At 71.3% G+C, this 114,377-nt stretch carries 107 protein-coding genes and 3 pseudogenes (2 of these 110 cut by a window edge); 64 read left to right on the top strand and 46 right to left on the bottom strand.

Features of this window, described 5'->3' with window-relative positions; genetic code table 11:
• From metH to AC5WS8_RS12420, 4 genes are all read left to right on the top strand, one after another.
• Positions 1–2,615 carry the 3' portion of a methionine synthase gene (gene metH, locus AC5WS8_RS12435; protein ID WP_496103390.1) on the top strand. It extends 910 nt beyond the left edge of the window, so the window shows 2,615 of its 3,525 coding nt (coding positions 911–3,525); its start codon lies off the left edge, out of view; the stop codon is at positions 2,613–2,615.
• A gap of 456 nt (positions 2,616–3,071) precedes the next feature.
• A complete protein-coding gene (locus AC5WS8_RS12430) occupies positions 3,072–3,773 on the top strand; it encodes an HAD family hydrolase (RefSeq protein WP_496103389.1) in 702 nt (233 codons plus the stop codon).
• A 419-nt stretch (positions 3,774–4,192) separates the two neighbouring features.
• Positions 4,193–5,797, top strand: coding sequence for an ABC transporter substrate-binding protein (locus AC5WS8_RS12425; protein ID WP_496103388.1), 1,605 nt, complete (start codon positions 4,193–4,195; stop codon positions 5,795–5,797).
• Positions 5,798–5,964: 167 nt separating this feature from the next.
• Positions 5,965–7,548, top strand: a complete 1,584-nt coding sequence (locus AC5WS8_RS12420) for an ABC transporter substrate-binding protein (RefSeq protein WP_496103387.1) — start codon at positions 5,965–5,967, stop codon at positions 7,546–7,548.
• Between the two features lie 65 nt (positions 7,549–7,613).
• Here the strand turns inward: AC5WS8_RS12420 and AC5WS8_RS12415 are convergent, their stop codons facing one another.
• Both AC5WS8_RS12415 and AC5WS8_RS12410 read right to left on the bottom strand, forming a co-directional pair.
• Positions 7,614–8,285 carry a response regulator gene (locus tag AC5WS8_RS12415; RefSeq protein ID WP_086728460.1) on the bottom strand — a complete coding sequence of 224 codons (672 nt, stop codon included), beginning with the start codon at positions 8,283–8,285 and terminating at the stop codon, positions 7,614–7,616.
• 14 nt (positions 8,286–8,299) lie between these two features.
• The gene (locus AC5WS8_RS12410; RefSeq protein ID WP_496103386.1) at positions 8,300–9,286 is read right to left on the bottom strand and encodes a RecB family exonuclease; all 987 of its coding nucleotides are present in this window, start codon (positions 9,284–9,286) and stop codon (positions 8,300–8,302) included.
• A 205-nt stretch (positions 9,287–9,491) separates the two neighbouring features.
• Between AC5WS8_RS12410 and AC5WS8_RS12405 the strand changes: the two genes are divergently transcribed.
• The 3 genes from AC5WS8_RS12405 to AC5WS8_RS12395 all read left to right on the top strand — a co-directional run bounded on the left by AC5WS8_RS12405 (position 9,492) and on the right by AC5WS8_RS12395 (position 12,825).
• Complete coding sequence (locus AC5WS8_RS12405) at positions 9,492–10,991, top strand: site-2 protease family protein (RefSeq protein ID WP_496103385.1); 1,500 nt, start codon at positions 9,492–9,494, stop codon at positions 10,989–10,991.
• Positions 10,992–11,047: 56 nt separating this feature from the next.
• Positions 11,048–11,950: a tRNA (adenine-N1)-methyltransferase gene (locus AC5WS8_RS12400; RefSeq protein ID WP_496103384.1), complete on the top strand. Its 903-nt coding sequence runs from the start codon at positions 11,048–11,050 to the stop codon at positions 11,948–11,950.
• A gap of 296 nt (positions 11,951–12,246) precedes the next feature.
• Positions 12,247–12,825 (top strand): hypothetical protein, encoded by a 579-nt coding sequence (locus AC5WS8_RS12395; RefSeq protein WP_496103383.1) that lies wholly within the window; start codon positions 12,247–12,249, stop codon positions 12,823–12,825.
• 79 nt (positions 12,826–12,904) lie between these two features.
• On the opposite strand, the gene AC5WS8_RS12390 is transcribed toward AC5WS8_RS12395, so the two are convergent.
• Positions 12,905–13,210, bottom strand: a complete 306-nt coding sequence (locus tag AC5WS8_RS12390) for a ferredoxin (protein WP_496103382.1) — start codon at positions 13,208–13,210, stop codon at positions 12,905–12,907.
• 244 nt (positions 13,211–13,454) lie between these two features.
• On the opposite strand from AC5WS8_RS12390, the gene arc reads away from it, so the two are divergent.
• The 6 genes from arc to prcA all read left to right on the top strand — a co-directional run bounded on the left by arc (position 13,455) and on the right by prcA (position 19,621).
• A complete protein-coding gene (arc, locus tag AC5WS8_RS12385) occupies positions 13,455–15,221 on the top strand; it encodes a proteasome ATPase (protein WP_496103381.1) in 1,767 nt (588 codons plus the stop codon).
• 234 nt (positions 15,222–15,455) lie between these two features.
• Positions 15,456–16,967, top strand: a complete 1,512-nt coding sequence (dop, locus tag AC5WS8_RS12380; RefSeq protein ID WP_496103380.1) for a depupylase/deamidase Dop — start codon at positions 15,456–15,458, stop codon at positions 16,965–16,967.
• 188 nt (positions 16,968–17,155) lie between these two features.
• The gene (locus AC5WS8_RS12375) at positions 17,156–17,374 is read left to right on the top strand and encodes a ubiquitin-like protein Pup (protein ID WP_200421338.1); all 219 of its coding nucleotides are present in this window, start codon (positions 17,156–17,158) and stop codon (positions 17,372–17,374) included.
• Positions 17,375–17,587: 213 nt separating this feature from the next.
• Positions 17,588–18,007, top strand: coding sequence for an endonuclease VII domain-containing protein (locus AC5WS8_RS12370; RefSeq protein ID WP_496103379.1), 420 nt, complete (start codon positions 17,588–17,590; stop codon positions 18,005–18,007).
• Complete coding sequence (gene prcB / locus AC5WS8_RS12365; RefSeq protein WP_496103378.1) at positions 17,959–18,804, top strand: proteasome subunit beta; 846 nt, start codon at positions 17,959–17,961, stop codon at positions 18,802–18,804. Before AC5WS8_RS12370 ends, prcB begins: the two co-directional genes overlap by 49 nt.
• Positions 18,805–18,865: 61 nt before the next feature.
• Positions 18,866–19,621, top strand: a complete 756-nt coding sequence (prcA, locus tag AC5WS8_RS12360) for a proteasome subunit alpha (RefSeq protein ID WP_496103377.1) — start codon at positions 18,866–18,868, stop codon at positions 19,619–19,621.
• An 84-nt stretch (positions 19,622–19,705) separates the two neighbouring features.
• Here the strand turns inward: prcA and AC5WS8_RS12355 are convergent, their stop codons facing one another.
• From AC5WS8_RS12355 to AC5WS8_RS12345, 3 genes are all read right to left on the bottom strand, one after another.
• Entirely contained in the window at positions 19,706–20,719 is a 1,014-nt protein-coding gene (locus AC5WS8_RS12355; RefSeq protein WP_496103376.1) for a LacI family DNA-binding transcriptional regulator, read from the bottom strand.
• A gap of 202 nt (positions 20,720–20,921) precedes the next feature.
• Positions 20,922–21,140, bottom strand: coding sequence for a ferredoxin (locus tag AC5WS8_RS12350; RefSeq protein WP_496103375.1), 219 nt, complete (start codon positions 21,138–21,140; stop codon positions 20,922–20,924).
• A gap of 50 nt (positions 21,141–21,190) precedes the next feature.
• A complete protein-coding gene (locus tag AC5WS8_RS12345; protein WP_496103374.1) occupies positions 21,191–22,765 on the bottom strand; it encodes a Na+/H+ antiporter in 1,575 nt (524 codons plus the stop codon).
• Positions 22,766–22,978: 213 nt separating this feature from the next.
• Here AC5WS8_RS12345 and AC5WS8_RS12340 point away from each other — a divergent pair.
• Positions 22,979–23,298 (top strand): annotated as a pseudogene (locus tag AC5WS8_RS12340) (histidine kinase); the annotation flags it as partial.
• A 220-nt stretch (positions 23,299–23,518) separates the two neighbouring features.
• Here AC5WS8_RS12340 and AC5WS8_RS12335 read toward each other — a convergent pair.
• Complete coding sequence (locus AC5WS8_RS12335) at positions 23,519–24,724, bottom strand: MFS transporter (RefSeq protein WP_496103373.1); 1,206 nt, start codon at positions 24,722–24,724, stop codon at positions 23,519–23,521.
• Positions 24,721–24,915 carry a hypothetical protein gene (locus AC5WS8_RS12330; RefSeq protein WP_496103372.1) on the bottom strand — a complete coding sequence of 65 codons (195 nt, stop codon included), beginning with the start codon at positions 24,913–24,915 and terminating at the stop codon, positions 24,721–24,723. The genes AC5WS8_RS12335 and AC5WS8_RS12330 overlap by 4 nt, the downstream gene beginning before the upstream one ends.
• A 145-nt stretch (positions 24,916–25,060) precedes the next feature.
• Here AC5WS8_RS12330 and AC5WS8_RS12325 point away from each other — a divergent pair.
• From AC5WS8_RS12325 to tatC, 10 genes and pseudogenes are all read left to right on the top strand, one after another.
• A pseudogene (locus AC5WS8_RS12325) lies at positions 25,061–25,871 on the top strand (MFS transporter); the annotation flags it as partial.
• A gap of 9 nt (positions 25,872–25,880) precedes the next feature.
• Positions 25,881–27,242 carry a Pup--protein ligase gene (gene pafA / locus AC5WS8_RS12320; protein ID WP_496103371.1) on the top strand — a complete coding sequence of 454 codons (1,362 nt, stop codon included), beginning with the start codon at positions 25,881–25,883 and terminating at the stop codon, positions 27,240–27,242.
• Positions 27,243–27,463: 221 nt separating this feature from the next.
• Positions 27,464–28,468: an FKBP-type peptidyl-prolyl cis-trans isomerase gene (locus AC5WS8_RS12315; RefSeq protein ID WP_496103370.1), complete on the top strand. Its 1,005-nt coding sequence runs from the start codon at positions 27,464–27,466 to the stop codon at positions 28,466–28,468.
• Positions 28,469–28,538: 70 nt separating this feature from the next.
• Positions 28,539–28,910 carry an FKBP-type peptidyl-prolyl cis-trans isomerase gene (locus tag AC5WS8_RS12310; RefSeq protein ID WP_388997695.1) on the top strand — a complete coding sequence of 124 codons (372 nt, stop codon included), beginning with the start codon at positions 28,539–28,541 and terminating at the stop codon, positions 28,908–28,910.
• Between the two features lie 188 nt (positions 28,911–29,098).
• Complete coding sequence (locus AC5WS8_RS12305) at positions 29,099–30,052, top strand: helix-turn-helix transcriptional regulator (RefSeq protein WP_496103369.1); 954 nt, start codon at positions 29,099–29,101, stop codon at positions 30,050–30,052.
• 17 nt (positions 30,053–30,069) lie between these two features.
• Positions 30,070–31,098, top strand: coding sequence for a helix-turn-helix transcriptional regulator (locus AC5WS8_RS12300; protein ID WP_496103368.1), 1,029 nt, complete (start codon positions 30,070–30,072; stop codon positions 31,096–31,098).
• Positions 31,099–31,109: 11 nt separating this feature from the next.
• A complete protein-coding gene (locus AC5WS8_RS12295) occupies positions 31,110–31,436 on the top strand; it encodes a hypothetical protein (RefSeq protein WP_496103533.1) in 327 nt (108 codons plus the stop codon).
• An 11-nt stretch (positions 31,437–31,447) separates the two neighbouring features.
• On the top strand, positions 31,448–31,642 hold the full coding sequence (locus AC5WS8_RS12290) for a hypothetical protein (protein WP_496103367.1): 195 nt from the start codon (positions 31,448–31,450) through the stop codon (positions 31,640–31,642).
• A 293-nt stretch (positions 31,643–31,935) separates the two neighbouring features.
• Positions 31,936–32,220 (top strand): Sec-independent protein translocase subunit TatA, encoded by a 285-nt coding sequence (tatA, locus tag AC5WS8_RS12285; protein WP_496103366.1) that lies wholly within the window; start codon positions 31,936–31,938, stop codon positions 32,218–32,220.
• A gap of 92 nt (positions 32,221–32,312) precedes the next feature.
• Positions 32,313–33,203 (top strand): twin-arginine translocase subunit TatC, encoded by an 891-nt coding sequence (gene tatC / locus AC5WS8_RS12280; RefSeq protein WP_496103365.1) that lies wholly within the window; start codon positions 32,313–32,315, stop codon positions 33,201–33,203.
• Positions 33,204–33,337: 134 nt separating this feature from the next.
• Here tatC and AC5WS8_RS12275 read toward each other — a convergent pair whose 3' ends face one another.
• Positions 33,338–33,676: a hypothetical protein gene (locus tag AC5WS8_RS12275; protein WP_496103364.1), complete on the bottom strand. Its 339-nt coding sequence runs from the start codon at positions 33,674–33,676 to the stop codon at positions 33,338–33,340.
• 258 nt (positions 33,677–33,934) lie between these two features.
• On the opposite strand from AC5WS8_RS12275, the pseudogene AC5WS8_RS12270 reads away from it, so the two are divergent.
• Positions 33,935–36,774, top strand: a pseudogene (locus AC5WS8_RS12270) (DEAD/DEAH box helicase).
• Between the two features lie 7 nt (positions 36,775–36,781).
• On the opposite strand, the gene atzF reads toward AC5WS8_RS12270, so the two are convergent.
• The 4 genes from atzF to AC5WS8_RS12250 form a co-directional block, all read right to left on the bottom strand.
• On the bottom strand, positions 36,782–38,434 hold the full coding sequence (gene atzF / locus AC5WS8_RS12265; protein ID WP_496103363.1) for an allophanate hydrolase: 1,653 nt from the start codon (positions 38,432–38,434) through the stop codon (positions 36,782–36,784).
• Between the two features lie 106 nt (positions 38,435–38,540).
• Complete coding sequence (locus AC5WS8_RS12260) at positions 38,541–42,062, bottom strand: 5-oxoprolinase/urea amidolyase family protein (protein WP_496103362.1); 3,522 nt, start codon at positions 42,060–42,062, stop codon at positions 38,541–38,543.
• On the bottom strand, positions 42,059–42,667 hold the full coding sequence (locus AC5WS8_RS12255; protein WP_496103532.1) for an urea amidolyase associated protein UAAP2: 609 nt from the start codon (positions 42,665–42,667) through the stop codon (positions 42,059–42,061). The genes AC5WS8_RS12260 and AC5WS8_RS12255 overlap by 4 nt, the downstream gene beginning before the upstream one ends.
• Before the next feature lie 5 nt (positions 42,668–42,672).
• Positions 42,673–43,497, bottom strand: coding sequence for an urea amidolyase associated protein UAAP1 (locus AC5WS8_RS12250; RefSeq protein WP_496103361.1), 825 nt, complete (start codon positions 43,495–43,497; stop codon positions 42,673–42,675).
• A 191-nt stretch (positions 43,498–43,688) separates the two neighbouring features.
• Here AC5WS8_RS12250 and AC5WS8_RS12245 point away from each other — a divergent pair, with 191 nt between their 5' ends.
• From AC5WS8_RS12245 to AC5WS8_RS12220, 6 genes are all read left to right on the top strand, one after another.
• Entirely contained in the window at positions 43,689–44,315 is a 627-nt protein-coding gene (locus AC5WS8_RS12245; protein ID WP_496103360.1) for a TetR/AcrR family transcriptional regulator, read from the top strand.
• A 387-nt stretch (positions 44,316–44,702) separates the two neighbouring features.
• The gene (locus tag AC5WS8_RS12240) at positions 44,703–46,328 is read left to right on the top strand and encodes a sensor histidine kinase (RefSeq protein ID WP_496103359.1); all 1,626 of its coding nucleotides are present in this window, start codon (positions 44,703–44,705) and stop codon (positions 46,326–46,328) included.
• Positions 46,325–46,732, top strand: a complete 408-nt coding sequence (locus AC5WS8_RS12235) for a roadblock/LC7 domain-containing protein (RefSeq protein WP_496103358.1) — start codon at positions 46,325–46,327, stop codon at positions 46,730–46,732. Before AC5WS8_RS12240 ends, AC5WS8_RS12235 begins: the two co-directional genes overlap by 4 nt.
• A complete protein-coding gene (locus AC5WS8_RS12230; RefSeq protein WP_496103357.1) occupies positions 46,729–47,145 on the top strand; it encodes a DUF742 domain-containing protein in 417 nt (138 codons plus the stop codon). Before AC5WS8_RS12235 ends, AC5WS8_RS12230 begins: the two co-directional genes overlap by 4 nt.
• The gene (locus tag AC5WS8_RS12225; RefSeq protein ID WP_496103356.1) at positions 47,126–47,746 is read left to right on the top strand and encodes a GTP-binding protein; all 621 of its coding nucleotides are present in this window, start codon (positions 47,126–47,128) and stop codon (positions 47,744–47,746) included. The genes AC5WS8_RS12230 and AC5WS8_RS12225 overlap by 20 nt, the downstream gene beginning before the upstream one ends.
• Positions 47,747–47,871: 125 nt before the next feature.
• Positions 47,872–49,386 (top strand): cytochrome P450, encoded by a 1,515-nt coding sequence (locus AC5WS8_RS12220; RefSeq protein WP_496103355.1) that lies wholly within the window; start codon positions 47,872–47,874, stop codon positions 49,384–49,386.
• Positions 49,387–49,390: 4 nt separating this feature from the next.
• On the opposite strand, the gene AC5WS8_RS12215 is transcribed toward AC5WS8_RS12220, so the two are convergent.
• The 7 genes from AC5WS8_RS12215 to AC5WS8_RS12185 form a co-directional block, all read right to left on the bottom strand.
• Positions 49,391–50,332: an RluA family pseudouridine synthase gene (locus tag AC5WS8_RS12215; RefSeq protein WP_496103354.1), complete on the bottom strand. Its 942-nt coding sequence runs from the start codon at positions 50,330–50,332 to the stop codon at positions 49,391–49,393.
• Positions 50,333–50,507: 175 nt separating this feature from the next.
• Positions 50,508–52,064 carry an amino acid permease gene (locus AC5WS8_RS12210; protein ID WP_496103353.1) on the bottom strand — a complete coding sequence of 519 codons (1,557 nt, stop codon included), beginning with the start codon at positions 52,062–52,064 and terminating at the stop codon, positions 50,508–50,510.
• Positions 52,065–52,340: 276 nt separating this feature from the next.
• Complete coding sequence (locus tag AC5WS8_RS12205) at positions 52,341–53,183, bottom strand: siderophore-interacting protein (RefSeq protein ID WP_496103352.1); 843 nt, start codon at positions 53,181–53,183, stop codon at positions 52,341–52,343.
• Positions 53,184–53,297: 114 nt separating this feature from the next.
• Positions 53,298–54,227: a 5'-3' exonuclease gene (locus AC5WS8_RS12200; RefSeq protein ID WP_496103351.1), complete on the bottom strand. Its 930-nt coding sequence runs from the start codon at positions 54,225–54,227 to the stop codon at positions 53,298–53,300.
• Positions 54,228–54,318: 91 nt separating this feature from the next.
• Positions 54,319–54,561 (bottom strand): DUF4258 domain-containing protein, encoded by a 243-nt coding sequence (locus AC5WS8_RS12195; RefSeq protein ID WP_496103350.1) that lies wholly within the window; start codon positions 54,559–54,561, stop codon positions 54,319–54,321.
• Entirely contained in the window at positions 54,558–55,139 is a 582-nt protein-coding gene (locus tag AC5WS8_RS12190) for a hypothetical protein (RefSeq protein WP_496103349.1), read from the bottom strand. Before AC5WS8_RS12190 ends, AC5WS8_RS12195 begins: the two co-directional genes overlap by 4 nt.
• Before the next feature lie 204 nt (positions 55,140–55,343).
• Positions 55,344–55,574 (bottom strand): hypothetical protein, encoded by a 231-nt coding sequence (locus tag AC5WS8_RS12185; protein WP_496103348.1) that lies wholly within the window; start codon positions 55,572–55,574, stop codon positions 55,344–55,346.
• Between the two features lie 151 nt (positions 55,575–55,725).
• On the opposite strand from AC5WS8_RS12185, the gene AC5WS8_RS12180 reads away from it, so the two are divergent.
• A complete protein-coding gene (locus AC5WS8_RS12180) occupies positions 55,726–55,974 on the top strand; it encodes a winged helix-turn-helix domain-containing protein (protein ID WP_496103347.1) in 249 nt (82 codons plus the stop codon).
• Between the two features lie 41 nt (positions 55,975–56,015).
• Here the strand turns inward: AC5WS8_RS12180 and AC5WS8_RS12175 are convergent, their stop codons facing one another.
• The 10 genes from AC5WS8_RS12175 to AC5WS8_RS12130 form a co-directional block, all read right to left on the bottom strand.
• Positions 56,016–56,846, bottom strand: a complete 831-nt coding sequence (locus tag AC5WS8_RS12175) for a hypothetical protein (RefSeq protein ID WP_496103346.1) — start codon at positions 56,844–56,846, stop codon at positions 56,016–56,018.
• Positions 56,847–56,887: 41 nt separating this feature from the next.
• Entirely contained in the window at positions 56,888–57,463 is a 576-nt protein-coding gene (locus AC5WS8_RS12170; RefSeq protein ID WP_496103345.1) for an HNH endonuclease, read from the bottom strand.
• Between the two features lie 148 nt (positions 57,464–57,611).
• Positions 57,612–58,022 (bottom strand): hypothetical protein, encoded by a 411-nt coding sequence (locus AC5WS8_RS12165; RefSeq protein WP_496103344.1) that lies wholly within the window; start codon positions 58,020–58,022, stop codon positions 57,612–57,614.
• The gene (locus AC5WS8_RS12160) at positions 58,019–58,339 is read right to left on the bottom strand and encodes a hypothetical protein (protein ID WP_496103343.1); all 321 of its coding nucleotides are present in this window, start codon (positions 58,337–58,339) and stop codon (positions 58,019–58,021) included. Before AC5WS8_RS12160 ends, AC5WS8_RS12165 begins: the two co-directional genes overlap by 4 nt.
• 215 nt (positions 58,340–58,554) lie before the next feature.
• Positions 58,555–59,004, bottom strand: a complete 450-nt coding sequence (locus AC5WS8_RS12155) for a hypothetical protein (RefSeq protein WP_496103342.1) — start codon at positions 59,002–59,004, stop codon at positions 58,555–58,557.
• Positions 59,001–59,264: a hypothetical protein gene (locus AC5WS8_RS12150; protein WP_496103341.1), complete on the bottom strand. Its 264-nt coding sequence runs from the start codon at positions 59,262–59,264 to the stop codon at positions 59,001–59,003. The genes AC5WS8_RS12155 and AC5WS8_RS12150 overlap by 4 nt, the downstream gene beginning before the upstream one ends.
• A 90-nt stretch (positions 59,265–59,354) precedes the next feature.
• Positions 59,355–59,561: a hypothetical protein gene (locus tag AC5WS8_RS12145; RefSeq protein ID WP_496103340.1), complete on the bottom strand. Its 207-nt coding sequence runs from the start codon at positions 59,559–59,561 to the stop codon at positions 59,355–59,357.
• Positions 59,558–60,340 carry a hypothetical protein gene (locus AC5WS8_RS12140; RefSeq protein ID WP_496103339.1) on the bottom strand — a complete coding sequence of 261 codons (783 nt, stop codon included), beginning with the start codon at positions 60,338–60,340 and terminating at the stop codon, positions 59,558–59,560. Before AC5WS8_RS12140 ends, AC5WS8_RS12145 begins: the two co-directional genes overlap by 4 nt.
• A gap of 370 nt (positions 60,341–60,710) precedes the next feature.
• Positions 60,711–61,691 carry a hypothetical protein gene (locus AC5WS8_RS12135; protein ID WP_496103338.1) on the bottom strand — a complete coding sequence of 327 codons (981 nt, stop codon included), beginning with the start codon at positions 61,689–61,691 and terminating at the stop codon, positions 60,711–60,713.
• Positions 61,692–62,493: 802 nt separating this feature from the next.
• Positions 62,494–63,921 carry a recombinase family protein gene (locus tag AC5WS8_RS12130; RefSeq protein ID WP_496103337.1) on the bottom strand — a complete coding sequence of 476 codons (1,428 nt, stop codon included), beginning with the start codon at positions 63,919–63,921 and terminating at the stop codon, positions 62,494–62,496.
• 265 nt (positions 63,922–64,186) lie between these two features.
• On the opposite strand from AC5WS8_RS12130, the gene AC5WS8_RS12125 reads away from it, so the two are divergent.
• From AC5WS8_RS12125 to AC5WS8_RS12110, 4 genes are all read left to right on the top strand, one after another.
• Positions 64,187–65,275, top strand: coding sequence for a quaternary amine ABC transporter ATP-binding protein (locus AC5WS8_RS12125; RefSeq protein ID WP_496103336.1), 1,089 nt, complete (start codon positions 64,187–64,189; stop codon positions 65,273–65,275).
• Positions 65,268–67,883 (top strand): ABC transporter permease/substrate binding protein, encoded by a 2,616-nt coding sequence (locus AC5WS8_RS12120; protein WP_496103335.1) that lies wholly within the window; start codon positions 65,268–65,270, stop codon positions 67,881–67,883. The genes AC5WS8_RS12125 and AC5WS8_RS12120 overlap by 8 nt, the downstream gene beginning before the upstream one ends.
• A gap of 433 nt (positions 67,884–68,316) precedes the next feature.
• Positions 68,317–68,895, top strand: coding sequence for a helix-turn-helix domain-containing protein (locus tag AC5WS8_RS12115; protein ID WP_496103334.1), 579 nt, complete (start codon positions 68,317–68,319; stop codon positions 68,893–68,895).
• Positions 68,896–69,092: 197 nt separating this feature from the next.
• On the top strand, positions 69,093–69,815 hold the full coding sequence (locus AC5WS8_RS12110; protein ID WP_496103333.1) for a helical backbone metal receptor: 723 nt from the start codon (positions 69,093–69,095) through the stop codon (positions 69,813–69,815).
• On the opposite strand, the gene AC5WS8_RS12105 is transcribed toward AC5WS8_RS12110, so the two are convergent.
• Positions 69,742–70,902: a TDT family transporter gene (locus AC5WS8_RS12105; RefSeq protein WP_496103332.1), complete on the bottom strand. Its 1,161-nt coding sequence runs from the start codon at positions 70,900–70,902 to the stop codon at positions 69,742–69,744. The two genes, AC5WS8_RS12110 and AC5WS8_RS12105, sit on opposite strands and share 74 nt — an antisense overlap.
• 70 nt (positions 70,903–70,972) lie before the next feature.
• Here AC5WS8_RS12105 and AC5WS8_RS12100 point away from each other — a divergent pair, with 70 nt between their 5' ends.
• Positions 70,973–71,896, top strand: coding sequence for a LysR family transcriptional regulator (locus AC5WS8_RS12100; protein WP_496103331.1), 924 nt, complete (start codon positions 70,973–70,975; stop codon positions 71,894–71,896).
• A gap of 96 nt (positions 71,897–71,992) precedes the next feature.
• On the opposite strand, the gene AC5WS8_RS12095 is transcribed toward AC5WS8_RS12100, so the two are convergent.
• A complete protein-coding gene (locus AC5WS8_RS12095) occupies positions 71,993–72,676 on the bottom strand; it encodes a gamma-glutamyl-gamma-aminobutyrate hydrolase family protein (RefSeq protein WP_496103330.1) in 684 nt (227 codons plus the stop codon).
• Between the two features lie 59 nt (positions 72,677–72,735).
• On the bottom strand, positions 72,736–73,482 hold the full coding sequence (locus AC5WS8_RS12090) for a FadR/GntR family transcriptional regulator (protein WP_496103329.1): 747 nt from the start codon (positions 73,480–73,482) through the stop codon (positions 72,736–72,738).
• A 76-nt stretch (positions 73,483–73,558) separates the two neighbouring features.
• On the opposite strand from AC5WS8_RS12090, the gene AC5WS8_RS12085 reads away from it, so the two are divergent.
• From AC5WS8_RS12085 to AC5WS8_RS12075, 3 genes are read left to right on the top strand one after another with little or no spacing between them, the layout of a single operon-like run.
• The gene (locus AC5WS8_RS12085; RefSeq protein ID WP_496103328.1) at positions 73,559–74,929 is read left to right on the top strand and encodes a glutamine synthetase family protein; all 1,371 of its coding nucleotides are present in this window, start codon (positions 73,559–73,561) and stop codon (positions 74,927–74,929) included.
• 11 nt (positions 74,930–74,940) lie between these two features.
• The gene (locus tag AC5WS8_RS12080) at positions 74,941–76,344 is read left to right on the top strand and encodes an aldehyde dehydrogenase family protein (protein WP_496103327.1); all 1,404 of its coding nucleotides are present in this window, start codon (positions 74,941–74,943) and stop codon (positions 76,342–76,344) included.
• Positions 76,341–77,132, top strand: coding sequence for a 3-oxoacyl-ACP reductase (locus tag AC5WS8_RS12075; RefSeq protein ID WP_496103326.1), 792 nt, complete (start codon positions 76,341–76,343; stop codon positions 77,130–77,132). The genes AC5WS8_RS12080 and AC5WS8_RS12075 overlap by 4 nt, the downstream gene beginning before the upstream one ends.
• Positions 77,133–77,224: 92 nt before the next feature.
• Here the strand turns inward: AC5WS8_RS12075 and AC5WS8_RS12070 are convergent, their stop codons facing one another.
• Positions 77,225–78,427, bottom strand: coding sequence for an amino acid deaminase/aldolase (locus AC5WS8_RS12070; RefSeq protein ID WP_496103325.1), 1,203 nt, complete (start codon positions 78,425–78,427; stop codon positions 77,225–77,227).
• A 580-nt stretch (positions 78,428–79,007) separates the two neighbouring features.
• Here AC5WS8_RS12070 and AC5WS8_RS12065 point away from each other — a divergent pair.
• A complete protein-coding gene (locus AC5WS8_RS12065) occupies positions 79,008–80,405 on the top strand; it encodes a hypothetical protein (RefSeq protein WP_496103324.1) in 1,398 nt (465 codons plus the stop codon).
• A complete protein-coding gene (gene mycP, locus AC5WS8_RS12060; protein WP_496103323.1) occupies positions 80,402–81,571 on the top strand; it encodes a type VII secretion-associated serine protease mycosin in 1,170 nt (389 codons plus the stop codon). The genes AC5WS8_RS12065 and mycP overlap by 4 nt, the downstream gene beginning before the upstream one ends.
• Before the next feature lie 23 nt (positions 81,572–81,594).
• Here the strand turns inward: mycP and AC5WS8_RS12055 are convergent, their stop codons facing one another.
• Positions 81,595–82,494, bottom strand: coding sequence for a serine hydrolase (locus AC5WS8_RS12055; protein ID WP_496103322.1), 900 nt, complete (start codon positions 82,492–82,494; stop codon positions 81,595–81,597).
• Between AC5WS8_RS12055 and AC5WS8_RS12050 the strand changes: the two genes are divergently transcribed.
• Positions 82,478–83,209, top strand: coding sequence for an SseB family protein (locus tag AC5WS8_RS12050; protein WP_496103321.1), 732 nt, complete (start codon positions 82,478–82,480; stop codon positions 83,207–83,209). The genes AC5WS8_RS12055 and AC5WS8_RS12050 overlap by 17 nt on opposite strands.
• Positions 83,210–83,237: 28 nt before the next feature.
• Here AC5WS8_RS12050 and AC5WS8_RS12045 read toward each other — a convergent pair whose 3' ends face one another.
• Complete coding sequence (locus tag AC5WS8_RS12045; protein ID WP_496103320.1) at positions 83,238–83,633, bottom strand: DUF1844 domain-containing protein; 396 nt, start codon at positions 83,631–83,633, stop codon at positions 83,238–83,240.
• A gap of 369 nt (positions 83,634–84,002) precedes the next feature.
• On the opposite strand from AC5WS8_RS12045, the gene infC reads away from it, so the two are divergent.
• The 9 genes from infC to AC5WS8_RS12000 all read left to right on the top strand — a co-directional run bounded on the left by infC (position 84,003) and on the right by AC5WS8_RS12000 (position 94,174).
• Positions 84,003–84,650: a translation initiation factor IF-3 gene (gene infC / locus AC5WS8_RS12040; RefSeq protein ID WP_496103531.1), complete on the top strand. Its 648-nt coding sequence runs from the start codon at positions 84,003–84,005 to the stop codon at positions 84,648–84,650.
• Between the two features lie 184 nt (positions 84,651–84,834).
• Positions 84,835–85,029 carry a 50S ribosomal protein L35 gene (gene rpmI, locus AC5WS8_RS12035; RefSeq protein WP_007829094.1) on the top strand — a complete coding sequence of 65 codons (195 nt, stop codon included), beginning with the start codon at positions 84,835–84,837 and terminating at the stop codon, positions 85,027–85,029.
• Positions 85,030–85,142: 113 nt separating this feature from the next.
• Entirely contained in the window at positions 85,143–85,526 is a 384-nt protein-coding gene (gene rplT / locus AC5WS8_RS12030; RefSeq protein WP_055492778.1) for a 50S ribosomal protein L20, read from the top strand.
• A 215-nt stretch (positions 85,527–85,741) separates the two neighbouring features.
• Positions 85,742–86,602, top strand: a complete 861-nt coding sequence (locus AC5WS8_RS12025; RefSeq protein ID WP_496103319.1) for a TrmH family RNA methyltransferase — start codon at positions 85,742–85,744, stop codon at positions 86,600–86,602.
• Between the two features lie 50 nt (positions 86,603–86,652).
• Positions 86,653–87,789 (top strand): sensor histidine kinase, encoded by a 1,137-nt coding sequence (locus tag AC5WS8_RS12020; protein ID WP_496103318.1) that lies wholly within the window; start codon positions 86,653–86,655, stop codon positions 87,787–87,789.
• Between the two features lie 137 nt (positions 87,790–87,926).
• Positions 87,927–89,048: a phenylalanine--tRNA ligase subunit alpha gene (pheS, locus tag AC5WS8_RS12015; RefSeq protein ID WP_496103317.1), complete on the top strand. Its 1,122-nt coding sequence runs from the start codon at positions 87,927–87,929 to the stop codon at positions 89,046–89,048.
• Positions 89,048–91,561: a phenylalanine--tRNA ligase subunit beta gene (gene pheT, locus AC5WS8_RS12010; protein WP_496103316.1), complete on the top strand. Its 2,514-nt coding sequence runs from the start codon at positions 89,048–89,050 to the stop codon at positions 91,559–91,561. The genes pheS and pheT overlap by 1 nt, the downstream gene beginning before the upstream one ends.
• A gap of 577 nt (positions 91,562–92,138) precedes the next feature.
• Entirely contained in the window at positions 92,139–93,479 is a 1,341-nt protein-coding gene (locus AC5WS8_RS12005) for an NsdA family TPR-like regulatory protein (protein WP_496103315.1), read from the top strand.
• Between the two features lie 149 nt (positions 93,480–93,628).
• Positions 93,629–94,174, top strand: a complete 546-nt coding sequence (locus AC5WS8_RS12000; protein WP_496103314.1) for an NUDIX hydrolase — start codon at positions 93,629–93,631, stop codon at positions 94,172–94,174.
• A gap of 14 nt (positions 94,175–94,188) precedes the next feature.
• Here AC5WS8_RS12000 and AC5WS8_RS11995 read toward each other — a convergent pair whose 3' ends face one another.
• A complete protein-coding gene (locus AC5WS8_RS11995) occupies positions 94,189–94,446 on the bottom strand; it encodes a hypothetical protein (RefSeq protein ID WP_496103313.1) in 258 nt (85 codons plus the stop codon).
• Positions 94,447–94,653: 207 nt separating this feature from the next.
• Positions 94,654–95,514, bottom strand: coding sequence for a 3-hydroxybutyryl-CoA dehydrogenase (locus tag AC5WS8_RS11990; RefSeq protein ID WP_496103312.1), 861 nt, complete (start codon positions 95,512–95,514; stop codon positions 94,654–94,656).
• A gap of 170 nt (positions 95,515–95,684) precedes the next feature.
• Here AC5WS8_RS11990 and AC5WS8_RS11985 point away from each other — a divergent pair, with 170 nt between their 5' ends.
• Positions 95,685–96,905 carry a glycoside hydrolase family 10-like protein gene (locus AC5WS8_RS11985; RefSeq protein WP_496103311.1) on the top strand — a complete coding sequence of 407 codons (1,221 nt, stop codon included), beginning with the start codon at positions 95,685–95,687 and terminating at the stop codon, positions 96,903–96,905.
• Between the two features lie 9 nt (positions 96,906–96,914).
• Here AC5WS8_RS11985 and AC5WS8_RS11980 read toward each other — a convergent pair whose 3' ends face one another.
• Together AC5WS8_RS11980 and AC5WS8_RS11975 are read right to left on the bottom strand one after the other, a co-directional pair.
• On the bottom strand, positions 96,915–97,121 hold the full coding sequence (locus AC5WS8_RS11980; RefSeq protein WP_496103310.1) for a DUF1918 domain-containing protein: 207 nt from the start codon (positions 97,119–97,121) through the stop codon (positions 96,915–96,917).
• A 127-nt stretch (positions 97,122–97,248) separates the two neighbouring features.
• Positions 97,249–98,181 carry a DMT family transporter gene (locus AC5WS8_RS11975; RefSeq protein ID WP_496103309.1) on the bottom strand — a complete coding sequence of 311 codons (933 nt, stop codon included), beginning with the start codon at positions 98,179–98,181 and terminating at the stop codon, positions 97,249–97,251.
• Between AC5WS8_RS11975 and AC5WS8_RS11970 the strand changes: the two genes are divergently transcribed.
• The 3 genes from AC5WS8_RS11970 to AC5WS8_RS11960 all read left to right on the top strand — a co-directional run bounded on the left by AC5WS8_RS11970 (position 98,180) and on the right by AC5WS8_RS11960 (position 100,649).
• Positions 98,180–99,622: an aminotransferase-like domain-containing protein gene (locus tag AC5WS8_RS11970; RefSeq protein WP_496103308.1), complete on the top strand. Its 1,443-nt coding sequence runs from the start codon at positions 98,180–98,182 to the stop codon at positions 99,620–99,622. The two genes, AC5WS8_RS11975 and AC5WS8_RS11970, sit on opposite strands and share 2 nt — an antisense overlap.
• Positions 99,623–99,684: 62 nt before the next feature.
• Positions 99,685–100,020: a hypothetical protein gene (locus AC5WS8_RS11965; RefSeq protein ID WP_496103307.1), complete on the top strand. Its 336-nt coding sequence runs from the start codon at positions 99,685–99,687 to the stop codon at positions 100,018–100,020.
• Positions 100,021–100,061: 41 nt separating this feature from the next.
• Positions 100,062–100,649 carry a histidine phosphatase family protein gene (locus tag AC5WS8_RS11960; protein WP_496103306.1) on the top strand — a complete coding sequence of 196 codons (588 nt, stop codon included), beginning with the start codon at positions 100,062–100,064 and terminating at the stop codon, positions 100,647–100,649.
• Here AC5WS8_RS11960 and AC5WS8_RS11955 read toward each other — a convergent pair.
• Complete coding sequence (locus tag AC5WS8_RS11955) at positions 100,637–101,104, bottom strand: DUF6314 family protein (RefSeq protein WP_496103530.1); 468 nt, start codon at positions 101,102–101,104, stop codon at positions 100,637–100,639. The genes AC5WS8_RS11960 and AC5WS8_RS11955 overlap by 13 nt on opposite strands.
• 413 nt (positions 101,105–101,517) lie before the next feature.
• Here AC5WS8_RS11955 and AC5WS8_RS11950 point away from each other — a divergent pair, with 413 nt between their 5' ends.
• From AC5WS8_RS11950 to AC5WS8_RS11915, 8 genes are all read left to right on the top strand, one after another.
• Entirely contained in the window at positions 101,518–104,205 is a 2,688-nt protein-coding gene (locus AC5WS8_RS11950) for a YfhO family protein (protein WP_496103305.1), read from the top strand.
• A gap of 22 nt (positions 104,206–104,227) precedes the next feature.
• A complete protein-coding gene (locus tag AC5WS8_RS11945; RefSeq protein WP_496103304.1) occupies positions 104,228–105,205 on the top strand; it encodes a glycosyltransferase family 2 protein in 978 nt (325 codons plus the stop codon).
• Positions 105,205–105,606, top strand: a complete 402-nt coding sequence (locus AC5WS8_RS11940) for a GtrA family protein (protein WP_496103303.1) — start codon at positions 105,205–105,207, stop codon at positions 105,604–105,606. Before AC5WS8_RS11945 ends, AC5WS8_RS11940 begins: the two co-directional genes overlap by 1 nt.
• A gap of 95 nt (positions 105,607–105,701) precedes the next feature.
• Complete coding sequence (argC, locus tag AC5WS8_RS11935) at positions 105,702–106,730, top strand: N-acetyl-gamma-glutamyl-phosphate reductase (RefSeq protein WP_496103302.1); 1,029 nt, start codon at positions 105,702–105,704, stop codon at positions 106,728–106,730.
• Entirely contained in the window at positions 106,727–107,878 is a 1,152-nt protein-coding gene (gene argJ / locus AC5WS8_RS11930) for a bifunctional glutamate N-acetyltransferase/amino-acid acetyltransferase ArgJ (RefSeq protein ID WP_496103301.1), read from the top strand. The genes argC and argJ overlap by 4 nt, the downstream gene beginning before the upstream one ends.
• Complete coding sequence (gene argB / locus AC5WS8_RS11925) at positions 107,875–108,795, top strand: acetylglutamate kinase (protein ID WP_496103300.1); 921 nt, start codon at positions 107,875–107,877, stop codon at positions 108,793–108,795. The genes argJ and argB overlap by 4 nt, the downstream gene beginning before the upstream one ends.
• The gene (locus tag AC5WS8_RS11920; RefSeq protein ID WP_496103299.1) at positions 108,792–109,997 is read left to right on the top strand and encodes an acetylornithine transaminase; all 1,206 of its coding nucleotides are present in this window, start codon (positions 108,792–108,794) and stop codon (positions 109,995–109,997) included. The genes argB and AC5WS8_RS11920 overlap by 4 nt, the downstream gene beginning before the upstream one ends.
• A gap of 7 nt (positions 109,998–110,004) precedes the next feature.
• Positions 110,005–110,541: an arginine repressor gene (locus AC5WS8_RS11915; RefSeq protein ID WP_496103298.1), complete on the top strand. Its 537-nt coding sequence runs from the start codon at positions 110,005–110,007 to the stop codon at positions 110,539–110,541.
• Positions 110,542–110,729: 188 nt separating this feature from the next.
• Here the strand turns inward: AC5WS8_RS11915 and AC5WS8_RS11910 are convergent, their stop codons facing one another.
• The 5 genes from AC5WS8_RS11910 to AC5WS8_RS11890 all read right to left on the bottom strand — a co-directional run.
• Complete coding sequence (locus AC5WS8_RS11910; RefSeq protein WP_496103529.1) at positions 110,730–111,467, bottom strand: FAD:protein FMN transferase; 738 nt, start codon at positions 111,465–111,467, stop codon at positions 110,730–110,732.
• A gap of 60 nt (positions 111,468–111,527) precedes the next feature.
• Positions 111,528–112,334 (bottom strand): FMN-binding protein, encoded by an 807-nt coding sequence (locus AC5WS8_RS11905; protein WP_496103297.1) that lies wholly within the window; start codon positions 112,332–112,334, stop codon positions 111,528–111,530.
• A gap of 28 nt (positions 112,335–112,362) precedes the next feature.
• Positions 112,363–113,700: a ferredoxin reductase family protein gene (locus AC5WS8_RS11900; protein WP_496103528.1), complete on the bottom strand. Its 1,338-nt coding sequence runs from the start codon at positions 113,698–113,700 to the stop codon at positions 112,363–112,365.
• Between the two features lie 124 nt (positions 113,701–113,824).
• Complete coding sequence (locus tag AC5WS8_RS11895; protein WP_496103296.1) at positions 113,825–114,358, bottom strand: FMN-binding protein; 534 nt, start codon at positions 114,356–114,358, stop codon at positions 113,825–113,827.
• 7 nt (positions 114,359–114,365) lie between these two features.
• On the bottom strand, positions 114,366–114,377 hold the 3' portion of the coding sequence (locus AC5WS8_RS11890; RefSeq protein ID WP_496103295.1) for a ferredoxin reductase family protein. It continues 1,338 nt past the right edge of the window; the window shows 12 of its 1,350 coding nt (coding positions 1,339–1,350); the start codon falls outside the window, past its right edge — the gene reads right to left on this strand; its stop codon occupies positions 114,366–114,368.

Genomic DNA, 114,377 nt, shown 5'->3' with positions numbered 1-114,377 from the left:
TGGTCGGCGGCTGCTGCGGTACGACGCCGGAGCACCTGCGTCAGGTCGTCGAACGCGTCCGCGGCCTGAATCCGCCCGAGCGGCACCCGCAGCCCGAGCCCGGTGCGGCCTCCCTCTACCAGTCGGTCCCGTTCCGGCAGGACACCTCCTACCTGGCGATCGGTGAGCGCACGAACGCCAACGGGTCGAAGAAGTTCCGCGAGGCGATGCTCCAGGGCCGCTGGGACGACTGTGTGGAGATGGCCCGGGAGCAGATCCGCGAGGGCGCGCACATGCTCGACCTGTGCGTGGACTACGTGGGCCGTGACGGCGTGGCGGACATGGAGGAGCTGGCCGGCCGGTTCGCCACCGCCTCCACCCTGCCGATCGTGCTGGACTCCACCGAGGTCGAGGTCCTGCGGGCCGGGCTGGAGAAGCTCGGCGGCCGGGCGGTGATCAACTCGGTGAACTACGAGGACGGCGACGGCCCCGACTCGCGTTTCGCGAAGGTCACCGCGCTGGCCCGGGAGCACGGGGCGGCGCTGATCGCGCTGACCATCGACGAGGAGGGCCAGGCCCGCACGCCGCGGAGGAAGGTGGAGGTCGCGGAGCGGCTGATCAGCGACCTGACCGGGAACTGGGGCATCCGCGAGGAGGACATCCTCATCGACTGCCTGACCTTCACCATCTGCACCGGTCAGGAGGAGTCCCGCAAGGACGGCATCGCCACCATCGAGGCGATCCGCGAGCTGAAGAAGCGTCACCCGCAGGTGCAGACCACGCTGGGCCTGTCGAACATCTCCTTCGGCCTGAACCCGGCCGCCCGAATCCTGCTGAACTCCGTCTTCCTGGACGAGTGCGTCAAGGCCGGGCTGGACTCGGCGATCGTGCACGCCTCGAAGATCCTGCCGATCGCCCGGTTCAGCGAGGAAGAGGTGCGCACGGCCCTCGACCTCATCCACGACCGGCGCACCGAGGGCTACGACCCGCTGCAAAAGCTCATGCAGCTGTTCGAGGGCGCCACCGCCAAGTCCCTGAAGGCGGGCAGGGCCGAGGAACTGGCCGCGCTGCCGCTTCAGGAGCGGCTGAAGCGGCGGATCATCGACGGGGAGCGCAACGGCCTGGAAGCCGACCTGGACGAGGCCCTCACGACCCGCCCGGCCCTCGACATCGTCAACGAGACCCTGCTGGACGGCATGAAGGTCGTCGGTGAGCTGTTCGGCTCGGGCCAGATGCAGCTGCCGTTCGTGCTGCAGTCCGCCGAGGTGATGAAAACCGCGGTGGCCTATCTCGAACCGCACATGGAGAAGTCGGACGCCGAGGGCAAGGGCACGATCGTGCTGGCGACCGTGCGCGGGGACGTGCACGACATCGGCAAGAACCTGGTCGACATCATCCTGTCGAACAACGGCTACAACGTCGTCAACCTCGGTATCAAGCAGCCGGTCTCCGCGATCCTGGAGGCGGCCGAGGAGCACAAGGCCGACGTCATCGGCATGTCCGGGCTCCTGGTGAAGTCCACGGTGATCATGAAGGAGAACCTGGAGGAGCTCAACCAGCGGGGGCTGGCCCCCCGCTTCCCCGTCATCCTCGGCGGTGCCGCTCTCACCCGCGCCTACGTCGAGCACGACCTGCACGAGCTGTACGAGGGCGAGGTCCGCTACGCCCGCGACGCCTTCGAAGGCCTGCGCCTGATGGACGCCCTGATCGGGGTCAAGCGGGGTGTGCCCGGGGCGAAGCTGCCCGAGCTCAGGCAGCGGCGGGTCCGGGCGGCCACCGTGGAGGTCGAGGAGCGCCCGGAGGAAGGACACGTCCGCTCCGACGTCGCCACCGACAACCCCGTGCCCACGCCCCCGTTCTGGGGCACCCGCATCGTCAAGGGCATCCCGCTCAAGGAGTACGCGAGCTGGCTGGACGAGGGCGCGCTGTTCAAGGGCCAGTGGGGTCTGAAGCAGGCGCGGACCGGTGCGGGGCCGTCGTACGAGGAGCTGGTGGAGAGCGAGGGCCGGCCCCGACTGCGCGGCCTGCTGGACCGGCTGCAGACCGACAACCTCCTTGAGGCGGCCGTGGTCCACGGCTACTTCCCGTGCGTGTCCAAGGACGACGACCTGATCATCCTGGACGAGGAGGGCAACGAGCGTACCCGGTTCACCTTCCCGCGCCAGCGGCGTGGGCGCCGGCTGTGCCTGGCCGACTTCTTCCGCCCGGAGGAGTCGGGGGAGACGGACGTCGTCGGCTTCCAGGTCGTCACCGTCGGCTCGAGGATCGGCGAGGAGACCGCCCGGCTGTTCGAGTCGAACTCCTACCGCGACTACCTCGAACTGCACGGGCTGTCCGTGCAGTTGGCGGAGGCTCTCGCGGAGTACTGGCACGCGCGCGTGCGTGCCGAGCTGGGCTTCGCCGGTGAGGACCCCGCCGACATGGAGGACATGTTCGCGCTGAAGTACCGAGGGGCGCGTTTCTCCCTCGGCTACGGCGCCTGCCCGGACCTGGAGGACCGCGCGAAGATCGCCGAACTCCTCCAGCCGGAACGGATCGGCGTGCACCTCTCCGAGGAGTTCCAGCTGCACCCGGAACAGTCCACCGACGCGATCGTGATCCACCACCCGGAGGCCAAGTACTTCAACGCGCGGTAGCGACCGCGCCCCGGGGCCCCCAACGGATCCCTGCCGATGGTCCGAGGGCCGTCGGCAGGGCGCACCACGCCCGTCGGGCGGGGCCGCCGGGAACGGGGGTGACCGTCCGGCCGCCGCGCGCGACACGGACTTCGCCCGGATGCTCGCCCAGGTCGCGCCGGGTCGCCGGGCTCGTGCACCGGGACGTGGGGAGGTGTGCGCGTCGGTGAGCCGCCCGTCGGCACGTCTTCCGGTGCGACCGGGCTCCGGGGTGCCCCGCTGCCGGACGGGGCCGCCCAGAGGCGCCCTCGGCAGGTCCTCCGCGCCCGCACGGCGTGGTGCTCCCGGCCCCGCACGGTCTCGCGTTCCCGTGCCGAGAGGCACTTTCCCCTCATGCGTCGTACACTGGTCGATCCACCGCAGGCCGGTTCCCTCCCTGGGAACCGGCCTGGTCGTCCCTTGAAGGAGGTGCGCCGGATGACCACTACGGTTCCCGCACTCGGAACCCGTAAGGCCGAAGGCTCCGCCCTGCAGGCCGTGCTCCTCGACATGGACGGCACCCTCGTGGACACCGAGGGGTTCTGGTGGGAGGTCGAGGTCGAGGTCTTCGCCGGCCTCGGCCACACGCTCGACGACTCCTGGCGTCATGTCGTGGTCGGCGGTCCCATGAAGCGCAGCGCGGGATTCCTGATCGAGGCCACCGGCGCTGACATCACCCTCGACGAGCTCACCGTCCTGCTCAACGACGGGTTCGAGGACCGTATCGACCGCAGACTGCCCCTGATGCCGGGCGCGGCGCGGCTGCTGGCCGAACTCGCGGCGCACGACATCCCCACCGCCCTGGTCTCCGCCTCCCACCGGCGCATCATCGACCGCGTCCTGGCCTCCGTGGGCCCGCAGTACTTCGCCCTGACCGTCGCCGGTGACGAGGTCGAGCGGACCAAGCCGTTCCCCGACCCGTATCTGCGGGCCGCCGTCGGCCTCGGCGCCGACCCCGCGCGGTGCGCGGTCATCGAGGACACGGTGACCGGCGTCACGGCCGGCGAGGCCGCCGGCTGCCGCGTGGTGGCCGTGCCCTCGGTCGCCCCCATCGAGCCTTCCGCCGGGCGCACGGTCGTCACCTCGCTCGAAGAGGTCGACCTGCCATTTCTGCGGGCTTTGATGACGGAAATGCGCTAGGCCTTCACCCAGCGTGCAGAATGAATGGAAGAATTACTCCGGGCGGTCCGGCCGAATGAATTAATACCGGCCCGGTGGGCGAATTCCGGGGCGCGAACCCTGCTTGACCATGTGACGTTCCCCACGCCGGCAGGGGTCGACAGCGGGCCCGGCGTGTGCTGTTCCGCCCCACTCGGGCGGCCTGGACGCGCCCTTGTGTCCCGATTGGTGAAACGCTGCACTAATCCTTCCCCGACTGGTTTTCCGGTCCGTTCACAGCCGGTTTCACAGCGTGATGGGAACTCAACTCCGGTGGCTGTCAGCCCTCCTGCAGGTGCGGACTAATCTCTGCGCGAGAACATCACCGCTTCCCCCGTGATCCGCCGCACCACCCATGCATGCCGGATACACGGACCCAACAGCTCTGGAGAAACTCGAGCATGAACCGCAAGACCTTGGTGCTGCCGGCCGTCGCCGGTCTGCTCACCCCCGTCCTCGCTGCCTGCGGCGGGTCCAGCAGTGGGGGCAAGAGCAGTGACGCCATCGTCGTCGGCACCACCGACCGGTTCACCGCCTCCAGCGACGCCCCGGCGCCCCTCGACCCGGCGTACGCCTACGACGTCGGCACCTGGAACATCCTCCGGCAGACCGTGCAGACGCTGATGGTGCAGCCCCGCGGCGACGGCGAGCCGCAGCCCGAGGCCGCCGAGAGCTGCGGCTTCACCGACACCGGCAACGAGCGCTATGCCTGCAAGCTGCGCAAGGACCTGAAGTTCGCCAACGGCGACCCGGTGACCGCGGCCGACGTGAAGTACTCCATCGACCGCGCCCGCGCCCTCAAGGCCGACAGCGGTGTCTTCGCCCTGCTGTCCACCATCGACACCGTCGAGACGCGGGGTGACAACGAAGTCATCTTCCACCTCAGGAGCGCGGACGCGACCTTCCCGTTCAAGCTGTCGACGCCGGTCGCCGGCATCGTCAACCCCAAGGACTACGAGAAGAACAAGCTCCGCGACGGCTTCGACATCGACGGCTCCGGGCCGTACACGATGCAGGCCGAGGTCAAGAACAACGAGCTGGTCAAGGCCACCTTCACCAAGAACCCCAACTACCGGGGCGTGCTGACGCCGAAGAACGACAAGGTCGTCCTCCAGCCGTTCAGCGACGCCGAGGCGATGGGCTCCGCCCTCGACAAGGGCGACATCGACGTCATGACCCGCACGATGGACCCGGACCAGATCCGCAAGCTCCAGAACGACACCCACGGCACCATCAACCTCGTGGAGATGCCGGGCCTGGAGATCCGCTACCTGGCCTTCGACACCGACACCCCCCCGGTGAAGAGCAAGGCCGTCCGCCAGGCCATGGCACAGGTCATCAACCGCGGCGAACTGGTCTCCAAGGTGTACGGCACCGAGGCCGAGCCCCTGTACTCGATCGTCCCCGCCACCATCACCGGCCACTCCAACTCGTTCTTCAACAAGTACGGCAACCCCAGCGTGGACAAGGCCCGCACCCTGCTCTCCAAGGCGGGCGTCTCCACCCCGGTCAAGCTGACGCTGCACTACACGACCGACCACTACGGTCCGGCCACCGCCAAGGAGTTCGAGGTGCTCAAGCAGCAGCTCAACACCAGCGGTCTGTTCGACGTCACCGTCCAGGGCACCCCCTGGGAGAAGTTCCGCCCGGCCGAGAAGAAGGGCCAGTACGCCGTCTACGGCATGGGCTGGTTCCCGGACTTCCCGGACGCCGACAACTACCTCGCGCCGTTCCTCGACAAGGACAACACCCTCGGCTCCCCGTACGCCAACCCGGAGATCATCAACACGCTGATCCCGCAGTCCCGCCGCGAGGCGGACCGCCTCACCGCGTCGAAGAGCCTCACCGACATGCAGGACATCGTCGCCGACGACGTGCCGATCCTGCCGCTGTGGCAGGGCAAGCAGTACGTCGCCACCCGCGACGACATCACCGGCAGCGAGTACGCGATGAACTCCTCCTCCACGCTGCAGCTGTGGGAGCTCGGCCGCGGCGTCGGCGGCTGACCGGTCAGCCGCCCGGTTTCACACCGGCCGGTGAGCAGCAGTTCTTCGAGGCCCCCGGACACAGGTCCGGGGGCCTGCCCCGTTCGCGATACGATCCGTGAACTCCCGCACGGCCCGGAACGCGCGGAGTCCGGGGCGAACGACAATCGAAGACAAGGCACATGCACGTGAACTTGCGCACCCAGTGGCCGGTTCTGTCCATCGCGACGGGGCTGGCCGCCGGCCTGCTCACCGGATGCGGCACCTCGGGTGACGACTCCTCAGGCACCGGCTCCCCCGTGGTGATGGGGATGTCCGACGACGTCCTGGCCACCGACCCGGCCTCCGGCTACGACCCGGGGTCCTGGCTGCTGTTCAACAACGTCTTCCAGTCCCTGCTCGCCTTCCCCAAGGGCGGCACGGAACCGGAGCCGGAAGCCGCCAGGGAGTGCACGTTCACCGACACGCAGACCAAGGTCTACTCCTGCACCCTCAGGGACGGCCTGAAGTTCAGCAACGGCGACCCGCTCACGTCGAAGGACGTCAAGTTCTCCTTCGACCGCATGCTGAAGATCAACGACTCGGCCGGCCCCGCCATCATGTTCCCCATGCTCGACTCGGTCGAGACCCCGGACGCCAAGACCGTCGTCTTCAAACTGAAGTACGCCGACGCCACCTTCCCCAGCAAGATAGCCTCCGGCGCCGGCTCCATCGTCGACCACAACGCCTACCCCGCCGACAAGCTGCGCAAGGACGGCAAGGCGGTCGGCTCCGGCCCCTACAAGCTGGACTCCTTCGGCAAGGACAAGGCCGTCTTCTCCGTCAACTCCCAGTACCGGGGGACGGCCAAGGCGCACAACTCCGGCGTCACCCTGACGTTCTTCCACGGCGACCAGTCCGCCCTGAAGAACGCCCTCCTGGACGGCAGGATCGACCTCGCCTACCGGGGTCTGGCCGCCGCCGACATCGCCGGCATCGGCAACGACACCTCCACCGGCAAGGGCATCGAGGTCGTCGAGGGCTCCAGCGCCGAAGTCCAGCACCTCGTCTTCAACATGGACGACCCGGTGGCCGGCAAGCTCGGCGTCCGCAAGGCCATCGCCTACCTCCTCGACCGCGACGCCGTCGTCAACAAGGTGTACAACGACACCGCGACGCCCCTGTACTCGATCATCCCCGCCGGCGTCACCGGCCACGACACGTCCTTCTTCGACACCTACGGTGCCCGCCCCTCCAAGGCCAAGGCGGCCGCCGCGCTGCGCGCCTCGGGCGTCACCGGCAAGGTCACCCTGACCCTGTGGTCGACCCCCTCCCGCTACGGACCCGCCACCGACGAGGAACTGAAGACCATCGCCCGGCAGTTGAACGACAGCGGACTGTTCGACGCGACCGTCAGGTCCGTCCCCTTCGACCAGTACGAGAAGGACATCGCGGCCGGCAAGTACGGCGTCTACGTCAAGGGCTGGGTGCCCGACTACCCCGACCCCGACAACTTCACCGCGCCGTTCTTCGGCAAGGGCAACGTGCTGGACAACCACTACGCCAACAGCACCATCACCGGTGAACTGATCCCGAAGACGGCCGCCCAGAGCGACCGCTCCGCCACCGACGACGAGTACCGCAGGCTCCAGCACATCGTCGCCGAGGACGTCCCGGTCATCCCGATCTGGCAGGGCAAGCAGTACGCCGTCACCCGGGAGAGCGTGTACGGACTCGAGTACTGCCTGGACGCCTCCACCGTCTTCCGGTTCTGGGAGATCAGCAAGGGCTGAGCAGGACCCGCACGCACGAAGGGCGTCCCTGCCGCAGGGGCGCCCTCACCGTCACGGTCTCCCGCCTACTGGGCGCCGGGACGCACCAGCCCGCTCTCGTACGCGTACACCGCCGCCTGCACCCGGTCCCGCAGCCCCAGCTTCGTCAGGACATGGCCGACGTGCGTCTTGACCGTGGTCTCACTGACGAAGAGATCCGCGGCGATCTCCGCGTTGGACAGCCCACGCGCCACCAGCTTCAGCACCTCCACCTCCCGTTCGGTGAGCGTGTGCAGGGTGTCCGGCACCGGCTCGTCCCCCGACGGCAGATGCGTGGCGTACTTGTCGAGCAGCCGCCTGGTGATGCTCGGCGCGAGCATCGCCTCGCCCGCCGCGACCACCCGGATCGCCTGCACCAGCTCATCGGCCGGCGCGTCCTTCAGCAGGAACCCGCTCGCCCCGGCGCGCAGCGCCTCCACCACGTACTCGTCCAGATCGAAGGTCGTCAGCACCAGCACCTTCGCCGGGCCGTCCCGCCCCGGCCCGGTGATCTGCCGGGTCGCCTCCACGCCGTCCATACGGGGCATGCGGATGTCCATCAGCACCACATCGGGCTGCAGGGCACGCACCTGGTCGAGCGCCTGGAGGCCGTCTCCGGCCTCGCCGACGACCGCGAGATCCTGCTCCGCCTCCAGAATCATCCGAAAGCCCGTACGCAGCAGCGGCTGGTCGTCGACGAGTAGGACGCGGATGGCCACGTAAATCTCCTTCGCTAGTCCGGCCCCATTCTGCCCTGCGGGCCTCCGCCCGATTCGGGCACCCCGGACGACGCGGACCCCTCCGGGCCCGAGGAGCCGTCCAGCCGCTGAGCCGGCAGCGACCGCGCCCCCGACGGCGCACCGCCGGCCGGACGGACCGGCAGCGGATACGGCGGGGGAGTGCCCCCGAACTCCGGACACACCCCCTGGTGGTCGCACCAGCCGCACAGCTTGCTGCGACGCGGCCGCCAGTCACCCGTCTCCGTCGCCACCCGGATCGCCTCCCACAGCGCGAGCAGTTTGCGCTCCACACGCTCCAGGTCGGCCAGGACGGGGTCGTACGTCAGCACATCCCCACTGCCCAGATACACCAGCTGAAGCCGCCGCGGGACGACCTTCTTCAGCCGCCACACCACCAGGGCGTAGAACTTCATCTGGAACAGCGCGCCCTCCGCGTACTCCGGCCGGGGCGCCTTGCCCGTCTTGTAGTCGACGATCCGCACCTCACCCGTCGGCGCCACGTCGACGCGGTCGATGATCCCGCGCAGTCTCAGCCCCGACTCCAGCTCCGCCTCCACGAACAGCTCACGCTCGGCGGGCTCCAGACGCGTCGGGTCCTCCAGCGTGAACCAGCGCTCGATCAGCCGCTCCGCCTCACCCAGCCAGCGCGCCAGCCGCTCACCGTCCGGATCGTCCGCGAACAGCTCCACGACCTCCGGCCTGCTCTCCCGCAGCCGGTCCCACTGGCCGGGCAGCAGCGCCTTGGCCTGCGGAGCGGTCCGCTCGGCGGCCGGCACGTCGAACAGCCGCTCCAGCACCGAGTGCACCAGCGTGCCCCTCGTCGCCGCCTCGCTCGGCTTCTCGGGCAGCTTGTCGATCACCCGGAACCGGTACAGCAGCGGGCACTGCATGAAATCGCCGGCGCGCGACGGCGACAGCGAACCCGGGGGTGCGGCGGCCACGGCGGACGGCACGGCGACGCCGTCGGTGCTGGATTCCATGACCACAGACCATACGGCCCGCCACCGACAGTGACCCAGCCGCGGCCCGGCGAAAGCACCCACCGACGGGCCGGAGCCCACCCGACCACGCGGGAAACAGAGGGGTGCCGGGCGGAACACGACGCGACGGCCGCATACCATCGACACCGGACGCTCCCACCCGGCACGGCCGGGGCCGGAGAGACGCATCGATCGAGGGGACAGCGTGGACGAGAGCGGCGGGAGCGCACAGCCGCGCCCCGGCAACAACGGGGCGCCCGACACCACGCCCCGCCAGGAGTCACCGAGTCCCGCACAGCCCCCCACCGACCCTGCGGCACCCGCCGCCGCGGCTGCGGGACCCGACGACGAGCACACACCGTCCACCGACGGACCAACGGACGACCGCAACGCCCCGCAGCCCCCTGCACCCGGCAACGCCGACACCCCGGCGGACAGGCACCCGGCGCCCCCTCACTCCGACGGCCCAACCACCCCGCGCAGCGGCACCCCCGCCCGCACGCCCGCCCACTCCGCCACCGCCGGCCGTGGACGCCCCCCACAACGCCCCAAGGACCCCGGTGGCGGCCTCCTCATGGGCCGCCCCTTCGGCGTCCCCGTCTACGTCGCCCCCAGCTGGTTCCTCGTCGCCGCCCTGATCACCTGGGTCTTCGGCGGACAGCTCGACCGCGTGCTGCCCGAACTCGGCGCCGTCCGCTACCTCGTCTCGCTCTTCTTCGCCGTCGCCTTCTACGCCTCGGTCCTCGTCCACGAACTCGCCCACACCGTCGCCGCCCTCCGCTTCGGACTCCCGGTGCGCCGCATCCAACTCCAGTTCTTCGGCGGCGCCTCCGAGATCGAGAAGGAAGCCGAGACCCCCGGCCGCGAATTCGTCCTCGCCTTCGTCGGCCCGCTGCTCTCCCTCGTCCTCGCCGGGATCTTCTACCTCGCCCTGCAGCCCGTCCAACCCGGCACCGTCCCCGGCGTCCTCCTCGCCGGCCTCATGGTCTCCAACCTCATCGTCGCCGTCTTCAACCTGCTCCCCGGCCTCCCCCTCGACGGCGGCCGCATGCTCCGCGCCGTCGTCTGGAAGATCACCGGCCGCCCCATGACCGGCACCGTCGCCGCCGCCTGGGTCGGCCGCGCCCTCGCCATCGCCGTCCTCGTCGGACTGCCCCTGCTCACCCAGTCAGGCGCCCTCGGCTCCACCGCCGAGGACAACGTCGGGATGGACACCGTCACCGACGCCCTGCTCGCCGCCATCCTCGCCGCGATCATCTGGACCGGCGCCGGCAACAGCCTGCGCATGGCCCGCCTGCGCGAACACCTCCCCGAACTGCGCGCCCGTACCCTGACCCGCCGCGCCGTCCCCGTCGAGACCGACACCCCCCTCTCCGAGGCCCTGCGCCGCGCCAACGCCGTCGGTGCCCGCGCCCTCGTCGTCGTCGACGCCCACGGCGCACCCCTCTCCCTCGTCCGCGAGGCCGCCATCGTCGGTGTACCCGAACACCGCCGCCCCTGGGTACCCGTCAGCGGCCTCGCCCAGGACATCACCGACGGCATGCGCGTCTCCGCCGAACTCGCCGGAGAAGACCTCCTCGACGTCCTGCGCGCCACCCCCGCCACCGAATACCTCGTCGTCGAGGAGACCGGCGAGATCTACGGTGTCCTCTCCGCCGCCGACGTCGAACGCGCCTTCGTCAAGGCCATGGCCCGCCCCAGCTGAACCTCGGACCGCCCATCATGGTCGGCGCCCCCCTCAGCTGCCGGTAGGCTGGTCACATGTCCGAACCGACCGGTGCCGCCCGCCGTCGCGGGCCCTTCAAGGTCGGGGACCAGGTACAGCTGACCGACCCCAAGGGCCGCCACTACACGTTCACACTCGAAGCGGGAAAGAACTTCCACACCCACAAGGGCTCCTTCCCGCACGACGAACTGATCGGCGCACCCGAGGGCAGCGTTGTCCGCACCACCGGGAACGTCGCCTACCTCGCGCTGCGCCCCCTGCTCCCCGACTACGTCCTGTCCATGCCCCGCGGGGCAGCCGTCGTCTACCCGAAGGACGCGGGGCAGATCCTCGCCTTCGCCGACATCTTCCCCGGCGCCCGCGTCGTGGAAGCCGGCGTCGGCTCCGGCTCACTCAGCACCTTCCTGCTGCGCGCCATCGGTGACCAGGGCATGCTGCACAGCTACGAGCGCCGTGCCGACTTCGCCGACATCGCCCAGGCCAATGTGGAACGCTACTTCGGCGGCCCCCACCCCGCCTGGCAGCTCACCGTCGGCGACCTCCAGGACAACCTGTCCGACACCGAGGTCGACCGCGTCATCCTCGACATGCTCGCCCCCTGGGAGTGCCTCGAGACCGTCTCCAAGGCACTCGTCCCCGGCGGCATCCTCTGCTGTTACGTCGCCACCACCACCCAGCTCGCGCGGACCGTCGAGTCCATCCGCGAGATCGGCTGCTTCAACGAGCCGACCTCCTGGGAGACCATGATCCGCAACTGGCACATCGAGGGCCTCGCCGTCCGCCCCGACCACCGCATGATCGGGCACACCGGCTTCCTCCTCACCGCCCGCCGCCTCGCCGACGGCGTCGAGCCCCCCATGCGCCGCCGCCGTCCCGCCAAGGGCGCCTACGGCGAGGACTACACCGGCCCCAACGCCGACGGAGGCACCGGCCGCTGACCCCGGCCCCGCGCCGCCCACAACCCACCAGCGCCGTGGCCGAGTTCCCGCACACCCCGCGGAACTCGGCCACGGCGCTCATGCGTTCAAGCGCGCACACCCCCACACAACCCGGCCCGCCCGAGCACACACACGCACACACTCTCCCACCGGTACGTCCACTCCCTCCGTCCCGGACGCACACGGAAACTGACGCGCCACCAGCGGTGACCACCCCGCCGTTCCCTCGCACTGTGACGTGTGGCACGATGCGGGGCACCCTCACCGGCACAGCCCTCACAGGAGACACCTCCCCCGTGCAGCACTCCGCCGTCCCGGAACTCGCTCACACCACCACCCGGCCCATCCACTGGGTCGCCACCGCCACCGCGGTCTCCGGAGTGATCGCCCTGTCCTCCGTGCTGCAGCCCGGCGCCGCGACCGCGGCCCAGCCTCGCACCGAGACCAAGGCCGCCCCCGCGGCCATCCCGGCCCCCGACCCCGCCAAGGCCGACTTCCCCCTCCACTGCGGCCCCACCAAGCTCCTCATCCGGAAGAAGGCCACCGGAGACCTCGACGGCGACGGCCGCCCCGAAACCGTCGTCGCCGTCCACTGCGACGCCGGCATGGGCACTCCACCCGACGGCCTCTACGTCCTCACCCAGGCGGCGGGCACCGCCACACCCCGCGTCGTCGCCACCCTCGTCGCCCCCAAGGACCGCATCACCGTCACCGACTTCGCCGTCCGTGACGCCGCCGTCACCGCCACCCTCCTCGGCTACTCCTCGCCCGACGTACCGAGTTGCTGCCCCGACGTCAAGGACGTCGCCAAGTGGCAGTGGAAGAATGGCGTGTTCCTCCGCACCACCACCGCCGACGGCAGCCGGAACGCCTGACCCCACGGCCCACGGACCGAGGGACCCGCCGCCGGCGGTGTGAGAAAAGAGACACGACTGACGGGAGGTGCCCAGGCGGTCACTCAGCGTCCGGGCCGTACACCTCCACGCCGTCCCCGGCCCGACGCACGTGGATGCACTCGCCAGGACACTCCCGCGCCGAATCCACCACATCCCCCACCAGCGGCAGCGGCACCCGGGTCGCAGCCCCTCTGACCTGCAGAAGCTCCTCGTCCGGCCCCTTCACATAGGCCAGACCATCGATGTCCAGCTCGAAGACCTCCGGCGCGTACTGGGCGCAGATGCCGTCACCGGTACACAGGTCCTGATCGATCCAGACCTCCAGCTCCTCGCCACCGACACCGGCCTCCTGCCGCACGGTCATCTCCCCTGCCGTCTACTGCGCAGAGCCCCGGGAATCCGGCCAGCCCTGACGGGTGTTGAACACCCCTGACCCTACCTTCGACCGCTTCCCAATCATGTTCGGTGGGTATTCCCCTGGCGTGAGGGAGAGCGCAAGGGTGAAGATCGGACACACCCCGACAGTCTTTGTGATCTAGGGGTTTCAATCGACACCCACCCAGGTAGGGTCTGGAAGCGTCCAGCTCCCCTTGGAGGAGGTGAGGACCGTGGCAGCCCACGACGACGACATGAACCGCGGCATCCGCCCGGGACGAGGGTCCGACGACCCTGCCGGGCAGATCGCCTACCTTGAGCAGGAGATCGCCGTCCTGCGACGCAAGCTCGCCGACTCTCCGCGACACACGAGAATTCTCGAAGAGCGGATCGTCGAGCTGCAGACCAATCTGGCCGGCGTGTCCGCGCAGAACGAGCGACTCGCCAACACGCTCCGCGAGGCCCGCGACCAGATCGTGGCCCTCAAGGAAGAAGTCGACCGGCTCGCACAGCCGCCGGCCGGCTTCGGTGTCTTCCTGCAGGCGAACGAGGACGGCACCGCCGACATCTTCACCGGAGGCCGCAAACTCCGCGTGAACGTCAGCCCCGGCGTGGATCTCGACGAGCTCCGCCGAGGCCAGGAACTGATGCTCAACGAAGCGCTCAACGTGGTCGAGGCCATGGAGTTCGAGCGTGTCGGGGACATCGTCACCCTCAAGGAAATCCTCGAGGACGGCGAGCGCGCCCTCGTGCTCGGGCACACCGACGAGGAACGGGTGGTACGGCTCGCCGAGCCGCTGCTGGACGTCACCATCCGCCCCGGCGACGCCCTCCTGCTCGAACCCCGCTCCGGCTACGTCTACGAGGTCGTCCCCAAGAGCGAGGTCGAAGAGCTCGTCCTCGAAGAGGTACCCGACATCGGTTACGACCAGATCGGCGGCCTCGGCAACCAGATCGAAGCCATCCGCGACGCCGTCGAGCTCCCGTACCTCTACCCCGACCTCTTCAAGGAGCACGAGCTGCGCCCGCCCAAGGGAGTCCTCCTCTACGGACCCCCCGGATGCGGCAAGACCCTCATCGCCAAGGCCGTGGCGAACTCCCTCGCCAAAAAGGTCGCCGAAGTGACCGGCCAGGCCGCCGGCAAGAGCTTCTTCCTCAACATCAAGGGCCCCGAGCTCCTCAACAAGTACGTCGGCGAAACCGAACGACAGATCCGCCTCGTCTTCCAGCGAGCCCGCGAAAAGGCCAGCGAGGGCACCCCCGTCATCGTCTTCTTCGACGAGATGGAATCCCTCTTCCGTACCCGCGGCTCCGGCGTCAGCTCGGACGTGGAGAACACCATCGTCCCCCAGCTCCTCGCCGAGATCGACGGTGTGGAAGGCCTGCAGAACGTCGTGGTCATCGGCGCCTCCAACCGCGAGGACATGATCGACCCCGCCATCCTGCGCCCCGGCCGCCTCGACGTGAAGATCAAGATCGAACGTCCGGACGCCGAAGCCGCCAAGGACATCTTCGGAAAGTACCTCACCGAAAACCTCCCCCTGCACGCCGACGACGTCAGCGAACACGGAGGCGACAAGGCCGCCACTGTCCAGGCCATGATCCAGACCGCCGTGGAACAGATGTACGCCGAGTCCGACGAGAACCGCTTCCTGGAGGTCACCTACGCCAACGGCGACAAGGAAGTCCTCTACTTCAAGGACTTCAACTCCGGCGCCATGATCGAAAACATCGTCGGCCGCGCCAAGAAGATGGCGATCAAGGACTTCCTCGAACACAACCAGAAGGGCCTCCGCGTCTCCCACCTCCTCCAGGCGTGCGTGGACGAGTTCAAGGAGAACGAGGACCTGCCCAACACCACCAACCCCGACGACTGGGCCCGAATCTCCGGAAAGAAGGGCGAACGGATCGTCTACATCCGCACCCTCATCACCGGAAAGCAAGGCGCAGACACAGGGCGCTCCATCGACACGGTGGCAAACACCGGTCAGTACCTGTAAAAGCAAGGGCGGCTGCGGGTGCCTCCAATGGGTACCCGCAGCCCGTTGCTTTTCGGGCCACGGCTGGAGCACAGCAATGACGCAAATGATCTCCCCACCAGCGCAAAGGCGTTCTAGGCTCTTTGTTACCGCCGCGTCGCGCCGTGCGGGGACGGGCACCGCACGCGCACCGGAGCACCAGCGGTATCTGAGCGCCGCCCCCGACCGAGGGCGCCGCCGGGCAAGGAGGGCCGCATGACCGTACGGCGAGTAATGGGCATCGAGACGGAGTACGGCATCTCCGTCCCCGGCCACCCCAACGCCAATGCCATGCTCACCTCGTCCCAGATCGTCAACGCCTACGCCGCGGCGATGCACCGGGCCCGCCGGGCCCGCTGGGACTTCGAGGAAGAGAACCCGCTACGGGACGCGCGAGGCTTCGACCTCGCCCGCGAGGCCGCCGACGCCAGCCAGCTCACCGACGAGGACATCGGCCTCGCCAACGTCATCCTCACCAACGGCGCACGGCTCTACGTCGACCACGCACACCCCGAATACAGCGCCCCCGAGGTGACCAACCCCCGCGACGCGGTCCTCTGGGACAAGGCCGGCGAGCGCATCATGGCGGAAGCCGCGGAACGAGCCGCCCAGCTCCCCGGCGCCCAACCCATCCACCTCTACAAGAACAACACCGACAACAAGGGCGCCAGCTACGGCACGCACGAGAACTACCTGATGAAGCGGGAAACCCCCTTCTCCGACATCGTGCGTCACCTCACCCCCTTCTTCGTCTCCCGCCAGGTCGTCACCGGAGCCGGCCGTGTCGGCATCGGCCAGGACGGCCACGAACACGGCTTCCAGCTCAGCCAGCGCGCCGACTACTTCGAAGTCGAGGTCGGGCTGGAGACGACGCTCAAGCGGCCCATCATCAATACGCGCGACGAACCCCACGCGGACGCGGAGAAATACCGCCGCCTCCACGTGATCATCGGTGACGCGAACCTGTCGGAAATCTCCACGTACCTCAAGCTGGGCACCACCGCCCTGGTCCTGTCGATGATCGAAGACGGCTTCATCGCCGTGGACCTGGCCGTCGACCAGCCCGTGCGGACACTGCACCAGGTCTCCCACGACCCCTCGCTCAAGCGCCTGATCACCCTGCGCAGCGGACGCACACTCACCGCTGTCCAGCTCCAGATGGAGTACTACGAGCTGTCGCGCAAGTACATCGAGGAGCGCTACGGAGCCGACGCCGACGAGCAGACGAAGGACGTGCTCTCCCGCTGGGAGGACACCCTCAACCGCCTCGAGCGCGACCCCATGAGCCTGGCCGGGGAGCTGGACTGGGTCGCCAAGCGCGAACTCATGGAGGGCTACCGGCGCCGCGACGGCCTCGACTGGGACGCCGCCAAGCTCCACCTCCTCGACCTCCAGTACGCCGACGTGCGCGCCGAGAAGGGCCTGTACAACCGCCTGGCGGCCCGCGGTCGCCTGAAGCGACTCCTGGACGAGAACGAGGTCGAGCGGGCCCGTACGAAGCCACCGGAGGACACCCGCGCCTACTTCCGCGGCCGTTGCCTCGAGCAGTACGCGGACGACGTCGCGGCCGCCTCCTGGGACTCGGTCATCTTCGACCTCCCCGGCCGGGACTCCCTCCAGCGCGTTCCAACCCTGGAACCACTACGCGGAACGCGTAATCACGTCAAGGAGCTCCTGGACCGCTGCCGCACGGCCGAGGACCTGGTCAGGGTCCTGTCAGGCGGCTGAGGGGTACTCGGACGAGCCCGGCCGCGCGGGGTGTAAATCCCCGCGGCCGGGAATCATCGAGGTGGCCCCCGCACGATGGAGCAAGTGCGGGGCCGTTGTCGGACCCGGCTAGTAGGGTCTGATCATCTCCGATCGGCAGGAAAGCCGACCTGTCGACCATGTCGGGCTAACTGAGCGGGGTGAGGGTTATGGCGACCAAGGACACCGGCGGCGGCCAGCAGAAGGCCACGCGCTCCACCGAGGAGATCGAGGAGCAGGAGCAGGAGGCTCAGGCTTCGGGGGATCTCAAGGAGCGGCACGAGAAGCTGAGCGACGACGTGGACTCCGTCCTCGACGAAATCGATGATGTGCTCGAAGAAAACGCCGAGGACTTCGTGCGCTCCTTCGTTCAGAAGGGTGGAGAGTGATTCCATCTTAGATTAGAAGGTGATCGCGGGGGTTCGGAGTTGGATGGCAGGGGAAGCGTGAAGCGCTGCTCGCGGTGCAAGCAGTACAAGCCGCGAGCAGCCTTCGCGAGCAACAGAGCGATGCATGACGGCCTTCAGGCGTACTGCAGGGAGTGTGCAGCGGCGTATGACCGGCAGCGCCAAGACGCCCGCGGAAGGAAGCCTCGCCCGCGGGTGGCGGCTCCAGAGGGTCACAAATACTGCCAGCGCTGCGGGAAGATCAAGCCGCGCTCCGAGTGGGATCGCAAGAGGACGGCTTCCGATGGGCTGTCGACGCGCTGCAAGGCGTGCCGGGCGATCGAGGGCCGTGAACGCCGCCTGAAGCGCCAGTACGGCTTGACTGAAGCCGAGCGTGACGAGATGGTCGCCTCTCACATGGGGCTCTGTGTGATCTGTCCGAAGGCTTCGGCCGTACATGTGGATCACTGCCATGAGACGGGTAAGGTCCGTGGCGTACTGTGCTTCAACTGCAATTCGGCCATCGGCAAGTTGGGAGATGACCCCGACGCCGTACGTCGGGCTGCCGCCTACTTGGAAGGAAACTCGTGGAAGCCAATTCTCGTGGCGCCGGGCGTCTACCAGCTGCCTTCCTGACGCCTGGGTCCTCGTCCTTCATGGACTTCCTGTCGGAGCACCAGCCCGAGCTGCTGCCCGGCAACCGGCAGCTGCCGCCCACCCAGGGCGTGATCGAGGCTCCGCACGGCACGACCATCGTGGCCACGACGTTCCCGGGGGGCGTCGTGCTCGCGGGTGACCGCCGGGCGACCATGGGCAATGTGATCGCGCAGCGGGACATCGAGAAGGTGTTCCCGGCGGATGAGTACTCGGCGGTCGGTATCGCCGGTACGGCGGGTCTCGCGGTCGAGATGGTCAAGTTGTTCCAGCTGGAGCTGGAGCACTTCGAGAAGGTCGAGGGCGCGCAGCTGTCCCTGGAGGGCAAGGCGAACCGCCTGTCGACCATGATCCGTTCCAACCTGGGCATGGCCATGCAGGGTCTTGCCGTGGTCCCCCTTTTCGCCGGCTATGACGTGGACCGTGACAGGGGCCGCATCTTCTCCTACGACGTGACGGGTGGCCGCTCCGAGGAGCACGGCTTCGCGGCCACGGGTTCCGGCTCGATCTTCGCGCGCGGTGCCATGAAGAAGCTCTACCGTGAGGATCTGAGCGAGGAGGAGGCCACGACCCTGGTGGTCCAGGCCCTGTACGACGCGGCGGACGACGACTCGGCGACCGGTGGTCCCGATGTCGCTCGCCGGATCTATCCGATCGTCACCGTGATCACCGAGGACGGCTTCCGCCGGCTGACCGAGGACGAGTCGTCCGAGATCGCGCGTTCCGTCCTGGACCGGCGTCTGCAGCAGCCCGACGGTCCGCGGGCCGCGCTGCTCTGACAGCGGGACCGGTTGTTATCAAGGTGATCGCGTGACTTCGACAGAAAGGGACGGATAACCGGTGTCGACGCCGTTCTATGTCTCCCCCCAGCAGGCCATGGCCGACCGGGCGGAGTACGCCCGTAAGGGCATCGCGCGCGGCCGCAGTCTGGTCGTGATGCAGTACGCCGACGGCATCGTGTTCGTCGGTGAGAACCCGTCCCGTGCACTGCACAAGTTCAGTGAGATCTACGACCGGATCGGTTTCGCGGCGGCCGGTAAGTACAACGAGTACGAGAATCTGCGGATCGGTGGTGTGCGTTACGCCGACCTGCGGGGTTACACCTACGACCGTGATGATGTCACCGCCCGGGGCCTGGCGAACGTGTACGCGCAGACGCTGGGCACGATCTTCTCGAGTGCGGCGGAGAAGCCGTACGAGGTGGAACTGGTGGTCGCCGAGGTGGGGGAGACCCCGGAGGGTGACCAGATCTATCGTCTGCCGCATGACGGGTCCATCGTGGATGAGCACGGTTCGGTGGCGGTGGGTGGCAATGCGGAGCAGATCAGCAGTTTTCTCGATCAGCGTCATCGTGACGGGATGACGCTGGCGGAGGCGCTGAAGCTGGCCGTCCAGGCGTTGTCGCGGGACACGAACGGCAGTGAGCGGGAGATCCCGGCGGAGCGTCTGGAGGTCGCGGTGCTGGACCGTACGCGGCCGCAGAAGCGTAAGTTCAAGCGGATCACCGGGCGTCAGTTGTCGCGTCTGTTGCAGGTGGACGGCGCGTCGACGGCGGCGGAGGCGGAGGCGGACTCCGACGCGGAGTCGGAGGAGTAGGCCGCCCCACCACCCGTATGGCCGTATGACGCCGCGCGCCCCGCCCGTTCCGGGTCGGGGCGCGCGGCGTCGCGCCGAATGGGGTCAGCGGGGCGGTGGTGCGGTGGACCCGCGTACGACGAGGTCGACCGGGATGTCGCCCTGCTCGGGTGTGCGCCCGTCCAGGACCGCCAGGAGGGCCTGCATTCCGCGTTCGCCGAAGCGTTCCGCGTCCAGGCGTACGGTGGTCAGCTCCGGGTCGATGGCTGTGGCGAGGGCGAGGTCGTCGAGGCCGGTGACGGAGAGGTCGTGGGGGATGCGCAGGCCGCGGCGACGGGCGGCCTTGTAGGCGCCGGCGGCGAGTTTGTCGTCGTCGCAGACGAGGGCGGTGGGACGGGGGCCCGGGGCGGCGAGGGCGGTTTCGGCGGCGGTGAGGGCGCCTTCGATGGAGATGGGGGCGTGGGTGGTGCGGATGGTGGTGCCGGGGACGGCGGCGAGGCGGGCGGCGAGTTCCCGGGCGCGTATCCGGAAGGTCCAGGACGGCACGTCGGCGGCGAGGTGGAGGAAGTGGCGGTGGCCGAGGCCGAGGAGGTGTTCGGCTACTTGGCGTACGCCGTCGGTGATGTCGAGGTTGACGGTTGCGGCGCCGGGGCTGCCTTGGGGGTCGCTGTCGAGCATGACGAGGGGGAGTTGGTCGCCGTGGATGGCGGTGAGGGCGTCGGCGGCCATCGAGGAGGCGATGACGCCGTCGAGGGCGGCTTGTGCGGAGTGGAAGGGGTCCTTGGCGGGGCCGACGCCTTCGGGGGAGGGATAGAGGACGACGCCGAAGCCGTGGTCGGCGGCGATACGGGCGGCGCCGGTGTAGACGCCGGCGAAGAATTCGGTGGTGAGGGCGGGCACCACCAGCAGGACGGTGCGGGTGCGGCCGAGGCGGAGGTTGCGTGCCGCCAGGTTGGGCCGGTATCCGAGCTCTCGGGCGGCCTGGCGGACTCGTTCGGCGACGGGTGCCGAGACGCGTCCGCGCCATTTGTCGCCGAGGACGAGGGAGACGGCGGCCTGGGAGACGCCGGCGGCCTGGGCGACATCGCGGCTGGTGGGTCGCGTGCTACCTGGTGGCACGGTGGGCGTGCTCCTTCGTGTGAGGTCGGGCGGCTTCGTGTGGACTCCGGTCAGCGCTCATGGTACGTACGACAGGCGAAGTCATACGTAGGACCGCGGGGTCAGCGCGGCGAAGACACCGGCACAGACGGCTGCGAGCCGGGCGCTGCCGACACCGACGCGCGGCGCCGGGTTCCTCGGTCCGGGTGCGGTCGCCCCGGCGTCAGGAGCCGCCGGACTCCGGCTGGTCGAAGGTGATCGCCCCGGAGGGGCAGACACCGGCGGCCGGCTGTGCGGCCGCGCGACGGGCGGTGGGCGGCACGGCGTGCAGCAGGAGCACGCGACCGTCGTCGGACGCGGCGTCCGTCCGAGCGGGCGAACCGGCGGTGAGCGATCTGCTGCCCTGGCCGGGCGGTCTGCTCCTCGCGGCGATGCTCCTCACCGTGTGGGACTGCGGCCGAGGCCGGCCGAGTTCGGCTGACCGTGGTCCCTTCAGGCGTCGGCCAGCCTGGCCTCCTCCAGGTCCAGGGACCGCTGGAGGCGGCGGCGTGTCGTGTCGCTGATGCGGTGGTCGTCGTACAGGCGCTGCAACTCCGCCGTCTCCACCTCGATCAGGCCTCGGCGCAGCTGGCGGTAGACCAGGTCGTTGGACTCGGTGGGGACCCCGTTGCCGTCGCCTTCGGCGAGGCGGTCGCGGGCGTCGTCGAGGCGGGCGGTCAGGGCGCGGCGGAGCCGGTCGAGGACGATCTCCGGTACCGCTTCCAGTTCCGCGAGTTCTTCCAGCCGGGCGAGTCCGGCGTGGGCGAGGTGGGAGCGGGCCTCGACCTCTTCCCGTTCGGTGTGGGCGGGCGCCTGGGCGATGCCGGAGCGGCGGACGACCGGAGCGAGGGTGAAGCCCTGGACGACGAGGGTGACGACCACGACCGAGGTCGTCAGGACGAGGACCAGCGGCCGGTCCGTGAGCGCGGTGCCGTTCTTCGCGACCTCCGGGATGGACAGGGCGGCGGCCAGCGGCATCACCCCTCGGGTGCCGGCCCAGGTCAGGACCATCGGCACCCGCCAGTTCATGCGGCTGATGCCGCCCTTGCGCTGGACGACCGCCGACAGGGGCACGAGCCACAGCATGCGTACCGCAATGAGCGTGACGGCGACGGCGAGGGCGTGCAGCGGCCAGGACCGGTCGTCGCCGGACAACGCCCGCACCTGCGCGGGCAGGGCCAGCCCGATGAGGCTGAAGACGACGCTCTCCAGCAGGAACACCACCGTGCCGTAGACGGCGTGCAGCTGGAGCCTGATGCGGGCGTTGGTGAGCCGGTCGCCGCGCCCGCCGAGGACCACCCCGGCCACCACCACCGACGTCACACCGGAGGTGTGTGCGGCCTCCGCGAGCACGTAGGCGGCGTAGGGGGTGACCAGGGCGATCACCGTCTCCAGGACCGGGTCCTCGGTTCGGCGCCGGATCAGCGTCACCACTCCGGCCAGGGCCGCGCCGATCACCGTGCCACCGCCCGCGAGCAGCAGGAACTCGCCACCCGCCGCGCCCCAGTTGGCGGCCGCCGAGGCCACGGCTACGCCCGCCGCCACCCGGACCAGCACCAGCGAGGTCGCGTCGTTGAAGAGGCTCTCCGCCTGCACCAGGACCCGGACCTTCGGCGGCAGAGCCAGTCGCCGGCCCAGCGCGGTCACCGCCACCGGGTCGGTGCTGGCCAGGATCGCGCCCAGCACGAACGCCATCTGCCACGACAGGGGAGTCACCAGCGACGCCACCGCGGCCACTGCCGCGGCGGACGCCAGGACCAGGCCGATCGCGAGGCTCCCGACCGGCTGCCACACCGCGCGCAGCTCCCGCCAGGGCATGTCCTCGGCGCTGGCGTACAGCAGGGGCGGCAGCACGACCAGGCCGATGACGTCGGGACTGATCTCGATCTGCGGGGTGCCCGGCAGCAGCGCCACGGCGAGGCCGCCGACCACGAGCAGGGAGGGTGCCGGAATACGCCACCGGCGGGCGAAGGTGGCCACCACCGTGGCCAGCACCACGAGTCCGAGAACCGTCCCCACACTGCGCATGCCGCCCCCGAAGCTCCGATCGGAGCCACCCTGACTCCCCGCCGACCAGACTTCCCGGCACACCGCTGTCACCCTATCGGGCCAGTGACATGTCAAGACAGGGTCGAAGTCCCCGTGACCAGCGCCGAGTAAGCGCCGACAGCCGTCCCGCCCGGCCCGCGCAAGCGCTGCCTCGGGAGGAGTCCCCTTTCTGCGCAGGGGAGTTGATCCAGTGAGACCAGCCTGGAAGCCCTCCTGGAACGGGTCGGCGAGACGTTCGGCATGGAATCGGTGGCACTGCTCCAACGCGAGAGCGACGTGGTGCCATGGACCCGCGCCGGCAGCGTGGGCCCCGGTCCTGAACCTCGCCCGAGGAAGCCGACGCCGACGTTCCGGCCGGCGACGGCATGTCACTGGCCCTCGCGGGCCGGGTCCTGCCGGCCGAGGACCGTCGGATTCCGGCCGCCTTCGCCGCTCAGGCCGCCGTCGTCCTGGCCCGCAGCCGCGCGGCGCCCCGCTCGGCCTGCCGGAGCAGGGCGCGTCAGGACCGCCGGCGGTTTCGCCGAGGCGGTGGGCGGCACCCTGCACGCCGAGGACGCGCCCGGTGGAGGCCTCACGCCGGTGCTCAGCGTGCCGACGGCACCGGAGCGCCGACCGGGGCGTCGTGAGCGTACGGCCGCGATCGCGTCCTGAGGGCCGATGCCGGTGGTGACACCGGGGTGCATCTTCCGGGACCACGGCCAACGCGGCGGTGGCATCGCGTCGCGGTACAGGTCATGCCGTGGAAACAGCGGACGCCCGGGCGCCCGCACGCCGGTCCGCGTCCAGCCGTGACTGCCCGGTCACGAGGATGAGAATGCTGACCGCGAGCCCCAGCACGCCGCACGCTGCCGCCCATCTGGGTCCGCCGTCCTCCAGGACCAGCCCGACGACGGAGGAGCCGAGCGCCATGCCCGAGGTCATCAGTGTGACGAGCCAGGCGAACGCCTCGGTGACGGTCCCCGCCGGGGCGAGCTCCCCGACCAGGACGAAGGAGACCGTCAGCACCGGTGCGAGGAACAGCCCGGTCAGCAGCATCAGGCAGGACATCAACGGCGGCCCGGGCACCAGGCACAGGAGCGCGTAGCCGGGTGCCAGGCCGGCGGTCAGCAGCAGAGTCCGCCGCGCAGGCCGGACCGGCCGGCGCCGTACAGCGCCGTAGGCAAGACCCCCGACCAGGGCACCGAGGGCGTTGAGTGCCAGAAGTGTCGGGGCACCTCCGGGCAACCGGTGTCCCTCTGCGTAGGCCACGACGACGACATTGAGGGTGCCGATCGCAACGCCTACGCCGGTGAGGCTGACCAGCAGCACGACGAGACCTCGGCTGCGCAGCGGGCCGAGCCAGTCGGTCGTGCGAGCAGGTGCCCGCCAGGCCCGGGCGGGCGCGGCGGTGGCGACTACGAGCACACCCGCGAGCCCCAGCAGCGCGGCGGCCCACAAGGCTTCCACGGGTGAGGCGACGGAGACACACCCGGCAACGATCAGCGGCCCGCCCACGAAGATCAGTTCCTGCGAGGCAGAGTCCAGGGCATAGGCCGACTCCAACTTCCGGGCGGCGACGACCGTCGGCCACAGTGCCCTGAGACAGGGCTCCAGCGGCGGCGACGCCGCTCCCGCCAGGACCGCTCCAGCGACGACGGAAGCATGCCGGCCGGGGGCGGCCGCGATGACAAGGAAACCGCAGCCCGCCAGCACGGCCGCCGGCAGCAGCACCGGGGTCTGGCCGACACGGTCCACCAGCCGGCCGAGCAGCGGACCTCCCACGGCCGTGGCGATGGCGAACGCCCCGACGGCAAACCCGACAAACCCGTAAGGCGCGTCTGCGTCGCGCAATGCGAGAGGGATCGCGACAGCAGCCATCGCACTCGGCAGCCGCCCGACGAGGGTTCCCACGAGCAGCCGGGTCACATGTGGACTCCGCAGTAGGCTCACGTAGCTCATGGGGCACCTTCGTCGCCGACGGAGACCGAGGCGTCGTCGCTCACGTGCACATGCAGCGCGGCCGGTCCGCCTTCGCGCAGCCGCACCGCGACGTCACCGGCGGCGAGCGGTACCGGCAGGTCTCCGGTGCGGGAAGCACGGGCGACGCCCCCGCGGGCGAAGGGGGCGGCCAGGTTGTCGATGTTCGGCACCAAACGTCCCTGGTCGGCAGAACGGGCGGCTGAAGTATCGGCCGTGCGGTCAGGTTATACGTAACACTTAACCGGGCAAGCCGTTTCGAGTCAACCTCGCCGTCCAGGGGGCGAGGAGAGCGGTGGGCCGGGCGGGCCGGGATCGATGTTCACCGTCGGCCCGCGGCCCGTGACGCCGTGTGCCCGGGGTGGTCGGCGCGGGTGGCGGTGCCGAACGCCGCCGGGCTGCCGGGTGCGCTGTCCGCGGTGGTGTCGCCGCCGACGGGTGTGCGGCGGTCCGCGCCGCGTGAGGCGCACCGGCTGGGGGCGTCGCGCTCGCCGGGGCTGCCGGCGTTGCTCCTCGTGGGGGTGGCGCCGGGTTCCATCACGGTGGCGGCCGTCTCGTACGCAGATGGCCGCGGGGGCGACGGGTCTACGGCCGGCTGATGGCGGTGCTCGCGCTCGTTGCTCCGGCCGGGGGAACGGCGTACGGGGCGCGGCGGCGGCCGGGTGCGCCGGAGCGGCGGCTGCGTGTGCCGGAGCGGCGGCTGCGTGTGCCGGCGGGGCTTTCGGCGTTGTGTTGTCTGCCGTTGACGCTGATGCCGGGTGCGGCGGCGACGGTGCCTGCTCACGATGCTGACGGGGGTGTTCCTGGCGCCGTGTGTCGCGCGTGCGTTCGTGCTGGTGGACCGGCGTGCGCCGAGCGGTACGGTGACGGAGGCGTTCTCGTGGCCGGCGGTGACGTTCACGGTGGGTGCGTCGGTCGGGACCGGTGTTGCGGGGCCGGTGGTTCAGCCGCATGGCGCCCTGCGGGGTTTCGCGGCGCCGGGGCCGCGGGGGCCGTGTCCCTGCTGCCCCTGGTGGTCTCCGGGCGGGTCCTCGCAGCTCCGGCCGGGGGCGGGGTGGTTGCGGCTTCACCGGAAAATGATCCGAACCGTGCCGTCGAACCCCGTTTCAGCTCGCGGGATCGGGCGTAATGTTCAGTCATGGACCGCCGCATTTTCGGGCTGGAGAACGAGTACGGCGTCACGTGCACGTTCAGGGGACAGCGCCGCCTGTCGCCTGACGAGGTGGCGCGGTACCTCTTCCGCCGTGTCGTGTCATGGGGCCGCAGCAGCAATGTGTTTCTGCGGAACGGGGCCCGCCTCTATCTCGATGTGGGCTCGCATCCCGAATACGCGACACCCGAATGTGACAACGTGATCGAACTGGTCACCCACGACAAGGCCGGCGAGCGCATTCTCGAGGGACTGCTGGTCGACGCCGAACGCCGCCTGCACGAGGAGGGAATCGCGGGCGACGTCTACCTCTTCAAGAACAACACGGACTCGGCGGGCAACTCCTACGGTTGTCACGAGAACTACCTGGTGGCGCGGCACGGGGAGTTCTCGCGGCTCGCGGACATCCTGATTCCGTTCCTGGTCACCAGGCAGTTGCTGTGCGGCGCCGGCAAGGTGCTGCAGACCCCGCGCGGTGCGGTGTACTGCGTGAGTCAGCGGGCCGAGCACATCTGGGAGGGCGTCAGCTCCGCGACGACCCGTTCCCGGCCGATCATCAACACGCGGGACGAGCCGCACGCGGACGCCGAGCGCTACCGCCGTCTGCATGTCATCGTCGGTGATTCGAACATGTCGGAGACGACGATGCTGCTGAAGGTCGGCGCGACCGACCTGGTGCTGCGGATGATCGAGGCGGGGACGGTGATGCGTGACCTGACCCTGGAGAACCCGATCCGGGCCATCCGCGAGGTCAGCCATGACATCACGGGGCGCCGCAAGGTGCGCCTGGCCAGCGGCCGGGAGGCCTCGGCGCTGGAGGTGCAGCGGGAGTACTACGAGAAGGCCGTGGACTTCTGTGAGCGCCGCGGGGTCCGTACGGGCACGGTCGAGCAGGTGCTGGAGCTGTGGGGCCGTACGCTGGACGCGATCGAGTCGGAGGACCTCGACCGGATCGGTACCGAGATCGACTGGGTGATGAAGTACAAGCTCATCGAGCGGTACCGAGCGAAGCACAACATGACCATGTCGCATCCACGGGTGGCGCAGATAGACCTCGCCTACCACGACATCCACCGCCGTCGCGGCCTGTACTACCTGCTGGAGAAGAAGGGGCAAGCGGCCCGTATCTGCAACGATTTGAAGATCTTCGAGGGCAAGTCGGTTCCACCGCAGACCACTCGGGCGCGGCTGCGCGGCGACTTCATCCGGCGGGCGCAGGAACAGCGGCGTGACTTCACGGTCGACTGGGTGCATCTGAAGCTCAACGACCAGGCACAGCGGACGGTGTTGTGCAAGGACCCGTTCCGTTCGGTGGACGACCGGGTGGAGAAGCTGATCGCCGGAATGTGAGACCGGAAGCGGTGATGCGCGTCTCACACGCATCACCGGTACACCACAGGGGCGCCGTACGGCAGACGTACGGCGCCCTTCTTCCGCCGACAGCGCTGTCCCGGGGCCGGCCCCCGGACCTCCGGCCGAACTGGGGCGGGCCGGAACCGGGATCGGCGCCCAAACGCCAGTAAGGTAGCGGCGCACGCCATCCATCAAGATCGACCGATTGAGGCCCCATCGTGCGCCGACGCTCTCTTCTTCTTGCCGCTGTGCCCGCCGGGCTGGTCACCGTCGCCGGGTGCGGCAACGACAAGTCCGGCAAGGGTGCGGGCGGCACCAGTTCGTCCCCCGCGCCCTCGGCCGCGTCGGCCGCCCCGCCGCCGAAGATCGTCGAGGGGCCGCTGCCGGCCATCACCGCCGGGACGAAGTTCGGTCAGAAGCCGACCGTGGCGAAGGGGTCCGGGTCGCCGTCGAAGGACCTGGCGGTGAAGACGGTCATCGCGGGCGGCGGGCGGACGGTCGCGGAGAACGACTACGTCCAGGTCGACTATCTGGGCCAGATCTGGGACACCGCGAAGGTCTTCGACAACTCCTACGACCGTAAGACGCCGCTGGTGATCCAGCTCGCCGAGGGCGGCATCATCGACGGCTGGCGGTATGCGCTGGCGGGGAAGAAGGCCGGCAGCCGGGTACTGATGGCCGTGCCCCCGACCTGGGGGTACGGCACACAGGGCAACCAGCAGGCGGGGATCAAGGGCACCGACACGCTGGTGTTCGTGGTGGACATCCACAACACGTTCAACGCGAAGAGCTCCGCCACGGGCAAGACGGTGGCGCAGAGCGATGCCGACCTGCCGAAGGTGGGTACGAACACGGACGGCAAGGCGCCGTCCCTGGACGTACCGAAGGTGAAGCCGCCGACGGACCTGGTCGCGAAGTACATCATCGAGGGCGACGGCGACGAGGTCAAAGCGGACAACACGGTCCTCGTGCAGTACAAGGGCGTCGTGTGGGACACGGGCAAGGAGTTCGACTCCACCTACGGCCGCGGCCAGCTGGCGTCGTTCTCGTTGCAGCAGGTCGTCAAGGGCTGGGCGCAGGGGCTGACCGGGAAGAAGGTGGGCAGCCGCGTGCTCGTGGTCATCCCGCCGAAGCTGGGGTACGGGGACAACCCGCCGAGCGGCAGCAGCATCAAGAAGGACTCCACGCTGGTCTTCTCCGTCGACATCCTGGCGAAGATGTAAGCCCTGCGGGGATATGAGAGTGTCGGTGGTGCCGTAATGGCCTCAACACGAAACAGCAGGAGCTTTTGACGTGAGCATCGAGAAGCCCGAGATCGACTTCCCGGGCGGGGAGCCCCCGGCCGACCTCGAGATCAAGGACATCTGGGAGGGCGACGGCCCGGAGGCCAAGGCGGGCGACACCGTCTCCGTGCACTACGTGGGCGTGGCCTTCTCCACCGGTGAGGAGTTCGACGCGTCGTGGAACCGCGGTACGCCGCTGAGGTTCCAGCTGGGCGTCGGCCAGGTCATCAAGGGCTGGGACCAGGGTGTCCAGGGCATGAAGGTCGGCGGTCGCCGCCAGCTGACGATTCCCCCGCACCTGGCCTACGGCGACCGTGGCGCGGGCGCCCGGATCAAGCCGGGCGAGACGCTGATCTTCGTCTGCGACCTGGTCGCGGTCTGACCGAGGCAGCCGACGACCGCCGCCGGACCCGGGTCCGGCGGCGGTCGGTGCGACCGGTCGCCTGGCGGCGACCGGAAACGATCGGCTGAGTCCATGCCTGCGCGGGCCGGGGCCCTCGGCTTTTGCGGGGGTGCTCGCGGGCGGTACGGTCGTCCGTCGTAAGCACCATGGGGAGGCGAAGGGCGTCGATGGCCATTGCCAAGGCGGAGCGGCTGATGAACCTGGCGCTGTGTCTGCTCGGGACGCGGCGGCCGCTCAGCAAGCGTGAGCTGCGCGCGTCCATCGAGGCCTATCTGGAAGCAGGGTCCGACGACTCCTTCAACCGCATGTTCGAGCGGGACAAGGACGACCTGCGTGAGCTCGGACTCGTGATCGAGACGGTCGAGAACCTCGACGGCGAGATCGGCTACCTGGCCCGCCGCGACAGCAACCGCCTCCCGCCCATCACCCTCGACGCCGAGGAGGCCGCCGCGCTCGGCCTGGCCGCCAAGGTGTGGCAGCAGGCCCGGCTCGCCGGCGCCGCGAGCGGAGCCCTGCAGAAGCTGCGGGCCGCCGGCCTGCCCGAGGACGTCGACCCGTACGGGGCCCACGGCGCCCTGGAGCCCCGCATCCCCGTGCACGAGGCCGCGTTCGAGCCGCTGATGCTGGCCTGCCGCGACCGCCGCCCCGTGGTCTTCGACTATCGCAAGGCCACCGCCGCCCGTCCCGAACAGCGCCATGTCGAGCCGTGGGCGCTGGAGTGCTGGCGCGGCCACTGGTACCTGGCAGGCTGGGACCGCGACCGGGGCGCGGAGCGGGTCTTCCGGCTCTCCAGGATCACCGGCAAGGTGCGCAGCCGGGGCGGTGCCTTCACCGCACCGGTGCCCGACGTGGTCACCGTCCGCGAGACCGTGGCGAGCTGGGCGGGGGAGACCGCCGACCGTTCGGCGCGGATCCGGCTGCGCAAGGACGCGGGGTATCCCCTGCGGGCGAAGGCCGTCTCGGTGCGGGAACTCGGTGACGGCTGGGACGAGTTGGAGATTCCGTACGGGCACGGCCTCGACGCCTGGCTGGTGGAGTTCGGGCCCGACGTGGTGGTCCTGGAGCCGGCGGAGCTGCGGGCCGACGTGGTGGACCGGCTGCGCGCCGTGGCCAAGGGCTGAGGGGGAGACGTACGACCGTGGCAGGCAAACCGGCCAGGCCGGCGAACGCCATCGACCAGACCCGGCGGATGCTGTCCCTGGTGACGTATCTGCGGGAGCGCCCCGGCGCGCGCGTCGAGGACGTCGCGCGGGCGTTCGGCATCACCGAGGAGGAGCTGGTCTCGGACCTCGACGTACTGCCCATGTGCGGCACCAGCTTCCGTGGCGGCGACCTCCTCGACATCGACACCGACGGCGAGCGCATCTGGTGGCACAACCCGGCAGCCCTGGGGGCGGAGGCGGCCGAGCCGCTGCGGCTGGCGGCGGACGAGGCGACCGCGCTGCTGGTGGCCGCGCGAGCCGTGGCCACCCTGCCGGGGCTGCGGGAGGGCGACCGGCAGGCGCTGCTGCGCGCCACCGCCAAGGTGGAGACCGCCGCCGGCGAGGCAGCGGGCGCCAGCTCCCGGCTGTCGGTGACGTTCGAGTCGGAGGGCGGCGTCTTCGCGGACGTCGACCGGGCCATCTCCGAGCGTCGCCGTCTGTGGATCCGCTACTACTCGCCCGCCCGCGACGAGGTCACCGAGCGGGAGATCGACCCGATCCGCCTGGTCAGCGTCGGCCACACGTATGTGGAGGCCTGGTGCCGGCGCTCCGAGGCGCGCCGCACCTTCCGGCTCGACCGGGTCGCCGAGATCAAGATCCTCGACGAGCCGTCGGCGCCGCCGGAGGTCGAGCTGCGGGACCTGTCCGAGGGGCTGGTCCAGCCCGCCGCCGAGGACCCCGAGGTGGTCGTCGAGGTCGGACCGGGCGGCCGCTGGGTCGCCGAGTACTACCCGCACGACAGCGCCGATGAGCTGCCGGACGGCGGGCTGCGTATCACCTTGCGGACTCCCGACCCGGCGTCGCTCAGGAGGCTTGCGCTGCGGCTGGGACGGGACGGCCGGATCGTGTCGCCGCAGGACCTCGCGGACAGCGCCCAGCAGGCCGCCCGCGACGCGCTCTCGGCGTACGACGGGCCGGATTCGGTTCAGGACGGGCTGTACGACAGGCAGGAGCAGGGGCTGTGAGCACGTCGGCGATGTCTGGCGGGTCGGGGCGGTGGGAGGCGTCGGCCCAGGGAGCGCAGGGGCCCGGGCCCGCTGAGATGACGGCACGGACGGCGTTCGCCGGGATGAGGCGGGTGGCCGACGTGGTGTTCCGGGCCGGCTGCCCGGACTGCCGGGCCCGATTCGAGCTGGGTGCGAGCGCGCTCAGGCTGGCCATCGGCGCCACCACCAGGACGACCTTCTACTCCTTCACCTGCCCCGAGTGCGGCGCGTCCGTCCGCAAGCCGGCCGGCGAGCGCATCGTCGAACTGCTCACCGGCGGCGGGGTGCGGACCCTGCGGCTGCATTCGACCCTCTAGGCTCTTACGTCATGTTCTGGCCGATGCTCGCGATCGCTCTGGGGTTCCTGGGGCTCGCCGTTCTGGGTGTGCTCGCCGTCCGGGTCTTCGTGGAGGCCGAGCGCCTGGGGCGGCAGGTCGCCGACTCCGCGCGCCGGATCAACCGGGCCGCGGAGGACCTGGAGCGGGTGGCCGTCGCCACCGCCCGGGCCGCCGACCGCATATGAACGGGCACGCGGCCCGCTGCCGGGCGTGGCGGAGCGCCGCGGTTCCGTGGATCGGACAGAGCGGTGGTGCGGAGGCCCAATGAGTCGCTTCGGCCTGTCTCCTTCCCACCGCGGACAGGTACTCTGCTGATCGCGGCCCGAAGAACGAGGCGCGGTCCGCAGACCGGGAGTACGCACAGGGATTGCCCCACATTTACCTCTGAGCGTTACGATCGCTGCACGACAGTCGGACAGATGTCCGACTGATCGGACAGCGCCCCCACCCAGCCGCCTCGGTGAGAAGGTAAACACTTATGATCGGAAGGCTCGGAGCTCCCGAGATCATTCTCATCCTCGTCGTCGTCTTCCTCCTGTTCGGCGCGAAGAAGCTTCCGGACATGGCCCGCTCGCTCGGCAAGTCCGCGCGCATCCTGAAGAGCGAGGCGAAGGCGATGAAGGAGGAGAGCAACACCTCCGCGCCCGCCGGCCCGCCGAACAACAGTGAGCAGTCTGCCGCGCAGCGCACCATCCAGGCCGCCCCCGGCGATGTGACGAGCGCGCGACCGGTCAACGAGCCGACGGACACCCCCCAGCGCTGAAACGCGGCCGGACTCCCCGGCCAGCCGCACGAGACGAGGAACGTGGGTTGCTGAAGTCTGCCCGCAAGAAAGAGAAGGATCCCGAGGGGCGGATGCCCCTCGTGGAACACCTGCGTGAGCTGCGCAACCGGCTCGCGAAGGGCATGTTGGCGATCACGGTTGTCTCCATCGCGGTCGCCTTCCGCAGCCAGGACCTGATGTCCTTCCTCATGCATCCGGTCCCGCGCTGCACCAAGGGACTGGGTGAGTCCACGGGAGGCAGTTGCGCTGTCATCGCCTACACCGACCTGCTGTCGCCCTTCACCACCACGGTGAAGGTGTGCTGTATGGCGGGCGTGATCATCTCCAGCCCCATCTGGTTGTATCAGCTCTGGGCGTTCGTGGCTCCGGGCCTGCACAAGCACGAGCGGAAGTACACCTACTGGTTCGTGTCGGCGGCCGTACCCCTCTTCCTGGCCGGCGCCTGGCTCGCCTACACGATCCTGCCCATCAGCATGCGCGTGCTCCTGGGCATCACGCCCGACGGCTCGGCGAACATCCTGCCGATGGACAAGATCCTGGACTTCATCGTCCGGATGATCCTCATCTTCGGCGGCGCCTTCGAACTGCCCCTCATGCTGGTGATGCTCAACTTCGCGGGCATCGTGAGCGGACGCAGGATGGCCGGCTGGTGGCGCGGTGTCGTGATGGGCGTCTTCGTCTTCGGAGCCGTGGCGACCCCCACCACCGACCCCTTCGGCATGATCGCGCTTGCCGGTCCCATCGTGGTGCTGTACTTCATCGCGGTCGGCATCGCCATGATGAACGACCGGCGTCGGCGCCGGAACAATCCCGACGCCGAACTCGACGACGACGAGGCCTCGCAGCTCGACCTCACACCGGAGTCCATCGGCGAGGTGGAGTCGGTGTCGGTGTCGCGCGCGCTGCCCGGACCGGACGACTCGGACCACGACCGCGTCAACGGCTACGACGACGCGACCTGATGAGACCGTGCCCGGGCGCGGGCGCGACAGGGTGGTGACCGGTGTCGGTACGGCCACGCTGGACGACGAAGGCCGGATGCCCACCGCTCAGCGCGGTGGGCATCCGGCCTTCGAGGCTCAGGGGCGGCGCCTCGTCAGTCCCCGGTCCCCGGAGGGCAGGAGCCGACCTCCTTGAAGTCGCTCGGGTTGAACAGCCCGTAGGAGTGGTGCTCGTGGTCCCTGCCCGCCACGACCATGCACGCGACGACCCCGCCGAAGCTGAACTGGAGCCTCTTCGTGGTGCTGCAGGTGTTGCTGGCGTAGACAGTCGTGCTGATGACGCCGCCGTCCCCCCACGAGTAGTTGAAGCACTTGGTGCTGCCCCGATGCACGGCGTCGGCCGAATCTGTCGCCGCGTGTGCCGGAAGAGCGGTTCCCAGAGCGCAGAGCCCGGCGGTCGACACGACGACGCCCAGGCGTCCGGTGAGCTTCATCGATCCTCTTTCCTGCTGGTTGACTGACACAGCTGGTCATGTCCGCGTCAGAAGTGCACGTGAGATGTTATTACCATCGCTGTTGGGGCTTGTTGTTTTTTGGGGGGAGGCGGGAGGTCGGTGTGACCGGATCTCGACGCACCACCGCGACGTCCGCCGCCGTGCGCCCCGGCGCGGCGGGCGCCCCCGGCGGGCTGCCCCACCGCCTTTACCAGGCGTTTGTTCCGGGAGGCCGGACCTCGGAAAAGGGAGCGTACGTTGTCACAGGGGCCGGGTAGTCTCGAAAGACGATGACCGAAGACATGTCTCCCGCCGAGCGCTACGCGAACGCCATGCGGCGCGCCGCCGAACAGGCCACCGCGCTGACCGGCTTCCGAGCGATGTACGACTTCGAGCTGGACCCGTTCCAGATCGAGGCCTGTCAGGCCCTTGAGACGGGCAAGGGCGTGCTGGTGGCCGCGCCCACCGGCTCCGGCAAGACGATCGTCGGCGAGTTCGCCGTCCACCTGGCCCTCGAACAGGGCAAGAAGTGCTTCTACACGACCCCCATCAAGGCGCTGTCGAACCAGAAGTACAACGACCTGTGCCGGCGCTACGGCGCGCGAAAGGTCGGCCTCCTCACCGGTGACAACAGCGTCAACTCCGACGCACCGGTCGTCGTGATGACCACCGAGGTCCTGCGGAACATGCTGTACGCGGGCTCGCAGACGCTCCTCGGCCTCGGCTATGTCGTCATGGACGAGGTGCACTACCTCTCCGACCGCTTCCGCGGCGCCGTCTGGGAGGAAGTGATCATCCACCTGCCGGAGTCGGTGACCCTGGTGTCGCTGTCGGCGACCGTGTCCAACGCGGAGGAGTTCGGTGACTGGCTCGACACCGTCCGCGGCGACACCGAGGTGATCGTCTCCGAGCACCGGCCCGTGCCGCTGTTCCAGCACGTGCTGGCCGGCCGCCGGATGTACGACCTGTTCGAGGAGGGCGAGGGCCACAGGAAGGCCGTCAACCCCGACCTGATGCGCCTGGCCCGCATGGAGGCCAGCCGCCCGATGTTCCAGGACCGCAGGCGGGGCCGCGCCATGCGCGAGGCAGACCGCGAACGGGAGCGCAGGCAGCGCGCCCGGGTGTGGACCCCGAGCCGGCCCGAGGTCATCGAGCGGCTGGACGCCGAGGGCCTGCTGCCCGCGATCACGTTCATCTTCAGCCGCGCCGCCTGCGAGGCCGCCGTCCAGCAGTGCCTCTACGCCGGGCTCAGGCTCAACGACGAGGAGTCGCGGGAACTGGTGCGCGCCCTGGTCGAGGAGCGCACCGCCTCCATCCCCTCCGAGGACCTGCACGTCCTCGGCTACTACGAGTGGCTGGAAGGACTCGAGCGAGGCATAGCGGCCCACCACGCGGGCATGCTGCCGACGTTCAAGGAGGTCGTCGAGGAGCTGTTCGTCCGCGGCCTGGTGAAGGCCGTGTTCGCGACCGAGACCCTCGCACTCGGCATCAACATGCCCGCCCGCTCGGTGGTCCTGGAAAAGCTCGTCAAGTGGAACGGCGAACAGCACGCCGACATCACCCCGGGCGAGTACACCCAGTTGACCGGTCGAGCGGGCCGCCGCGGTATCGATGTCGAAGGCCATGCCGTGGTGCTGTGGCAGCGCGGCATGAGTCCGGAGCACCTGGCCGGGCTCGCCGGCACGCGGACCTACCCGCTGCGCTCCAGCTTCAAGCCGTCGTACAACATGGCCGTCAACCTGGTCGAGCAGTTCGGCCGGCACCGCTCCCGCGAGCTCCTCGAGACGTCCTTCGCGCAGTTCCAGGCCGACAAGTCGGTCGTCGGCATCTCCCGCCAGGTACAGCGCAACGAAGAGGGCCTCGCCGGGTACCAGGAGGCCATGACCTGCCACCTCGGCGACTTCCAGGAGTACGCCCGGCTGCGCCGCCAGCTGAAGGACCGCGAGACCGAGATCGCCCGACAGGGCGCCACCCAGCGTCGTGTGGAGGCCGCCGTCGCGCTGGAGAAGCTCAAGCCGGGAGACGTCATCCACGTCCCGACGGGCAAGTACGCGGGTCTGGCACTCGTCCTGGACCCCGGCCTGCCCGCCGGCCGCTCCAACGGCCACCGGGGCCTTGAGCACCAGGACGGCCCGCGCCCGCTCGTCCTCACCGCCGAGCGGCAGGTCAAGCGGCTGGCCACCATGGACTTCCCGGTGCCCGTCGAACCGCTGGAGCGGATGCGGATCCCGAAGTCCTTCAACCCGCGCTCCCCGCAGTCCCGTCGCGACCTCGCCTCCGCGCTGCGCACCAAGGCCGGGCACATCCCGTCGGAGCGGCACCGCAAGCGGCGCTCCCAGGCGGCCGACGACCGCGAGATCGCGAGGCTGCGCGCAGCGCTGCGCGCCCACCCCTGCCACGGGTGTGACGACCGCGAGGACCACGCCCGTTGGGCCGAGCGCTACCACCGGCTGATGCGTGACACCAAGCAGCTGGAACACCGTATCGAGGGCCGCACGAACACCATCGCGCGTACGTTTGACCGGATCGTGGCGCTGCTCACGGAACTGGACTACCTGCGCGGCAACGAGGTGACCGAGCACGGCAAGCGACTCGCCCGGCTCTACGGCGAACTCGACCTGCTCGCCAGCGAGTGCCTGCGCGAAGGCGTCTGGGAGGGCCTCGCCCCGGCCGAACTCGCCGCCTGTGTCTCTGCGTTGGTCTACGAGGCCCGGGTCGGCGACGACGCGATGGCGCCGAAGCTGCCCTCGGGCAAGGCCAAGGCCGCGCTCGGCGAGATGGTGCGGATCTGGGGGCGTCTGGACGCCCTGGAGGAGGAGTTCCGCATCAACCAGACCGAGGGCGTCGGCCAGCGCGAACCCGATCTGGGGTTCGCGTGGGCCGCGTACATGTGGGCCGGCGGGAAGGGGCTGGACGAGGTCCTGAACGAGGCGGAGATGCCGGCCGGTGACTTCGTGCGCTGGTGCAAGCAGGTGATCGACGTGCTGGGACAGATCGCGGCGGCTTCTCCCGTGGAGGGCTCCACCGTGGCCGGGGCCGCGCGCAAGGCGGTCGATCAGTTGCTGCGGGGGGTTGTGGCCTATTCGTCGGTGGGGTGAGCCTGCGCTACCCCCGACGCAGATACGACCGCCAGCCGCCGTACGACGTGATGTCCCGTGCGTCCGTCAGGGCGCCGGGCTCGCACAGGAAACCCGGGACATGCGTGCCGTCGGCCAGTTCCACGCTGCCCAGCGTCATCGGGCGGGGCAGAGCCGTCAGCAGGCGGCCCAGGCCCTCGGCGGGCAGGCGCCAGACCTCCGTCTCGATCGCCGCGCCGCCTTCCCCCACGTGGACCAGGCCCGGCTTGGGCGGGTCGGTGGGCAGGGCGTGCAGGCGGTAGAGCGGGGCCGTGGTGGTCGTACGGTCCAGCCGGGCGCCCAACGCCGGCAGTTGAGGGTTCAGGGGCTGGCCCGACAGGTGTGCGCCCACCACGGCGACACACGTCTCCGGTTCCAGCGTCCGGGCGATCCGGGCCAGCCGGTCGTCCGTGAACGCCGGGCCGACCAGCATCACGCCGAACGGCAGCCCGTTCACCTCGCCCGCCGGGACGGCCACCGCCGCCAGGTCGAACAGGTTGGTGGAGTTGGTGAAGCGGCCCAGACGGGCGTTGGCGCCCAGGGGGTCCGCGGCGACCTCGGCGAGGGTGGGGTGTCCCGGGGCGGTGGGCAGCAACAGGGCGTCCGCGTCGCCCAGTTCCGCGAGGGCGTGGGCGCGCAGGGCGGCAAGTCGTGCCTGGTCGGCGAAGAGCTGGTGCGCCGGGAGGTCCCGGGCCCGGGTGATGATGCCGGCGACCGTCGGATCGAGGCCCCCGCCCCTCGCGGCGATCAATTTGTCGACAAAGCTCCCGACCGCCGTGTAGCGCTCCGCCACGAACGCGCCCTCGTACAGCATCGCGGCCGCCTCCGTGAAGGGAGCGAGGTCGATGCTTCGCACCTCGGCGCCCGCGTCGGCGAGCCGGCCGGCCGCGGCGTCGTAGGCCTGAGCCCAGCCCTCGTCCATGTCACCGAGGTGGGCGCGCGGCGGGACCGCGACGCGCCACGGGCCCGGTGGCCGCCGGGGGAGCGGAGGGAGCGCACGGTCGGGTGGCGAGGTCATGTGGGCAAGGGCCTGCTCGGCCTCGGGGAGCGTGCGGGCGAACACCGTGACGCAGTCGATCGAGGCGCAGGCGGGCACGACACCGGTCGTGGGGACGAGGCCGCGGGTGGGCTTCAGGCCGACGATGCCGTTGAAGGCGGCCGGGACGCGGCCCGAGCCCGCGGTGTCGGTGCCGAGGGCGAGATCGACGATGCCGAGCGCCACCGCCACGGCTGAGCCCGAGCTGGAGCCGCCGCTGATGCGGGCCGGGTCGTGGGCGTTGCGTACGGCGCCGTAGGGGGAACGGGTGCCCACCAGGCCTGTGGCGAACTGGTCCAGGTTCGTGGTGCCCAGCGCCACCGCGCCGGCTGCGCGCAGGCGTGCGACGACCGGGGCGTCCTCCTCGGGTGCGTACGCGTACGCCGGGCACCCGGCCGTGGTGGGCAGGCCCTCGACGTCGATGTTGCCCTTCGCGGCGAAGAGCCTGCCGGCCAAGGGGAGGCGTTCGCCCGCGGCCACGCGTGCGTCGACTGCCCTTGCTTCGGCTTCCACGTCGGACTGGTCACGGAGATTGATCCAGAGCTCCGGTCGGTCGACGGCTTTCATGCGGGCGTATGCCTGGCGGACTCGGGTCAGGGTGGACATCTGTGCTCCTGGGCTGGGGTGGGTTCGTCGGCCGGCCGCCGGTGGGTGGTGTGTGCCCACCCGTTCCGCCCCGCGGAACGACTGCCCACACACCACCGAGCCGCCTTCACGTCGCCGTCGGGTGCAGGGGGCCGAGGACCACCAAGGCCGTGCCCGCGTCCACCTGGGCGCCCGGTCTGGTCAGGATCTCCGTCACCACGCCGTCGACCGGTGCGTGCACTCTGGACTCCATCTTCATCGCCTCCAGGGCCATCAGCGGCTGCCCGGCCGTCACCGCCTCGCCCGGCTCCACGTTCACCTGCCACACGGACGCGGCGAACTCGGCCTCGAGGAGGCGGCCACCCGGGGGAACCGCCACCTCGGACGGCGCCGCAGGGACGGTCGCCGTCTCCTGGCGGGCGAACTCGCCCGCAGCCTCCCACGCGGTGCGTTCCGCAGCGAATGCTGCCTGCTGGCGGGAGCGGAACCCGGCGATCGAGTCGGCGTTCCCGGTGAGGAACGCCTGGTACTCCGCCAGGGAGAAGACGCCCTCCTCGATGCGCGGCACGAAGCGGCCCGCGACGATGTCCGCACGCAGCTCCAGCAGTTCCTCCGCGCTCACCGGGTACCACTTGATGCGGTCGAAGAAGCGGAGCAGCCACGGGGCGCCCGGCTCGAAGGCGCCCCGCTGCCGCCAACCCGACCACACCTGGGTGGTCCGGCCCACGAACTGGTAGCCGCCGGGGCCCTCCATGCCGTAGACGCACAGGTAGGCGCCACCGATGCCGACCGAGTTCTCGGCGGTCCAGGTGCGCGCCGGGTTGTACTTGGTGGTCACCAGGCGGTGGCGCGGGTCCAGCGGCGTGGCCACCGGGGCGCCCAGGTAGACATCGCCCAGACCCAGGACCAGGTACTCGGCGTCGAAGACCGTGCGGTACACGTCCTGCACCGAGTCCAGGCCGTTGACGCGGCGGATGAACTCGATGTTCCACGGGCACCACGGCGCGTCGTCGCGCACGCCCGCCATGTAGCGGGCGATGGCCTCACGGGTGGCGGGGTCGTCCCAGGACAGCGGGAGGTGGACTGTGCGGGAGGGGACGACCAGTTCGTCGGTGGGAGGCAGGGTCGCGACCATCTCCCGTACCCGGGCGAGCACCTCGGGCTGGGGGAGCCTGTGCGGGTCGGTCCGGATCTGCAGGGAGCGGATACCGGGGGTGAGGTCGGTGACTCCGTCCAGGCACGCTCGCGACACCGCCTCCATCAGCGCGTGCACCCGCATCCGCAGGGCCAGGTCCAGCCGCATCGGACCGAACTCGACCAGCAGGTTGTCGTCGCCGCTGCGCCGGTACGTCACGTCGCCGTCCCGGGCCAGTATCCCGCCGTCCACGAGGGCGGGCCGGGGCGTGCCGTCGTCGGCCAGCGGGGCGAAGCGGACGGTGTCTCCCGGGCGCAGCTGGCCGAGCTTCCAGCGTTCCCCGGTCGGCACCGTCGCGGGGCAGACGAAGCCGCCGAGCGACGGGCCGTCCGGGCCGAGCAGGACCGGCATGTCGCCCGTGTAGTCGACGGCGCCGACCGAGTAGGGCGTGTCGTGGATGTTGGACGGGTGCAGGCCCGCCTCGCCGCCGTCCGGGCGCGCCCAGCGCGGCTTCGGACCGACCAGACGGACTCCGGTCCGGGCCGAGTTGAAGTGGACCTTCCACTCGGCGGCGTAGAAGTCGCGGACGTCGTCCTCGGTGAGGAACTCCGGGGCCGCGTGGGGACCTTCCAGGGCTCCCAGCAGCCACGACGAGGCGAAGGCCGGGCGGTCGGCGGCCGGCACCGGAGTGCCCCGGGTCACCGTGCCGCCGTGCAGGACGTCCCCCGTGCGCAGCGCCCGGCCGCCGTGGCCGCCGAACCGGCCCAGCGTGAAGGTGGCCGTGCTGCCCAGGAAGGCGGGCACGTCCAGGCCGCCGCCCGCGAACAGCACGTAGGTGCGCAACCCGTGCTCGGACGGTGCCCCGACCTCCAGGACCGCGCCCGCCGGCACTGTCACCGGCTCCCACTGCGCGAGAGGCGCGCCGTCCAGCGTGACCGGCGCCGGGGCACCCGTGACGCACACCGTGGTGGCGTGCGTGAAGCGCAGCGCCGGCCCCTGGAGGGTGCACTCCAGGCCGGGTGCGCCCTCCCGGTTGCCGAGCGCGCGGTTGCCGAGCCGGAAGGAGAGGTCGTCCATCGGGCCGCACGGAGGCACGCCCACCTGCCAGTAGCCGGTGCGGCCCGGCCAGTCCTGCACGGTGGTGAGGGTGCCGGCGGACAGCACCTCGATACGGGGGGTCGGGTCCGTGACGGTGGCGAGGGTCGCCGTGGAGTGCGTGGCGGACCGGAAGGCGTCAGCCGCCAGGGCCGCACGGAGCTGGCCCAGGTTGGTCTCGATGCCGTCCACCCGGGTGCGGGCCAGGGCCTCGTCCAGCCGGCGGAGCGCGTCCTCGCGGTCCGGGCCGTAGGCGATCACCTTGGCGAGCAGGGGATCGTAGGAGGTGGTGACCTCCGTGCCCGTCTCGATCCAGCCGTCCACGCGCACCCCTTGAGGGAACTCGACCCGGGTGAGGAGTCCGGCGCCGGGGCGGTGGTCGCGGGAGGGATCCTCGGCGTAGAGACGGGCCTCGACGGCGTGGCCGCGGGGCGGCCCCGGGTCCCGTACGACGCTGTGGTCGCCGCGCGCCAGGCGCAGCATCCAGGCGACCAGGTCGACGCCGTAGGTCTCCTCGGTGACCGGGTGCTCGACCTGGAGGCGGGTGTTGACCTCCAGGAAGTAGGCCTCCTCGCGGGCCGCGTCGTACACGAACTCGACGGTGCCTGCGGACCGGTAGCCGACGGAGGCGCACAGGTCGCGCGCGGAGGCGGCCAGTTGCCGCCGTATGCGGGGCGGGAGCCCCGGTGCCGGTGCCTCCTCCACGACCTTCTGGTTGCGGCGCTGGAGGGAGCAGTCGCGGTCGCCGAAGGCGACGACCTTCCCGGCGCCGTCGCCGAAGATCTGCACCTCGACATGGCGGGCATGCTCGACGAGCCGCTCCAGGAACACACCGGTCGTGGAGAACGAGGCGGCGGCGACCCGCTGCACCCGCTCCCACGCCTCGCTCAGTTCGCCGGCGGAGCGACATGCCGACATACCGATGCCGCCGCCCCCGCCGGTCGCCTTGAGCATCACGGGATAGCCGATCTCACCGGCTCGCTCCAGCGCCTCCTCCAGGGAGGAGAGCAGGCCCGTGCCGGGGGCCAGCGGTACGCCCGCCGCCCGGGCCGCCGCCCGCGCGCTGTGCTTGGTGCCGAACAGCTCCAGCTGTTCCGGGGTCGGGCCCACGAACACGATCCCGGCGTCCTCGCAGCGCCGCGCGAACGCCGCGTCCTCGGACAGGAAGCCGTAGCCCGGGTGGATCGCCCCCGCGCCGGTGTCCTTCGCGGCCTTGAGCACCAGGTCCGGATCGAGGTAGGACTCCTTCGCGGGCGCCGGGCCCAGCCGTACCGCCCGGTCGGCGAGACGGACGTGCGGTGCCGAGCGGTCCGCGTCCGAGTACACCGCGACGGTGCGCAGGCCGAGTTCGCGGGCCGTGCGCAGGATCCGGACGGCTATCTCGCCCCGGTTGGCGACCAGCAGCGTGTCGAAACTCATGCGGTGTGCCCCTGACCGGTCCCGATCGCCATCTCCACCGCCGTCGGCGCGAAGCCGTTGCACGGGTTGTTGATCTGCGGGCAGTTGGACACGAGCACGAGGACGTCCCGCTCGGCGCGCAGGGCCAGTGAGAGCCCGGGAGCCGAGATGCCGTCGACGATGCCGAGGGTGCCGTCCTTCTCGACGGGAACGTTCATGTACCAGTTGATGTTGGACACCAGGTCGCGCTTGCCGAGGCCGTACTTGGCGCCCTCCGCGAGGAAGTTGTCCACGCAGGCGTGCTGCGACCAGGTGTGGTGGCCGTACCGGAGCGTGTTCGACTCCTTCGAACAGGCGCCGCCGAGAGTGTCGTGCCGGCCCACGTCGTCCGCGACGACCGTCATCAGCGGGGTGTGCTCGTTGGACAGCAGCACGCTGCCCGTGGTCAGGAAGACGGTGCCCTGTGCGTGGATCGTGTCGGGGGCGCTGTAGCGCACGGAGGTGTCGTGGGCGTCGTAGACGAGGAAGTCGACCGCCTGGTTGCCGTGCAGGTCGGTGACGGTGAGCGTCTCGCCGGCGCGTACGACGGCCGACCAGGCGGCACGGTCGGGAACGACGGTCTTCACGGTGTTCACGCGAGCCCCCTCGCGGCGAGGAGTTCGGCGGTGTTCAGGAAGGCCCGGCGGCCCTCTGGGGTGGCCTCCCACAGTGGGTCGCCCGGGCGGGTGGCCTCCGAGCGCCAGGCGAGGACCTCCAGCGGGGTGCACACGTAGTCCGGGCGCGGATCGACCGGGTGGGGGACGTTGGCGAGGAGCACCGTGACGTCCTGTTCGGTGCGCAGGGTGACGCTGCCGCCGGGGCCGACGGAGCCCGTGAAGTCGAGGGTGCCGTCGTCGCGGACCTCCACGCCCTGGAGGAACGACAGCGACGGCGGCAGGTCGCGCGGCTCCAGCCCGTTCTTCGCCGCGGCCAGTTTGAACAGCTCGCGTCCGGCGGGGGACGGGGACTGCGGGGTGCCGTCCCCGTAGCGCTCGGTGTTGCGGGTGAGTGTGGAGGTGCCGCAGAGCGCGTCGTGCCGCCCGGAGGTGTCGGCGACGACCGAGGCGAGGACGCGGCCCTGGTCGGACAGCAGCAGCCGCCCCTCACCGAGGTACGCGTTCCACTGCACCTTGACCGTGTCGGCGACGTTCAGCCGCTCCCACGGACGGTCGGCGACGAACAGCAGCAGATGGGCGCAGGCGTCGCCGCACAGGTCCGTCAGCCGCAGCTCGGTGCCGCGGGCCAGCACCCGGTGCGTGTAGTTGCCGCCCGCCACGGTCTCCGCCCACACCAGGTGGCCCGCCTCGCAGGGCGGTGTGGGCCAGGCGCTCGCCGGCACGACGGGCATGGCCTCGGCACGGGTGCCCTCCTGTGCCCGGGCGTGGTCGCGTGCTCCGTAGGTGGTCGCTGTCGCCATCGCGGGACCTCCGGGGTCGGGTGACTGCTGCGGTGATTTCTGTCGCCCGACAGAAATTAGGCGGGGGTCGCGTCGTCGCCGTGTCCCGGGTGTTGCCGGTTGGTTTCCAATCCTTCACGGCGTGCGCCGGCGCGCCGGTCGTCGTGCCGCGCCGAGATCGTCGTACGGCGCCGTGTGCGAGGATCGACCGCATGGGAACCGGTGGTGGACGGCGGGTCGGCAGGCCGCGGGCGGAGCGACGGCCCGACAGCGGACTGCCGCCGCGTGAGGAACTCCTCGTGGCCGCCGCCGAGTTGTTCACGACCCGCGGGTACGCGGCGACCACCACGCGGGCCGTGGCCGAGCGGGCCGGGATGCGGCAGGCCTCCATGTACCACTACGTGTCGGGCAAGGAGGAGCTGCTCGCCGAGCTGCTGGAGTCCACCGTCACGCCTTCGCTGTCCTGCGCGCGCGACCTGCTCGCCGATGACACCGCCCCGGCCGAGAACCGGTTGTGGGAGCTGTGCCGCACCGACGTCGAGCTGCTGTGCGACGGCCCGCACAATCTGGGCGGCCTCTACCTGCTGCCCGAGGTGCGCTCCGAGCGGTTCGCCGGCTTCCATGCCGTGCGTGCCGAACTCAAGGACGCCTACCGGCAGTTGATCGCCGCCACCCGTGCCGGCTCCGGCCTCGCCAAGGGCGAGCTGGATCTGCGGACCGATCTGGTCTTCGGGCTGATCGAGGGCGTCATCCTGGTCCACCGCTCCGACCCCGACCGCCCGGTGTCCGTCTTCGCGGAGGCCACGGCGGACGCGGCGCTGCGCATCGCCGGGGTCTGAGGCTTCCCTCGGGGCGGAAGTCCAGAAGCCTCGGGTCCCCGGTTTCCTGAGCCCCAAGTCGACCCACGCGCAGGGGATTCACCTGCCCGGGCGGTCCGCTTCGCTCACCTGTCCGCGGTGACCGTATGTGTTCGAATCGAAACCCACCGTGGGAAAAGTGCCGAGCGTACTCCTGACCCGAGGGGCATTTCAGGTGCTTGCCGAATATGACATGGCGATGATCCGGTCGGACTAAGCTCGCCCGCGGCGCACCGAGTTGATGCGTATTCGTGCGCCTGTTCCCAAACATGACGATGATCCAGTTGTCATCCCGTTTCGCTCCGGTACCTACCCGCCTTTTCCCGTAAACACCCCCCGACTCAGCCGATTCCATCTCAGAGGGCATACATGGTGAGTGTTGAATCGCCTCCCGCCGGCCGCGAACTTGCCTACGCACGCGTGCTGTTGGTGCCGGTCATACTGATGTCCGCGGCGACGGGGGCCGCCGTCGCCGTGCTCGCCGGGCCGGCCCGGGCCGCCGTCGGCTGGGGCGGGGCCGTCGCCACTGTCCTGGTGACCGCCGTCGCGGCCGTGGCGGTCCACCGTGAACGCGCCCTGCGTGCCCTGCGCGCCGAGTGCGCGGAGCGCACCGCCCTCCTGGAACGGCGGATCGCCTCCCAGAACGACGACCTCGACTACCTGCGCACCGAGATCGTGCCCAGGGCGGTCGCCAAGCTGCGCGAAGCCATCTCGCCCGCACAGGTGCTCGCGCAGCTCGTCGACGGGACGCCGGAGTTCCGCGGGATCCCCGACGCGCAACGCCGGTTGCTGAAAGCGATGCTCCAGGTCATCGACCGTGAGATCGCGCGGCGCGACTCCGCGCTGCGCGCCTTCGTCAACATCGCCCGCCGCGTCCAGGCCATCGTCCACCAACAGGCCAACGAACTGCGGGAGATGGAGGAGGACCACGGTCTGACCCCCGAGGTCTTCGACGACCTGCTGCGCCTCGACCACGGCAACGCGCTCATCGGCCGCCTCGCCGACTCCATCGCCGTCATCGGCGGCGGCCGCCCCGGCCGCAAGTGGCCCCAGCCCGTGCCGCTCTACAGCTGCCTGCGCGGCGCGATGAGCCGGATCCTGGAGTACCGCCGGATCGAACTGCACTCCATCGCGAAGGTCAACATCAACGGCGAGTCGGTCGAGCCGATCATCCACGCGGCCGCCGAACTCCTCGACAACGCCACGCGCTACTCGCCGCCCAACACCAAGGTGCACGTCACCGCCACCGAGGTGCAGACCGGTGTCTGCGTCGAGATCGAGGACGGCGGAGTCAGCCTGAGCGGCGAGAACCGCGCCAAGGTCGAGAGGATGCTCGCCGAGGCCCAGGCCGGCGTGGACGTCCAGCAGCTCGGCGAGGCCCCGCGCCTCGGCCTCGCCGTCGTCGGACGCCTGTCGTCGATGTTCAACATGGAGGTCTCGCTCCGGAAGTCGGCGTACGGCGGCGTCCGCGCGATCCTCGTCGTCCCGAACGACATGACGACCACCGACCCCGCCCCCGGCCAGGCCCACGGCGTCGGCATCACCTCCATTCCGACCCTGGACAACGACGGAGTCGAGGGACCCAAGCGCAAGGACAAGCCCCGCCGCCCCACCACCGGGCCCCGGGTCAGGGAGCGGCTGCCCCTCGAGGACGACGTCCCCGTGGTCACCGAGTGGACGGCCAACGGCCTGCCGCAGCGCCGCAGCCGGGTCAAGATCCCGCTGAGCCAGCAGATCGCCGAGGCCGCCGCCGCGGAAGCCGCCGCCCAGGCCCTCAAGGCCAGGAGCCATGCCCCGGTGAGCCCCCAGCCCGAACGCAAGAAGAAGGACGAGCCGCCCCCCGGCATGTGGGTGGAGGCGTTCTTCGCCGGTCTCAAGGCCGACCCGGACCCGAACGCCTTCTCCTCCGGGCCGCCGGACGACGCCCCGCACGCAACCACCAGCACCGACGAGCCGGCCGCTGCCCAGGCCGACGACGAGGGGGACCCGAAGTGATCCAGCAGCGAGGCAACCTGGACTGGTTGCTGAAGGAACTCGCCGACGGCGTGCCGGGCATCCACCAGATCGTGGTGCTCTCCGCCGACGGGCTGCGCATCGCCCGCTACGGCGGTGACCCGGACGCCGCCGACCGCGTCGCCGCGGCCTGCGCCGGGCTGCAGAGCCTGGCCGCGGCGGTCGCCGTCGAGATGCCGGACAGCGACGGCCGGATGCGCATGGTCATCATCGAGATCGACGGCGGCTACTTCTACATGATGGAGGCCGGCCCGGGAGCCTACCTGGCGGTGCTCTCCGACGTGGTCGCCGAGGCCGGCCTGATGAGCAACCGCATGCGCGATCTCGTCATCCGCATCGGCGACCACCTCACGAGCCCGCCGCGACGCACCGGGCAGACCGTATGACTCCTCCGCAACGGCGCCGGCGCCATCCCAGGGAACAGCCTCCGCCGGAGCCTGTCACCGAGGGCGGCGCGGCGGAGGGCGAGGGGAGGCAGCCCGAGCGGCTGTACATCCTCGCCGGTGCGGCCGACGCGGGTGAACGGGCCCTCATCGACCTGGTCACCCTGATCGTGACCAGCGCCGATCCGCCGCCCGCTGCCACGCCGGAGCAGCAGGCGCTGCTCCGGCTCTGCCGGGCCCCTCTGTCCGTGGCCGAGATCTCGGCCTATCTCAGTCTGCCGTTCAGTGCGGTGACCATGCTGATCACCGATCTGATGGCGGCCGAACTGGTCCAGGCGCGCGCCCCGATCGTCCGGCAGGCGGTGCCCGACCGTTCCCTCCTCGAAGCGGTGATGCATGGACTTCAAAAGCTCTGACACCGTCCCGGGGCCGCCCCCCGAGGACCACCTGCCGCACACCACACAGGCCGCGGTCAAGATCGTCGTCGTGGGCGGGTTCGGAGTCGGCAAGACCACCATGGTCGGTTCCGTCAGCGAGATCAGGCCGCTGACGACCGAGGAGACCATGACCCAGGCGGGCATCGGAGTCGACGACGACTACGGCTCCGACAGCAAGACGGCCACCACCGTGGCCATGGACTTCGGCCGGATCAGCATCACCGAGCAGCTGGTGCTCTACCTGTTCGGCACCCCGGGCCAGGAACGCTTCTGGTTCCTGTGGAACGGCCTGTTCGAGGGCGCGCTCGGTGCCGTCGTCCTGCTCGACACGCGCCGCCTCGAGGTCAGCTTCGATGTCATCGGCCGGCTCGAGGAGCGCGGCGTGCCCTTCGTGGTCGCCGTCAACTCCTTCCCCGACGCGCCCCGTTACGCCATCGATGAGCTGAGGGGGGCACTCGACCTGCCGATCGAGATCCCGATCATGGAATGTGACGCCCGGCGCCGGGCCTCCAGCCGCGAGGTCCTGATGACGCTGATGCGTTTCCTGCACTCCCTGGCGATGCGTCGCGCCCCCGTCTGAGGCCGCCCACGCAGCCGGCCATCTCTCGCCCCCTTCCTCCCTTCCCCCGGTTCTCCTCCCCTCAGCCCCATCCCCTCGTCCCACCCCACCACACAGGTTCGACCTGACGTTCCGGAGTGACCATCGTGACGCCTGAATCCCCCTCCCCGACCGGCACGGACCACACCGGTACGGACGCCTCCTCCGCCGCTGCGCCGCCCGGCTGCCCGGCCCACGGCCTGGGCCCCGGCGGAGTGCGCCGGCTGTACGGACCCGAGGCGGAGGACCTGGGAACCCTGTACGAGAAACTCCGCGCCGAGCACGGCCCCGTGGCGCCCGCGCTGCTCCACGACGACGTGCCGATCTGGGTGGTGCTGGGGCACGCGGAGAACCTGCACATGGTGCGCAGCCCCGCGCACTTCACCCGGGACAGCCGTGTCTGGACCCCGCTGGTGAACGGCGACGTCAAGCCCGACCATCCGCTCACCCCGCACTTCGCCTGGCAGCCCATCTGCTCCCACGCCGAGGGCGACGAGCATCTGCGGTTGCGCGGTGCGGTCACCGGCGCCGTGTCGACCATCGACTACCGGGGTCTGCGCCGGTTCATCAACCGCGCGACGCAGTACCTCGTCAACCGCTTCTGCGAACAGGGCCGGGCCGACCTCGTCGGCCAGTTCGCCGACCACCTCCCGATGGCGGTGATGTGCGAGGTGCTCGGCATGGGCGAGGAGTACAACGACCGGATCGTGCACGCCGCCCGTGACATGCTCAAGGGCACCGAGACCGCGATCGCCAGCAACCAGTACATCGTGGACGCCCTCGGCCGGCTCGTCGCCCGCCGCAGGACCGAGCCCGAGGACGACTTCACCACCCACCTCATCAACCACCCGGCCCGGCTCACCGACGACGAGATCCGGGAGCACCTGCGGGTGGTCCTGATCGCCGCCTACGAGGCCACCGCCAACCTCCTCGCCAACGTGCTGCGGATGATCCTCACCGATCCGCGGTTCCGGGCACAGCTGAGGGGCGGGCAGATGACGGTGCCCGAGGCGGTCGAGCAGTCCCTGTGGGACGAGCCGCCGTTCAGCAGCATCCTCGGCTACTTCGCCAAGCAGGACACCGAACTGGGCGGGCAGCGCATCCGCAAGGGCGACGGACTGCTCTTCGCCATCGCGCCCGGCAACGTCGACCCCCGGGTGCGGCCCGACCTCTCGGCCGGCATGCAGGGCAACCGCTCCCACCTCGCCTTCGGCGGCGGCCCGCACGAGTGCCCCGGCCAGGACATCGGGCGTGCCATCGCGGACACCGGCATCGACGCGCTGCTGACGCGGCTGCCGGACCTCGAACTCGGCTGCGACGAGGACGAACTGCGCTGGACCGCGTCCATCGCGTCGCGGCACCTGGTGGAGCTGCCGGTGCGGTTCCAGCCGAAGCCGCCGCAGGACGTGGCGCAGCAGCCGTCGCTGCGGCCGGCGCCCGCCCAGCGCTCCGACTGGGAGATCACGACGTCCGCTGCCCGGAGTGCCACCGCCGCCCCCGAGCCGCCGCCGGCTCCACCCCTGCCGCCGGCCGCCGCGCCGGCGCCGCCCGAACCGGCCGCCCGGCCGCGGCCCCGGCCGGGACTGTGGCAGCGGATGCTGCACTGGTGGCGGGGTCGCTGAGCCGCTACCCGGCCCACACCCCGTAGGAGGACCAGGCCTGGAGCACCCGTTCGCTGACGAAGCGGTGCGCGCGCCCCGTGACCGGATCGGTGAACTCCAGCACCCGCGCCAGCAGTTGCAGCGGGCGCCGGAAGTCACCGGCCGGCACGGGGCCGGCCACCACCGGATACAGCGGGTCCCCGAGGATCGGCAGCCCCAAGGCGCTCATGTGCACGCGCAGCTGATGGGTCTGTCCGGTGAACGGCAGGAGCCGGTAGCGTCCGAGCCCGGCGCGGTGCTCCAGCAGCTCGACCCGGCTGACCGCGTTGGGCTCGCCCGGCACCTCGCAGGCCGTCATCACCCCGCGCTCCTTCACGATCCGGCTGCGCACGGTGCGGGGCAGGGCGACCTCGGGGTCGTACCGGCCGACGGCCTCGTACTCCTTCGTGACGTGCCGGTCCCGGAACAGCGACTGGTAGGTGCCGCGCTCCTCGGGCCGCACGGTGAACAGCACGAGCCCGGCGGTGAGCCGGTCCAACCGGTGCGCGGCGGTCAGCGCCGGGATGCCCAGGTCGCGCCGGAGCCGGGCGAGCGCGGTCTCGGCGACATGGCTGCCGCGCGGGGTGGTGGCGAGGAAGTGCGGCTTGTCGGCGACGACGATGTGCTCGTCGCGGTACACCACGTCGACCGGGTACGGCACCCGCGGCTCATCGGGCAGCGCACGGTGGAACCACACATACATGCCCGGCACGTACGGCGCGTCCGGGGCGACGGGCCGCCCGTCCGCCCCGACGACCAGCCCCGCCGCGAGCATTCCGTCGATCACCCCGTCCCCGGCCGCCAGCCGTGCCACGAGATGCTCCCGCACGGTGGCCCACCCTCCGTCGAACGGCAACCGCACCCGCACGGGATCGACGCCGCGGCGCTGCGGCAGGGGAGAGGGCGGGGTACGGGGGCGGCGTCTCATGGGCATCCAGCGTACGAGGCGGCCGGGACGAGGCCGAAGACCCGGGGCGGGCCCAGGGGGAAAGTCCCGCACACCGCGCCCGCGGCGCCCGGCGCGCTCCCCCAAGCTCTTCGAGCAGGGGGTGCCCCAGAGCACGCACCGGACACCGCGGGCACCACACAGGACGTTCGAAACACTAGGCGGTCGCCTCCCGCACCGCCGTCTCCGGGGTGGAGGCGCCGGCGGGGGCCCGCCTCCGGTACGTCCGGTATGCCGCGCCGGCCGCCACCGTCGCGGTGAGGAACAGCAGCGTGAACCACCGGAAGTACCAGTGCCCGCCCGCGGGGTCGTACACCGCGGCCCGGGGCCAGGCCAGGTTGACGGTCATCAGGAGGCCGTAGAGCAGGGCGAGGGCGTTCACGGGGAGGCCCCAGCGGCCGAGGGAGAAGAGCGGGGCGTTCGTCTCGTCCGTGCCGCCGGCCGGGAGGCCGCCGCGCAGGCGCCGGACCAGCAGGGGGCCGGTCACCATCGCATAGGCCAGGTACAGCATCACGATGCAGGTGGTGCCGATCGCCAGGAAGGCGTCCGGCGAGGCGAAGTTCAGCAGCAGGAGGGCGGCGGCGAGGACGCCGACCACCAGGGCGGGCGCGCTCGGCATGCCCGTGCGCGGGTTGACCCGGGCGAGGCGCCGCGCGAACGGCAGGCGGCCGTCGCGGGCCATGGAGAACAGCATCCGGCAGGCCGCCGTCTGGATCGCCAGCGTCGCCACCGCGATCGCCACCACCACGTCGGCGAGCAGCGCCCGGCCCACCCCGTCCCCGAGGCTGCTGGTCAGGACGTAGCTCAGACCGTCGGTGCCGAGCCGGCCGTTCGTCAGGCTGGGCGCGGCGAGGATGCCGCCGAGGACGATCAGCCCGCCGAGCAGGCCCGCCGCGCCGAGCGCGGTGAGGATGGTGCGCGGCGCGGTGCGGCGCGGGTTGTGGGTCTCCTCGCTCATCTCGCCGGCGCTGTCGAAGCCGATCATGACGTACGCCGCCGTGAACGCCCCGACCAGCAGCGCGCCGAGCAGCCCGCCGGTGCCGGAGCCGGTGTGGAAGGTGATGCCGGGAGAGCGCCGGGCGTGCGTGAGGAGCAGCACGACGATCAGGCAGGCGCCGATGATCTCGGCGGTCACCCCGATCCGGTTGATCGCGGACATCACCCGGTTGTCGACGACGTTCACGAACGTGGTGATCACCAACAGGATGACGCCGAGGACAGCCGCGTTCGCCGCGCCCGTGGGCGAGGCGGGTGACGGGTCGCCGCCCACCAGCTGGAAGCCGGACCACAGCGGCGGCATCACCATCTGCAGGGCCAGCGCCGCCGCGGCGACCACCACGATCTGCCCGATCACCATGATCCAGCCGGCGAACCAGCCGAAGGTGGCGTTCGACAGCCGCGAGGACCACTGGTAGATCGCGCCGGAGATCGGGTAACGCGCGGCCAGCTCGGCGAAGCACGCGGCCACCAGCAACTGGCCCGCCAGCACCACGGGCCAGGTCCAGAAGAACACGGGCCCGCCGAACGCGTACCCGAACGCGAAGAACTGGAAGACGGTCGTCAGGACGGAGATGAAGGAGAAACCGGCCGCGAAGGAGGCATACCTGCCCAGGCTGCGGTGCAGTTCCTGGCGGTAGCCGAAGCGGGCGAGATCGGCGGCCCCGGCGGGGCCTGACGGGTCGGGGCGGACGTCGGCGGGGGCGGTGCTCGTCATGGCGGCAACCTGCTTTCGCACTGCGGCGCGAGAGTTCCTGTCGGACGACAGAAATTGCTGTCGGGCGACAGAACGTAGGGAGCACCTGTTTCACCGGCGTCACGCGCCGGTGTCGGCCGCGGGCCCAAGTCCTCACGGCGCGTCGGCTCCCTGCGCCGCGAAGGAGGCCTCGGCTCACGGCACCCGAGGCAGGCATCGCCCCGCACGGCACGGGAAGGCGGCGGCACCCCCGTCGTCCCGGGAGTGCCGCCGCCCCAGGTGTCCGCCCGCGGTGTACTACGCGGCGGACGCGCCCTCCTGCTCCGCCTCTATGCGCGCGTTCCACTCCCGCTTGGACGCCTGCCAGCCGTCCTCGTTGTGGCCGAGGCGCCAGTAGCCGGAGATGGAGAGGTCCTCGCGCGGGATGTGGTGCTCGACGCGCAGCAGCCGGCGCAGTTCCTTCACGAAACCGGCCTCGCCGTGCACGAACGCGTGCACCCGGCCCTCGGGGAACTCCAGCGCCCGTACGGCCTCGACCAGCGCCTCGCCGACCGGCCGGTCCCCGCGGGGCAGCCAGACCACCTCCACGTCGGAGTCGAGCTTCTGCTCCTCCTCGGGGCCGGCGACCTCCACGAACGCGTGCGCCCGGGCGCCGTCCGGCAGCGCCTCCAGCGCGGCCGCGATCGCGGGCAGGGCGCTCTCGTCACCGGCCAGCAGATGCCAGTCGGCGCTCGCGTCCGGGGCGTAGGCGCCGCCCGGCCCCATGAACCGCACGGTCTCGCCCGGCCGCACACGCGTCGCCCAGGGCCCGGCGAGCCCCTCGTCGCCGTGGATCACGAAGTCCAGGGTCATCTCGCGGTGCTCCGGATCCCAGGCGCGCACGGTGTACGTCCGGGTCACGGGCCACTGCTCGCGTGGGAACTCCTCGCGGATGCGCTGCAGGTCGAAGGGTTCCGGGTAGAGGGCGCCCTCGGCAGGGAACAGCAGCTTCACATAGTGGTCGGTGCAGCTGCCCGCCGCGAAGCCGGCCAGCCCCTCGCCGCCGAGCACCACCCGCTGCATGTGCGGCGTCAGCCGCTCCGTGCGAACGACCTGCGCGCTGTGGACCCTGCGCGCCTTGCCTGCGGAGCGCTCTGCCATGACGGCCTCCCGGTTCCCTGAGTTAGGTTTACCTAAGTTAGCATCTCCTGCCCGTCGCCACCTCTTTCCCGACTCTCCCGTCAGACGGAGCTGACACTCCCCTTGCGCCGGCCGTCACACCCCGAGCGTGGTGAGCAGCCGCCGCAGTGAGCCGCCCAGACCCCAGCGGGCCTCGAGGGCGTCCAGTGCGTCGGGGGCGCGCGGTGTGCGCGGCAGTGCGGTGCCGACCTCCGGCAGCGGTACGTCCTCGGCGACCCGGACGACCGAGGGCGCGACAGCGAGATACGGGCGTGCCTCCGCGAGCCGCCTGCGCTGGGCCGGTGTGAGCTTCGACGCCGGGTCGTCGACCGCCGCCATGATCCCGGCCAGGTCGCCGAACTCGGCCAGCAGCTTCGCAGCCGTCTTCTCGCCGATGCCCGCGACGCCCGGCAGCCCGTCGCTGGGGTCGCCCCGCAGCAGCGCCAGGTCCGCGTAACCGCGCCCGTCCGCGCCGTACTTCTCGCGCAGCACCGACTCATCGGTGAGCTGCAGCGTGCCGACTCCCTTGACCGGGTAAAGCACCCGCACCCCGCGCGCGTCGTCGACCAGCTGGTACAGGTCGCGGTCGCCGGTGACGATGTCGACCGGGCCCTTGGCGCGCGCCGTGAACGTGCCGATCACGTCGTCCGCCTCGTACCCCGCGACTCCGACGCGCGCGATGCCCAGTGCGTCCAGGACGTCCTCGATCACCGGCACCTGCGGGGAGAGCGTGTCCGGCACCTGCTCCGCGTCCGGTTCCCCCTCGTGCGCCTCGGCCACGCGGTGCGCCTTGTAGGAGGGGATCAGCTCCACCCGCCAGTGCGGGCGCCAGTCGGCGTCCATGCAGGCCACCAGGTCGTCCGGGCGGTGGTCCTTCACCAGGCGGTCGATGAAGTCGAGCAGCCCGCGCACGGCGTTCACAGGCGTGCCGTCGGGAGCCTTCACGGACTCCGGCACCCCGTAGTAGGCGCGGAAGTACAGCGACGGGGTGTCTAGCAAAAGGCACTTTCCAGATCTGGTGGTCATGCGGTCAGGATCGCACTGCTGCCCGCTGGACGTCCCAAAACGGCGAACGCCCCCAGGACGTCCCGGGGGCGTTGCTCGTGCCGTCCTGCGGTCAGCAGGCCCGGTTGATGACGTCGCGGTCATCCCAAGTGGTCGCGCGTCCGCGAAGGAGGACGGTCACGATCGCGGCGTCCGCCGCTACGACGACGCACAGCGAACCCTTCACGTACCGGGTGCGCCCCTGGTGGGGCTCGGTTCCGTCCGGCCGCCGGATCGCTTCGCCGACCTCCTCGGGGGACACGTCGCGCTTCGCCATCTGCGCCAGGGCGTGCTTCGTGAAGCGGTAGCCCGTCACTTCGCCGCCTCCGCGTCCTTCGCAGCGGCGACAGCACGGCAGCCCGAGCACCAGTCCTGCGGACGCCGACGAGCCGTCCAGGCGTCACGGTGCGTCGGGTGGAAGTCGTGCTCGTCATGAGTGACACACCGAGCCATCCACTTGTCGGCAGCGTCGACCAGGCCGTACTCGGCGCAATTCACGGACGCCGTAAGCGAACCGAGGCCACGGACGAGACCGGCCCAGCGAACGCCGGGAATGGCTGCGGCGGCCTCGGCGTTGGGGGCGGCGGCGAAGATCTTGGTCGGCACGGCGGCCTTCGATGCGGCGGCCTTCTTGGCCTTGCGGGCGGCCTTGGGCTTGGCCGGGGTGGTCGCCTTCTTCGTCTTCGTCTTCGCCTTCGGCTTCGGCGCGGGAGCAAGGGGAGCCATCAGCTCTGGCGCACGCCGGGAACACGTCCCACACGTCGCCCCGGTCGTGACGGCATCCCCGTATTCACCCCGGCGACCGCACGCCGTGAAGCCGGACCGGAGGAACACGACGTGCACGGCTGCGCCCTTGCCCAGCGTCCTGTGCTCGTGATCGGTGGTGGTGGCCATTCCCTCGCTCCGTTCTGTTATCGGTTGACTCCGCCGAGTAGTGGAGCCGGGTCGATGTTCAGACAGAGCTGGACGCCCTGGGAGGAGGAGCCGGGAGGTCAATTCGCCTGGTCAGGGGCGCAGAGACGGAGCGTGAACGCAAAGAGCTCCGCCGAGAACCGGGGGTGAGCCGGCTCGGGGCGGGGCGGGGCGGGGTGTGGTGGGTCAGTCCCGGGTGTCGCCGACGATGACGAGCAGGGCGCGGCAGCACCGGGCGAGTTCCAGCGCCGTGTACCAGAGTTCGCGCTGGTTCATCCCGTCCTGGCCCTTGTCCAGCAGCGGCGCGGTCGCGGCGACCAGCTTCCGCGCGTAGTGGATCTGCAGCTCTTCGGTCGGGTCCGCCTCCGACACGTAAATAGCGCCGCCCTCGTATCGGACGGCTGTACGCTCTCGCATTGTCGACTCCTTCGCAGTCGGCCAGGCCCGGGGTGTTCGCAGCACCGCCGGGCCACCTTGTGGGGTGGAAGCACCACGGTACGCCACGGATGACCACGGTGCACCATGGTCTGCCGATCCTGCCCTTGGTACGCCGCGCGACGCTTGATGCGTGGCTGAGTACGAGTGGGAGCGCGTAGCGCGAGCGATCAAGCAGGACATCAGGTCGGGGCGTATCCCGCCGGGCGGGGCGTTGCCGGGCATCGTCCGGCTCGCCGAGGAGTACGGCGTAGCCGATCGAACCATCCGGCGAGCGCTTCAAGACCTCCGCGAGCGGGGACTGATCGAAACGCTGCCGCACAAGGGCTCATTCGTCATCGGCCCCGGGAACGCAGAAACGCCCCCAGGCGCGGCTACGTGAGTCGCGCCCAGGGGCGTGTAAACGGGTGTGGCCGTGACCGGTCAGGCAGCGACGGCGGCCAGGTAACGCCGGGCGGTCCGCTCGGACACGCCGAGCCGTTCGCCCAACGCACGGCCGGTCGGCCGGACACCGGACGCGGACAGGTCATCGACTGCGGCGCGGACGGCGGCCAGGTCGACGACCGGGGCCGGACGGCCGGACGGACGCGACGGGTGCGCGGTCGCGGCCGGTGCGGTCACGGCGGCGGGTGTGGTGACCGGTGCGCTGTCCGACGGTGCGGTCACGGTGACCGGGGCGGTGTCCGCCGGTGCGTCCTCAGCCGGCTGACCCTCGGTGGCCGCTGGTGCGTCCTGCTGGTCGTCCTCGGCCGTGACCGTGTCCGACCGGTCAGGCGTGCCGGGGGTTGTGTCCGGGGCGGCCACGCGGTCAGCAGTGGCCACGGTGACCGGACGCGGGGACGCGGCCAGGTGCAACATGTGCGCGACGACGACCGGAGGCACGGCGGACACGGCGGCCACGAGGAACGGGCCGGTCACCATGAACCCGGCGGCGATCAGGTGCGCGGTCACCTGTGCGGCCAGCGCCAGCACCAGGGCCGCACCGGCACCGATGACCGCTGACCGGCGGCCGGGCGCATCGGCCGGACGGGTCGCGGCCATGACCGCAGCAGCGGCGGCGTACACCGAAAGGCAGAGGGGCATCAGCGCGGCCACCCAGCCGTGCCATCCGGCCAGCACGGCCAAGTGGTACTCGCCGGGTGCGGACATGGCCAGTGCGGCCAGCAGGATGGCCGGTCGGCCGACGGCGGACACGGCGCGGGCGTACCAGGGGGCGGTCATGTCCGCCGGGGTGCGGTCAAGGTGTTCGGTCATGGCCGGGGACGATGAGACGGGACCGGTCGGCTTCTCACGTCTCACGCGATCACCTGGACCGGCCACGCGGCGACGGCGTTAAGCGTCCCCGGGAAGCGGCGTTCGATCCACTCGATGACCGACGCGGATGAGTTCGACAGGTTGCAGTCAGCGCACGCACCTATCAGGTTGTGTGGCTCGTCGGTCCCGTCGTCGTCGCGGGGCTGGATGTGATCCACGTGCTCGATCGGTCCCGAGCAATACGCGCAAGACCAGGTGTCGGTCTCCTCGATGTGCGGTAGCGCACGGCGCATGAGTCGGGTGCGGTCGCGTTCGAGGTGAGCGGCGCAGCGCCAGTTGCTGTCGGGCGATTGAGGTTCGCCGCAAATCTGGCAGCGGCCTTCAGCGGCGTATCGGGCGCGGGTGACACGTTTGGTTTCGGTTTCGCGTTCGCGGTATTCCGGATCGGTGCGCCGGACACGCTTGTAGGCGCGGGTGTCGGTGTTGTGGTGCGACCGGCAGATTGTGCCCGGCTTGCCTCGGCTGCGCCTCATGTCCCCCACATCCGCCAGATGCGGCCCAACGCGGCACCAGGCTTGCCCGTCCGGCGCGGGGTACGGCCACTTACGGCGGCCCATCGTGTTCCTCCTCGTGTCCTAGCGATGCCCCTCAACGCGCGACGGCCGCCGACTTGGAGGCGGACCAAGCCGACGGCCGAGGCGTCGAGGAGGCGGCAGGTCATGACTCCTGCCGTGTCGTTGAAGTGGGCCAGCTACGCGGAGGTGTTCACGCCGCATCCTCGGCGCGCAGCCACTCCAGCGCGGCACGTTGCCGGGCCTCCCGCTGGGCAGCCATGCGCTCGCCTGCTTCCGCGCGGCGACGACGCCAAGCCACGCGTGCTTGCACGTCCATCGCGCCGGGCGTCGGCTCGGGACGGAACCGCTGATCGCGCCAGCCGTCGTCCTCGGCGAACTTGGCGAACAGCTCGGCGTGCCGCTGCTCGACCCAGGTGCGCAGCATGGTGACCTCGCGGGGCGAACGGGCGAGGCCAGCAGCACGGCGCGTCAGCTGGGCGTGCAGTTCGATGCTGAGGGCAAGCCGTCCGCCGTCCTCGTACGCCAGGCGGAGCAGCGTGATGCGCGGCATGAACGCCGCCGGGATGATGTCGCCCTCATGGGAGCGCGGGTCCCAAGTCACGCGTTCTCCTTGGCGATCCGGGTCATGAGGTCGGCGATGATCGCGTGTCGGGCTTCGCCGAGTTCGGTGCCGAGGTACCCGGCGCTGCTGTAGTCGTCCGGCCAGAGCCAGCGTCCGGCGTTCTGTGAGCGCATCCATGCCGTCTCGCGGCCCCGCTGGGTGACGAGGTCTTCGTCCGCGAGGGCGACGCGGGCGGCGGCTTCGACCTTGGCGGCCCAGTCGACGAGCTCACGGGACGGGCGGGCGTAGCCGTGCTCGGTCAGGAGGTCGACGAGCTGGCGGTGAGAGGGCGGCCCAGGCCAACGGATCTCGGGCAAGTGAGGGCTCCTTAGGGTGGTGAGCTTGTGACCCAGCTGCCCGTACGCAGCCGGAGGGGCTATGCCGATTCAGTGCCCGGGGGAGGGGAGGGGGAGAGGGGCCCCCACCCCTTGCGAGCAGCGGTCACATGGGTGATGAAGTGATGAGCCATCACATGCATGAGTGATCACACACACGCACACACGCGGACGGCGGCGGGCGGGGCGGGCGGTGGCTAGGTCTGCTGGTGTCGTCGGACCCACCGAGCGAGCCGATCGGCGACGACTGCTTCAGCGATCGCCAGCGCCTCGGCGCGGTCCATATCGTCGGGCACGCGCTGCCGGAGCAGCTGTAGCGCGGGCTCACGTATGACATCGGCCGTTGCTTCGTCGTGCACCCCGCCGATGCTGTGCGCGGCTTCAACCAGGGTCCAGTAGCACCGCTCCCGCCAGCGGTACTCCGGGGCGTTTCGCAGCCGTCGCCGTTGTGCCCGGGTGAGCTTGGCCTTGACTACGTGGGGTGCTTCAACCTCCCCAGGGGGGTTGGCCGACAGGCCCGGGGTGGTTGTGGAGTACCCACCCGCGCGCTTGGCTTGGAGCGACGGAGTGGTGGACGGCGTCGGCCTGCGGCGGGCCTGCTGCGCGTGGAGGTCGGCTTCCAGCCGATTGGTCCAGCTGTCGGTCACGCGTCGGCCTCCGGGTCGTAGCCGCCGAGGGTCAGCGCAGCCATCGGCGCGGTAGCGCGGCTCACGACCTCGTGCACCACCTCGGTGCGGCGGCGAGCAGCACGGTGCGGTGGAACGCCAAACGGCACGGGTACGAGATCGGCGACAATCGCGACGACCGCCGCATGCTTCGGCTGCTCGATGTGGCGGACGACGCCGACAGCGGCACGGCGGACGTCTTCCAGGAACGCGGCGAATCGTGGGTCTTCAGGCTTAGGCATCGGTTCCTCTTGGGGGGCGTGTAAACGCCGAACCGGCCCGGAGCATCGGGGTGTTGGTCCCTTCAGCTCCGAGCCGGCTCGGTGGATAAGTCAGTCGGTGTTGGCTTCGGCCTCGTCGAGCGCCGCCTTGGTCCTGTCGACGGCCTCGCGCAAACGGTCCAGCTCACGGAGTAGCCCGGCGGCCTGGCTGGGGCTGGCGAGCAGCGCCGGGTGGACAGCCAGCACCGCCTCGTAGCGATCCAGGCGGGTCACTGCGGCCTCATGGGCCAGGCGGAGGTAACGAACGTGATCGCTCACTGACCGCCCCAGTACTGCGCGCTGTCGCTCACGCGCTTGACGGTCACGATCGCCCCGCGCTTCTCGCGATTGATCACGGCGGCTTCCCGCCCGATCTCCACGAGCCGTTCCGTCAGGTCGGCGTCGCTGCCCATGGGGTCGACGGCGTATGCGTCGACGGGGAACCGGCCCACGTGCGCGGCCACGGTCGACCAGTGCGACGCGATCGGCGTGCTGTCGGCCTGCCGGTATGCGTAGTCGCGGGCCTTGGCGTTCTGGTACGCGCCGGTGACGACATTCCGGGCGGTGCTGCGCACGCGGGGCGGGAACGACTCGGCGGCGGCATAGTCCATTTCGAACATGGCATCCCGCAGGGCGCGCTGTTCGGCGTCGGCCGCGCGGGCGGCTTCCAGTGCGTCGACGGCTCGGGCGTTCACCTCCGGCAGCCGCTTGGCGATGAGCGCGCGGAGCGCCGGGCGGTGCTCGACGAACATCCGGTCGACCTCGACGGCGGCCCGGCGGGCGGTAGCGACGGCCGTTGCGTGGTCCTCCTTCGCTACGGTGAGCTTGGCGTCCAGCACGCGGGCGTCCGGGACTTTCGGCGACTTGCCTGCGCGGACGGCGGCCTTGATGTCGGAGGCGGCCTTGTGCATCTCGGCTTCGGCGTCGAACACGGCATCTTCGGCAGCGTCGGCGGCATCGTTGGCTTCGGCCAGGGCGTCGAGCGCGGCGATGACCTCGCGCGGGCAGTCCGGGTCGGACAGCACGAAGTCGGGCACGGGGATCTTCGGGGTGTGCATGTGGGCTCCTTTGGGACGTTCACCAGCGGCGTTCAGCGGGCCACTGGCGGGCGGGTACGACAACGCCCCGGCAACCGGTCGCGTGGACTGGTCCGGGGCGCTGAGGGGGAAGCAGGGGGCGTTACGCGGGTGGTGGGGCGCGGTCGGCATGGTCACACCGCCTTGCGCTCGCAGTATTCGGCAGCGTGTTCGGCGCATCGGAGCTTGCCGGGCATCGGCGCTAGCGCGCATGTGGAAATGGCGACGCAGCGGCCGTCGGCTCTGGCACGGAGGTAACTCGGTCGACAGTCGAAGCACCAGAGGGACCCGACAGGCTTGAACTCCGACAGTGGCTTTCGTTTGCAGCACCCTCGGCATCTGCGAACTTGGTTCACACGACCCTCCGTAGCGGGACGACGTTCTCGGGGAGGTCGCCGGTAGCGGCCACGGTCGACGGCGAAGCGAGGTCGGCGAGCAGGTCGGAGAGTCCGGCGCGGGCTTCGGTCTCCCACTTCTCGGCGATCTGGGCGACCACGAGCCGGGCAAGGTCCTTGCGCTCCTGGCGCGTCATGGGCGGCACCTCCTGGGTGACGTATGCGGGCTGTGGTCGGCCGTCGATACGACGGCGGGTGCGCGGGCCGACAACGGCGTCGGCGACCTGGAAGAACTTGTTTCGGCCAACTTCGTTGACTCTGTCCGAGCTGGACACAGCGTCGACGTAGTGCTTCCGCAAGTCCTTCGGAGCGACGACGACGCCGGGACCGGTGCGCTCCTGGTACAGGAACAGGAACGTAGCGGCCGCCTCTTGGTCGACGTGTTCCGTGTCGCGGGCTTCGTCGCGGGACTTGGCGGCGTACTGCCGTTGCGACTCGCGGTAGTTGGCGGCTCGTTGCTCCGCCGACAGCCGTTCACGCGGGGCGCGTTCGGGCACCGGGGCGGGCGGGGCTACGCGGCGCACCGCGCGGGCGACGTCTGCGAAGTACGCCGACACGTTGTCCGGCTCGGCCTGGGTGACGAACAGCCGCAGGTCTTTGTACGGCCGTCCGGCGGCGGCGTCCTCGGGCAGCGCGGCGACGAACGCGCGGACGGCGTCGGCGTGTTCGGCCAGGCCGACGGCAGCCGGCTCGGGGCCGACGAGGTCGACGAGCGAGCCGTGATCGTTGTGGAGGTCCCGCCCGGCGTTGAGCACCGGGAACACGATCTCGGCGAGGACGGTTGGGCCGGGTAGCTCGATGGACAGCCCGACGTCGAGCTTCAGCAGGACGGGGCGTCGTCCGCGCTCGCGGTGGTTGCGGTGTCGGCCGTCAGCGAGTGCGGCGAGGGTGGCGACCGCTTGGGCCGCCTCGGCTGGTGGTCGCGGCGCATCGGCCACGGGTACCTCCTGGGGTGCGTGGTGGTGGGTTCGCATGTGAAGTGGGCCAGCGCGGGGGCGTGTGTTCGCTGGAGTGGATGCCTGATCCAGCGCGAAGGGCCCCGGGTCGACGGTCGACGTCAGCCCAGGGCCCTTATGGCGCGGCGCGCAACGTCCCGCGCGGTTCCCGGCGACGGTATGCCGGGAGCGCAACCCGTCGACGCGGAGCCGACGGAAGTCGATGCTGAGGAGGAGCCCCCGCCCACGCACCCACCTCGGTACCCAGGTGAGGCGTACGCGTACGCGGACGGGAGCCGTCCCTCAGGAGTACCCCCATGGTCAGCCGGACGAGTCCGAGCCCACATGGGAGCGAGCGGCTGCGGGCCGCTCAGTAAGTAAGTGGGCCAGATTCGAGGAAAGTTCACTTTCGTCCGCATAGTGGGACGGTTTTTCTGTGGTGCTGGTCACTCACGAGAGCGGGGCGGGGCTCGCCGGGGCGCGGGCCGGGCGCGGCGGAGGGGCGGGCCGTCGAGCGACACCTGGGACGTGTCTTCTTCTGCGTCGAAGTTGTGCTACTTGCGTCACTCACTATTACCCCTCATGACTTCTTCTTCTTATAAGCCGCAATACGGAGTGACGTTAGTTCCGCACCTTCGACGGAAAAGAAGACACACCCAGGGCAGCGCCCGCCCCATCCGGCGCACCGCCCGCGCACGTCGCCCGGTGTCACCCCCAGCACCGCCCCAGGACGCCCCCAGTACGACGGACGGGCGTCACCCCGGGGGATACCCGAGACGACGCCCGTACGGCCGTCAGTGGCGCGTCAGCCGTGCCAGTGGATGTCGACCCGATCGGGATCGATACCCCGCCGCCCGCGCACGCCCGGCTTAACGACGATGTGCTGAAGCGCCGACGACAGCAGGTCGCGCCGTCCGTCGGTGTCGCGCGCTTCCCACGCCTCCGCGAAGGTCATGCCGAGGCTCACGTACTCGACCTCGGGCTCGTCGGGCATGGCCAGCAACTCGCGGCGCTTGGCCTTGAGCTTACGGAGGTCCGACATGAGCTCGGCTTCGCGCTCGTCGTCGTCCACGTCCGCGAGTTCCGCCGTGGTCGACTTGATCGCCGCTTCGGTCGCGGCGAGCTCGGCGACCTCACGGACCGTTTCGCGGGCCTCGACGACCTCGAACTTCCCGACCTTCTCCAGGAACGTGCGCTCTACGTGCTCATCGATTCGCTCGGCGACGATGGACGTCGCCCGGGTGCAGCCGGTGCCGTCCGAGCGGCCGTGGCAGGCGTACCGGGTCACCGGGTTGTTCCCGCCGGTCTTGTTGACCCGCATGGAGCCGCCGCACGACGAGCACCGCAGCAGCCCCGACAGCAGCCGGGCACGCCGCTTGCGTTCGCCGCCGGGTGTCTTCGTCGGCGCGAGCAGTGCGCGGAGCCGCAGCACGTCCTCTTCGGGGAGTATTGGCTCCCACACCTGGACCGGCTGGCCGTCGTCGTCCGTGACGACCTTGCCCTTGTGGGTCATGTGGCCGAGGGTCGCGGCTTGGGTGAGCACGATACGGAGCGACGTCATCGACCAGGCCTTCGCCTTACGCGGTACCGAGCCGGCTTCGTTGAGCACGTTGGTGGCGTAGTAGACGGACTTCCCGTCCAGCACCAGATCGGCGGCCTTCCGGACGTACGCGGCCTCGACGGGGTCGACCTCCAGCGCTTTACCAGCGCCGTCCGGGTTGTCGACGATCCGGTATCCGTACGGCGCTGCTCCGCCGGGCCACCGCTGCGCCTTCACGAGTGCGGCTCGCGCGGCAGTGACGCGGTCGCGGATCGTGGCGGCTTCGAACTCGGCGAAGACGCCGAGGAGCTGCAACAGCATGCGACCGGCCGACGTCGTCATGTCGAACGGTTCCGTGGCGGAGACGAGCGACACACCGGCCTTCGCCCATTCCTCAGTGAGTGATGCCAGGTCGGACACCGAGCGGGCCACGCGGTCGATACGCCACACCATGACCGTGTCGGCGCGACCGGCGGCGACGGTGTCGCGGACGCGGGATAGGCCGGGCCGGTCGAGTCGGGTCTTCGTCGCGGACACGTCGACGTCCTCGACAATGTCGGCCAGCGCCCAGCCTCGCGCCTGGCAGGTGGCGCGGATGACCTCGCGCTGGCGTTCAATCGATGTGCTCTCGTCGGTCGCCTTGCTGATCCGGGCGTACCCGATGACCCGTCTCGGCTCGTGTTCGGTTGTCATGCGGGGAATGGTAAGACGCGGCGAGGCGGTGTCGAGGAGCATGAGCCGTCGAGTTCTCTGCGTCACGTTCCGCATCATGCCGTACGGCGCCGACAGCGCCCTTTCCCCGGTCATGCCGTGGACAGCGTGGCAGCAGCAACCGCCCTGTGAAGTGAGCCACCCCTGCGTTTGGTCTCGGTGATCGGGGGCAGGGGCGCCGCGAAACGACGCCGGTTGCATTTTCAACGTTTGCAGCGGCTCGGAGGCTTCGAGACGAGAGGTACCTGTGTCTTCCAGGCTTGAGGCCGAGCACCTGTACAAGGTGTTCGGCAGACGACCGGATCGGGCGGTGGAACGGCTCCGGCAGGGGGCCGGCCGTGAGGAACTACGCGCCGACGGGGCCACCGCCGCCGTCATCGACGCCTCCTTCACGGTGGAGCCGGGTCAGATCTTCGTCGTCATGGGCCTGTCCGGATCCGGCAAGTCCACACTGCTGCGCATGCTCAACGGCCTGCTGGAGCCGACCGCCGGACACGTCCGCTTCGACGGCCAGGACCTCACGGCGCTCGGCCCCCGGGCACTGCGCGAGGTCCGTTCGCGGAAGATCAGCATGGTGTTCCAGCACTTCGCGCTCTTCCCGCACCGCAGCGTCCGCGAGAACGCCGCCTACGGCCTGGAAGTGCAGGGCGTGCCCCGCGCCGAGCGCCTGAAGCGCGCCGACGAGGCGCTCGCCCTGTGCGGCCTGGCCGGGTGGGAGAAGTCCTGGCCCGACGAGCTGTCCGGCGGTATGCAGCAGCGGGTGGGGCTCGCCCGGGCGCTCGCCACGGACGCCGACCTGCTGCTGATGGACGAGTCGTTCAGCGCCCTCGACCCGCTGATCCGCCGCGACATGCAGGACCAGCTCGTGCAGTTGCAGCAGACCCTGAAGAAGACCATCGTCTTCATCACCCACGACCTCAACGAGGCCATGCGCCTCGGCGACCGCATCGCCGTGATGCGGGACGGCCGCATCGTGCAGATCGGCACCGCCGAGGACATCCTGGTCCGTCCCGCCGACGACTACGTCGCCTCCTTCACCCGGGACGTCGACCGCTCCCGGGTGCTCACCGCCGGCGTCGTCATGGACACCTCGGTCACCGGGGACGACCCGGGCTGCGGCTGCGAGACCGCGACCCCCGACACACCGTTCGCCGAGCTGTGCGCGATCAGCGCCCGGCTCTCCCACCCCGTGGCGGTGGTCGACGAGGCGAACCGGCTCATCGGTGTCGTGCCGCGGGCGCGGCTGGTGGCTTTCCTCGGCAACGAGGCCGCCGACCCCGCACCCTGCGACAACAGGCGCGACTCCCACGGCGGGAAGGTGATCGCCCGTGCCTAGGGTCCCCTTCGGTGACTGGGTCAACTCCGTGGTCGACTGGCTGCTGCACCACATGGCGTGGCTGTTCGACTTCTGCAAGACCGTCTTCCTGGGTGCCTTCGACGGCATCGACACCGTCCTGCAGGCCCCCGAGCCGCTGCTGCTCGCGGGCATCTTCGCCGTGATCGCGTTCTGGCTGCGCGGCACGGCCGCCGGTGTCCTCGCCTTCGCCGGCTTCGCCTTCATCGACTCCCTGCAGCTGTGGGGCGACGCGATGGTCACCCTGTCGCTCGTCCTGGTGGCGACGCTCATCGCGCTCGTCGTCTCCGTGCCCGTCGGCATCTGGGCGGCCCGCTCCAGCCGGGTCAGCGGTCTTGTGCGGCCGGTGCTCGACTTCATGCAGACGCTGCCCGCGATGATCTACCTCATCCCGGCCATCCTGTTCTTCGGTACCGGTGCCCCCGCCGGCATCGTCGCCACCCTGATCTTCGCCCTCGCGCCCGGTGTCCGCATGACCGAGCTGGGCATCCGGCAGGTCGACAAGGAGCTGGTGGAGGCCGCGGAGGCGTTCGGCACCACCCCGCGCGACACGCTGCTGCGCGTCCAGCTGCCGCTCGCCCTGCCGACCGTCATGGCGGGCGTCAACCAGGTGATCATGTTGGGCCTGTCCATGGCGGCCATCGCCGGCATGGTCGGCACCGGCGGCCTCGGCGGCGACGTGAACGAGGCCATCGGCCAGCTCAACGTGGGTCTGGGCTCCGAGGCCGGTGTCGCCATCGTCATCCTGGCGATCTACCTGGACCGCATGACCAGCGCCCTGGGCACCCAGGTCTCCCCGCTGGGCCGCCGCGCCGCCACCCGGCTGCGCGCCGCACAGGGCCTCAAGATCTGGTCCTACCGGCCCCGGCCCGCCGTGGCCGTGATCGGCGTGGTCGTGCTCGCGCTGGTCGCCGGCGGCATGGGCGTCTTCGCGGGCGGCGACAAGGCCGCCACCGCCGCCGACGCGCGGAACGTCGGACAGGGCAAGAAGATCACCATCGGCTACATCCCCTGGGACGAGGGCGTCGCCTCCACGTTCCTGTGGAAGGAGGTCCTGGAGCAGCGCGGTTTCCAGGTCGACGTCAAACAGTTCGACGCCGGCCCGCTCTACACCTCGCTCGCGCAGGGCGACATCGACTTCGAGACCGACTCGTGGCTGCCCACCACGCACCAGCAGTACTGGAAGAAGTACGGGGCCCGGCTGGACGACCTGGGCTCCTGGTACGGCCCGACGTCCCTGGAGCTGAGCGTGCCCTCGTACATGAAGGGCATCGACTCCCTGGAGGACCTCAAGGGGAAGGCCGCCACGTTCGGCGGGAAGATCACCGGTATCGAGTCCAGCGCCGGTGAGATGGGCCTGCTCAAGAGCACGGTCCTCAAGAAGTACGGCCTGGACAGGGAGTACCGGGTCGTCGACAGCTCGACGCCCGCGATGCTCGCCGAGCTCAAGCGCGCCTACGAGCAGAAGAAGCCGATCGTCGTCACGCTCTGGTCGCCGCACTGGGCGTACAACGACTACCGACTGAAGAAGCTCAAGGACCCCAGGGGAGCCTGGGGCAAGGGCGACTCGGTGCACACACTCGCCCGCAAGGGCTTCGTCCGGGACAACCCGGTCGCCGGGGCCTGGCTGAAGAACTTCCGGATGGACGAGAAGCAGCTCACCGGCCTCGAAGCCGAGATCAACAAGGCGGGCAAGGGCAGGCAGCAGGACGCCGTGCGGGCCTGGCTGAAGAAGAACCCCGGCGTCGTGGACCAGCTCGCCCCGGTGCAGCAGCCGGCCGCCGCCGCCCCGGCCGAGGCGAAGCGCCCGCTGAACGTCGCCTGGTTCCCCTGGGACGAGGACGTGGCCGTCACCTACCTGTGGAAGAACGTCCTTCAGCGGCGTGGCTACAAACTCGACCTCAAGCAGATGGACGTCGGCCCCGTGTACACGGGTCTGGCGAGCGGCGACCTCGACCTCAACTTCGACGCCTGGCTGCCCTACGCGCAGAAGAACTACTGGGACAGGACCAAGGACAGGGTCACGGACCTGGGAACCTGGTACCGGCCGACCTCGCTGGAGATCGCCGTGCCCTCGTACGTGAAGGACGTGAAGTCCCTCGAGGACCTCAAGGGCAAGGCGAGCACCTTCGGCGGGAAGATCATCGGTATCGAGCCCGGCACCGGCGAGATGAACCTGCTCAAGACCAAGGTGCTGCCCGGCTACGGCCTGGACAAGGAGTACCGGGTCGTCGACGGCTCCACGCCCGCGATGCTCGCCGAGCTCAAGCGCGCCTACGCCGAGAAGAAGCCGGTCGCCGTCGTCCTGTGGTCGCCGCACTGGGCCTACAGCGAGTACAGGCTCACCAAGCTCGCGGACGACAGGAAGCTGTTCGGCGAGGGAAACACGATCCGTACCGTCTCCAGCCGTACGTTCCCCGACCGGTACCCGCAGCTCACCCGGTGGATCAGGAACTTCAGGATGAGCGAGGCGGAGCTGGGCAGCCTGGAGAGCGAGATCAAGAACCGCGGCCAGGGCCATGAGGAGGCCGCCGTGGCCGCCTGGGTGCAGCAGCACCCGGACATCGTGCAGCGGATGACTCCGCGGTAACCCGCCCGCAGCAGGGCGGTGCCTCCCGCAGCGCTCTGCCCGGACCGCGAGCCGCCCGGCGCCCCTCACCGCGCCGGGCGGCTTCGTACTCGCGTACGAGATCGGTTCCGGGGCCTGCGGGAGGAATCCGGACAACCCCGCAACGGCCCAATTCGTCGATCGTGACGAGCGCGGCGCTCCTTCCAGGCCGGTCCACGACGCCTCCGGCACCTCGCGCGGGTCGTCCCGAGCCCCTGGCCAGCCGTTTCCCCTGGGTGAGCGCGGCGTGCGCGGGGAGGCGGGACGGCTCGTCCGGTGGCGCGAACCCCGTCGTCCACCACTCTTGTATAGGGCACCGATATGACGGGCGCATGAAACGGTTTGCCGAATATGCGTAGGGTGCAGACAACTCGGAAGAAGCAGGGACCGACGAGCGAGGGAGGGAGCGGGAGCGATGGGCGACCACAAAGAGCAGCCCCTTCGGGTGGGCGCGGCCGTCCGGCGGCGGCGCCGCGCACTGGAGCTCACCCTCGCCGTCGTGGCGGAGCGCAGCGGCCTGTCGGTGCCCTTCCTCAGCCAGGTGGAGAACGAGCGGGCACGTCCCAGCCGGCCCTCCCTGGAGCGGATCGCGGACGCCCTGCGCACCACCGCTGTCGACCTGCTGGCCGCGGCCGACCCGGCGTGCAGCGTGGACGTGCTGCGGGCCGACGACGAAGCGGTCCCGCCGGGGCAGGCCCGGGTGCGCCCGCTGGTGCGCGGGCACCACCAGCTGCACGCCATGGAGTTCATCGGGGACCACGACGAGGGACGCGAATTCCAGCACCGCAACGACGAGGTGATGTACGTGGTCGAGGGCGCCGTCGAGATGGAGGCGGAGGGCCGGGCGCACCGGCTCGGGCGGGGGGACACGCTGTATCTGAGCGGGGGAGTGCGGCACCGCTGGCGGGCGACCGTGCCGGACACCCGTGTGATCGTGGTCGCGGTCGCGGACCACATCGAGGCGCTCGACGACCCGTCGCACCGCCGCCGCTGATCTGCGCCGCGCCAGGGCCCTCACCCGCCCCGGGACCCTGCGCCGCTCCGACGCGCTCACCGGAGGCCGGGCCGCGGCCGATTCCGTCCGGTGGTTCGGCGGTCCCCGGCCGATCCTTCCAGGGGACGTCCATCCGGGTTCCGCGCTGGAATACTTGCCGACATGCCTGACGTCCCCGGCACCCGGGACCGGCGGCCGTGACCCGGGTCGTCTCGCTGGTGCCGTCCCTCACCGAGGCCGTGGCCGCGTCCGTGCCCGGCGTCCTGGTCGGCGCCACCGACTGGTGCACCCGTCCCGCGGACCTCGACGTCGTGCGGATCGGCGGCACCAAGAACCCGGAGGTCGACCGGATCGTCCGGCTCGCCCCCGATCTGGTGCTCGCCAACGAGGAGGAGAACCGCGAACCGGATCTCGCCGCCCTTCGCGAGGCCGGTCTGACCGTCCTGCTCACCGAGGTGCGCAGCGTGCCGCAGGCCTTCCGGGAGCTGGAGCGGGTGGTGGCCGCGTGTGGAGCACCCGCCCGGCCGCGCTGGCTGGACGAGGCCGAGCAGGCGTGGGCGCGGCTGCCGGTGCCCGAGGCCTGGACCACCGCTGTCGTCCCCGTGTGGCGCAGGCCCTGGATGGTGCTGGGCCGGGACACCTTCGCCGGGGCGGTCCTGGCCCGGCTCGGCGTCGAGAACGTGTACGCCAGGCACGTCGAGCGCTATCCGAGGATTGCCCTGGCGGAACTGCGCAAGGCCGCCCCCGAGCTCGTGGTGCTGCCCGACGAGCCGTACCGCTTCACCGCCGACGACGGTCCCGAGGCGTTCACCGGGACGCCGTGCGCGCTGGTCAGCGGGCGTCACCTCACCTGGTACGGGCCGTCGTTGGCCGAGGCGCCGCGGGTTCTCGCCGAGGCGCTGCGAGCAACTCGCCACTGACCACACCCCGGCCGGTACGGACGGCGGCGACGGCCCACGCGGTGACGAGCAGCGCGTACAGGCCGATCGCGAGCCCGTCGAAGGCGGCGAGCCCGGTGCGCCGGCCCAGCGCCTCCGCCCCGGTGACACACGTGCCGACCGGGAACGTGAACGCCCACCAGGTCATCGCGAAGCCCATCCCGCGCCGCCGGGCCCGTACCACCAGCGCGGCGGCAAGACACAGCCACAGCAGGGCGAAGCCCATGACCGGAACGCCGTACAGCACCGCGAGGAGGTCGAAACCCCCCGTGTACGGGCCCGGTACGACACCCTCGGCCGCACCGGCGCAGGCGCCGACGGCGGTGGTGGACTGGCCGAGCGGGCCGAGTACCAGGAAGAGGGTCGGCGTCAGGGGGAGCGGCAGCGGGCCCGCGAGGAGGAGCCGGGCCAGGATCAGCGGGAGCGTCACCAGCGTCGCCAGCAGGCTCAGACCGAACAGCGCGAGGCAGGCGAACAGCAGGGTCTCGCGCGGCTGGCCGGCGGGCAGATGCGGTACCAGCAGCGGGCCCTGGGCGGCCGAGACCATGGGGGCGACCAGGGGCAACAGCCAGACGGGGGTGGCCTGGCCCGGCTCGATGCGGTGCCGGGCGACCATCAGATACGGCACCGCGACGGCGGCGACGAGACCGACGACGGTCCCCGCGGTGAACAGGACGGCGTCCACGGCGAGCGCGGGATGTACCCCGATCCAGTCCCGGCCGACGGCCAGGGTGCCGCCGCCGACGGCGAGCAGGGCCATGGCGAGGCAGCCGTAGAAGGGGGCCATGGCGGGCTCGAGGAGATCGGCGCGGGCGCGGTCGCCGTGGTGGAGCCAGTGCAGGGCCCGGGCGCCCAGCAGGACGACCAGCATCAGGACGGACAGCGCCCACACGGCCGCGCAGACGGTCCGCAGCCCCGGCATGTGCGCGGCGCCGGGCAGTTGGGCGCCGGCGGTCGCCACGATCGCGGTGCCCATCACGGAGGCGTACCAGTTGGGGCCGAGGTGCCGGACAGCGGCGGCGCGCCCGGGGCGGGCCGGCAGGGCGAGGGGCTGGGCTGAGGTGACCATGGAGCCACGGTCCCGCGGCACCGGCACCCGCACCAGGAACCCCGTCTCTATGGGGGCATAAGCTGTCTTTATGACGGAAGGTGATGAGGACGGGCCTGCGGCGGGCGGCCTGGCGCACCGGGTGCCCGAGCTGGGCGCGCTGGAGCTGCTGCTCGCCGTGGCCCGGCTGGGCAGCCTGGGGCGGGCCGCGCGGGAGGTGGGGATCACCCAGCCGGCGGCCAGCAGCCGGATCCGGTCGATGGAGCGGCAGCTCGGGGTGGCACTGGTGGACCGTTCGCCCAGGGGCTCCCGGCTGACCGACGCGGGCGCGCTGGTCACCGACTGGGCGCGGCGGATCGTGGAGGCCGCCGAGGCGTTCGACGCGGGGGCGCAGGCGCTGCGGGGCCGACGGGACTCACGGCTGCGGGTGGCGGCGAGCATGACCATCGCCGAGTACCTGCTGCCCGGCTGGCTGATCGCGCTGCGCGCGCAGCGACCGGACACCGCGGTGTCGCTGCTCGCCGGGAACTCGGCGGCGGTCGCGGAGCGCCTGCTCGCGGACGAGGCCGACCTGGGCTTCGTGGAGGGGGTGTCCGTGCCCCCGGGCCTGGACGCGACCGTCGTCGCCCGTGACCGGCTGATCGTGGTGACGTCCCCGGGCCACCCGTGGGCGCGCCGTCGGGGACCGGTCACGCCCGGGGAGCTGGCCTCGACCCCGCTGATCCTCCGGGAGGAGGGATCGGGCACCCGCCAGGTGCTGGACGCGGCCCTGGGTGGTCTGGCCCGCCCCCTGCTCGAACTGTCCTCCACCACCGCGGTCAAGGCCTCCGCGGTGAGCGGCGCGGGCCCCGCGGTCCTGAGCGAACTCGCCGTGGGCGAGGAACTCTCGGCCCGCCGCCTGGTGAGCGTCCCGGTCGAGGGCGTACGCCTGGACCGCGCACTGCGAGCGGTCTGGCGCACGGGCCACCGGCCGGCGGGTCCGGCACGGGACCTGCTGGGGCTGACCCGTGGGTAGCGGGTGTCGCGCTGGGTGCGTGGGAAGGCGCGGCGTGGTCGGGCCCGGGGCGCGGGCAGCCGTGCGCGACGGTGACCGAGGCCGCGTTGCTGCGGCTCAGGAAGCGGCTTCGACGAGCGCCCGCATGACGCGTACGTCCTCGCCCATCTCCGGGTGCCACTGCACCCCCACCGCCCAGGCCGCGCCCGGCAGTTCGATCGCCTCCGGGGTGCCGTCCTCCGCGTACGCCGAGATCACCAGTCCGTCCCCGAGGCGGTCCACGGCCTGGTGGTGGTACGTCGGGACCGACACCGACTCCGGCGCCACCTCCGCGTAACGGGTGCCCGGCACCGGCTTGACCGTGTGCCCGCCGAACACGCCGACCTCGCCCACGTGCCCCTCGAGGTGCTGCACGAGCGTGCCGCCCAGGGCGACGTTCAGCAGCTGCATCCCCCGGCAGATGCCGAGCAGTGGCGTGCCGGAGGCCAGCGCCGCCCCGATCAGCGCCAGCTCCCAGGCGTCCCGTTCGGGCGCGGGCGGCCCGGTGCGCGGGGAGCGCTCCGCGCCGTAGCGGGCCGGGTCCACGTCCGGGCCGCCCGCGATCACCACGCCGTCCAGCCGGGCCACGGTCGCCGCCGCCTGCGCCGGATCGTCCGGCGGGAGCATCGCCGCGAGCCCGCCGGCCCGCTGCACCAGCCGCGGATAGCCCACCGGCAGCAGCGCCGCGTGCAGCTCCCAGACGCCCCACCGTGTCCCGGCCTCCGAATACGTGCTCACGCCGATCAGCGGCCGTCCGGTCATACGGGCCTCCCAGAGCTGGAATGGTGCACAGTCATACCTTTGCAAGGACGGCGCGGCACTCAGGTGAGGAATCCCCGCAGCAGTGCCGCCGTCCCCGAGCAGTGTTCACGCATCATCTCCCGTGCGCCGTCCGCGTCCCCGTCCAGCACCGCCTCCACCAGCGCCTCGTGCTGCCGCTGCGAGTGCTCCAGGTTGCGTACCAGCAGCGGGATGCAGTCCAGCAGGTCGTTCACCGTCGCCCGGACGGCCGCGTACTGCGCCGTCAGCGACGGTGACCCGCCGAGCTCCACCAGGGTGAGGTGCAGCAGCGTGTCCAGGCGCCGGTACTCCGCGAGCGGCGCCTCCTGGGTGCGGACCAGGGCCTCCCGCAGCCGTGCCGCCTGCCCGTCCGTGAGGCCGTGGGTCGCGCACAGGCCCGCCGCCCCCACCTCCAGCACCTCCCGGAACCGCAGCACGTCCTCGATGTCGATCTTCTCGGTGCGCCGGCGCAGCTCGTCCTCGCCGCCCGCGTCGACGCGGGGCAGGACGAACGTGCCGCCGTAACGCCCGCGCCGCGACTCCACCAGGCCCTGGTCGTGGAGCACCTTCAGCACCTCGCGCAGCGTCACCCGGCTGATGCCCAGCCGCTCCGCCAGCTCCCGCTCGGCGGGCAGCCGCCCGCCGCCCGGCACGAGTCCGAGGCGGACGACCTGGAGGATCTGCTCCAGTGCCTCCTCGAAGCCGTTGCCCGCCCGCACCGGCCGCAGCACCGGCGTCAACCGGTCCCGGACGCCGCCCGCGACGCCGTCGGATTCCGCCTGCGACATCTGGCCGTGCCCCCTTCCCAAGCAAAGGTTCTCGGAAATACCTTATGACTCCCGGCGGATCCGAAGGAGACCTCCTGTGGCAGACCGCACATCCCCGCTCGGCGTCGAGGAGCTGCACGCCCTCGTCGCGGGCGGCGAGATCGACACCGTCGTCCTGGCCTTCCCCGACATGCAAGGGCGCCTCCAGGGCAAGCGGTTCGCCGCGCGCTTCTTCCTCGACGAGGTCCTGGAGCACGGCACCGAAGGCTGCAACTACCTCCTCGCCGTCGACACCGAGATGAACACGGTCGACGGCTACGACATGTCCTCCTGGGACCGCGGCTACGGCGACTTCGCCCTCCACCCGGACCTCAGCACCCTGCGCCGGGTGCCCTGGCACGAGGGCACGGCCCTGGTCATCGCCGATCTCGCCTGGAGCGACGGCTCGCCGGTGCTCGCCGCGCCCCGCCAGATCCTGCGCCGCCAGCTCGAGCGCCTCTCCGCCCTCGGCCTCACCGCGCAGGTCGGCACCGAGCTGGAGTTCATCGTCTTCAAGGACACCTACGAGCAGGCCTGGGACGCGAACTACCGGGGCCTGACCCCGGCCAACCAGTACAACATCGACTACAGCGTGCTCGGCACCGGCCGCATCGAACCCCTGCTGCGCCGCATCCGCAACGAGATGGCGGGCGCCGGGATGACCGTCGAGTCCGCCAAGGGCGAGTGCAACCCCGGCCAGCACGAGATCGCCTTCCGGTACGACGACGCGCTGGTCACCTGCGACCAGCACGCCATCTACAAGACCGGGGCCAAGGAGATCGCCGCCCAGGAGGGCGTGTCGATCACCTTCATGGCGAAGTACAACGAGCGGGAGGGCAACTCCTGCCACATCCATCTCTCGCTCGCCGACGAGCACGGCCGCAACGTCATGGCGGGGACGTCCGGCGACCCCGGCGGGATGTCCGAGACCATGCGGCACTTCCTCGCCGGGCAGCTGGCCGCCCTGCGCGACTTCTCGCTGCTGTACGCGCCGAACATCAACTCCTACAAGCGCTTCCAGCCGGGATCGTTCGCGCCGACCGCGGTCGCCTGGGGGTACGACAACCGCACCTGCGCCCTCAGGGTCGTCGGCCACGGCCGCTCGACGCGCTTCGAGAACCGGCTCCCCGGCGGCGACGTGAACCCGTACCTCGCCGTCGCCGGGATGGTCGCGGCCGGGCTCCACGGCATCGAGCAGAAGCTGGAACTGCCGGAGCCCTGCCCCGGGAACGCCTACACCGCCGCGTACGCGCACGTGCCCACCACCCTGCGCGAGGCCGCCGGCCTCTGGGAGAACAGCGCCCTCGCCAAGGCGGCCTTCGGCGACGAGGTGGTCGCGCACTACCGCAACATGGCCCGCGTCGAGCTGGCGGCCTACGACGCCGCGGTGACCGACTGGGAGTTGCGCCGCTCCTTCGAACGCATGTGAGAGGTTCCTTCGTGCCGAACGCCGTGTCCCGCTTCGTGTCGAACCAGCGCGAACTGCAGGTGCTCAACCCGGCCACCGAGGAGGTCGTCGCCACCGTCCCCGCCGCCACCGCGGCCGACGTGGACGCCGCCGTCGCACGGGCAGGGCGGGCCCAGTCACGGTGGGCCGCGCTGTCACCCGCCGACCGGGCCCGCCTGCTGCGCCGGTTCGCCCTGACGGTCGATGAACACGTCGAAGAACTGGCCGGGTTGGAGGTCCGCGAGGCGGGCCACACGGTCGGCAACGCCCGCTGGGAGGCCGGCAATGTCCGTGACCTGCTGGACTACGCCGCCGGGGGAGTGGAGCGCCTGACCGGGCGCCAGATCCCGGTGCCGGGCGGTCTGGACGTCACCATCCTCGAACCGCTCGGTGTCGTGGGCGTCATCGCGCCCTGGAACTTCCCCATGCCGATCGCCGCATGGGGCACCGCCCCGGCGCTCGCGGCGGGCAACGCGGTGCTCCTCAAACCCGCCGAGACGACTCCGCTCACCGCCTTGCGCCTGGCCGAACTGGCTCTGGAAGCGGGGTTGCCGGAGGGACTGCTCCAGGTGCTGCCCGGCCACGGCCCCGTCACCGGCAACGCACTCGTCGAGCACCCGGACGTGGCGAAGATCGTCTTCACCGGGTCGACGGCCGTGGGCAAACAGGTGCTGGCGAAAGGGTCGGCGCTCCTCAAGCGGGTCACCCTCGAACTCGGCGGCAAGAGCCCGAACATCGTCTTCGCCGACGCCGACCTCGAGGCCGCCGCGGCCGCCGCCCCCATGTCCTTCCTCGACAACTCCGGCCAGGACTGCTGCGCCCGCACCCGCATCCTCGTCCAGCGCTCCGTCCACGACCGCTTCCTCGACCTCCTCGCCCCCGCCGTCGAGTCGGTCCTCGTCGGCGACCCGGCGGACGAGAAGACCCAGATGGGCCCCCTGATCTCCGAGGTCCAACTGGAGCGCGTGCGTTCGTACGTCGACCCGGGCGCCCCCGGCATCCGCGGCAAGGCCCCCGAGGGCCCCGGCTTCTGGTTCCCGCCGACCGTCCTCACCGGTGTCGACCCCCGCGCGCGCGTGGCCGTCGAGGAGGTCTTCGGCCCGGTCGCCGTCGTCCTGCCCTTCGAGGACGAGGCCGACGCGATCCGGCTCGCCAACGACACGCCGTACGGGCTCTCCGGCTCCGTCTGGACCCGGGACGTCGGCCGCGCGCTGCGCGTCTCCCAGGCCGTCCGCGCGGGCAACCTGTCCGTCAACTCCCACTCCAGCGTCCGTTACTGGACCCCCTTCGGCGGCTTCAAGCAGTCGGGGATCGGCCGCGAGCTCGGCCCGGACGCCCTGACCGCCTTCACCGAGACCAAGAACGTCTTCATCAGCACGGAGGGCCCCGCACAGTGACCGCTCAGACCCCTGACACCGTCTGCCGCCGCCTGGTCGGCCGTACCGCCGTCGTCACCGGTGCCGGCAGCGGCATCGGTCTCGCCAGTGCCCGCAGGCTCGCCTCCGAGGGAGCCCACGTCGTCTGCGGCGACATCGACGAGACCCGCGGCAAGGCCGCCGCCGAGGAGGTCGGCGGGCTCTTCGCGAAGGTCGACGTCACCGACCCCGAGCAGGTGGAGGCGCTGTTCGAGGCCGCCCACGACACCTACGGCAGCGTCGACATCGCCTTCAACAACGCCGGTATCTCGCCGCCCGACGACGACTCCATCCTCCAGACCGGCCTGGAGGCGTGGAAGCGGGTCCAGGAGGTCAACCTGACCTCTGTCTACCTGTGCTGCAGGGCCGCGATCCCCTACATGCGGCGCCAGGGCAGAGGCTCCATCATCAACACGGCGTCGTTCGTGGCGCGGATGGGCGCGGCCACCTCGCAGATCTCGTACACGGCCTCCAAGGGCGGCGTCCTCGCCATGTCCCGTGAGCTGGGCGTGCAGTTCGCGCGGGAGGGCATCCGGGTCAACGCGCTGTGCCCCGGGCCGGTCAACACCCCGCTCCTGCAGGAACTGTTCGCCAAGGACCCCGAGCGGGCCGCGCGCCGTCTGGTGCACATCCCGGTCGGCCGGTTCGCGGAGGCTGAGGAGATCGCCGCCGCGGTCGCGTTCCTCGCCAGCGACGACTCGTCCTTCGTCAACGCCACCGACTTCCTGGTGGACGGCGGAATCTCGGGCGCGTACGTCACGCCCCTGTAGGAGGCATTCGCCGCGTGCGTCCGGCTGACGGCGGCACCCGGGGCGCCCGGAGGGACGGCACCGTCGCCCCGGGCCGTCCCCGGCGGGCCGCGTCAGAGGAAGGTGTGCCCCTCGCCGCGGTACGTCGGCACCGTCGCCGTGACCCGGTCGCCCTCGACCAGGTGGAGCGCCTCGAAACGCTCGCACAGCTCACCCGCCTTGGCGTGCCGGAACCACACCTTGTCGCCGATGAGCAGGTCGTCGGCGGCCGCGCCCAGCAGCGGCGTCTGCACCTCGCCGGGCCCCTCCTGCGGGTCGTACGCCAGCCCTTCGGGCAGATACGGCACGGGCAGCCGGTCGGGGCCCGCGGCGCCCGACGCGGGATAGCCGCCGCCCAGCACGGTCACCACCCCGACGCCCGGCCTGCGCACCACCGGCTGGGCGAACAGGGCGGCCGGCCGGCCGCGGAACGAGGTGTAGTTGTCGAACAGCCGCGGCACGTACAGCCCCGAGCCCGCCGCTATCTCGGTCACGGCGTCCTCGGCGGCCGTGTACTGGACGCTGCCCGTGCCGCCGCCGTTGACGAACTCCAGGTCCGGCGCCACGGCGCGGACGGCGCGCACCACCTCGGCACGCCGACGGGCGAGTTCCCTGCGCGCCGTGGCCTGCATCAGCCGGATGGCCCGCGACCGTACCGGACGCCCGGCCACCGCGTCGCCGACGCCCGCGACATGGCCCTCGTACGCCATGATGCCCACCAGCCGGAAACCGGGCGTGCGGACCACCGTGCGCGCCATCTCGGCGACCTGCTCGGGGGAGTGCAGCGGCGAGCGGCGCGCGCCGACGCGGACCCGGCCGCCGAGCAGCTTCAGCGAGGTGTCCAACTCCAGGCAGACGCGCACCTCTTCGGTGCCGCCCCGGCGGGCGTCGTCGATGAGGCGCAGCTGGGCCGGGTCGTCGATCATCACGGTGACGGCGGCGGCGAGCTTGGGGTCGCCCGTCAGTTCGGCGAAACCCTGCCGGTCGGCCGACGGGTAGGCGAGCAGGACGTCCTCGAAGCCGGAGCGGACCAGCCACAGCGACTCGGCGAGCGTGAAGGACATGACGCCGGCGAACCCGTCCCGGGCCAACACGCGTTCGAGCAGGGCGCGGCAGCGTACGGACTTGCTGGCGACGCGGACCGGCTTCCCGCCGGCCCGGCGGAGCAGGTCGTCGGCGTTGGCGTCGAACGCCTCCAGGTCCACGATCGCGACAGGGGCGTCGAGATGAGCGGTGGCCCGGTCGTAGCGGGCCCGGTCTGCGGCGCGGGCAGTCATGGACGCAGCCTGCCAGAAGCGATTACCGCTGGGTAGGGGGACGATCCGGGCAGATGCCACCGGTGACGTGGACCGGTTCCCGTTCGAGGCGGATCAACCCGTAGAGTGACGCGCACGTGGGCAAGCGGTTGATCCGCTCGGGCGCGTACGCCCGGGATGGGCGCCCGCTCGCGCGGGTATGCCTGCCCGGGACGGGCGGGCGTCCGCACCACGCCCACCGGCCGTCCACCCGGGCGGTCGAACAACCGGGGCGTCCCGGGTGGCCCGGCGACATCGAAACGGGGGGTGCATGAGCACGGAAGCGCACCGCGCCTCCATCCCTCCGCGCCCCTCGACCCCGCCCCGCCCCGCCACGCCGCCGGGCGGCCCGGTGCCTTCGCGCCGCGCGTCGACGGGATCTGACGAGCCGGCGACTCCGCCCCGCCCGACGCCGCGCCCCGAGTCCACGGTGCCCTCTCCCCGCCCCTCGACGCGGCCGGGTGTTCCGTCCGCAGGGGCGAACGGCACCTCCGCCACCGGGGACGACCGCCCTCGGTCGACGCAGCGCAACGGATCCGCCGCAGGGGTCCCGCCCCGGCCGGTGCAACCGCCGGCGCCTGCACCCTCCGCCGCACCGCGGCGGACACCACCTGCCCGTACGTCCTCCCCGTCGGTCCCGCCCCGCACCGAGCAGCAGCCCCGGACGCGGACCGCGACCGGGCCGGGCACGGCCGGGGCCCCGGCGCGGCCCGGTTCCGACGAGTTCGCGAGGCGTTCCGGTGGCGAGGGCGGCTTCGGCCGGCCCGACGCGGCGGACACCCCCGGGCATTCCGGCACGGGCCGCACTCCCGCCCACCCCCGTCCGAGCGGCGCGGCCACCCGGACCGGTGCCGTCACCCGGCCGTTCAGGCTCGGCGCGGGCGCGCCCCAGCGGCCCGCCGGCGCCTGCGAGGGCGCACCCGGTGATGGCCGGGAGCCGTCGGCGCGACCCGTCCCCGAGCCCCACCGGGCCTCGGACGTCGTACCTGACCGGCCCGCCGAGACCCCCGGCCCGCCCCCGCCGGCGGCCACCGCGCGCTTCCCCGACGCGCCCCCGTCCATCGGCACCGCCCCCGCCGCGGACGCCACCGGCATCGTGGAGACCACCGCACGGCTGCGCCCGGTCCCACCGGCGCGGCCCTTCGTGACCCTCGCCCGACCCGACACCCGCGGTGTCGACACCCCCCGGTCGCGGCCCTTCGGCGTCCGCATCCGCCCCCGGGTCGCCGCGTCCGCCGCCTGCCTCGTCCTCGGGCTGGGTCTCATCGGCGGTGCCGTGACCGGCAGCTGGCTCGCCGGGGACGACTCAGCGGACGGTGCGCGGGGCGCGTACGCCGTCGCCGGGACCCTGTGGCACAGCGTCCCCGTCGACCGGCTCTTCCCGCCCACCGTCGCCGGCCCCGGCGCCGGCCCCGGGGGTGCCGACCGCACCTGGACCCGCATCGCCGTCGCCCCCGACAGCGGCTGCGCGGACGCCTTCGACCCCCTGCTGCGCAAGGCTCTCGAACCCGTCGGCTGCCTGCGCCTGCTCCGGGCCACCTACACGGACGCGACCCGCAGTCAGGTCACCACCGTCGGGCTGCTGTTCACACGCGCCGACGCCGCCGCCATGGGCGCCCTCGCCGGTCGTTTCAAGGACGGGGGCCTGGACCGCCGCACCGACCTGATGCCCCGACCGTACGCGGCCAAGGGCACGGTCGCGGCGGGCTTCGGCGACGCCCAGCGCGCGTCCTGGACGATATCCGTCCTCACCGACGCCCCCGTCGTCGTCTACGCCGTCTCCGGCTTCGCCGACGGCCGCACCGTCACCGAACCCCAGCCGGCCGAGGACGCCGTGAAGACCGGCGCCACCACGGCCCCCGCCCAGGCGGGGCTCGGCAACGACGCGGCGGGCCTCGCGAACCGTGTCGAGGCGGCCCTGCGCAAGTCCTTCGCCTCGGCCACGGAGAAGCCCTCATGAGCGCCCGTACGACCGGCGCCCGCCTGCTCACCCTCCTCCTCGCCGGCGCCCTCGCCCTGCTGCTGCCCGCCGCCTCCGCCCACGCCGACGGCATCCGCGCCCAGGAGTGGGCCCTCGACGCCCTGCACCTCCAGGAGGCCTGGCGGACGACCAAGGGCAAGGGCATCACCGTGGCCGTCCTCGACACCGGCGTCGACGACACCCACCCCGACCTGGCGGGCAACGTCCTGCCCGGCAAGGACCTGGTCGGCTTCGGCGCCCGGCGTGGCGATCGCCCCTGGGCCCGGCACGGCACCGCCATGGCCGGGATCATCGCCGGCCACGGCCACGGCATCGACGACACCGACGGCGTCATGGGCGTCGCCCCCGAGGCCAGGATCCTCCCCGTCCGCGTCATCCTCGAGGACGGCGACCCGGCCCGTTCGAAGGCCCGGAACACCCGCGGCAACGCCCTCGCCGAAGGCATCCGCTGGGCCACCGACCACGGCGCCGACGTCATCAACCTCTCCCTCGGCGACGACTCGAGCTCCGCGCACCCGGAGGCGGCCGAGGACGAGGCGATCCAGTACGCCCTGAAGAAGGGCGTCGCCGTCGTCGCCTCGGCCGGCAACGGCGGCGAACTGGGCGACCACACCTCGTACCCGGCCGCCTACCCGGGCGTCATCGCCGCCACCGCCGTCGACCGCTACGGCACCCGCGCCTCCTTCTCCACCCGCCGCTGGTACGCCACGGTCAGTGCCCCCGGCGTCGACGTGGTCATCGCCGACCCGGACCGCAGGTACTACGAGGGCTGGGGCACGAGCGCGGCCTCCGCCTTCGTCTCGGGCACCGTGGCCCTCATCAAGGCGGCCCGTCCGGGGCTCAGCCCGGCCCAGATCAAGCAGCTCCTGGAGAAGACGGCCCGCAACGCCCCCACCGGCGGCCGGGACGACTCGCGCGGCTTCGGCTTCATCGACCCCGCGGCGGCCATCAAGGCGGCGGCCGGCCTCGAACCGGACAACCTGCACGCGGCGGCCTACGGCAAGGAGTACTTCGGCCCCGGCCCGGACCCGGCCGGCGCGGACTCTGACTCGCCGGGCTGGGCGGCGCCCCTGGCGGGAGTCCTGGGGGTGGCGCTGCTGGTGGCTTCGGTCATGCTGTGGAGGGGCCGCGCAAGCGCCCCCTGAGGAACCGCGTTCCCGCGGTGTGCTCACCCGAACACGGCGACGGCCGCTCGCGCCGCGGCCTCCACCACGGAAATCCCCTTCTCCTTCGTCGAGTTCCCGTCGGACAGCACCGCCACCAGGAAGTCGCGCCCGCCGGCCGTCACCCGTCCGATGCTGTTGACGTCCCACAGTCCGGTCGTGCTCCGGGGCAGCCATCCGTTCTTCAACGCCCACGCGGAACCGTCCGCCGCCGCGGAGACCCCCCACCGCTGGTCCTCGGCGATGTCGCCCATGAGCCCGCGCAGGCAGGACCGTGAGGGCCCGCTCAACTCCGTGTCGTCCTCGAACACCTGCCGGAGCAGCGTCAGCTGATCCGCGGCCGTGGTCCGTGTGAGCCCCCACAGCGCGCCGTCGCCACCGGCCGTGTCCGTCAGGCCGAAGCGCTTGTTCGCACTGTCCAGGCCGGCGGCGCGCCCGATCGCGGTCCACAGCTCCGACGCCGACGCGTTGTCGCTCTTCCCGATCATCGCGGCGGCGTACGCCTTCTCCCGCGCGGTCGGCTGCCGGCCGGCGTCCTGCGCCTGGAGCAGCAGTGCCGCCAGGATGTCCACCTTCACGATGCTCGCCGTGTCGAAGGTCCTGGCACCGTATGCGGCGCTCTGCCCGGAGCCCGCCGAGAGCACCGCCACGGCCACGTCCGCCGTGTCCTCGACGGCCACCGACCTCATCGCCCGCTCCAGCAGCGCGTCCCGGTCCGCCGAGGGTTCCGCGGCAGGTTCCATCGATGCCTCCTGGCTCGTCGAGGACGGCGCCGAGGGCGCCACCGACGACGCCGACGACGCCGACGACAGACCCGTGAGAGCGGCTGCCCTCGCGTCCCAGGGGTGGCCGGATCCCGGCGAAGACCCCCCGATAGGGTCGGTGACCGTGGCGAACAAGAACATTCCCGACCCCGGCTTCTCCGGCGACGACGGCTCGGCCGACCCCCGGCTGAGCGCCGCGCTCGCCGCCTGGGCCGAGGACCACAGTGCGGTGGGGCCCGTTCTGGAGGCGCTCGAGGGAGCACGGCTCCTGGTGCCCGTGGTGGCCGTCCTCGGGGAGGCCGAGGAGGACGAGCGGGGGCTGCGCCGCGAGAAGACCAGCGAGATGGCGGTACCGACGCTGAAGGCCGGGGGCCGCACCGCCCTGCCCGCCTTCACCTCCACGGACGCGCTGGCCCGCTGGGACCCGGCGGCCCGCCCGGTCGCCGTCCCGCTGCACCAGGCCCTGCAGGCCGCCGCGCACGAGAAGGCCGACACGATCGTCCTGGACCTGTCCGGGCCGGTGCCGTTCGAACTGTCGGGCCCCGCACTGCTCGCCCTGGCCGAGGGCCGTACGACGACCGACCCGCTCGCCGACCCGGCCGTCACCGGCGCCGTACGGGCCGCCGTCGCCGCCGAGCCCGCCGTCGAGCGCGCCTACCTCGGCCCCGGCCGGGCCGACGGCATCCTCGCGCTCGTCCTCGATCCGGCGGCGAGCCCTGCCGAGGCCGCGCGCGCGGTGGCCGAGCGGATGGCCGCGGACGACACGCTGAGGGCCCGCCTGGTACGCGGCCTCGACCTGGCAGTCCTGCCGGCCGGAGCGACGCCCCCGGGCGAGCCCCTGTTCGTGCGTTCGTGAACGGTCTTCGTGCGGTTGCGGGTGGGCGCTAGCCGTAGACCGGCCCGGTGTACTTCTCGCCCGGGCCCTGGCCCGGCTCGTCCGGGACGACCGACGCCTCGCGGAACGCCAGCTGCAGCGACTTCAGGCCGTCGCGCAGCGGCGCCGCGTGGAAGGAGCTGATCTCCGTCGCGGTCGCGTCGAGCAGCCCGGCGAGGGCGTGCACCAGCTTGCGGGCCTCGTCCAGGTCCTTGTGCTTGTCGCCCTCCTCGGTGAGACCGAGCTTCACGGCGGCGGCGCTCATCAGGTTGACGGCGACCGTCACGATCACCTCGACCGCGGGCACCTCCGCGATGTCGCGGGTCATGGCGTCGAAGTCGGGCTGCGCGGCGGAATCCGGGGATTCCGTGGGGGCCTCGGATTCCGAGGGGGAGGTGTCACTCATGCTCCACACGATAGGTGCCGGACGTGCGTTCGCCTGAATTAGCCCTGGCCGACCGAAGCTGCTAGCCTTGACTGACGACCGGCCGGACACCTGGTTGCCCGGCCCACAAGTGGAGGCTCCGATCTCCCACCTGGCCGCCCCGAGGGCGGCGGGTCACCGGTCAGGCGGCCACCACCGTTCCGTACGGACGGTGGAGTCGCCCGAAATCGCGCCCCGCGGTCCACCGCGGCGGTGCTCCGGAAAGCTCGGAGTCCCGCCTGTGTCCCGTCCGGGGCATTTTTCATGCGCCGCGATGGTTGGTCCTGGTGTCAACCCAGACATATACGCGGCCGTCCGCCAGGCGGCCGTAGGTGCTACCGAGGAGGATCCATCAGCGCCGAGCCCCGCATCAACGACCGGATTCGCGTTCCCGAGGTGCGACTTGTCGGTCCCAGTGGCGAGCAGGTCGGCATCGTGCCGCTTGCCAAGGCCCTGGAGCTTGCGCAGGAGTACGACCTGGACCTGGTCGAGGTCGCGGCGAACGCCCGTCCGCCCGTGTGCAAGCTCATGGACTACGGGAAGTTCAAGTACGAGTCGGCCATGAAGGCCCGTGAGGCGCGCAAGAACCAGGCGCACACGGTCATCAAGGAGATGAAGCTCCGGCCGAAGATCGACCCGCACGACTATGACACCAAGAAGGGTCACGTCGTCCGGTTCCTCAAGCAGGGCGACAAGGTCAAGATCACGATCATGTTCCGTGGCCGCGAGCAGTCCCGCCCCGAGCTGGGCTACCGACTGCTGCAGCGTCTCGCGGAGGACGTCCAGGACCTCGGGTTCGTCGAGTCGAACCCGAAGCAGGACGGCCGCAACATGATCATGGTTCTCGGTCCGCACAAGAAGAAGACCGAGGCGATGGCCGAGGCCCGTCAGGCGCAGGAGGCCCGCAAGGCGTCTGCGAAGGCCAATCCCGGCCGTTCGCAGAACCCCGCCGACGCCGAGGCCGCCGAGGCCCCGGCCGAGGCATCCGCCGAGGCCTGATCCCGGGGCGTGAGCCCCGGGGGAGCCGGACGTACGGACGTACGACCGCCCCTGGGCGGACGTACGGACCCCGGAAAGCCCGGGACGCCAGTCCCAGGATGTAACCGATACAAGAGCGACGCTCCATCGTGCCCGGTTTCGCGACCGGGCACCGGAGCGCCACCGACGAGGAGAGAACGGCGCTATGCCGAAGAACAAGTCGCACAGCGGTGCCAGCAAGCGCTTCAAGGTCACCGGCTCCGGCAAGGTGCTCCGGGAGCGCGCCGGCAAGCGCCACCTGCTCGAGCACAAGTCGTCCCGTCTGACGCGTCGCCTCACCGGCAACGCCGAGATGGCCCCGGGCGACGCCAAGAAGATCAAGAAGCTTCTCGGCAAGTGACGCCACGGCGCTCGATCTTCCGATCAGTCCGCGCCGTACGTACGTCAGGACCGGGACCCAATCGTTTCGGGCCGTGTGAAGACCACCACGGCCCCGCTACAAGGAGTTAACAAGTGGCACGCGTCAAGCGGGCAGTCAACGCCCACAAGAAGCGCCGGGCGATCCTCGAGCAGGCCTCCGGCTACCGCGGTCAGCGTTCGCGTCTGTACCGCAAGGCCAAGGAGCAGGTCACCCACTCGCTGGTCTACAACTACAACGACCGCAAGAAGCGCAAGGGCGACTTCCGTCAGCTGTGGATCCAGCGCATCAACGCCGCTGCCCGCGCCAACGGCATCACCTACAATCGCTTCATCCAGGGTCTGAAGGCCGCGAACGTCGAGGTCGACCGGAAGATCCTCGCGGAGCTGGCGGTCAACGACGCGGGTGCGTTCGCCGCGCTCGTCGAGGTCGCGCAGAAGGCCCTGCCGGCGGACGTGAACGCGCCGAAGGCGGCGTAACGCTGCGCCGGCTTCAGCCGGACGTGAACCGGGCCCGCAGGCTTACGACGCCTGCGGGCCCGGTTGTCTCTGCGCGGCCGCAGCCGTCCTGGCTGCGGGCAGTCGTGCCTCCCCAGAGCCTTGACGGCCTGGGGGACCAGATCCGCCGTCGTGGCTGAGCGCCTGTCGCGGCGGAAAGAGGTTCCCGACACCCCTTGACTCCGAAAGTGAACCGCATGGCCCCCGCCACCCCCGAGCTCATCTCCCCCCGCTCCCCCCGCGTCAGCGCCGCGCGGCGACTGGCGAAGCGGAACTTCCGGGGCAAGGAGCGGCTGTTCCTCGCGGAGGGGCCGCAGGCCGTGCGGGAGGCCGCGGGGCACCGGGGCGGGGGCACGGCGACCCTCGTCGAGCTGTTCGCCACCCCCGAGGCGGCGGATCGGTACCCGGACATCGTGGGGGCGGCCCGTGACACCGGCGCCCTTATCCACCTGGCCGCCGAGCAGGTCATCGCGGACATCTCGACCACCGTCACCCCGCAGGGGCTGGTCGGGATCTGCCGGTTCCTCGACACCGGCTTCGACGCGATCCTGAACAGCCGTCCGCGCCTCGTCGCCGTCCTCGCCAACGTGCGCGACCCGGGCAACGCCGGCACCGTCCTGCGGTGCGCCGACGCCGCCGGCGCCGAGGCCGTGGTCCTCACCGACGCCTCCGTCGACCTGTACAACCCCAAGGCCGTCCGCGCCTCCGTCGGCTCCCTCTTCCACCTGCCCGTCGCCGTCGGCGTCCCCGTGGAACGGGCGGTGGCCGGGCTCAAGGACGCCGGCGTACGCATCCTCGCCGCGGACGGCGCGGGCGACCACGACCTCGACGACGAGCTCGACAAGGGCACCATGGGCGTGCCCACCGCCTGGGTGTTCGGCAACGAGGCCTGGGGACTGCCGGAGGAGACCCGGGAGCTGGCCGACGCCGTCGTCCGTGTGCCGATCCACGGAAGGGCCGAGAGCCTGAACCTCGCGACGGCAGCGGCCGTATGTCTGTATGCGTCCGCGCGTGCGCAGCGCGCCCCCGGAGGGTGCCGTTCCGTCACTCACGGCTAGTAGGGTGGCGGGCTCGGGGCCCACGGCCTGACGAGAGGTGGGGTACGGGGATGAGGGTCGGCACGAGCAGAGCGCCGGAGTCACGGGACGCGCGCCGCGCCCCGGGATCCCGGCACGGCGATCTCGCCGAGCTCGGCATCGATGCGGACGAACTACCCGACGGACTCGTGATCGCGGACGAGTGCGCGCGCGTCATCTGCTTCAACGCCGCCGCCGAACGCATCACCGCCGTCCGCGCCGCCGACGCCCTCGGACAGCGGCTCGAAAAGGTGCTGCCACTGGAAGATCTGGAGGGGCGGCGCTGGTGGCAGGTGACCGACCCCTACGGCGGTCTCGCCATCCGCGTACGGCAGCCGGAGCGCAACCTCCTGCTGCCCGGGGGACGCGAGGTCCTCGTGTCGGCCCGCTATGTGCGCACGCACCCCACCGGACCGATCCGCCGCGTCGTCGTCTCCCTCCGGGACACCGAGGCCCGCCGCCGCACCGAACGCGGCCACGCCGAGCTGATCGCCACCGTGGCCCACGAACTGCGCTCCCCGCTCACCTCCGTCAAGGGCTTCACCGCCACCCTGCTCGCCAAGTGGGAACGCTTCACCGACGACCAGAAGCGGTTGATGCTGGAGACCGTCGACGCCGACGCGGACCGGGTCACGCGGCTCATCGCCGAGTTGCTGGACATCTCGCGGATCGACTCCGGGAGACTGGAGGTGCGCCGCCAGCCCGTCGACATAGGAGCGGCCGTCGGACGGCACATCCAGGCGTATGTCGCCGCCGGCCAGCCCGCCGACCGTTTCCTGCTGCGCGTCGAGCAGCCGCTGCCCGCCCTGTGGGCCGACCCCGACAAGATCGACCAGGTGCTCAGCAACCTCCTCGAAAATGCCGTGCGTCACGGCGAGGGAACCGTCACCATCGACATCACGCCCGCCGCGTCCCCCCGCGAAGGGGAGGACACCGGCACGTCGGTCACGGTGAGCGACGAGGGCCCCGGCATCCCGGAGGAGTCCATGAACCGCGTCTTCACCCGCTTCTGGCGGGGCAGCAAGCGCGGCGGCACGGGCCTGGGGCTCTACATCGTCAAGGGCATCGTCGAGGCTCACGGCGGCACCATCACGGTCGGTCGCGCCCGCGGCGGCGGCGCCGAGTTCCGATTTACGTTGCCCGTGAGCGCCCCGGCCTACCTGGCCTGAGCGCCCGCGGGCGCATTCGCATACCTCAGCCCCGTTAGACTCGGCCATTGGCACCTTTGTGTCCCAAAAACCGTGACGCACTGTCCACGAGTCGGTGACGGGGACCGTCCGCCAGCCAATCGGAAGCACGGGAAGAGATGTCGGCACCCAATAAGTCGTACGACCCGGTCGAGGTCGAGGCCTTGAAACCGGAAGAGATCGAGCGCATGCGGGACGAGGCGCTCGCCGCCTTCGCCGCCGCGGACTCCCTCGACGCGCTCCACGAGGCCAAGGTCGCCCACACCGGCCCCGCCTCGCCGCTGGCCCTCGCCAACCGCGAGATCGGCGCCCTGCCCCCGCACGCCAAGGCCGACGCCGGCAAGCGCGTGGGGCAGGCCCGCGGCGCCGTGAACAAGGCCCTCGCCGCCCGCCAGGCCGAACTCGAGGCCGAGCGGGACGCCCGTGTGCTGGTCGAGGAGTCGGTGGACGTCACGCTGCCCTACGACCGCGTACCCGCGGGCGCCCGGCACCCGCTGACCACGCTCTCGGAGCGGATCGAGGACATCTTCGTGGCCATGGGCTACGAGGTCGCCGAAGGCCCCGAGGTCGAGGGTGAGTGGTTCAACTTCGACGCCCTCAACATCGGCCCCGACCACCCGGCGCGCGGCGAGGCCGACACCTTCTTCGTACAGGGCCCTGACGGCGGCTCCGAGTCCGGTGTCGTGCTGCGCACCCACACCTCGCCCGTGCAGATCCGCTCCCTGCTCGACCGTGAGCTGCCGGTCTACGTGATCTGCCCCGGCCGCGTGTACCGCACCGACGAGCTGGACGCCACCCACACCCCCGTCTTCCACCAGGTGGAGCTGCTCGCCGTCGACGAGGGCCTGACCATGACCGACCTCAAGGGCACGCTGGACCACATGGTCCAGTCCCTGTTCGGTGAGGGCATGAAGACCCGGCTGCGGCCGAACTTCTTCCCGTTCACCGAGCCGAGCGCCGAGATGGACATGGTGTGCTACGTCTGCCGCGGCGAGTCCGTCGGCAACCCCGACCGGCCCTGCCGCACCTGCTCCTCCGAGGGCTGGATCGAGCTCGGCGGCTGCGGCATGGTCAACCCGCGGGTGCTCACCGCCTGCGGCGTCGACCCGGAGAAGTACAGCGGCTTCGCCTTCGGGTTCGGCATCGAGCGGATGCTCATGTTCCGCCACAACGTCGAGGACATGCGAGACATGGTCGAAGGTGACGTCCGGTTCACCCGGCCGTTCGGGATGGAGATCTGATGCGGGTCCCGCTTTCTTGGCTGCGGGAGTACGTCGACCTGCCGGCGACTGAGACCGGGCGCGACGTCCAGGCCAAGATCATTTCGGCCGGCCTGGAGGTCGAGACCGTCGAGCAGCTCGGCGCCGACCTCAAGGGTCCGCTGGTCGTGGGCCAGGTGCTGACGATCGAGGAGCTGGAGGGCTTCAAGAAGCCGATCCGCTACTGCACGGTCGACGTCGGCCGGACCAACGGCACCGGCGAGCCCCAGGAGATCGTCTGCGGCGCCCGTAACTTCGCCGTGGGCGACAAGGTCGTGGTCGCCCTCCCCGGCGCCGTGCTGCCCGGCGACTTCGCGATCGCCGAGCGCAAGACGTACGGGCGGATGTCGCGCGGCATGATCTGCTCCAGCGACGAGCTGAACATGGGCGACGACGGCACCGAGGGCATCATCGTGCTGCCGCCGGGCACCGAGGTCGGCAAGGACGCCGTCGAGCTGCTCGAGCTGGTCGACGAGGTGCTCGACATCGCCGTCACCGCCAACCGCGGCGACTGCCTGTCGATCCGCGGTGTCGCCCGCGAGACCGCCATCGCCTACGGCCTGCCGCTGCGCGACCCCGCCCTGCTCGACGTCCCGGCCCCGAACGCGTTCGGCCACCCGGTCCGGATCTCCGACCCGCTCGGCTGTGACCGCTTCACCGCCCGCACGGTGACCGGCGTCGACCCCGAGGCCCGCTCCCCGATCTGGCTGCGGCGCCGGCTGCAGAAGGTCGGCATGCGCCCGATCTCGCTCGCCGTCGACATCACCAACTACGTGATGATGGAGATCGGCCAGCCGCTGCACGCCTACGACCGCAAGCTGGTCCAGGGCACGATCGGCGTGCGCCGCGCCGAGGAGGGCGAGAAGTTCACCACCCTCGACGGCGTGAAGCGCACCCTGCACGCCGAGGACCTCGTCATCACCGACGACCGCGGCCCGATCGGCCTCGCGGGCGTCATGGGCGGGGCCAACACCGAGATCGCGGACCACGACGACGCGGAGAACGCCACCACCGAGATCGTGGTCGAGGCCGCGCACTTCAACCAGGTCTCCATCGCCCGCACCGCGCGCCGGCACAAGCTGTCCTCGGAGGCGTCCCGCCGCTTCGAGCGCGGCGTCGACCCGCTGGCCGCGGCAGCCGCCGCGCAGCGCGCGGTGGACCTGCTGGCGCTGCTCGCGGGCGGTACCGCGGAGGCGGGTGTCACCGAGATCATCGCGCCGTCCGCGCCGCACACCATCGCCATGCCGGCCGACCACCCGGACAGGGTCGCGGGCGTGCACTACGGCCGCGAGACCGTCGTACGCCGCCTGCAGGAGGTCGGCTGCGACGTCTACGGTCAGGACGAGCTGATCGTCACCGTGCCGTCCTGGCGGCCCGACCTGACCGACCCGAACGACCTGGCCGAGGAGGTCATCCGCCTGGAGGGCTACGAGAACCTGCCCTCCACGCTGCCGAAACCCCCCTCGGGCCGTGGGCTGACCCACCGGCAGCGGCTGCACCGCCGCGTCGGCCGGGCGCTGGCCGGGGCCAGCTATGTCGAGGCGCCGAACTACCCGTTCGTCAGCGAGCAGGTCTTCGACCAGTGGGGTCTGGAGGCCGACGACCCGGCCCGCCGCGTCGTCAAGCTGGTCAACCCGCTCAGCGACGAGGAGCCCGCGCTGCGTACGACGCTGCTGCCGGGGCTGCTCGCAGCGCTGCGCCGCAACGACGGCCGCGGCTCGCACGACCTGGCGCTGTTCGAGACCGGGCTGGTCTTCCACGCGCGGGAGGAGCGGCGCGCGGCCGCCCATCTGCCGGTCGACCGGCGTCCCACCGACGAGGAGATCGCCGCGCTGAACGCCGTGCTGCCCGAGCAGCCGCGCCATGTCGCCGTCGTCCTCGCGGGCGCCCGGGAGCAGGCCGGCTGGTGGGGCAAGGGACGCCCGGCCGACTGGGCCGACGCGGTGGAGGCCGCCCGGACCGTGGCCCGGGAGGCCGGGGCCGAGCTGATCGTGCGCAAGGGGCAGTACGGGCCGTGGCACCCGGGCCGCTGCGCCGAGCTCGCGGTCGTCACGGACGGCACCGAGCGGGTCGTGGGTCACGCGGGCGAGCTGCACCCGCGCGTGGTGAAGGCCCTCGGTCTGCCGGAGCGCACCTGCGCGACGGAGCTGAACCTGGACGCACTGGAGGCCGTCGGCGACGGCACCCCGCAGGCGCCGGCCATCTCCACGTTCCCAGTGGCCACGCAGGACGTCGCCCTCGTCGTGGACAAGCCGGTCCCGCAGGCGGAGGTCGAGGCCGCGCTGCGCGAGGGTGCCGGGGAACTCCTCGAATCCATCCGGCTGTTCGACGTCTACGAGAACGACGAGCAGCTCGGCGAGGGCCGCAAGTCGCTGGCGTACGCGCTGCGCTTCCGCGCGGCCGACCGGACGCTCACGGTGGACGAGGCGTCCGCCGCGCGTGACGCGGCGGTTGCGCTGGCCGCCGAGCGTACGGGAGCGGTGCTGCGAAGCTAGGGCCGCATCAGGCGACGTTCGCCCCGTCGCGGCGTCCGGCACGCCCCCCAAGCTCTTCGAGCAGGGGGACCCCCACTCGCCGCACCGGCCGGAAGCCCGAGTACGTCCCACGAGGGCTTCCGGCCGGCACTCCCCAGGCTCTTCGAGCAGGGGCGCCCCCGGAGCACGCACCGGACGCCGCTCCTCGATGGGCAAACGTCGCCTGCCGCGGCACTGGTCCCGGTGGGAAACGTCGCGGAACTGCGGGTCGTTCGCCGGCTGCGGGCAGTCCGTGGCTGGTCGCGCGGTAGCCCGCGCCTCTGTCGGGGCGCACCCTCAGCGGCACCCGCTGAGCCGGTCGCCGTCCGCCCCGCCGCGGAGTGTCGGGCAGGCGGCTGGGCGGACGGCGTGGAGCGGGCCGCCGCACTGTACGAGGGGGAGCCGGCGGCCCGGCCGGCCTCTTGCGAGGGTTTTCAAGTCAAGCGCCCGGCAACTCTCCGCGACAGCGCACGCACAGCGCGGATGCGCGTACTCCGTTCACACCCCGTGTGAAGCGGTTCGCACTACCCTGGCGAAACCGAGCCACCGGAGTGCACCCATGCAGCCCAACACTCTGCTCGACGCGATCCTCGACGAGGCCGGAATCTCCCACGCGGGACTGGCCGCGCACGTCAACCAGGCGGGACGGGCACGCGGCCTCGCGCTCAGGTACGAACACACGGCCGTGGCACGGTGGTTGAAGGGTCAGCGCCCGCGCGGCCAGGTGCCCGACCTGATCTGCGAGGTGCTCGCAGCCCGGCTGCACCGCCCGGTGACCCTCGACGACATCGGCCTCGGCGTCCCCGGTGAACCGGCCACCCCGCACGGCACCAGCCTCTCCGGCTTCGTCGAGCGCGCCACCGCCCTGTGGCGCTCCGACGAACAGCAGCGCCCCCACATCCTGGGCGCCCCGGCCGTGACCGGCACGCCCGCGGTGATGCCCGTGTGGGAGTGGGAGAACCCGCCCGAGGACGTGGACGTCTCCCGCGGCGGCCGCCACCGGGTCACCCCGGCCGACATCGAGATGCTGCGCGCCGCCCGCGCCCACTACGAGCAGATGTACCGCAAGGCCGGCGGCATAGCCACCCGTGCCCGAATCGTCGGCTTCCTCAACGCCGAGACGGCACCGCTGCTGCGCGGCGGCTACACCGACGCCACGGGCCGCCAACTGCACCGTGCCACCGGCGGGCTTGTCGCGGTCGCCGGTATCTGCGCGTACGACTCCGACGCCCATGGCCTCGCCCAGCGCTACTTCCACCAGGCGCTGCGCCTGGCCAAGGCCAGCGGGGACCGGGGACTCGGCGCGTACGTCATAGCCCTGCTGGTCAACCAGTCGTTGTTCATGAAGGAGTACCGGCAGGCCGTGGCCTTCGCCGAGGCCGCGCTGCGCGCCGCGGGCAAGCAGATCACCCCGGCGCTCGCCTCCGACCTGTACGCGATGCAGGCGAAGGCGTACGCCCACCTCGGGGACGCATCGGGCGCGCTGTCCTGCATCCGGCGGGCGGAGTCGGCCGCAGAACGCATCCGGCGCGGCCACGAACCGGACGAGACCGGCTACGTCCAGCCCGGCCTCGTCAACGTCCAGGTCGCGGAGGCGCTGCTCAGCCTCGGCGACCTGGCGGCGGCCGGGGAGCACGCCGCGGCCGCCGTCGGCACACCCGCGCACGACCGGGGCCGGGTGCACCGGCTCGCCATGCTCAGCCAGATCGAGCTGCGCCAGGGCAACGCCGACAAGGCGGTGGCCACCGCGGTGGAGATGGCGGAGCAGGCGCGCGGAATGGAGTCCATGCGCCTGCGTGACAGACTCCGGGCGGTGCGCGAACACCTCGTCCGCAGCGGCTTCGCCGGAACGGTGGAGGCGGCCGAACTCATCGACGGGGCCCTGCGCGTACCGCTGTAGTCACCGCCCCACCCACCGCATGACAACCGCGTGATGTCCGCCGACACGGACGCCTGCGCCCGCCGCGCCGGGCGTGCGCCGCTGTGAGCCTGCTGGGACGCCGCTCCTGCTGCGATATTGCCCCTTACTCGGCGGAAGGTGGCAGAACCATGCAGTGGACGAAACAGAACGAGCAAACTGTGTATGAAAACCGCTGGTTCAGCGTCAACCTGGCGGATGTCGAGCTGCCGGACGGCCGGCACCTCGACCACTTCCTGATACGGCTGCGGCCCGTCGCCGTGGCCACAATCGTCAACGAGGCCAACGAGGTGCTGCTGCTGTGGCGGCACCGCTTCATCACCGACAGCTGGGGGTGGGAACTCGCGGCGGGCGTCGTCGAGGACGGCGAGGGCATCGCCGACGCGGCGGCCCGCGAACTCGAGGAGGAGACCGGCTGGCGACCGGGGCCCCTGCGCCATCTCATGAGCGTCGAACCCTCCAACGGACTCACCGACGCCCGGCACCACGTCTACTGGGCCGACGACGGCGAGTACGTCGGGCACCCCGTGGACGACTTCGAGTCCGACCGTCGGGAATGGGTTCCCCTCAAGCTCGTCCCCGACATGGTCGCCCGCGGGGAGGTCCCGGCCGCCAACATGGCGGCCGCGTTACTGCTGCTGCACCACCTCAGGCTCGGGCAGGACGCGATGCCCTGACCCCGGTCACAGCACTAGCGGCCCAGAGCCTGCCAGACGGTCACGACGAGCGCGCCCACCGCCGTGAGGGCGGCGACGGCGGGCAGCGGCCAGCGCCCGTGTTCCAGCGTGATGAGGCGGGTGTGCAGTTCGTCCAGTTCCTTGGCCGTCTCCTCGGTGCGATGGCTCAGCAGCGCAAGCCCGCCCTCGACGCGCGCGTAGGCGACGTCGAGCCGGCGGCGTAACTCTGCGAGTTCTCCATGGAGGACGGGATGCTCGGGATCGGCGCTCACAAGTCCGCTCCTTTCCGTGGTCGTCTCACATCCCTTGCACGCGCATGCCGAGTCAACTCGCCTGGTGGGTCCGTGAGGAGAGTGTGCGAGAGGCATATGCGGGTCCGGCGCGCACACGCCGTGTGAACGCCGCGGGCCCGGCACCGTCCGACGGTGCCGGGCCCGTGTGAGCCAGGAGTTCGACGCTCTGTGAGCAGGGGGAGGTGATCAGGAGTAGGTGTAGAAGCCCGAGCCGGTCTTCCGCCCGAGCCGGCCCGCCTCCACCATCCGCTGCAGCAGTGGGGGAGCGGCGTACAGGGGCTCCTTGTACTCCTCGTACATCGAGTTGGCGATCGAGACGACGGTGTCCAGCCCGATCAGGTCGGCGAGCCTCAGCGGGCCCATCGGGTGGGCGCAGCCCATCTCCATGCCGTTGTCGATGTCCTCGCGCCCGGCGATGCCCGACTCGAACATGCGGATGGCGGACAGCAGGTACGGCACCAGCAGCGCGTTGACGACGAAGCCGGAGCGGTCCTGGGCGCGGATGGCGTGCTTGCCCAGGAGCTTCTCCGTGAACAGCTGCGCCCGGCTCAGGGTGCCCTCGGAGGTGGTGAGCGCCGGGATCAGCTCGACGAGCTTCTGCACCGGGGCCGGGTTGAAGAAGTGGATGCCGATCACCTGGTCCGGCCGCGAGGTCGCCACGGCCAGCTTCACCAGGGGGATCGAGGAGGTGTTGGAGGCCAGGATGGCGTCCGGGCGGGTCACCACCTGGTCGAGCACCTGGAAGATCTCGGTCTTCACCTGCTCGTTCTCGACGACGGCCTCGATCACCAGGTCGCGGTCCGCGAACTCGCCGAGGTCGGTGGTGAAGGTGAGGCGCGCCTGAGTCGCCTCCAGTTCCTCCGCGGAGATCTTGCCGCGCTCTGCCGCCTTGGACAGGGAGTTGAACAGGCGGGTCCGGCCGATCTCCAGGGCCTCGCCGGTGGTCTCGGCGACCTTCACGTCCAGTCCGGCGCGGGCGCACACCTCAGCGATGCCCGCGCCCATCTGACCGCAGCCCACCACTCCGACGCGTTCGATGTCGGTCACATCGTCCCTTTCGCTGATCTACGGCTGGCAGGTCCGATCGGGTTCCGGTCGCCTGCTCCGATCGTGCACGTTACTCCCAAGTATCGATGATCGATCGTCCGGGTGGGAGCATGCTGGGGCACCGGGACGGTCCGTGACGAGGCGGGTCCGCAGAGTACGGGAGTGTGCGCATGGGCCGGATGTCACGCCGGGCGTTCACGGTGGCCGCGGTGGCGAGCCTGGTGACGGCGGGCGACGCCGCGGCCGCGCCGCGGCGCGCGGCGACCGGGGAGATGCGGGGCATGTGGCTGGCCTGCGTGGCCAACCGCGACTGGCCGTCCCGTCCCGGTCTGACGGCGTCCGCGCAGCGCGCCGAGCTGTGCGCCCTGCTCGACGTGGCCGTACGGCGCCGGCTCAACACGGTGTTTTTCCAGGTGCGCCCCACGGCCGACGCCCTGTGGCCCTCCCCGTACGAGCCGTGGTCCCAGTACCTGACCGGCGTCCAGGGGCGGGACCCCGGCTGGGACCCGCTCGGCACGGCTGTCGCGGAGGCGCACGCGCGAGGACTGCAGCTGCACGCCTGGTTCAACCCGTACCGGATCGCCCTGCACACCGACGTCTCCCGGCTCGCCGCCCGGCACCCCGCCCGCGAGCACCCCGGCTGGGCCGTGGCCTACGGCGGCAAGCTCTACTACAACCCGGGACTGCCCGAGGTCCGGGCCTTCGTCGAGGACGCGGTCCTGGACGCCGTACGGCGCTACCCGCTCGACGGCGTCCACTTCGACGACTACTTCTACCCGTACCCCGTCGCCGGGGAGGACTTCGACGACGAGGAGGCGTACGAGGAGTACGGCGACGACTTCCCGAGCCGGGCCGCCTGGCGGCGCAACAACATCGACCTGCTGGTGCGCGAGACGGCGAGCCGTGTGCGGCAGACCAGGCCGGCCGCCCGCTTCGGGATCAGCCCCTTCGGGGTGTGGCGCAACGCGAGCACCGACCCCCGGGGCTCGGACACCCGGGCCGGGGTGCAGACGTACGACGACCTGTACGCGGACACCCGGACCTGGGTGAGGTCGGGCTGGCTGGACTACATCTGCCCGCAGATCTACTGGAACATCGGCTACGGCGCCGCCGACTACGCGCGACTCGTGCCCTGGTGGGCGGCGGTCGCCGAGGGCACGGACGTACAGCTGTACGTGGGTGAGGCGCTGTACAAGGCCGGTGCCGCGGCCGAGCCCGGCGCCTGGCAGGACCCGGCCGAACTCTCCCTGCACCTCACTCTGGCCAACCGTTACCCGCAGGTCCGCGGGCACGTCTTCTTCGCCGCCAAGGACGTCGCCGCGGACCCGAACGGCGCGATGGCACGGGTGGTCGCCGATCACTACCGCCGGCCGGCGAGTCCGCCGCGCTGAACCCGGCCCCTACTGTCCGATCGGCCGGGCGTCCTCCTTGTGGCGGATCTCGGTGTCCGGGCCGGGCGCGCACACCCCTTCGTGCCCGTCCTCGAAGCGGACGCGGTACGGCGGGTTGCCGTCCGAGCCCATCACTTCGACGATCTCGCCGACCTTGTCGTGCTGCCCGACGATCCTGCCGTGCTGCACCAGCTTGTCGCCCACAGTTGCGCGCATCTGCTGGGCCTCCTCGTCGCCTTGCGGGAGTATCGGTCCGTTTTCGGGCGGCTCGCCTCCGGGGCGCGCCGGTGGCCGCGTGCCGCGGCCGGTGCCGCCGGACGTCCCGGTCCGTCCTCCGCCCCGGTCAGCCCCGCGCCCGCTGGGTGATCGCGATGCACACGAGGACCGCGGCGGCCGTGAGCGGTGCGGCCGGGGTGAGGTGCTCGCCGAGGAGCAGTACCGACCACACCAGTGTGAGCAGGGGCTGGGCCAACTGCAACTGACTGGCCTTGGGGATGCCGATCGCGGCCATGCCCCGGTACCAGACGACCAGCCCCAGGAACTGCGACCCGGCCGCCACCCACAGCAGCCCGGTCACCCCGTGCGCGGTGAGACGGACCGGCTCGTACGACAGCGCCACGGCCGCGGCGGGCACGGTCAGCGGCAGGCACAGCACCAGGGCCCAGCCGATGACCTGCCAGCCGGGCATGACCCGGGCCAGCCGGCCGCCCTCGGTGTAGCCGGCGGCGCAGATCAGCAGGGCACCGAAGAGGTAGGCGTCCGCGCCGGTCAGCGCGCCGCCGCTCTGCTGCACGGTGAACACGATGACGGCGGCGGCGCCGGCGAGGGCGGCGAACCAGAAAGTACGGGAGGGCCGGGTGCCCATCCGCAGCGCGGAGAGGAGGGCGGTGGTCAGGGGGAGCAGCCCGACGACCACGGCGGCGTGCGCGGTGGTCGAGGTCTTCAGGGCGAGCGTGGTCAGCAGCGGAAAGCCCAGTACCACCCCGGCCGCGACCACGGCGAGCCCCGCCCAGTGCGCCCGCGCGGGCACGGGAACGCGGAGTGCGAGCAGGCAGCCACCGGCGATCAGGGCGGCGAGCACACTGCGCGCGGCCACCAGCGACCAGGCGCCGAAGCCCTCCAGCCCCCAGGCCGTGGCGGGAAAGGTGAGCGAGAAGGCGACGACGCCCAGTGCGGCCTGGAGGGTGCCGATGCGGTCGCGGGCCGCGGCGGCCTCGGTGGCCGTTGCGGTGACTGCTATCCGTGTGGAGGCGGTAGCGCTATCCTGTGTCCTCATGCAAGAGAGTAGCAGCGCCGGTGAGCTGGTGAATCGTCTGCGGCGGGAATTGAATCGCTACTCTCCAGGAGAGAAGCTGCCGTCCAGTCGTGCGCTCGTCGAGCGGTTCCGGGTGAGTCCCGTGACGGTGTCGCGCGCGCTCGCCCAGCTGGCCGCCGAGGGACTCGTGGTCACCCGGCCCGGAGCCGGGGCCTTCCGGGCCGAGCCACGGGCGGTGCCCCCGGCGGCGGGGGACACCGCCTGGCAGGAGGTCGCGCTCAGCGCCGACACCTCCGTCGAACTCGTACCGCGCAGCGTCGACGCGTCCGGAGTGGTGGTCTCGCTGGCCGCCCCGCCCACCGGCGTCATCGAGTTCACCGGCGGCTATCTGCACCCCTCACTGCAGCCCGAGCGGGCCATGGCCGCGGCCCTCGCGCGCGCCGGCCGCCGCCCCGGCGTCTGGGCCCGGCCGCCCGTCGAGGGCGTCGCCGAGCTGCGTGAATGGTTCGCACGGGGCATCGGCGGCGCCATCACCGCCGCCGACGTGCTGATCACCGCGGGCGGCCAGTCCGCGCTCACCACCGCGCTACGGGCCCTGGCACCGCCCGGCGCCCCGATTCTGGTCGAGTCGCCCACCTATCCCGGCATGCTCGCCATCGCCCGCGCGGCCGGACTGAGGCCCGTACCCGTGCCGGTCGACGCGGACGGGATCAAGCCCGCCCTGCTCGCCGACGCGTTCCGGGCGACCGGCGCCCGGGTCGTCGTGTGCCAGCCGCTGTTCCAGAACCCGACCGGTGCGGTCCTCGCCCCCGAACGCCGACGGGAGGTGCTGCGCATCGCGCGCGAGGCCGGAGCGTTCGTGATCGAGGACGACTTCGTCCGCCGGCTGGTGCACGAGGACGCCGGCCCGCTGCCGTCCCCGCTCGCGGCCGAGGACCCCGACGGTGTCGTCGTGCATGTCAACTCGCTCACCAAGGCGACCTCGCCCAGCTTCCGGGTCGGCGCCCTGGCCGCCCGCGGTCCGGTCCTGGAGCGGCTGCGCGCGATCCAGATCGTCGACACCTTCTTCGTCCCGCGCCCCCTCCAGGAAGCCGCCCTGGAACTCGTCGGCTCTCCCGCCTGGCCCCGTCATCTGCGCGCCGTCGCCGCCGAGTTGAAGCACCGCCGCGACACGATGACCGCCGCCCTGCGCCTGCATCTGCCCGAACTCGCCCTGCCCCACGTGCCGTCCGGGGGCTATCACCTCTGGGCGCGCCTGCCCGAGGGGGCCGACGAGCCGGCCCTCACCGCCGGCGCCCTGCGCGCGGGCGTCGCGGTCACCCCCGGCCGCCCCTACTTCAGCGCCGAACCCCCGGCCGCGCACCTGCGGTTGAGCTTCGCGGCGGCCGCGGGGGAGGGGCAGATCACCGAAGGCGTACGCCGTCTGCGCACGGCCTGCGACGAGGTGGTCCGGACCCGGTAGCGCAACGCAGCGCCGGCGAAATGATTCGACGGCACCGCCGACGACCCGCGGGTCTTCCCGTCATGACCACCGGCGTCGACGCACCCTGCCTCCCGGGCGGCCACGAGTCCTCCGCCGGCACCGCCGGGATCGACATCGACCGCACCCACCACCGGCTCGCGACCGGCGCGTACCGGGCGGTGGACCGGCCCCGGGAGCAGCACCGGCGCGGTCGCGAACCCCCCACCCTCGGGGTGTACGGCAGCGCTCCGGGCGAGCAGGTGGCGTACGCGCGCGTGGTGACCGACGGGGCATCCCTCGCCTGGCTCTCGGCCGGACCAGTGGATGGTGCACTGGTTCGACCGGTCGAACCAGGTCCGTGCGTGATGCCGGCGACACCCTTGGTAACTCCTGGGTAATCCCTCTTGACCTGCGCACTTGCGCGCCCGACGATCGCCGCATGCATCTTCGGGTCACGTTCGTCGCCGCCGCGCGCAGCTCCTCGCTGCTCGCGGAGCGCTTCGAGGACGACCGGCCGCTGGACCAGGCCGGCTGGGACGAGGTGCAACGTGTCGGCCCGGATCTGGTGCCGCTGGCGGCGGCCGAACTGCGCTACTGCTCACCCACCCCGCGCAGCCGGGCGACCGGGGACGCGCTCGGGTACGCGCCGCTGGTGCAACCGGCGCTGCGGGACTGCGACATGGGCCGCTGGCGCGGGTTCACACTGGGCGAGGCGATGGCCCGGGAGCCCTCGGCGGTGGACGCCTGGCTCGCGGACCCGCGCTCCGCTCCGCACGGCGGTGAGTCGCTGCTGGCGTTCATCTCCCGTGTGGGCGGCTGGCTGGACACGCGCCCCGTGGAGGACGGCAGTCGTATCGTCGCGGTGGCGGAGCCGTCGGTGGTGCGGGCGGCCCTGGTGTACGCGCTGAGGGCGCAGCCGTCGTCGTACTGGAACATCGACGTCCGCCCCCTGTCGACGGTGACGCTGGCCGGGCACGGGGGCCGCTGGAACCTGCGTCTCGAAACCGCGGCGCATCAGCGCGTCTGAGGTTCCCCAGGACGGCCCTCGCGGATGTGGTCGGTGGTCAGAACGAGGTTCTTCGCCGGCCCGCCGACCCGCCACACCGTGCGCCAGCGGTTGTCGTCGTACACGGTGAACTCGCCCCGGTAGAGGTCCGCCGCGCACGGATGCTCGGCGACGTGGTGGCCGGTCGTGAGGTCGAGGTCGTGGAACGGGCGGCCGTCCGTGAACCGCACGTCCGAGGTGCCCGGCCGGGCTCCGGGCAGGAACAGCAGCGTCCGCTCGGCGGGCCGCGACGTGCCCTGCCAGAGGAACGTGCCCGACTCGTGGTGCAGCAGCCCGCCGCCCTGCCGCGGCGAGAACACCGTCGTCCCGCTGAACCGGCCTTCCTCACCGCTCGCCAGGTCCCGCACGACCCGCTCCACGCGCCAGCACCCGGCCAGGTGGGCGAGCACGTCCTCGACCGGCCGGAAAGTGCCCACCGTCATCGTCCGTGACCTCCTGTACCTCCACGCCCCAGTGACCCGATCATGCCCTCTCCGTCCCGCTGTGCGAAGGCAGGGGCAGCCGGGCCTCCCGGCGGCCACGTCGCACATGACACCTTCACGAAATTCGGAATTCATTTCCTCTTTCACCGGGGGTGCCGCGACGATGGGCGACCGCTGCCCGTCCAATGGCAGAATCCACGACGCCGGGGAGTGATTCCCCGGGCCGGACGCCACGAGTCCCCAATTCTCCGGAGCTCACCGAGAATGATGTGTTCAACCCTGTTCATTGCGCGTTCACCGGACCTTTCTCCGGTATGCGAAGCAGTCGCTGTATTTCTCGCAGGCGGCTCTCTCCGCGCGTGTGACGCTGACGCGAACATACGGCGCCGACCGAACAGGGACAGGGTGTGAACCTCACCATTCACCACGACCGCCGTGCGTGGCTCCGGCTGCCGTGCCCGACCGGCCCCAGGCAGGCCGGCGCCCTGCTCGCCGCGGTCCTCACCACAGCCGCGTTCTGCGCCGCCGACGCCGTCGCCCGCAGCTACCCGTTCGGCCCCCGCACCCGGAGCGTCAACGACCTGGGCAACCAGTACGTCCCTTTCCACGCGCACCTGTGGGACCTGCTGCACGGAAGAGGCGACGGAGGCCTCCTCGTCAACTGGCAGTCCGGGTACGGCTCCAGTTTCCTGCCGGACCTCGGTACCTACCTCAGCAGCCCGTTCGCCCTGCTCGTGGCCGTGTTCCCACGCGACGGGATCGACCTCGCCGTCTATGTGATCACGGTGCTGAAGACGGCGGCCGCCGGCGCCGCCATGGCCTGGCTGCTGCTCACCCTGCGTCCCGGCCGCTGGTGGGCCGCGGGGCTGCTGGGGACCTCCTACGCCCTGTGCGGCTGGAACGTGGCGTCCGCCGTGTACAACCCGATGTGGCTCGACGGGCTCATCGCCCTGCCGCTGCTGTGCCTGGTCGGCGAATGGGCCCTGAACGGACGGCACCGCGTCCTCGGCGTGCTGATCGTGGCCCTCGCCTGGGCCGCCAACTTCTACACCGCGTACATGGCCACCCTCGGCGCCGGTCTCGTGCTGCTGCTCCGGCTGCTGCTCGCCGGACTTCCGCGCCGCCGGACGCTGGGGGCGGCGGGCCGCGCCGTCCTGACCGTGGTACTGGGCATGGGCCTGGCCGCACCGCTGGTGACGGTCGTGTACTTCGGCACCCGGCACGCCTCCCCGGGCACCTACGGGCACTTCACGCCGGTGGCGGCGCGGGACCTGCTGGCCCGTCTGCTGCCGACGACGTACAGCTTCAGTACGCCGGCCGTCTATGTGGGTGTCACCGCGTTGCTGCTCGCCCTCGCCCTGCCGTTCCACCGGGCGGTTCCCGGACGGGTGCGCGCGGGCTGGACACTCCTGGTGGCCGCGATGGTGCTGTCGATGCAGTGGGCGCCGACCCAGCTCGCCTGGCACGCCTTCACCGAGCCCCAGGGCAGTTCGTACCGCCAGGCCTTCGTCCTGTGCGCGCTGCTGGTGATCGCCGCATGGCACTCGCTCTCGTACGGCCCGCCCGACTGGCGTGCGCTGGGCGCGGCGGCCGTGCTGCTCGCACTGATCACCGCTGTCGCGAGCCGGAGCGCGCTCGTGCATCACACCACCTGGCTGGTGCTGCCGCTCACCACCGTGGGTGCGCTGGGCGGGCTGGCCCTGCTCCGTCGCACGGACGGCGGGCGCCGAGCGGGCGGCAGGCGCCCCGCCGCGCTGGCCGGGTTCGCCGTGGTGCTGCTCGTCGGCGCGCAGCTCGGGGAGGCCACCGCCACCTCCGCCGAGGCCACCCGGATGCGACTCCAGCACCTGGACGACTACGCGCCCTGGGGAGCGCGCCAGCAGCAGCAGGCGGACGCGATCGCCAAGGCGGACGGCTGGCCCCGGTACCGTACCGACCCCGGCCGCGAGCAGACCGTCGCCAACGACCCGATGCTGGTGGGCGGCCAGGGTGCGCAGTACTACAGCAGCCTCACCTCCGACGTGCTCAACCGCACGCTCACCGCCCTCGGCGGCGGCTGGACCTCACGCGGTCGCAGCCTGCAGAGCCTGGACAACGCCGTCACGGACGTGATCTTCTCCGTCGGCGCGCGGGTGCACTCCCCGCCGGACCCGCACCAGTGGTGGAACCCTCCGAACGCCGGCCCGGTGACCGTGTCCCGCCAGGACGTACCGCCGCTGGTCACGGTGCGGCCGTCCGTCACCCTCGATCCGGCGCGGACGGGCGTCTCCGCCTTCGGCCCGTCGCCGTACCGCAATCAGGAAATGCTGCTGGGCACCCGCGTCTACACCGTGCCCGCGCTCACCGTGCGCACGGGCGACGGGAAGCCGCCGGCCCGCAGCCACGACGACCGGCCGGGCCTGGTCGTCGGCCCTCCGGCGGCCGGGAGCGCCACACGGAAGCCCACGATCACCGCCCGGTGCCCGGCGCGCAGCGAGGTGTACCTGTGGGCGCCGTACTACTCGGGCACCGCACGGCTCACCGGCGCCCCGCAGGGCTCGATCGGGCGGTTCACGTCCGACCATCCCGTCAACAAGATCGCCGCCATGCAGCGGCTCGGCGCGGCGCCGGCCTCCGGCCGGGTCCGGATCGAGCTGTCGCCCGCCTGGACGAGCGTCGTCCCTGACGGTGCGGTCGGGTGCCTGGACACCGCCCGGCTGCGCACCGCGGTGGAAGGACTCAAGGCCACCGGCGCCACCGAGGTCACCGTCTCCGACGGCACCGTCCGGGCCGAGATCCCCGCCGGCAGCAAGGGGACCGCCGTCGTCGCGGCACCCCGCATCGCCGGCTGGCGCTGCGCCGCGGGGGATGCTCCGGCGACACCCGCGGGCGACTACCACGGACTGATCGCGGTGCCCCTCGACGGCTCCTCGACCAGCCTCACCTGCACGTTCCATCCGCCTGGGCTGCGACTGGGCACGGCCGTCGGGGCCACCTCACTGCTGGCCCTGATCCTGCTCGGCGTGCTCGCCGCCGTCCGCCGGCGGCGCGCAGCGGCCCGGTCGGCACCGCCGGCGCCCAGCCGGCCGCTCGAGCACACCACCCACGCTGTCTGACCCCCGTCCCCAGGGAAGAGCCATGCTCATTTCGATCGTCGCACCCTGCTACAACGAAGAAGAAGTCATCGGGCGGTTCCACGACGTGGTCCAGAAAGTCGCGGACGAACTGCTTCCGCTCGGCCACGACACGGAGTTCGTGTACGTCGACGACGGCAGCCGGGACCGCACCCTCGAAGTCCTGAAGCAGCTGAGCGAGCGCGACGCGCGGGTGCGGTACGTCTCCTTCAGCCGCAACTTCGGCAAGGAGGCGGCCCTGCTCGCCGGACTGCGCCACGCCTCCGGGGACTGCGTGGTCGTCATGGACTCGGACCTGCAGCACCCGCCGCAGCTGATCAAGCAGATGGTGGAGCTGTACGGACAGGGCTACGACCAGGTCATCGCCAAACGCACCAGGAGCGGTGACCGGATCACCCGCACCGTCACCGCCCGCCTGTACTACCGGCTCGTCAACCGCCTGGTCGACGTGGAACTCGTGGACGGCGTGGGCGACTTCCGCCTGCTGTCCCGGCGTGTGGTGGACGCGGTCGTCGCACTCACCGAGTACAACCGCTTCTCCAAGGGCCTGTTCGCGTGGGTGGGCTTCCCCAGCACCACCTTCGAGTACGAGAACGCCGTACGTGAGCACGGCCGCAGCTCATGGAGCCTGCGGAGCCTGCTCAACTACGGCCTCGACGGGCTGCTCTCCTTCAACAACAGGCCGCTGCGCGCCGCTCTCCACCTCGGCATGGGCCTGCTGCTGTGCGCGGGTCTGTACACCGCGTGGATCGTGGGCGCCGCGCTCGTCCACGGTGTGCAGACACCCGGCTACGTCACCACGATCACCGCCGTCACGGCGCTCGCCGGCGTGCAGATGGTCATGCTCGGGGTCATAGGCGAGTACACGGGCCGCATCTACTACGAGGTGAAGGGGCGCCCGCACTTCCTGGTGAAGGCCACCAACGTGGAGCAGGCGGAAGGCGTTGCGCGGCGCGGCACCGCGAAGGACCTCATTCCCTGATGCCCGCCACCGGTACGCGCCCGATCCTGGGACAGGTCGTCACCTTCGCCGTGGTCGGCGTCGTCAACACCATGACCTATTACGGGCTATACCTGCTGTTCCTGACCCGTCTGCCATACCTTGCCGCGCATATTCTCGCCTTTTTCATCAGCATGATCGGAAGCTTTTTCCTGAACGCGCGCTTCACCTATCGGACGCGGCCCACCTGGAGGAAATTCCTGCTGTTCCCGCTGACGAACGCCACCAATTTCGTCATCACCACGGTGGGCGTCTACGTGATCGTCGACGTCCTGCACGCGGGCAGCCGGTTCGCTCCGCTCCTCGCCTCCGCCGCGGCGATCCCGGTCACCTTCGTCGTCTCCCGCACGATCATGCTGCCCAGGGAGCAGAGGGCCGTCTGATCGCATCCGGCACACCGACCGTCACGGGCCCCGGTCTCCAGCATTGCATAAACGTGCGGCGAAACGTATAGTCATGCCATCCAGGAGGAGGTTCCATGACGGTACGTGCCGCAGTCGCCGGAGCGAGCGGATACGCGGGCGGAGAGGCGCTGCGTCTGCTCCTCGCGCACCCCGAGGTGGAGATCGGCGCCCTGACCGGCAACTCCAACGCCGGCCGACGGCTCGGTGGGCTGCAGCCGCATCTGCCACCCCTCGCCGACCGGGTGCTCGCCGAGACCGCCCCCGAGTCCCTCGCCGGGCACGACGTCGTCTTCCTCGCCCTGCCCCACGGACAGTCCGCCGCCGTCGCCGAGCAGCTCGGCCCGGACGTCCTCGTCATCGACATGGGGGCCGACTTCCGGCTGAAGGACCCGGCCGACTGGGAGCGGTTCTACGGCTCCCCGCACGCCGGGACCTGGCCCTACGGCCTCCCCGAACTGCCGGGTGCCCGCACCGCGCTGGAGGGGTCCAAGCGCATCGCGGTACCCGGTTGCTACCCCACGGCCGCGTCCCTGGCACTCTTCCCCGCGTACGCCGCCGGGCTCGCCGGGAGCGAGGCCGTGATCGTCGCCGCCTCCGGCACCTCCGGCGCGGGCAAGACCCCCAAGCCGCACCTCCTGGGCAGCGAGGTCATGGGCTCCATGTCCCCCTACGGCGTCGGCGGAGTCCACCGGCACACCCCCGAGATGATCCAGAACCTCAGCGCCGCCGCAGGGGAGCCGGTCACCGTCTCCTTCACGCCCACCCTCGCCCCCATGCCCCGCGGCATCCTGGCCACCTGCAGCGCCAGGGCCCGCGACGGCGTCACCGCCGAGTCGCTCCGTGCCGCCTACGAGAAGGCCTTCGCCGACGAGCCCTTCGTGCACCTGCTCCCCGAGGGGCAGTGGCCCGCCACCGCGTCCGTCCACGGTTCCAACGCCGTCCAGGTGCAGGTCGCGTACGACGCCGCCGCGCACCGCATCATCGCGATCAGCGCCATCGACAACCTGACCAAGGGCACCGCGGGCGGTGCCGTCCAGAGCATGAACATCGCGCTCGGCCTCGACGAGACCACCGGGCTTTCGACGATCGGAGTCGCACCGTGAGCGTCACGGCAGCCAAGGGATTCCAGGCTGCGGGCATCGCCGCCGGAATCAAGGAGAACGGCAACCCGGACCTGGCCCTCGTGGTCAACACCGGGCCGCGCCGCGCCGCCGCGGGCGTCTTCACCTCCAACCGTGTGAAGGCCGCGCCCGTGCTGTGGTCCGAGCAGGTCCTCAGGAGCGGTCAGGTCTCGGCGGTCGTCCTCAACTCCGGTGGCGCCAACGCCTGTACCGGTCCCAAGGGCTTCCAGGACACCCATGCCACCGCCGAGAAGGCCGCCGAGGTCCTCGGCCGCGGTGCCATCGAGGTCGCCGTCTGCTCCACGGGCCTCATCGGCGTGCTGCTCCCGATGGACAAGCTGCTCCCGGGCATCGAGACCGCCGCCTCCCAGCTCTCCGAGCACGGCGGTGAGAAGGCCGCCATCGCCATCAAGACCACCGACACCGTCCACAAGACGTCCGTCGTGGCCGGGGACGGCTGGACGGTCGGCGGCATGGCCAAGGGCGCCGGCATGCTCGCCCCGGGCCTCGCCACCATGCTCGTCGTCCTCACCACCGACGCCGACCTCGACAACGAGACCCTGGACGGGGCCCTGCGCGCCGCCACCAGGGTCACCTTCGACCGCGTCGACTCCGACGGCTGCATGTCCACCAACGACACCGTCCTGCTGCTCGCCTCGGGCGCGTCCGGGATCGCCCCCGAGTACGGGGAGTTCGCCGAGGCCGTCCGCGAGGTCTGCGCCGACCTCGGCCGGCAGCTCGTCGGCGACGCCGAGGGCGCCAGCAAGGACATCAAGGTCGAGGTGATCAACGCCGCGAGCGAGGAGGAGGCCGTCGAGGTCGGCCGTTCCATCGCCCGCAACAACCTCCTGAAGTGCGCGATCCACGGCGAGGACCCCAACTGGGGCCGCGTCCTGTCCGCCATCGGCACCACGAAGGCCGCCTTCGAGCCGGACCAGCTCAACGTCGCCATCAACGGCGTGTGGGTGTGCAAGAACGGCTCCGTCGGCGAGGACCGCGAACTGGTGGACATGCGCTACCGCGAGGTCCACATCGTGGCGGACCTGGCCGCCGGCACCGAGACCGCGACCATCTGGACCAACGACCTCACCGCCGACTACGTCCACGAGAACAGCGCCTACTCCTCATGAGCACCGGAACGACTCGCAAGCACACGGCGCTGCCCAAGGCCCAGATCCTCATCGAGGCGCTGCCCTGGCTGGTCCGGCACAACGGCAGGACCGTCGTCATCAAGTTCGGCGGCAACGCCATGATCGACGACGAGCTGAAGGCCGCGTTCGCGCAGGACGTGGTGTTCCTGCACCACGCAGGCCTCAAGCCGGTCGTGGTCCACGGCGGCGGCCCCCAGATCAGCGCCGCCCTCGACCGGCACGGCATCGTCAGCGAGTTCAAGGCGGGCCTCAGGGTCACCACCGAGGACGCCATGGACGTCGTACGGATGGTGCTCGCCGGGCAGGTGCAGCGGGAACTGGTCGGGCTGCTCAACCAGCACGGCCCGCTCGCCGTCGGCCTCACCGGCGAGGACGCGCACACCATCACGGCCACCAGGCACCAGCCCGAGATCGACGGCGAGTTGGTCGACATCGGGCGGGTGGGCGAGATCACCGCGATCGACACGGGCGCGATCGAGGCCCTGCTCGCCGACGGCCGCATCCCGGTCGTCTCCTCCATCGCCCGCAGTCAGGACGACGGACACGTCTACAACGTCAATGCCGATACGGCGGCTGCGGCACTCGCTGCGGCACTGGGCGCCGAAACCCTCATGGTCCTCACCGACGTCGAGGGCCTCTACGAGGACTGGCCGAACTCCGACGAGGTGATCAGCCGTCTGACCGCCTCCCAGTTGGAGAAGCTGCTGCCGGAGCTGTCCTCGGGCATGGTGCCGAAGATGGAGGGCTGTCTGCACGCCGTGCGCAACGGCGTCGACACCGCCCGCGTCATCGACGGACGGGTCCAGCACTCGATCCTGCTGGAGATCTTCACCGACGAAGGCATCGGCACGATGGTCGTGCCCGACGAGAAGCCGGACGGACAGGGGGAGCAGTGAGCAACGAGGAACTGACCGCGCGGTGGCAGGGCGCGCTCATGAACAACTACGGCACCCCGCGGCTGCCCCTCGTCCGCGGCGAGGGCACCAGGCTGTGGGACGCCGACGGCACGCAGTACCTCGACTTCGTCGGCGGCATCGCGGTCAACGCGCTCGGCCACGCCCACCCGGCGGTCGTCGAGGCCGTGAGCACGCAGATCGCCTCCCTCGGCCACGTCTCCAACCTGTTCGTCGCCGAACCGCCCGTCGCCCTCGCCGAACGGCTGCTGCAGCTCTTCGGCCGGGACGGGAAGGTCTTCTTCTGCAACTCGGGCGCCGAGGCCAACGAGGGCGCCTTCAAGATCGGCCGGTTGACGGGCCGCCGGCACATGGTCGCCACGCACGGCGGCTTCCACGGCCGCACCATGGGCGCCCTCGCGCTGACCGGCCAGCCCGGCAAGCAGGAGCCGTTCCTGCCGCTGCCCGGCGACGTCACCCACGTCCCCTACGGCGACGCGCAGGCCCTGGCCGCCGCGGTCGGCGAGGAGACGGCCCTCGTCGTCATCGAGCCGATCCAGGGCGAGAACGGCGTCGTGGTGCCGCCCGCCGGATACCTCAAGGCGGCCCGCGCGATCACCGCCGCCACCGGGGCGCTGCTCGTCCTCGACGAGGTGCAGACCGGCGTCGGCCGTACCGGGCACTGGTTCGAGTACCAGGCCCACGAGGGTGTCCTGCCGGACGTGGTCACCCTCGCCAAGGGCCTCGGCGGCGGGCTGCCGCTCGGCGCCACCGTCGCCTTCGGCCGCGCGGCCGAACTCCTCCAGCCGGGCCAGCACGGCACGACCTTCGGCGGCAACCCGGTCGCGTGCGCCGCCGGTCTGGCCGTCCTGGACACCATCGCAGCCGAGAGCCTGCTGGAGAACGTCAAGCGGCAGGGCGAGAAGCTGCGGGACGGAATCGAGTCGCTGGGCCACCCGTTGATCGAACATGTCCGGGGCGCGGGCCTGCTCCTGGGTATCGTGCTCACCGAGCCGCTCGCGCCACAGATGCAACAGGCGGCTCAGGACGCCGGCTTCCTGGTGAACGCGCCCGCCCCGAACGTCGTACGGCTGATGCCGCCGCTGAACCTCGGCGACGACGACGTGCAGGCGTTCCTCCAGGCGCTTCCCGGTGTCCTCGAGGCAGTGCACCCAGCGAACGGGGACGGACGATCCGGAGAATGAGACGACGATGAGTCAGGCGCAGGACCACGAACACACGGGGCCCGCCGTGCCGCAGACCCGCACCGCACGCCACCGCCGGATCGTGGACATCCTCAACCGGCAACCGGTGCGCTCCCAGAGCCAGCTGGCGAAACTCCTCGCCGACGACGGGCTGAGCGTCACACAGGCGACGCTCTCCCGGGACCTGGACGAGCTGAACGCGGTGAAGATCCGCAACACCGACGGCGACCTCATCTACGCGGTGCCGAGTGAGGGCGGCTTCCGCACGCCGCGCGCCCCGCTGGGTGGGTCGGCGAAGGAGGAGCGCATGCGGCGGCTCTCGCAGGAACTGCTGATCTCCGCGGAGGCCTCGGCGAACCTCGTGGTCCTGCGCACCCCTCCGGGGGCGGCGCAGTTCCTGGCGTCGGCGATCGACCAGGCGGAACTGCACGACATCCTGGGGACGATCGCGGGGGACGACACGGTGCTGCTGATCAGCCGGGAGGCCACGGGAGGGCAGGCGCTGGCGGACCACTTGCTGCGGTTGGCCCAGAACGGCCACTGAGATACACGTGGCCTGCGGGGCATTCGTGCCTCCTCCAGAGCCCTGACGGCCTGGAGGCCCCCCAGGGGCGGCACCGGCGGGCGCTGGGGGCCCCTGCTCGAAGAGCTCGGGGTGGGGCACCTCGTCAGCGCCGGGCACCGCGATTCCACCCCCGCCCAGGACGCCGCCGGGCGCGAGGTGCCCGACGCTCAGCCCAGCCGGGCGGCGAGACCCCCCGTGCACCGCACTTCATCACCGGCGGTGATCAGCAGTGCCTCCACCTCCGGCAGTGACTCCAGCCACCTGAGCCCCGCCCGTGACCCCATCGCGAACGCCGCCGTGGCCCATGCGTCCGCCCAGACCAGACGGGGGCCCACCACCGTCACCGCCACCAGGTCGGTCACCGCGGAGTGCCCCGTGCGCGGGTCCACGATGTGTGCGCCGCGCTCCGCGGTCCCCGAGGTGGCCACGGCCAGCTCCTCCGTGCCGGCCGCGGAGACCACCGCCGCGAGCCCACCGGGCCGCAGCGGATCCGACACGCCGACCCGCCAGGGCCGGTGCGGCTCGGGCATGCCGTACATCTGCACGTCGCCGCCGCCGTTGACGCTCACCCCGCTCGCCCCGGCCGTCGCCAGGCACTGGGCGGCCCGTTCCACCGCCCAGCCCTTCACGATCCCGGTCGGGTCGATGCGGCCCGCGAACCGGATGCTGAACCAGCCGTCGCTGACCTGCTCCGCCTCCGCGCCCAGGGCGAGCACCTCGGCCACCTCCGGGTCGCAGTCCTCCACGCCCACCTCGCCGCGGGCGAGCCGCGAGAGCTGGCTGTCCTCGCGGTAGGGGCTGAACACCTCGTCCACCCGGTGCAGATGGACGATCGCCTCCTCCAGCGCGGTGCGTACGGCCTCGGGTTCGCCGCCGCGCACGTCGAAGGAGAAGACGGTGCCCATCACCTCCTCGGCGTGGCGCAGCACGGGCGGTGCCTCGGGACCGGTCACCTGGTCCGCCACTCAGCCACCGGCCTTGTCCAGGGCCGACTGCAGGGACTGCTTGTATCCGGTGCTGGTGTACGTCGCGCCGGAGACCGTGTCGATGTTCGCACTTTGTGCGCTCACCGCCTCCTGGTTGAGTTCGGGGACGGCCATGGCGGTCTTCTGGTCGCTGAGTCCGCCCTTGGGCGCCTGCACCGCCTCGGCCTTGGTGATCTTCCCCCCGCTCACGGTCACGCGGACCTGGACGGGGCCGTACTGCGTCTGCGCCACGCTACCCGTGACCGCGCGCGCCTGGGCCGCCGGCCCCGACGAGCCCGACGCCCCGGAGCCGCCCGCGGCCCCGGACGAGGCGCCGCCGCCGGACGCGGCCTTCGCCTTGTCGATCGCCGACTGCAGGGACTGCTTGTAGCCGCCGCTGGTGTACGTGGCACCGGAGACCGCGTCGATCTGCGCGCTCTGCGCGGCGACCGCCTCCTGGTTGAGCTTGGGGACGGCCATGGCGGTCTTCTGGTCGCTGAGTCCGCCCTTGGGGGCCTCCACCGCCTCGGCCTTGGTGATCTTCCCGCCGCTCACGGTCAGGCGGACCTGGACCGGGCCGTACTGCGTCCTGGCGACGCCACCGGTGACGGTCCGGGTGCCGGTCTGCTGTCCGCTGCCGCCCTGCGGCGACTCCTGCGAGGCGGCGGTCTGCTGCGGTGCCGCACCGCCCGCCGCCTGCGCGGAGGCGGGACCGGAGGCCGGCTTCAGGGACAGCAGCAGCACGATCCCGGACACGGTGGCGGCGGTGGCGAGCACGACGCGCCGCACGGGGTGGCTCTTCCTCATCTTCTTCCAGGCTCCTGGTTCCCGTCGCTCACATCTCGAACGACTCGTGATGGATGCGGCGGGCGGGGACCCCCGCGCCGCGCAGTGCTTCGTACACCTGCTGGGCGAAGCCGGGCGGTCCGCACATGAAGACGTCATGGTGGTCGATGTCCGGCAGCTTCCGGCTCAGGGTCTCCGCCGAGATGTCGGGGCGTTCCCCGTCCGGGCTGTTGACCGCGTACATCAGCCGGGCGCCGCGCTCCTCCGCGATCTGCGCCAGCTCGTCCCACAGGGCGAGGTCCTGAGTGGTGTTGGCGCGGTAGAGGAGCGTGATGTCGCCGGGGGCACCCGGCAGCGTCTCGAACAGGGCCCGCATCGGTGTGATGCCGACACCGCCGGCCACCAGCAGCACCTTGCCCCGGCTGCGCCGGTCGGCGGTCATCGCCCCGTACGGACCCTCCGCCCACACCGGCGTCCCGGGCTCCAGGTCCCGCAGCGCGGAGCTGTGGTCACCGATCGCCTTCACGGTGATGCGGAGCATGTTGGGGCGGGGCGCCGCCGACAGCGAGTACGGGTGCGAGCTGAACCGCATCCCGGGCGCGAGGAACCGCCAGCGGAAGAACTGCCCGGCCTCCGCACCCATCCGGTGCAGCCTCCGCCCGGTCATCAGCACCGAGACCACGCCGGGCGTCTCCTCGACGACCGCCTCCACCCGCAGCCGGTGCCGCAGGTTGAGCCGGATCGGCGTGAGGATCCGGTACCAGACCACCAGGGCGGTCACCGATCCGTACAGCGCGTACCAGGCGGTCTTCGCCTCCGGTTGCACGGCGAACTCGTTGCCCGTCGACAGCTGGTGCCAGAACGACAGGTACGTGGCCGCGTAGGTGAGCAGATGGACGTGGTACCAGAGGTCGTAGGAGATCCTGCGCCGGACCGGCCCGATCGAGAGCAGCCCGATCAGGACCAGCAGACCCGTGCCGATGGTGGCCTTGCCCACGTCCGGCAGCTGGTTGATCGAGTCGATGGTCTGCTGGACGATTCCGCCGAGCCCCTTGCCGCTCTGCAGGGCGTAACCCCACATGGTGAGGAAGAGGTGGGCCAGGACCAGGCAGATGGTGTACCTGCCGGTCATGGCGTGCCAGCGGGCGACCCGGTCGGAGCCGACCCGGCGCTCCAGCGCGGGCACCCGGGCCATCTGCAGCACCACGAGGGCCATCAGATAGCCGGCGAGCAGGCCGGTGATCCGCCCCGCGTTGAGGATTCTGCTGTTGTTGTCGGCGATGGACGGCGTGTTCGTCCACCACAGCCAGATGACGCCCGCCGCGCCCGCCCAGACGGCGAGCAGCAGCGGGACGGCGGGGGAGCGGCGTGGGCGGATGGCGCGCATCGTCTGGCGCCGCGCGGCGCGGCCACCGGCGATCGTGGACACGGTCTCCTCCGTGTTCCTGCGTGGGACGGGTGAGGCCAGCGGCCCCCTTGGCCCAGAGGTACGTGGCGGAGCCGCCGCGCGTTCAACCCTTCACGGAGTCCAGTGCCGACTGGAGTGACTGCTGGTAACCCTGGCTTGTGTAAGTGGCGCCGGAGACCATGTCGATGTTCGCGCTCTGCGCGGCCAGCGCCTCCCGGGTCAGCTGCGGTACGGCGTAGCTGTTGATCTCCTGGTCCCTCGGGTTGTCCTGGGGGTACTCCACGGCGGTGACGTCGGTGAGCTTGCCGTTCTTCACCGTGATCCGGACCTGGACGGGGCCGTAGCGGGTCTGGACCTCCTGTCCCGTGACGGTCCTGGTGCCGGTGGACCCTGCGGAGCCGCTCGTACGGCTCGAGCCACCGGACCCCGTGCCACGGGATCCGGTCGAGCCACCGGACCCGCTCGACCCGCTCGACCCGCTCGGAGCGCTCGCGCTGCTCGACGGTGCGGGCGCGGCCACGGCGATGCCGGGCGACGAGTGCGGCTTCATCGACAGCAGCAGCACCATTCCGGAGACGGTCGCGGCGCTCGCCAGCACGATCCGGCGCAGGGGGCTCTTCCTCTTCAACGCGTGCATGATCGCCTCACAGCTCGAA

The organism is Streptomyces sp. PTL18, from assembly GCF_059510295.1.
This window is presented reverse-complemented; position numbering and strand designations above follow the sequence as displayed.

Bases quoted from the DNA above. Each gene is read 5' to 3' on its own strand.
- AC5WS8_RS12430 (WP_496103389.1), top strand. From the start codon at position 3,072: ATGACCACTACGGTTCCCGCACTCGGAACCCGTAAGGCCGAAGGCTCC.
- AC5WS8_RS12425 (WP_496103388.1), top strand. From the start codon at position 4,193: ATGAACCGCAAGACCTTGGTGCTGCCGGCCGTCGCCGGTCTGCTCACC.
- AC5WS8_RS12410 (WP_496103386.1), bottom strand. From the start codon at position 9,286: ATGGAATCCAGCACCGACGGCGTCGCCGTGCCGTCCGCCGTGGCCGCC.
- AC5WS8_RS12400 (WP_496103384.1), top strand. From the start codon at position 11,048: ATGTCCGAACCGACCGGTGCCGCCCGCCGTCGCGGGCCCTTCAAGGTC.
- AC5WS8_RS12390 (WP_496103382.1), bottom strand. From the start codon at position 13,210: ATGACCGTGCGGCAGGAGGCCGGTGTCGGTGGCGAGGAGCTGGAGGTC.
- dop (WP_496103380.1), top strand. From the start codon at position 15,456: ATGACCGTACGGCGAGTAATGGGCATCGAGACGGAGTACGGCATCTCC.
- AC5WS8_RS12375 (WP_200421338.1), top strand. From the start codon at position 17,156: ATGGCGACCAAGGACACCGGCGGCGGCCAGCAGAAGGCCACGCGCTCC.
- AC5WS8_RS12345 (WP_496103374.1), bottom strand. From the start codon at position 22,765: ATGCGCAGTGTGGGGACGGTTCTCGGACTCGTGGTGCTGGCCACGGTG.
- AC5WS8_RS12335 (WP_496103373.1), bottom strand. From the start codon at position 24,724: ATGAGCTACGTGAGCCTACTGCGGAGTCCACATGTGACCCGGCTGCTC.
- pafA (WP_496103371.1), top strand. From the start codon at position 25,881: ATGGACCGCCGCATTTTCGGGCTGGAGAACGAGTACGGCGTCACGTGC.
- AC5WS8_RS12305 (WP_496103369.1), top strand. From the start codon at position 29,099: ATGGCCATTGCCAAGGCGGAGCGGCTGATGAACCTGGCGCTGTGTCTG.
- AC5WS8_RS12295 (WP_496103533.1), top strand. From the start codon at position 31,110: ATGTCTGGCGGGTCGGGGCGGTGGGAGGCGTCGGCCCAGGGAGCGCAG.
- AC5WS8_RS12290 (WP_496103367.1), top strand. From the start codon at position 31,448: ATGTTCTGGCCGATGCTCGCGATCGCTCTGGGGTTCCTGGGGCTCGCC.
- tatA (WP_496103366.1), top strand. From the start codon at position 31,936: ATGATCGGAAGGCTCGGAGCTCCCGAGATCATTCTCATCCTCGTCGTC.
- tatC (WP_496103365.1), top strand. From the start codon at position 32,313: ATGCCCCTCGTGGAACACCTGCGTGAGCTGCGCAACCGGCTCGCGAAG.
- AC5WS8_RS12275 (WP_496103364.1), bottom strand. From the start codon at position 33,676: ATGAAGCTCACCGGACGCCTGGGCGTCGTCGTGTCGACCGCCGGGCTC.
- atzF (WP_496103363.1), bottom strand. From the start codon at position 38,434: ATGTCCACCCTGACCCGAGTCCGCCAGGCATACGCCCGCATGAAAGCC.
- AC5WS8_RS12260 (WP_496103362.1), bottom strand. From the start codon at position 42,062: ATGAGTTTCGACACGCTGCTGGTCGCCAACCGGGGCGAGATAGCCGTC.
- AC5WS8_RS12250 (WP_496103361.1), bottom strand. From the start codon at position 43,497: ATGGCGACAGCGACCACCTACGGAGCACGCGACCACGCCCGGGCACAG.
- AC5WS8_RS12245 (WP_496103360.1), top strand. From the start codon at position 43,689: ATGGGAACCGGTGGTGGACGGCGGGTCGGCAGGCCGCGGGCGGAGCGA.
- AC5WS8_RS12240 (WP_496103359.1), top strand. From the start codon at position 44,703: ATGGTGAGTGTTGAATCGCCTCCCGCCGGCCGCGAACTTGCCTACGCA.
- AC5WS8_RS12230 (WP_496103357.1), top strand. From the start codon at position 46,729: ATGACTCCTCCGCAACGGCGCCGGCGCCATCCCAGGGAACAGCCTCCG.
- AC5WS8_RS12225 (WP_496103356.1), top strand. From the start codon at position 47,126: ATGGACTTCAAAAGCTCTGACACCGTCCCGGGGCCGCCCCCCGAGGAC.
- AC5WS8_RS12215 (WP_496103354.1), bottom strand. From the start codon at position 50,332: ATGAGACGCCGCCCCCGTACCCCGCCCTCTCCCCTGCCGCAGCGCCGC.
- AC5WS8_RS12210 (WP_496103353.1), bottom strand. From the start codon at position 52,064: ATGACGAGCACCGCCCCCGCCGACGTCCGCCCCGACCCGTCAGGCCCC.
- AC5WS8_RS12205 (WP_496103352.1), bottom strand. From the start codon at position 53,183: ATGGCAGAGCGCTCCGCAGGCAAGGCGCGCAGGGTCCACAGCGCGCAG.
- AC5WS8_RS12200 (WP_496103351.1), bottom strand. From the start codon at position 54,227: ATGACCACCAGATCTGGAAAGTGCCTTTTGCTAGACACCCCGTCGCTG.
- AC5WS8_RS12190 (WP_496103349.1), bottom strand. From the start codon at position 55,139: ATGGCCACCACCACCGATCACGAGCACAGGACGCTGGGCAAGGGCGCA.
- AC5WS8_RS12185 (WP_496103348.1), bottom strand. From the start codon at position 55,574: ATGCGAGAGCGTACAGCCGTCCGATACGAGGGCGGCGCTATTTACGTG.
- AC5WS8_RS12175 (WP_496103346.1), bottom strand. From the start codon at position 56,846: ATGACCGAACACCTTGACCGCACCCCGGCGGACATGACCGCCCCCTGG.
- AC5WS8_RS12170 (WP_496103345.1), bottom strand. From the start codon at position 57,463: ATGGGCCGCCGTAAGTGGCCGTACCCCGCGCCGGACGGGCAAGCCTGG.
- AC5WS8_RS12150 (WP_496103341.1), bottom strand. From the start codon at position 59,264: ATGCCTAAGCCTGAAGACCCACGATTCGCCGCGTTCCTGGAAGACGTC.
- AC5WS8_RS12140 (WP_496103339.1), bottom strand. From the start codon at position 60,340: ATGCACACCCCGAAGATCCCCGTGCCCGACTTCGTGCTGTCCGACCCG.
- AC5WS8_RS12130 (WP_496103337.1), bottom strand. From the start codon at position 63,921: ATGACAACCGAACACGAGCCGAGACGGGTCATCGGGTACGCCCGGATC.
- AC5WS8_RS12115 (WP_496103334.1), top strand. From the start codon at position 68,317: ATGGGCGACCACAAAGAGCAGCCCCTTCGGGTGGGCGCGGCCGTCCGG.
- AC5WS8_RS12105 (WP_496103332.1), bottom strand. From the start codon at position 70,902: ATGGTCACCTCAGCCCAGCCCCTCGCCCTGCCGGCCCGCCCCGGGCGC.
- AC5WS8_RS12100 (WP_496103331.1), top strand. From the start codon at position 70,973: ATGACGGAAGGTGATGAGGACGGGCCTGCGGCGGGCGGCCTGGCGCAC.
- AC5WS8_RS12095 (WP_496103330.1), bottom strand. From the start codon at position 72,676: ATGACCGGACGGCCGCTGATCGGCGTGAGCACGTATTCGGAGGCCGGG.
- AC5WS8_RS12090 (WP_496103329.1), bottom strand. From the start codon at position 73,482: ATGTCGCAGGCGGAATCCGACGGCGTCGCGGGCGGCGTCCGGGACCGG.
- AC5WS8_RS12070 (WP_496103325.1), bottom strand. From the start codon at position 78,427: ATGACTGCCCGCGCCGCAGACCGGGCCCGCTACGACCGGGCCACCGCT.
- mycP (WP_496103323.1), top strand. From the start codon at position 80,402: ATGAGCGCCCGTACGACCGGCGCCCGCCTGCTCACCCTCCTCCTCGCC.
- AC5WS8_RS12055 (WP_496103322.1), bottom strand. From the start codon at position 82,494: ATGTTCTTGTTCGCCACGGTCACCGACCCTATCGGGGGGTCTTCGCCG.
- AC5WS8_RS12045 (WP_496103320.1), bottom strand. From the start codon at position 83,633: ATGAGTGACACCTCCCCCTCGGAATCCGAGGCCCCCACGGAATCCCCG.
- rpmI (WP_007829094.1), top strand. From the start codon at position 84,835: ATGCCGAAGAACAAGTCGCACAGCGGTGCCAGCAAGCGCTTCAAGGTC.
- AC5WS8_RS12025 (WP_496103319.1), top strand. From the start codon at position 85,742: ATGGCCCCCGCCACCCCCGAGCTCATCTCCCCCCGCTCCCCCCGCGTC.
- AC5WS8_RS12020 (WP_496103318.1), top strand. From the start codon at position 86,653: ATGAGGGTCGGCACGAGCAGAGCGCCGGAGTCACGGGACGCGCGCCGC.
- pheS (WP_496103317.1), top strand. From the start codon at position 87,927: ATGTCGGCACCCAATAAGTCGTACGACCCGGTCGAGGTCGAGGCCTTG.
- pheT (WP_496103316.1), top strand. From the start codon at position 89,048: ATGCGGGTCCCGCTTTCTTGGCTGCGGGAGTACGTCGACCTGCCGGCG.
- AC5WS8_RS12005 (WP_496103315.1), top strand. From the start codon at position 92,139: ATGCAGCCCAACACTCTGCTCGACGCGATCCTCGACGAGGCCGGAATC.
- AC5WS8_RS12000 (WP_496103314.1), top strand. From the start codon at position 93,629: ATGCAGTGGACGAAACAGAACGAGCAAACTGTGTATGAAAACCGCTGG.
- AC5WS8_RS11985 (WP_496103311.1), top strand. From the start codon at position 95,685: ATGGGCCGGATGTCACGCCGGGCGTTCACGGTGGCCGCGGTGGCGAGC.
- AC5WS8_RS11980 (WP_496103310.1), bottom strand. From the start codon at position 97,121: ATGCGCGCAACTGTGGGCGACAAGCTGGTGCAGCACGGCAGGATCGTC.
- AC5WS8_RS11970 (WP_496103308.1), top strand. From the start codon at position 98,180: ATGCAAGAGAGTAGCAGCGCCGGTGAGCTGGTGAATCGTCTGCGGCGG.
- AC5WS8_RS11975 (WP_496103309.1), bottom strand. From the start codon at position 98,181: ATGAGGACACAGGATAGCGCTACCGCCTCCACACGGATAGCAGTCACC.
- AC5WS8_RS11965 (WP_496103307.1), top strand. From the start codon at position 99,685: ATGACCACCGGCGTCGACGCACCCTGCCTCCCGGGCGGCCACGAGTCC.
- AC5WS8_RS11960 (WP_496103306.1), top strand. From the start codon at position 100,062: ATGCATCTTCGGGTCACGTTCGTCGCCGCCGCGCGCAGCTCCTCGCTG.
- AC5WS8_RS11945 (WP_496103304.1), top strand. From the start codon at position 104,228: ATGCTCATTTCGATCGTCGCACCCTGCTACAACGAAGAAGAAGTCATC.
- AC5WS8_RS11940 (WP_496103303.1), top strand. From the start codon at position 105,205: ATGCCCGCCACCGGTACGCGCCCGATCCTGGGACAGGTCGTCACCTTC.
- argC (WP_496103302.1), top strand. From the start codon at position 105,702: ATGACGGTACGTGCCGCAGTCGCCGGAGCGAGCGGATACGCGGGCGGA.
- argB (WP_496103300.1), top strand. From the start codon at position 107,875: ATGAGCACCGGAACGACTCGCAAGCACACGGCGCTGCCCAAGGCCCAG.
- AC5WS8_RS11915 (WP_496103298.1), top strand. From the start codon at position 110,005: ATGAGTCAGGCGCAGGACCACGAACACACGGGGCCCGCCGTGCCGCAG.
- AC5WS8_RS11910 (WP_496103529.1), bottom strand. From the start codon at position 111,467: ATGGGCACCGTCTTCTCCTTCGACGTGCGCGGCGGCGAACCCGAGGCC.
- AC5WS8_RS11905 (WP_496103297.1), bottom strand. From the start codon at position 112,334: ATGAGGAAGAGCCACCCCGTGCGGCGCGTCGTGCTCGCCACCGCCGCC.
- AC5WS8_RS11900 (WP_496103528.1), bottom strand. From the start codon at position 113,700: ATGCGCGCCATCCGCCCACGCCGCTCCCCCGCCGTCCCGCTGCTGCTC.
- AC5WS8_RS11895 (WP_496103296.1), bottom strand. From the start codon at position 114,358: ATGCACGCGTTGAAGAGGAAGAGCCCCCTGCGCCGGATCGTGCTGGCG.